The organism is Aggregicoccus sp. 17bor-14 (assembly GCF_009659535.1).
Classification (GTDB): Bacteria; Myxococcota; Myxococcia; order Myxococcales; family Myxococcaceae; genus Aggregicoccus.
The window spans coordinates 224,581-337,010 of the sequence record NZ_VJZZ01000006.1 but is presented as its reverse complement, the minus strand read 5'-3'; the positions used below and the strand labels follow the sequence as shown (position 1 = coordinate 337,010).

93 protein-coding genes (2 of these 93 only partly in view) are annotated in these 112,430 nt (G+C 74.3%); 48 read left to right on the top strand and 45 right to left on the bottom strand.

Annotation, left to right across the window (positions count from 1 at the left end; all coding sequences use genetic code 11):
* Together FGE12_RS14140 and FGE12_RS14135 are read right to left on the bottom strand one after the other, a co-directional pair.
* A protein-coding gene (locus FGE12_RS14140; RefSeq protein ID WP_153866985.1) for a hypothetical protein crosses the window boundary here: on the bottom strand, positions 1–1,052 show its 5' portion. Its footprint begins 958 nt before the window's first position; 1,052 of the gene's 2,010 nt are visible here — the first part of the coding sequence; it begins with the start codon at positions 1,050–1,052; its stop codon lies beyond the left edge, outside the window.
* A 256-nt stretch (positions 1,053–1,308) separates the two neighbouring features.
* Positions 1,309–1,617 carry a hypothetical protein gene (locus FGE12_RS14135; RefSeq protein ID WP_153866984.1) on the bottom strand — a complete coding sequence of 103 codons (309 nt, stop codon included), beginning with the start codon at positions 1,615–1,617 and terminating at the stop codon, positions 1,309–1,311.
* Between the two features lie 128 nt (positions 1,618–1,745).
* Here FGE12_RS14135 and FGE12_RS14130 point away from each other — a divergent pair, with 128 nt between their 5' ends.
* The 3 genes from FGE12_RS14130 to FGE12_RS14120 all read left to right on the top strand — a co-directional run bounded on the left by FGE12_RS14130 (position 1,746) and on the right by FGE12_RS14120 (position 4,138).
* The gene (locus tag FGE12_RS14130) at positions 1,746–2,636 is read left to right on the top strand and encodes a DMT family transporter (RefSeq protein WP_153866983.1); all 891 of its coding nucleotides are present in this window, start codon (positions 1,746–1,748) and stop codon (positions 2,634–2,636) included.
* A gap of 86 nt (positions 2,637–2,722) precedes the next feature.
* Positions 2,723–3,223: a hypothetical protein gene (locus tag FGE12_RS14125; protein ID WP_153866982.1), complete on the top strand. Its 501-nt coding sequence runs from the start codon at positions 2,723–2,725 to the stop codon at positions 3,221–3,223.
* A gap of 129 nt (positions 3,224–3,352) precedes the next feature.
* Positions 3,353–4,138 carry a hypothetical protein gene (locus FGE12_RS14120; RefSeq protein WP_153866981.1) on the top strand — a complete coding sequence of 262 codons (786 nt, stop codon included), beginning with the start codon at positions 3,353–3,355 and terminating at the stop codon, positions 4,136–4,138.
* 15 nt (positions 4,139–4,153) lie between these two features.
* Here the strand turns inward: FGE12_RS14120 and FGE12_RS14115 are convergent, their stop codons facing one another.
* Complete coding sequence (locus tag FGE12_RS14115; protein ID WP_153866980.1) at positions 4,154–5,326, bottom strand: S9 family peptidase; 1,173 nt, start codon at positions 5,324–5,326, stop codon at positions 4,154–4,156.
* A gap of 164 nt (positions 5,327–5,490) precedes the next feature.
* Here FGE12_RS14115 and FGE12_RS14110 point away from each other — a divergent pair, with 164 nt between their 5' ends.
* From FGE12_RS14110 to FGE12_RS14100, 3 genes are all read left to right on the top strand, one after another.
* Positions 5,491–6,876, top strand: coding sequence for a hypothetical protein (locus FGE12_RS14110; RefSeq protein WP_153866979.1), 1,386 nt, complete (start codon positions 5,491–5,493; stop codon positions 6,874–6,876).
* Positions 6,877–7,064: 188 nt separating this feature from the next.
* Entirely contained in the window at positions 7,065–7,697 is a 633-nt protein-coding gene (locus FGE12_RS14105; RefSeq protein WP_153866978.1) for a redoxin domain-containing protein, read from the top strand.
* A 261-nt stretch (positions 7,698–7,958) separates the two neighbouring features.
* A complete protein-coding gene (locus FGE12_RS14100) occupies positions 7,959–10,472 on the top strand; it encodes a sodium-translocating pyrophosphatase (protein ID WP_153866977.1) in 2,514 nt (837 codons plus the stop codon).
* 21 nt (positions 10,473–10,493) lie between these two features.
* Here the strand turns inward: FGE12_RS14100 and FGE12_RS14095 are convergent, their stop codons facing one another.
* From FGE12_RS14095 to FGE12_RS14085, 3 genes are read right to left on the bottom strand one after another with little or no spacing between them, the layout of a single operon-like run.
* Positions 10,494–11,960, bottom strand: a complete 1,467-nt coding sequence (locus FGE12_RS14095; RefSeq protein WP_153866976.1) for a sensor histidine kinase KdpD — start codon at positions 11,958–11,960, stop codon at positions 10,494–10,496.
* 18 nt (positions 11,961–11,978) lie between these two features.
* A complete protein-coding gene (locus FGE12_RS14090; RefSeq protein ID WP_153866975.1) occupies positions 11,979–12,305 on the bottom strand; it encodes a transcriptional regulator in 327 nt (108 codons plus the stop codon).
* Between the two features lie 25 nt (positions 12,306–12,330).
* Positions 12,331–12,873: a hypothetical protein gene (locus FGE12_RS14085; RefSeq protein ID WP_228530781.1), complete on the bottom strand. Its 543-nt coding sequence runs from the start codon at positions 12,871–12,873 to the stop codon at positions 12,331–12,333.
* Positions 12,874–13,069: 196 nt separating this feature from the next.
* On the opposite strand from FGE12_RS14085, the gene FGE12_RS14080 reads away from it, so the two are divergent.
* The 3 genes from FGE12_RS14080 to FGE12_RS14070 all read left to right on the top strand — a co-directional run bounded on the left by FGE12_RS14080 (position 13,070) and on the right by FGE12_RS14070 (position 15,456).
* Positions 13,070–13,894, top strand: coding sequence for a glycosyltransferase family 2 protein (locus FGE12_RS14080; RefSeq protein ID WP_194797876.1), 825 nt, complete (start codon positions 13,070–13,072; stop codon positions 13,892–13,894).
* Positions 13,895–13,897: 3 nt separating this feature from the next.
* A complete protein-coding gene (locus FGE12_RS14075; protein ID WP_153866974.1) occupies positions 13,898–14,887 on the top strand; it encodes a glycosyltransferase family 2 protein in 990 nt (329 codons plus the stop codon).
* A gap of 77 nt (positions 14,888–14,964) precedes the next feature.
* Positions 14,965–15,456 (top strand): gluconokinase, encoded by a 492-nt coding sequence (locus tag FGE12_RS14070; protein WP_153866973.1) that lies wholly within the window; start codon positions 14,965–14,967, stop codon positions 15,454–15,456.
* A gap of 556 nt (positions 15,457–16,012) precedes the next feature.
* Here FGE12_RS14070 and FGE12_RS14065 read toward each other — a convergent pair.
* Positions 16,013–16,924 carry an RluA family pseudouridine synthase gene (locus tag FGE12_RS14065; RefSeq protein WP_194797869.1) on the bottom strand — a complete coding sequence of 304 codons (912 nt, stop codon included), beginning with the start codon at positions 16,922–16,924 and terminating at the stop codon, positions 16,013–16,015.
* A gap of 24 nt (positions 16,925–16,948) precedes the next feature.
* On the opposite strand from FGE12_RS14065, the gene dbpA reads away from it, so the two are divergent.
* Entirely contained in the window at positions 16,949–18,328 is a 1,380-nt protein-coding gene (dbpA, locus tag FGE12_RS14060; protein WP_153866972.1) for an ATP-dependent RNA helicase DbpA, read from the top strand.
* A gap of 13 nt (positions 18,329–18,341) precedes the next feature.
* On the opposite strand, the gene FGE12_RS14055 is transcribed toward dbpA, so the two are convergent.
* Positions 18,342–19,670 (bottom strand): hypothetical protein, encoded by a 1,329-nt coding sequence (locus tag FGE12_RS14055; RefSeq protein WP_153866971.1) that lies wholly within the window; start codon positions 19,668–19,670, stop codon positions 18,342–18,344.
* A gap of 171 nt (positions 19,671–19,841) precedes the next feature.
* A complete protein-coding gene (locus FGE12_RS14050) occupies positions 19,842–20,528 on the bottom strand; it encodes a DUF2293 domain-containing protein (protein WP_153866970.1) in 687 nt (228 codons plus the stop codon).
* 175 nt (positions 20,529–20,703) lie between these two features.
* Here FGE12_RS14050 and rnz point away from each other — a divergent pair, with 175 nt between their 5' ends.
* Entirely contained in the window at positions 20,704–21,627 is a 924-nt protein-coding gene (gene rnz / locus FGE12_RS14045; protein ID WP_153866969.1) for a ribonuclease Z, read from the top strand.
* On the opposite strand, the gene FGE12_RS14040 is transcribed toward rnz, so the two are convergent.
* From FGE12_RS14040 to FGE12_RS14030, 3 genes are all read right to left on the bottom strand, one after another.
* Entirely contained in the window at positions 21,628–22,140 is a 513-nt protein-coding gene (locus tag FGE12_RS14040) for a hypothetical protein (protein WP_153866968.1), read from the bottom strand.
* A gap of 94 nt (positions 22,141–22,234) precedes the next feature.
* On the bottom strand, positions 22,235–25,033 hold the full coding sequence (locus FGE12_RS14035; protein ID WP_153866967.1) for a hypothetical protein: 2,799 nt from the start codon (positions 25,031–25,033) through the stop codon (positions 22,235–22,237).
* 87 nt (positions 25,034–25,120) lie between these two features.
* On the bottom strand, positions 25,121–26,062 hold the full coding sequence (locus FGE12_RS14030; RefSeq protein WP_228530780.1) for an alpha/beta fold hydrolase: 942 nt from the start codon (positions 26,060–26,062) through the stop codon (positions 25,121–25,123).
* 149 nt (positions 26,063–26,211) lie between these two features.
* Here FGE12_RS14030 and FGE12_RS14025 point away from each other — a divergent pair, with 149 nt between their 5' ends.
* Positions 26,212–26,976, top strand: a complete 765-nt coding sequence (locus tag FGE12_RS14025) for a rhomboid family intramembrane serine protease (RefSeq protein WP_153866965.1) — start codon at positions 26,212–26,214, stop codon at positions 26,974–26,976.
* A gap of 98 nt (positions 26,977–27,074) precedes the next feature.
* Positions 27,075–27,482, top strand: a complete 408-nt coding sequence (locus tag FGE12_RS14020) for a hypothetical protein (RefSeq protein ID WP_153866964.1) — start codon at positions 27,075–27,077, stop codon at positions 27,480–27,482.
* A gap of 107 nt (positions 27,483–27,589) precedes the next feature.
* Here the strand turns inward: FGE12_RS14020 and FGE12_RS14015 are convergent, their stop codons facing one another.
* From FGE12_RS14015 to FGE12_RS13990, 6 genes are all read right to left on the bottom strand, one after another.
* Positions 27,590–29,431 carry an aspartyl protease family protein gene (locus tag FGE12_RS14015; protein WP_153866963.1) on the bottom strand — a complete coding sequence of 614 codons (1,842 nt, stop codon included), beginning with the start codon at positions 29,429–29,431 and terminating at the stop codon, positions 27,590–27,592.
* Positions 29,428–30,261: a TrmB family transcriptional regulator gene (locus tag FGE12_RS14010; protein WP_153866962.1), complete on the bottom strand. Its 834-nt coding sequence runs from the start codon at positions 30,259–30,261 to the stop codon at positions 29,428–29,430. Before FGE12_RS14010 ends, FGE12_RS14015 begins: the two co-directional genes overlap by 4 nt.
* A 58-nt stretch (positions 30,262–30,319) precedes the next feature.
* On the bottom strand, positions 30,320–31,192 hold the full coding sequence (locus FGE12_RS14005; protein ID WP_153866961.1) for a MaoC family dehydratase: 873 nt from the start codon (positions 31,190–31,192) through the stop codon (positions 30,320–30,322).
* Between the two features lie 18 nt (positions 31,193–31,210).
* A complete protein-coding gene (locus FGE12_RS14000) occupies positions 31,211–32,737 on the bottom strand; it encodes a hypothetical protein (protein ID WP_153866960.1) in 1,527 nt (508 codons plus the stop codon).
* A gap of 92 nt (positions 32,738–32,829) precedes the next feature.
* On the bottom strand, positions 32,830–34,026 hold the full coding sequence (locus FGE12_RS13995; protein WP_194797868.1) for a VWA domain-containing protein: 1,197 nt from the start codon (positions 34,024–34,026) through the stop codon (positions 32,830–32,832).
* Positions 34,027–34,042: 16 nt separating this feature from the next.
* Positions 34,043–34,885: a MoxR family ATPase gene (locus FGE12_RS13990; RefSeq protein ID WP_153866958.1), complete on the bottom strand. Its 843-nt coding sequence runs from the start codon at positions 34,883–34,885 to the stop codon at positions 34,043–34,045.
* A 353-nt stretch (positions 34,886–35,238) separates the two neighbouring features.
* Between FGE12_RS13990 and FGE12_RS13985 the strand changes: the two genes are divergently transcribed.
* The 3 genes from FGE12_RS13985 (at position 35,239) to FGE12_RS30020 (ending at position 38,332) form a co-directional block, all read left to right on the top strand.
* The gene (locus FGE12_RS13985) at positions 35,239–35,919 is read left to right on the top strand and encodes an OmpA family protein (protein ID WP_153866957.1); all 681 of its coding nucleotides are present in this window, start codon (positions 35,239–35,241) and stop codon (positions 35,917–35,919) included.
* A 131-nt stretch (positions 35,920–36,050) separates the two neighbouring features.
* Positions 36,051–37,757 (top strand): amidohydrolase, encoded by a 1,707-nt coding sequence (locus FGE12_RS13980; RefSeq protein WP_194797867.1) that lies wholly within the window; start codon positions 36,051–36,053, stop codon positions 37,755–37,757.
* A complete protein-coding gene (locus tag FGE12_RS30020) occupies positions 37,754–38,332 on the top strand; it encodes a GNAT family N-acetyltransferase (protein ID WP_194797866.1) in 579 nt (192 codons plus the stop codon). The genes FGE12_RS13980 and FGE12_RS30020 overlap by 4 nt, the downstream gene beginning before the upstream one ends.
* Before the next feature lie 48 nt (positions 38,333–38,380).
* Here FGE12_RS30020 and FGE12_RS13975 read toward each other — a convergent pair whose 3' ends face one another.
* Complete coding sequence (locus FGE12_RS13975; protein ID WP_153866956.1) at positions 38,381–39,145, bottom strand: SDR family NAD(P)-dependent oxidoreductase; 765 nt, start codon at positions 39,143–39,145, stop codon at positions 38,381–38,383.
* A gap of 127 nt (positions 39,146–39,272) precedes the next feature.
* On the opposite strand from FGE12_RS13975, the gene FGE12_RS13970 reads away from it, so the two are divergent.
* A complete protein-coding gene (locus FGE12_RS13970) occupies positions 39,273–40,172 on the top strand; it encodes a LysR family transcriptional regulator (RefSeq protein ID WP_153866955.1) in 900 nt (299 codons plus the stop codon).
* Here FGE12_RS13970 and FGE12_RS13965 read toward each other — a convergent pair.
* Complete coding sequence (locus FGE12_RS13965; RefSeq protein ID WP_153866954.1) at positions 40,129–40,692, bottom strand: GNAT family N-acetyltransferase; 564 nt, start codon at positions 40,690–40,692, stop codon at positions 40,129–40,131. The two genes, FGE12_RS13970 and FGE12_RS13965, sit on opposite strands and share 44 nt — an antisense overlap.
* Before the next feature lie 3 nt (positions 40,693–40,695).
* Complete coding sequence (locus tag FGE12_RS13960) at positions 40,696–41,220, bottom strand: GNAT family N-acetyltransferase (RefSeq protein WP_153866953.1); 525 nt, start codon at positions 41,218–41,220, stop codon at positions 40,696–40,698.
* Positions 41,221–41,329: 109 nt separating this feature from the next.
* On the opposite strand from FGE12_RS13960, the gene FGE12_RS13955 reads away from it, so the two are divergent.
* The gene (locus FGE12_RS13955; protein WP_153866952.1) at positions 41,330–42,490 is read left to right on the top strand and encodes a hypothetical protein; all 1,161 of its coding nucleotides are present in this window, start codon (positions 41,330–41,332) and stop codon (positions 42,488–42,490) included.
* Positions 42,491–42,634: 144 nt separating this feature from the next.
* A complete protein-coding gene (locus FGE12_RS13950; RefSeq protein WP_153866951.1) occupies positions 42,635–43,759 on the top strand; it encodes an alpha/beta hydrolase in 1,125 nt (374 codons plus the stop codon).
* Positions 43,760–43,796: 37 nt separating this feature from the next.
* Here the strand turns inward: FGE12_RS13950 and FGE12_RS13945 are convergent, their stop codons facing one another.
* Entirely contained in the window at positions 43,797–46,094 is a 2,298-nt protein-coding gene (locus FGE12_RS13945; RefSeq protein WP_194797865.1) for an immune inhibitor A domain-containing protein, read from the bottom strand.
* Positions 46,095–46,430: 336 nt separating this feature from the next.
* On the opposite strand from FGE12_RS13945, the gene FGE12_RS13940 reads away from it, so the two are divergent.
* From FGE12_RS13940 to FGE12_RS13925, 4 genes are all read left to right on the top strand, one after another.
* On the top strand, positions 46,431–47,381 hold the full coding sequence (locus FGE12_RS13940) for an endonuclease/exonuclease/phosphatase family protein (RefSeq protein WP_153866950.1): 951 nt from the start codon (positions 46,431–46,433) through the stop codon (positions 47,379–47,381).
* Positions 47,381–47,599: a hypothetical protein gene (locus tag FGE12_RS13935; protein ID WP_153866949.1), complete on the top strand. Its 219-nt coding sequence runs from the start codon at positions 47,381–47,383 to the stop codon at positions 47,597–47,599. The genes FGE12_RS13940 and FGE12_RS13935 overlap by 1 nt, the downstream gene beginning before the upstream one ends.
* Positions 47,600–47,705: 106 nt before the next feature.
* Complete coding sequence (locus FGE12_RS13930; protein ID WP_153866948.1) at positions 47,706–50,057, top strand: PAS domain S-box protein; 2,352 nt, start codon at positions 47,706–47,708, stop codon at positions 50,055–50,057.
* A gap of 105 nt (positions 50,058–50,162) precedes the next feature.
* A complete protein-coding gene (locus FGE12_RS13925) occupies positions 50,163–50,525 on the top strand; it encodes a plasmid stabilization protein (RefSeq protein WP_153866947.1) in 363 nt (120 codons plus the stop codon).
* A gap of 3 nt (positions 50,526–50,528) precedes the next feature.
* Here the strand turns inward: FGE12_RS13925 and FGE12_RS13920 are convergent, their stop codons facing one another.
* The gene (locus tag FGE12_RS13920) at positions 50,529–50,972 is read right to left on the bottom strand and encodes an AAA family ATPase (RefSeq protein WP_153866946.1); all 444 of its coding nucleotides are present in this window, start codon (positions 50,970–50,972) and stop codon (positions 50,529–50,531) included.
* Positions 50,973–51,176: 204 nt separating this feature from the next.
* On the opposite strand from FGE12_RS13920, the gene FGE12_RS13915 reads away from it, so the two are divergent.
* From FGE12_RS13915 to FGE12_RS13890, 6 genes are all read left to right on the top strand, one after another.
* The gene (locus FGE12_RS13915; RefSeq protein WP_153866945.1) at positions 51,177–51,359 is read left to right on the top strand and encodes a hypothetical protein; all 183 of its coding nucleotides are present in this window, start codon (positions 51,177–51,179) and stop codon (positions 51,357–51,359) included.
* A 39-nt stretch (positions 51,360–51,398) separates the two neighbouring features.
* Positions 51,399–51,869: a hypothetical protein gene (locus FGE12_RS13910; protein ID WP_153866944.1), complete on the top strand. Its 471-nt coding sequence runs from the start codon at positions 51,399–51,401 to the stop codon at positions 51,867–51,869.
* Between the two features lie 75 nt (positions 51,870–51,944).
* On the top strand, positions 51,945–52,970 hold the full coding sequence (locus FGE12_RS13905; RefSeq protein WP_153866943.1) for a hypothetical protein: 1,026 nt from the start codon (positions 51,945–51,947) through the stop codon (positions 52,968–52,970).
* A 14-nt stretch (positions 52,971–52,984) separates the two neighbouring features.
* Positions 52,985–55,372: an adenylate/guanylate cyclase domain-containing protein gene (locus FGE12_RS13900; protein ID WP_194797864.1), complete on the top strand. Its 2,388-nt coding sequence runs from the start codon at positions 52,985–52,987 to the stop codon at positions 55,370–55,372.
* 25 nt (positions 55,373–55,397) lie between these two features.
* The gene (locus FGE12_RS13895) at positions 55,398–55,955 is read left to right on the top strand and encodes an SH3 domain-containing protein (RefSeq protein ID WP_153866941.1); all 558 of its coding nucleotides are present in this window, start codon (positions 55,398–55,400) and stop codon (positions 55,953–55,955) included.
* Positions 55,952–56,938: a M48 family metallopeptidase gene (locus FGE12_RS13890; RefSeq protein ID WP_153866940.1), complete on the top strand. Its 987-nt coding sequence runs from the start codon at positions 55,952–55,954 to the stop codon at positions 56,936–56,938. Before FGE12_RS13895 ends, FGE12_RS13890 begins: the two co-directional genes overlap by 4 nt.
* Before the next feature lie 260 nt (positions 56,939–57,198).
* On the opposite strand, the gene FGE12_RS13885 is transcribed toward FGE12_RS13890, so the two are convergent.
* The 5 genes from FGE12_RS13885 to FGE12_RS13865 all read right to left on the bottom strand — a co-directional run bounded on the left by FGE12_RS13885 (position 57,199) and on the right by FGE12_RS13865 (position 65,183).
* Positions 57,199–58,368 (bottom strand): extensin-like protein, encoded by a 1,170-nt coding sequence (locus FGE12_RS13885; RefSeq protein WP_153866939.1) that lies wholly within the window; start codon positions 58,366–58,368, stop codon positions 57,199–57,201.
* Between the two features lie 48 nt (positions 58,369–58,416).
* A complete protein-coding gene (locus FGE12_RS13880; RefSeq protein WP_153866938.1) occupies positions 58,417–59,370 on the bottom strand; it encodes an AAA family ATPase in 954 nt (317 codons plus the stop codon).
* 59 nt (positions 59,371–59,429) lie between these two features.
* Positions 59,430–61,142, bottom strand: a complete 1,713-nt coding sequence (locus FGE12_RS13875) for a HEAT repeat domain-containing protein (protein ID WP_194797863.1) — start codon at positions 61,140–61,142, stop codon at positions 59,430–59,432.
* A 358-nt stretch (positions 61,143–61,500) separates the two neighbouring features.
* Positions 61,501–63,894 (bottom strand): ABC transporter permease, encoded by a 2,394-nt coding sequence (locus FGE12_RS13870; RefSeq protein WP_153866937.1) that lies wholly within the window; start codon positions 63,892–63,894, stop codon positions 61,501–61,503.
* A gap of 143 nt (positions 63,895–64,037) precedes the next feature.
* Positions 64,038–65,183, bottom strand: coding sequence for an aminotransferase class V-fold PLP-dependent enzyme (locus tag FGE12_RS13865; protein ID WP_153866936.1), 1,146 nt, complete (start codon positions 65,181–65,183; stop codon positions 64,038–64,040).
* Positions 65,184–65,350: 167 nt separating this feature from the next.
* Here FGE12_RS13865 and FGE12_RS13860 point away from each other — a divergent pair, with 167 nt between their 5' ends.
* On the top strand, positions 65,351–65,830 hold the full coding sequence (locus FGE12_RS13860) for a hemerythrin domain-containing protein (protein ID WP_153866935.1): 480 nt from the start codon (positions 65,351–65,353) through the stop codon (positions 65,828–65,830).
* A gap of 12 nt (positions 65,831–65,842) precedes the next feature.
* Here FGE12_RS13860 and FGE12_RS13855 read toward each other — a convergent pair whose 3' ends face one another.
* Entirely contained in the window at positions 65,843–66,751 is a 909-nt protein-coding gene (locus FGE12_RS13855; protein WP_153866934.1) for a hypothetical protein, read from the bottom strand.
* Positions 66,752–66,889: 138 nt separating this feature from the next.
* Between FGE12_RS13855 and FGE12_RS13850 the strand changes: the two genes are divergently transcribed.
* From FGE12_RS13850 to FGE12_RS13835, 4 genes are all read left to right on the top strand, one after another.
* On the top strand, positions 66,890–68,377 hold the full coding sequence (locus FGE12_RS13850; RefSeq protein WP_153866933.1) for a methyl-accepting chemotaxis protein: 1,488 nt from the start codon (positions 66,890–66,892) through the stop codon (positions 68,375–68,377).
* Between the two features lie 82 nt (positions 68,378–68,459).
* The gene (locus tag FGE12_RS13845) at positions 68,460–70,865 is read left to right on the top strand and encodes a glutamine--tRNA ligase/YqeY domain fusion protein (RefSeq protein WP_153866932.1); all 2,406 of its coding nucleotides are present in this window, start codon (positions 68,460–68,462) and stop codon (positions 70,863–70,865) included.
* A gap of 126 nt (positions 70,866–70,991) precedes the next feature.
* Positions 70,992–72,269 carry a glycosyltransferase family 4 protein gene (locus FGE12_RS13840; protein ID WP_153866931.1) on the top strand — a complete coding sequence of 426 codons (1,278 nt, stop codon included), beginning with the start codon at positions 70,992–70,994 and terminating at the stop codon, positions 72,267–72,269.
* Positions 72,270–72,433: 164 nt separating this feature from the next.
* Positions 72,434–74,437 (top strand): nucleoside-diphosphate sugar epimerase/dehydratase, encoded by a 2,004-nt coding sequence (locus FGE12_RS13835; RefSeq protein WP_153866930.1) that lies wholly within the window; start codon positions 72,434–72,436, stop codon positions 74,435–74,437.
* On the opposite strand, the gene FGE12_RS13830 is transcribed toward FGE12_RS13835, so the two are convergent.
* Positions 74,434–75,681, bottom strand: a complete 1,248-nt coding sequence (locus FGE12_RS13830) for an FAD-dependent oxidoreductase (protein ID WP_153866929.1) — start codon at positions 75,679–75,681, stop codon at positions 74,434–74,436. The genes FGE12_RS13835 and FGE12_RS13830 overlap by 4 nt on opposite strands.
* A 287-nt stretch (positions 75,682–75,968) precedes the next feature.
* Here FGE12_RS13830 and FGE12_RS13825 point away from each other — a divergent pair, with 287 nt between their 5' ends.
* The 4 genes from FGE12_RS13825 to FGE12_RS13810 are packed head-to-tail and all read left to right on the top strand — an operon-like array spanning position 75,969 to position 79,718.
* Entirely contained in the window at positions 75,969–76,724 is a 756-nt protein-coding gene (locus tag FGE12_RS13825; protein ID WP_153866928.1) for a class I SAM-dependent methyltransferase, read from the top strand.
* A gap of 45 nt (positions 76,725–76,769) precedes the next feature.
* A complete protein-coding gene (locus FGE12_RS13820; RefSeq protein ID WP_153866927.1) occupies positions 76,770–77,996 on the top strand; it encodes an ATP-grasp domain-containing protein in 1,227 nt (408 codons plus the stop codon).
* Between the two features lie 53 nt (positions 77,997–78,049).
* Entirely contained in the window at positions 78,050–79,006 is a 957-nt protein-coding gene (locus FGE12_RS13815; RefSeq protein WP_228530779.1) for a GNAT family N-acetyltransferase, read from the top strand.
* 49 nt (positions 79,007–79,055) lie between these two features.
* Positions 79,056–79,718 carry an acetyltransferase gene (locus tag FGE12_RS13810; RefSeq protein ID WP_153866926.1) on the top strand — a complete coding sequence of 221 codons (663 nt, stop codon included), beginning with the start codon at positions 79,056–79,058 and terminating at the stop codon, positions 79,716–79,718.
* On the opposite strand, the gene FGE12_RS13805 is transcribed toward FGE12_RS13810, so the two are convergent.
* Positions 79,703–81,676 carry a right-handed parallel beta-helix repeat-containing protein gene (locus FGE12_RS13805; protein WP_194797862.1) on the bottom strand — a complete coding sequence of 658 codons (1,974 nt, stop codon included), beginning with the start codon at positions 81,674–81,676 and terminating at the stop codon, positions 79,703–79,705. The two genes, FGE12_RS13810 and FGE12_RS13805, sit on opposite strands and share 16 nt — an antisense overlap.
* A gap of 297 nt (positions 81,677–81,973) precedes the next feature.
* Here FGE12_RS13805 and FGE12_RS13800 point away from each other — a divergent pair, with 297 nt between their 5' ends.
* On the top strand, positions 81,974–82,717 hold the full coding sequence (locus FGE12_RS13800; RefSeq protein ID WP_153866924.1) for a sugar transferase: 744 nt from the start codon (positions 81,974–81,976) through the stop codon (positions 82,715–82,717).
* Here the strand turns inward: FGE12_RS13800 and FGE12_RS13795 are convergent.
* From FGE12_RS13795 to FGE12_RS13780, 4 genes are all read right to left on the bottom strand, one after another.
* A complete protein-coding gene (locus FGE12_RS13795) occupies positions 82,711–83,163 on the bottom strand; it encodes a nuclear transport factor 2 family protein (protein WP_153866923.1) in 453 nt (150 codons plus the stop codon). The genes FGE12_RS13800 and FGE12_RS13795 overlap by 7 nt on opposite strands.
* 64 nt (positions 83,164–83,227) lie before the next feature.
* On the bottom strand, positions 83,228–84,442 hold the full coding sequence (locus FGE12_RS13790) for a glycosyltransferase (RefSeq protein ID WP_153866922.1): 1,215 nt from the start codon (positions 84,440–84,442) through the stop codon (positions 83,228–83,230).
* Complete coding sequence (gene wzy / locus FGE12_RS13785; RefSeq protein ID WP_153866921.1) at positions 84,439–85,857, bottom strand: O-antigen polysaccharide polymerase Wzy; 1,419 nt, start codon at positions 85,855–85,857, stop codon at positions 84,439–84,441. Before wzy ends, FGE12_RS13790 begins: the two co-directional genes overlap by 4 nt.
* Positions 85,857–87,242 carry a lipopolysaccharide biosynthesis protein gene (locus FGE12_RS13780; RefSeq protein ID WP_194797861.1) on the bottom strand — a complete coding sequence of 462 codons (1,386 nt, stop codon included), beginning with the start codon at positions 87,240–87,242 and terminating at the stop codon, positions 85,857–85,859. The genes wzy and FGE12_RS13780 overlap by 1 nt, the downstream gene beginning before the upstream one ends.
* 167 nt (positions 87,243–87,409) lie before the next feature.
* On the opposite strand from FGE12_RS13780, the gene FGE12_RS13775 reads away from it, so the two are divergent.
* Positions 87,410–88,594, top strand: a complete 1,185-nt coding sequence (locus FGE12_RS13775) for a DegT/DnrJ/EryC1/StrS aminotransferase family protein (RefSeq protein ID WP_153866919.1) — start codon at positions 87,410–87,412, stop codon at positions 88,592–88,594.
* Here the strand turns inward: FGE12_RS13775 and FGE12_RS13770 are convergent.
* From FGE12_RS13770 to FGE12_RS13760, 3 genes are read right to left on the bottom strand one after another with little or no spacing between them, the layout of a single operon-like run.
* Positions 88,482–89,690: a glycosyltransferase gene (locus FGE12_RS13770; protein WP_153866918.1), complete on the bottom strand. Its 1,209-nt coding sequence runs from the start codon at positions 89,688–89,690 to the stop codon at positions 88,482–88,484. The genes FGE12_RS13775 and FGE12_RS13770 overlap by 113 nt on opposite strands.
* Positions 89,687–91,954: a polysaccharide biosynthesis tyrosine autokinase gene (locus FGE12_RS13765; RefSeq protein WP_153866917.1), complete on the bottom strand. Its 2,268-nt coding sequence runs from the start codon at positions 91,952–91,954 to the stop codon at positions 89,687–89,689. The genes FGE12_RS13770 and FGE12_RS13765 overlap by 4 nt, the downstream gene beginning before the upstream one ends.
* Positions 91,951–93,114, bottom strand: a complete 1,164-nt coding sequence (locus FGE12_RS13760; RefSeq protein WP_153866916.1) for a polysaccharide export protein — start codon at positions 93,112–93,114, stop codon at positions 91,951–91,953. The genes FGE12_RS13765 and FGE12_RS13760 overlap by 4 nt, the downstream gene beginning before the upstream one ends.
* Positions 93,115–93,365: 251 nt before the next feature.
* Between FGE12_RS13760 and FGE12_RS13755 the strand changes: the two genes are divergently transcribed.
* Positions 93,366–94,163, top strand: coding sequence for a ceramidase (locus tag FGE12_RS13755; RefSeq protein WP_153866915.1), 798 nt, complete (start codon positions 93,366–93,368; stop codon positions 94,161–94,163).
* 896 nt (positions 94,164–95,059) lie between these two features.
* On the opposite strand, the gene FGE12_RS13750 is transcribed toward FGE12_RS13755, so the two are convergent.
* Positions 95,060–95,512, bottom strand: coding sequence for a hypothetical protein (locus tag FGE12_RS13750; RefSeq protein ID WP_153866914.1), 453 nt, complete (start codon positions 95,510–95,512; stop codon positions 95,060–95,062).
* Positions 95,513–95,946: 434 nt separating this feature from the next.
* Here FGE12_RS13750 and FGE12_RS13745 point away from each other — a divergent pair, with 434 nt between their 5' ends.
* Positions 95,947–96,375 carry a co-chaperone YbbN gene (locus FGE12_RS13745; protein ID WP_153866913.1) on the top strand — a complete coding sequence of 143 codons (429 nt, stop codon included), beginning with the start codon at positions 95,947–95,949 and terminating at the stop codon, positions 96,373–96,375.
* A gap of 62 nt (positions 96,376–96,437) precedes the next feature.
* Here FGE12_RS13745 and FGE12_RS13740 read toward each other — a convergent pair whose 3' ends face one another.
* Both FGE12_RS13740 and FGE12_RS13735 read right to left on the bottom strand, forming a co-directional pair.
* A complete protein-coding gene (locus tag FGE12_RS13740) occupies positions 96,438–97,343 on the bottom strand; it encodes a sterol desaturase family protein (protein ID WP_153866912.1) in 906 nt (301 codons plus the stop codon).
* The gene (locus tag FGE12_RS13735) at positions 97,340–98,059 is read right to left on the bottom strand and encodes a TetR/AcrR family transcriptional regulator (RefSeq protein WP_153866911.1); all 720 of its coding nucleotides are present in this window, start codon (positions 98,057–98,059) and stop codon (positions 97,340–97,342) included. Before FGE12_RS13735 ends, FGE12_RS13740 begins: the two co-directional genes overlap by 4 nt.
* 160 nt (positions 98,060–98,219) lie before the next feature.
* On the opposite strand from FGE12_RS13735, the gene FGE12_RS13730 reads away from it, so the two are divergent.
* The gene (locus FGE12_RS13730; protein WP_194797860.1) at positions 98,220–101,714 is read left to right on the top strand and encodes a pyruvate carboxylase; all 3,495 of its coding nucleotides are present in this window, start codon (positions 98,220–98,222) and stop codon (positions 101,712–101,714) included.
* Positions 101,715–101,725: 11 nt separating this feature from the next.
* Here FGE12_RS13730 and FGE12_RS13725 read toward each other — a convergent pair whose 3' ends face one another.
* Positions 101,726–103,042, bottom strand: a complete 1,317-nt coding sequence (locus FGE12_RS13725; protein WP_228530790.1) for an ATP-binding protein — start codon at positions 103,040–103,042, stop codon at positions 101,726–101,728.
* Positions 103,043–103,194: 152 nt separating this feature from the next.
* On the opposite strand from FGE12_RS13725, the gene FGE12_RS13720 reads away from it, so the two are divergent.
* The 4 genes from FGE12_RS13720 to FGE12_RS13705 are packed head-to-tail and all read left to right on the top strand — an operon-like array spanning position 103,195 to position 106,810.
* Positions 103,195–103,884 carry a TetR/AcrR family transcriptional regulator gene (locus FGE12_RS13720; protein ID WP_153866908.1) on the top strand — a complete coding sequence of 230 codons (690 nt, stop codon included), beginning with the start codon at positions 103,195–103,197 and terminating at the stop codon, positions 103,882–103,884.
* Entirely contained in the window at positions 103,881–104,705 is an 825-nt protein-coding gene (locus FGE12_RS13715) for an SDR family oxidoreductase (protein WP_153866907.1), read from the top strand. Before FGE12_RS13720 ends, FGE12_RS13715 begins: the two co-directional genes overlap by 4 nt.
* Positions 104,698–106,161 (top strand): aldehyde dehydrogenase family protein, encoded by a 1,464-nt coding sequence (locus FGE12_RS13710; protein WP_153866906.1) that lies wholly within the window; start codon positions 104,698–104,700, stop codon positions 106,159–106,161. Before FGE12_RS13715 ends, FGE12_RS13710 begins: the two co-directional genes overlap by 8 nt.
* Positions 106,162–106,183: 22 nt before the next feature.
* Complete coding sequence (locus FGE12_RS13705; RefSeq protein ID WP_194797859.1) at positions 106,184–106,810, top strand: hypothetical protein; 627 nt, start codon at positions 106,184–106,186, stop codon at positions 106,808–106,810.
* Here FGE12_RS13705 and FGE12_RS13700 read toward each other — a convergent pair whose 3' ends face one another.
* The 3 genes from FGE12_RS13700 to FGE12_RS13690 all read right to left on the bottom strand — a co-directional run bounded on the left by FGE12_RS13700 (position 106,811) and on the right by FGE12_RS13690 (position 112,089).
* Entirely contained in the window at positions 106,811–108,367 is a 1,557-nt protein-coding gene (locus FGE12_RS13700; RefSeq protein ID WP_153866905.1) for a hypothetical protein, read from the bottom strand.
* Positions 108,368–108,487: 120 nt separating this feature from the next.
* On the bottom strand, positions 108,488–110,494 hold the full coding sequence (locus tag FGE12_RS13695; RefSeq protein WP_153866904.1) for an ATP-binding protein: 2,007 nt from the start codon (positions 110,492–110,494) through the stop codon (positions 108,488–108,490).
* A gap of 38 nt (positions 110,495–110,532) precedes the next feature.
* Positions 110,533–112,089 carry an ATP-binding protein gene (locus FGE12_RS13690; protein ID WP_153866903.1) on the bottom strand — a complete coding sequence of 519 codons (1,557 nt, stop codon included), beginning with the start codon at positions 112,087–112,089 and terminating at the stop codon, positions 110,533–110,535.
* Between the two features lie 266 nt (positions 112,090–112,355).
* Between FGE12_RS13690 and FGE12_RS13685 the strand changes: the two genes are divergently transcribed.
* Positions 112,356–112,430 carry the 5' portion of a COX15/CtaA family protein gene (locus FGE12_RS13685; protein ID WP_153866902.1) on the top strand. 894 nt of this gene lie beyond the right edge of the window, so only the first 75 of its 969 coding nucleotides appear in the window; its start codon is at positions 112,356–112,358; its stop codon lies beyond the right edge, outside the window.

Genomic DNA, 112,430 nt, shown 5'->3' with positions numbered 1-112,430 from the left:
GCGGTGACGCGGGCCTGGTTGCTGTCGTTGGTGGCCCAGTTGGCGAAGAAGGCCGGGGTGCTGAAGAAGCCCACGCGCGGAACGCTCAGCACCAGCTCGCTGCTGCTGCGCAGGCGCGGCAGATCGTACACCTGCGTGGTGGCCTCACCGGCGGCCGGTCTGCGCACGGTCACCTTGCGCCAGGTGAGGAAGTCCGCGTCCTCGAAGAGCTTCACCCCGGTGAAGGCGCGGCACTCGGTGTCTGCGAGGCCGGTGCGGTTGGGGTCGTCCTGCACGCGGCCCATCAGCAGGCTGAACAGGTCCGCGGAGAGGTTGCGGGTGAAGACGCGCTCGGTGCGCGGCGTGGGGTCCGTGGCGGAGGTGGGGCAGGTGGGAATGCTGGGCGCGTTGAAGACGAGGAAGAGGGGGCTGGCCGGGTTCACCGTGTCCGCCAGCGGCACCTGCACCGCGGTCTGCACCTTGTAGGTGCCCACGAGCCGGTCCTTCACCTGCAGCTTGTCGTTCACGTGGCGCGAGTCCAGCAGCGCGAGGAAGGACGCGAGCGCCGGGGTCACCATGAAGCTGCGGGTGGTGACGACCTCGGTGAAGGGGCGGCCCTCGTTCACCAGCTGCAGCGCGGTGCGCGGGAAGCTCTCGCGCAGGTTGTCCACCAGGCGCGGGTCCACGTTGCCGAGGCCCGCGTTGCCCAGCTGGTCGTCGAAGTCCGCGAGGCCGGCGACCTTCTGCTGGAAGGCGTCGGTGAAGAACGCGAGCAGCTTCGCCTGGCCCTCGGGCGAGGCGAGCCACGCGTCCACCAGCGGCCCGAGCGCCTGCGGGTCCGCGCGCACCTGCTGCAGCTCGGCCGCGGTGAGCGGCGCGCCACTGGCCACGTACTTCACCTTCTCCGCGGCGCGGTAGGCCGTCACCGCCTCGAAGGGGTAGCGCGGCGCTGCGGGCGTGGGCGTGTCGCCCTGCGGCTGCGGTCCGTCGGGCGCGGTGGCCTTGCCCTCGCAGCCCGCGAGCAGGAGCGCTCCGAGGCTGGCGCAGACGAGCCGGGGGACGAGACGCAGCATGTGGCCTCCAGACAGGCCTTCTGGGGATGCGCTCCGATGCCTCGCCAGAGCTCGAGGGACCGGGCCCACCGCAGGTCAGGTGCAACTGTGTTGCACCTGGCGCGCGGCGGACGACGGGCAATGGAGCACGGCGGGCGAGCGGGCGTAAAGGGGCCCTTTGTACACAAACAATCCGCTCGCAGATTTCTACGAAGGGGCCATGTGTGCGGACGTGGCCAGCGCAGGATTCACGCGTGGCTGCACGCGAGCGCGAGCCCTAGCGGTGCTGGCCGTCGTGCTTCTGGTGCGCGATGCGGTGGCTGAGGCGGTCCTGCTTGGCCTCGGCCTTCGCGCGCTCGCGCGCGGTGAAGCCGCCGCCGTCGCGCCGGTCGCGCGCGACCTCGCGGTGCAGGCGCGCCTCCTGGCGCTCGAGGCGGGCGGTCTCGCGCGGCGTGAGCTCGCCGCTCTTCACGCCCTGCGCGATGCGCTCCTGCTGCTTCACCTCGCGCTGGGCCACGGGGGCCTCGGCGGCGAGCGCGGGCGCTGCAGCGAGCAGGGTGAGGGTGGCGAGGAGGAGGGTCTTCATGGCGTGGAGCTCCGGGTAGGAGGGCGGAGGAGGCCGCCCGCTTCCGTGCTGAACCCGGGGGGCGCGGGAAAGTTGCGGGGCACGCAGCGCCGCTTGACTCCTGCGCCGGCTCGCGCACCCTGCCGCGCGTGACCCTCTCCTCTGGCGCGCTGCTCCTCACGCTCGCGGCCTCCACGGCCTGGGGCGGCTTCGATGCGACGCGCAAGCTGCTCACCCGCACGCCCGGCACCGGTGCGCTCGCGCTCGCGGCGCTGCTCGCGCTGGGGCAGCTGCCCTTCTTCCTGCTCTGGCTCGCGCTGCCGGGCGGCGCGCGCCTGCCGGGGCTGGCCTACGCGCCCGAGGCGCTGGGCAGCATCGGCTTCAACCTGGTGGGCACCCTGCTCTTCCTGCAGGCGGTGCGCACCTCGCCGCTCAGCCACACCATCCCCTTCCTCTCCTTCAGCCCCGTGTTCAGCGTGCTGCTGTCCGCGCTGCTGCTCGCGGAGCTGCCGGGGCCGCTGCAGCTCGCGGGCGTGGGGCTCATCGTGCTGGGCGCCTTCCTGCTCAACCTCGCGCCCGAGGACCTCGCCCTCCCCTCGCGCCTGCTGCGCGGGCTCACCCGCGAGCGCGGCAGCCTGCTGATGCTCGCCACCGCGCTGCTGTGGGCGCTGGGGGCCATCTTCGACAAGCGCGCGCTGCGCCATGCCACCGCGCCCGTGCACGCGGTGGTGGTGGCGCTGGGCTTCGGGCTCACGCTGCTCGGGGTGCTCTGGGTGCGCGGGGAGCTCTCGCAGCTGCGTCCCGTGCGCCGGAGCCCGGGGCTGCTCGGGGTGACGCTCGCGTTCGCGGCGGCCGCGCAGGGGCTGCAGCTGCTCGCGCTGCCGCAGGTGCTGGTGAGCCTGTTCGAGGCGCTCAAGCGCTGCATCGGGATGGCGCTCGCGCTGGTGAACGGGGCGTGGCTGTTCGGCGAGCCGGTGACGGCGCGCAAGCTCGCGGCCACGGCGCTGATGGGCGCGGGCGTGGTGCTGGTGCTCGCGTAGGCCTCCTTCCCTCCTGTGCTACGAAGGCTCTGCACACCGGGCGCGGCATCTCGCCGCAGGCCCGCCTTCCGGGGGAGTCTCTGGCCATGGCACGCACGCACTCGCGCATCTCTTTCGCCCTCACGCTCTCGCTGGGACTCTGTGCCCTGCCCGCGCTCGCGCAGGCGCCGGCCGCGCCGGTCTCCAAGCCCAGCCCCGAGGCGGTGAAGAGCACCTGGGACTACTTCTACAAGGCGCAGGGCCAGGGCCCCCTGCTGGTGGACCTGAAGCTGTGCAGCGAGGTGGCGAAGGAGGGCCCCAACCGCTTCGAGTGCACCCAGGAGGTGGCGCCAGACGCGGTGAAGGCGGGCAGCACCGTGATGGTGTGGCAGAGCTACCTGGTGCCGCAGGGCGACAGCGTCGAGGACCTGATGGTGCAGGTGAAGCAGGGCACCACCGTGCGCGAGACGAAGGACCTGAAGCTCAAGGGCGAGGGCTGGCGCGCCCGGCAGTGGGTGGGCGTGCGCTTCCCCAAGCCGGGCTCGTGGAGCGTCACCGTGCTGCGCGGCGACCAGGTGCTGCGCACGCTGGACGTGAAGGTGCAGTAGCGCGGCTCGCGGCCTGTGCGCGGGCGGACATCGGTGCTTCCCCGCAGGCGCGGCGACCGGGGCGTGCGCGGAGTCGTAGCGTCGCGGGCGACGGCGCGCGCGCTCGACGCGCGGCGAGGGGGAGCGACGATGGACCGGGTACGGGAATGCACCGCGCGGTGGGCCGCAGTCTTCACGGGCCTCGCGCTCGCCACGGGCTGCGCGACGACGGTGCGCCTGGACGACACCTTCGATGCGGATGCCACCGGCGCGCCTCCGGCGGTGAAGCCGCCGCCCACGCCTCCGGACGACACGGTGTCGTGGACCCAGACGCAGCGACTGAAGTCCACGGTGGAGGCGGCGCCCGGCGGTGGCCGCTGGCTGCACATCACGCCCGAGCCCGCCTTCGTCACCTCGCCGGACGAGCGCCGGCGCGCGCTGCTCGTGGGCAGCGACACGCTCACCACGAGCCCGGCCCCCACGTTGCGCGGGCACCTGCGCGTGCGCCTGGACGGCCCGGGCACCGTCACCTTCGGGCTGCAGACGACCCAGGGCACCCAGAGCATCGACTTCATCGGGGGCTTCGCCGTGGGCAACTTCGGACTGCGCCAGGGACTGGCCGGGCAGCTCTTCCTCGTGGGCGACTTCTCACTCGCGCGGATGGAGGGGGACATCCTGCCGCTCGCCTCGCGTGGGAAGATTGCGGACTACACGCCGGGCACCGTGGTGGACCTCAGCTGGAGCATCGACCAGGCCTCGCGCACCCTCAGCGTCGGGGCGAATGGCGGCACCTCGCAGTCGCTGCAGTTCCCACAGGGGTTGGGCGGGGCGGCCACGACGCCCATCTCCAGGCTCACCCTCTACGTGTGGCTGGAGCGGCCGACGGGCCAGACGAACGTGTTCCTCGACGACCTGCGCGTCGAAGAGGTGCGCTGAGGGGCTCGCCGCGGCTCAGGGGGTCTGGCGGGCACTGGGCCCGGCCACGCCGCCATCGCCGCCCTCGAACTCCTCGGGGCGCAGCTGGAAGTCCACGCCCGAGGGCTCCACGGCCAGCCGGGCCGCCACCACGCGCGTGACCCGCGCGAGGACACTGAAATGGTTCAGCCCCGAAGCCCGGATACAGTGCACGAGCGGGCTCGTGCCCTCGCGGCACAGCTCCTCGAGGTCGCGCGCGTTCGAGGGCGGCTCCTGCCCCTCGACGAGGTAGGTGGGGCTCGCGATGTGGCCCAGCCAGTGGATGGGCGAGCGCAGCGCAGCCTCCTGCTCGGCGAGGTGGCGGAAGTCCACCGGCACCAGCGCCTGGGGATAGCGGTCCACGCGGGCGACGGGACCGAAGGCGAACACCGCCTTGAAGCGGCCGCTGCTCTCGGCGGCGAGCAGCGCGAGCGTGCCCCCGGTGCTGTGGCCCCCGAGGTAGATGCGGCTCGCGTCCACGTAGGGCAGGCGCGCGAGGTGCTCGGCCGCGGCGAGCACGTCGTCCACCTCGCCGAGGAAGTACTCCCGGGGGCCGGGGTCCAGGTTCCCGCCGCGCAAGGTGGGGAACATCATCACGAGCCCGGCCTCGCGGAACGCATGCGCCGATTGATCGTCGTCGTCGCGGCCCGGGGTCCAGAAGTCGTCGAGCGAGGCGGAGTCTCCCCCGGTGAGCCAGAGGATGGCCGGGTGCTTGCGGCCGTCCTCCGGTGCCGGCGTCACGTACGCGGGCAGCGCGGTGAGGCCCTCGCGCGGGTAGTCCGTGCGCACGAACAGCGCGGGCGGGGGCGTAGGCAGGGGCGAGGGATGGGGCGAGGCCTGCGAGACGCGGGTCCGGTAGTCCCTGCGGCGCTCGGCGAGGGTGCGGGTGTCGGCGGCGGCCGCGGCCTTCTCGGCCTGCACCTCCTGCTGCGCCTGCGCCACCAGGGCATTCACGCGGTCGGTCGCGTCCGCGGCCTCCGCGCCGATGCAGTCGTAGCGCGGGTCGATCCAGTAGCCCTTCTCGCGCGCGGCCTCGCGTGCCTCGGGGCTGCCGAGCCGCGGGCCCCGGCACGCGGCGGGGTCATCGGGGGCGCTGCCCTTCGCGAAGTGCAGGACGCCGAAGACGGCCAGCGCCGCCCCCAGGCCCAGGAAGAGGCGTCTGTAGTCCATGGGCTGCTCCTGTCCCCGGCGCGAAGGCCCCAGAGTGTACCGGAAGAGTTTTCAGGCCGCCCCGTGTGGGCCGCGGTGGGCACCCTCGGGAGGCGGCCCGGCCCCGCCCTTGCACTGCCCCGCCGTCCGCAGTGCGCAGGGGCGCGGGGAGTGGGAGGCGGGGCGTGAGGGGAGCACGGTGGGTGCGGGCGGGCGGTGTGGCGCTGGGGCTGCTGGCCCTGGTGCCGCTGGCCTGCGCGGGGCGGGAGGCGCACCGCGCGGCGTCCGCGGCGGAGCCCGCGCGGTCCGCCGCGCTCGAGTCCTCCGCGCTCGAGGCCGTGCCCAGCGCGCGCTGGGGTCGCGCGCTCGCGCTGGGCAGTGACGGAGGCGTGCGCGCCGCCGTGACGCCCGACGGGGACGTGCTCGTCGCGGCGACGTACGCAGAGCCGCTGGACCTCGGCACCGGCGCCTTGCCCTTCCGGGCGGGGGCGACGGGGCCGCACCTGCTGCTCGCGCGCTACGGGGCCGGGGGCGAGCTGCGCTGGGCGCGCGGGTGGGCGCCGCAGGGCGAGGGTGCGCAGCCGGTGCAGGTGGGCGGGCTCGCGGTGGACGCGTCCGGGGACATCCTGCTCGGCGGCAGCGCGGGCACGGGCCTGAGCCTGGACGGGCTGGCGGTGGCGCCGGGCACCTTCGTGGCGCGGCTGGGGCCGGACGGGCGCGCGCGCTGGGTGCGGCCGCTCGCGCGCGAGGGGCGCGTGCACCTGGCGGCGCTCGCGCTGGGCGCGGGCGGCGAGGTGGTGGCGGTGGGGGACTTCACGGGCGCGCTGCAGCTCGCGGACGGCACGCGCGCCGAGGCGCGCGAGGCACACGGCGCCTTCGTGCTGCGGCTCGCGGGCGGGGGCGAGGTGGTGTGGGGCCGCGCCTTCGCACCCGGCGCGGGGCTCGCCCGGGCGCGCGCGGTGGCGGTGGATCCCTTCGGCGCGGTGTACGTGGCGGGCGACTACGCGGGGGTGGTCTCCTTCGGCGACAGCACCTTCGTCGCGGTGGGGGACCGCACCCCCTTCGCGCTGAAGCTGGACGCGAGCGGGCGCCACGTGTGGAGCCGCGAGCTCGCGGGCGCGCACGGCACGGCCTTCGCGCTCGCGCTGGGGGTGGACCGGGTCTTCGTCACCGGCAGCTACGAGGGGCGCTTCTTCTTTCGCGGACAGTGGAACGCCTCGGACTGGCAGGACGCCTTCCTCGTGGCCTACAGCGACGCGGGCGAGGAGCGCTGGAGCCGCTCCTTCGGCGCCGCGGGCACCGCCCTGGCCACGGACGGCGCGGGCCAGGTGACGCTCGCCGGGGTGGGCGACGCGGGCGAGCGGCCGCAGCTCTTCGTCGCGCGCTTCCTGCCGGACGGCGGCGCGCAGCTCGGCGCACAGAGCTTCCCGGGCCCGGGCACGGGCGAGCGCGGGCCCTCGGCGAGCGCGCTCGCACTGGCGGCGGACGGCGGCGCGGTGCTCGCGGGCACCGTGAGCCGCGCGGGCGTGGGCGCAGCGCGCGACGGCTTCCTCCTGCGCCTGCAGCCCTGAAGTCCTTACCGGCCCTGCGCGGGTCCGGGCGGCAATTCTTTCCGGCCAGGCGGCCGAGCGCCCCGTTCGCATGAGGGGCGCCTCCTCCGTGTTTCACGGAGTTCGAACAGCCTCCGCGCTGCGGCACGCGCTTCGCAGGCGCTCTGCGCTCCCAACCTCCTTCCGCCCCCGCTCTCGGGGAGGTCCCCATGCTCGCACCCGGCACGCTCGCTCCCCGCTTCCGCGTCTTCTCGACGCACGGCACGCGTGTGAGCCTCGCGGACTTCCGGGGCCAGCGGCTGGTGCTCTGCTTCTTCCCGCGCGCCTTCGGGGCCGCGGGACTGCGGGAAACCCGCGCCCTCCGCGACAGCGCTGTCGCACTCGAGGCCGCGGGCGTCGCGCTGCTCGGCGTGTCGGCCGACACGTACTCGCGCGCGTGCGACTTCGCGCGCGCCGAGCGCCTCGCGTTTCCGCTGGTGGCGGACCCCGAGGGCCACGTGTGCCGGGACTACGGCGCGCGCTCGTCCCTGTGGCCGCTCACCCACAGCGCGCGGGCGCTCACCTACGTGCTGGACGAGGCAGGGCGCGTGGAGCGCGCCTTCCCCGGCGCGGCCGGTGCGGAGGCGGCGCTCGCCTTCCTGAAGCTGCCGCGCGAGGTGCAGCCCGTGCGCAGCCTGCGCGCCCTGCCCTCGCCCGCGCCGCTCGCAGTGCTGGAGCCCACGGCCACGGCGGCCGCGGCGCTGCTGCGGCGCGCGGTGTCCGGTGCGGTGTCCGGAAACGCGGGCAGCGCCTCGAGTGGCGCTGCGCTGCGCCCCGCCCTGCGGGTCGTGCGCCCGGTCTAGCGGTCCCGCGCTTCGCCCAGCAGCGGACACCCGCCGCGTGACGCCAGGCGTCAAGCGCGGGGTGCCGTGACTCGCGTGGCGCCGGTGTGCTACACCGACCCTGCCTTCTCGCCGCTATCACCCGGGCTAGAGGTGCGAGGCTGCGCTGAAGCGTCGGCTCCGCCGGCGGCCAACCCCTCGTGTTTCGCAACCTGTCTCACAGGCGTGCGGAGCAGCTGGTGGCCGCCGTCCGTGAGCGCGTCTCGTGAGGATGAGCACCCCATGACAACTTGTGTTTCACGGACTGACGCACGCCGTTCCCGTGTCGCTGGCCTCGGCGCCCGCGCGCTCGCTGCCCTCGCGCTGCTGTTGGGCGGCGCGGCGCACGCGAGCGAGGCGGACCTGAAGCTGCCGGACTTCAGCGAGGTGAACTTCCAGGGCGCCGGCGGGCTCAACGGCCACCAGCTGCTCCTGGCGGGCATCCTGGTGTGCGTGGTCGGGCTCGTCTTCGGCTTCCTGCAGTACGCCTCCTTGCGCAAGCTGCCGGTGCACCGCTCGATGCTCGAGATCTCCGAGCTCATCTACGAGACGTGCAAGACCTACCTCGTCACCCAGGGCAAGTTCATCCTGGTGCTGTGGGTGCTGATCGCGGCGGTGATGACGGGCTACTTCGGCTTCCTGCGCCACATGCTGGGCGAGGCGCCGTCCAAGTTCCTGGCCATCATCCTCTTCAGCCTCGTGGGCATCGCGGGCAGCTACGGGGTGGCCTGGTTCGGCATCCGCGTGAACACCTTCGCCAACAGCCGCACGGCGTTCGCGTCCCTGCGCGGCAAGCCCTACCCCACCTATGCCATCCCGCTGCAGGCGGGCATGAGCATCGGCATGGTGCTGATCAGCACCGAGCTGCTGCTGATGCTGATCATCCTGCTCTTCGTGCCGCGCGACTTCGCGGGCCCCTGCTTCATCGGCTTCGCCATCGGTGAGTCGCTGGGCGCGAGCGTGCTGCGCATCGCGGGCGGCATCTTCACCAAGATCGCGGACATCGGCTCGGACCTGATGAAGATCGTCTTCAAGATCAAGGAGGACGACGCGCGCAACCCCGGCGTCATCGCGGACTGCGTGGGCGACAACGCGGGCGACAGCGTGGGCCCCAGCGCGGACGGCTTCGAGACCTACGGCGTGACGGGCGTGGCGCTCATCACCTTCATCCTGCTCGCGGTGCCGGCGCAGTACCAGGTCAGCCTGCTGGTGTGGATCTTCATGATGCGCATCGTGATGGTGCTGGCGAGCCTCGCCTCCTACGGGCTCAACGGCCTCATCCAGGGCGGCAAGTACCGCAACGCGGACCACATGAACTTCGAGGCGCCGCTCACCTTCCTGGTGTGGCTCACCTCCATCGTGTCCGTGGCGCTCACCTTCGTGGTCTCCAAGCTGCTCATCGGGGACCTCGCCGGGGACGAGACGCTGTGGTGGAAGCTCAGCGCCATCATCACCTGCGGCACGCTCGCGGGCGCCATCATCCCCGAGGCGATCAAGGCCTTCACCTCCACCGAGAGCCGCCACGTGCGCGAGGTGGTGACGGCGAGCCGAGAGGGCGGAGCGAGCCTCAACGTCATCTCGGGCCTGGTGGCCGGTAACTTCAGCGCCTACTGGATGGGCATCATCATCGCCATCCTCATGGGCATCGCGTACCTGGTGAGCACCAGCGTGCCCAGCGAGCTGATGCTCGCGCCGGCGGTGTTCGCCTTCGGCCTGGTGGCCTTCGGCTTCCTGGGCATGGGGCCGGTCACCATCGCCGTGGACAGCTACGGCCCCGTCACGGACAACGCGCAGAGCGTGTACGAGCTGAGCCTCATCGAGAACGTGCCCAACGTGCGCGCCGAGGTGCAGAAGGACTTCGGCTTCGCGCTGGACTTCGAGAAGGGCAAGCAGTTCCTCGAGGAGAACGACGGCGCGGGCAACACCTTCAAGGCCACGGCGAAGCCGGTGCTCATCGGCACCGCGGTGGTGGGCGCCACGACGATGATCTTCTCCATCATCGTGCTGCTGGTGGGCACGCACCAGGGCGCCAACGGCCTCGAGCTCAACACCGCGAACCTGGGCAGCCTCAGCCTCCTGCACGCGCCCTTCCTCCTGGGCCTGGTCACGGGCGGCGCGGTCATCTACTGGTTCAGCGGCGCGTCCATGCAGGCGGTGAGCACCGGCGCGTACCGCGCGGTGGAGTTCATCAAGCAGAACATCCGCCTGGAGGGCGTGGAGAAGGCGAGCGTGGAGGACAGCAAGCGCGTGGTGCAGATCTGCACCCAGTACGCGCAGAAGGGGATGATCAACATCTTCCTCGGCGTGTTCTTCAGCACCCTCGCCTTCGCCTGCCTCGAGCCCTTCTTCTTCGTGGGCTACCTCATCTCCATCGCCATCTTCGGCCTCTACCAGGCCGTGTTCATGGCGAACGCGGGCGGCGCCTGGGACAACGCGAAGAAGCTGGTGGAGACGGAGCTGCGCGCCAAGGGCACGGAGCTGCACGCGGCCACCGTGGTGGGCGACACCGTGGGCGACCCGTTCAAGGACACCAGCAGCGTGGCGCTCAACCCGGTGATCAAGTTCACCACGCTCTTCGGCCTGCTCGCGGTGGAGCTGGCGGTGGAGCTGGGCAAGGACAACGCGGGGCTCTTGCGGGTGCTCTCCGCGGTGTTCTTCGTGCTCTCCATGGTGTTCGTGTACCGCTCGTTCTACGGAATGCGCATCGAGAGCGGCGCCGCCAAGGCCGAGGCCGAGGCGCGCGTGAAGCCGGCCTGAGCGCACCCCTGAGCGTGTGACTCACCCGAGCGGCAGGGAGTCTCCGGGCTCCCTGCCGCTTCTCTTTTCAGGCTCCGGCAGCGCGTCGGCCCCGGCGCGCGGGAGGCGCAGGCGGAAGGTGGAGCCTTGCGCTCCGGCGTCCCCCGCGTCCTGCACCTCGAGCTCGCCGCCGTGGGCGCGCGCGATGCGCCGGCTCACCGAGAGCCCCAGCCCCACGCCCGGAATCTCGGCGCTGCGCGAGCTGCTGCGCTTGAAGGGCTCGAAGATGCGCTCGCGCTCGTGCGGAGGGACGCCGAGCCCCGGGTCGGTGACGCTCACGCTCACCTGCGCCTCCTCCAATTCCAGGCGCACCCGGATGGTGCCGCCGCCGGGCGAGTACTTGATGGCGTTGGAGAGCAGGTTGGTGAGCACCTGCGAGATGCGGGTGGGGTCGCAGCGCAGCGGCACCCGCGCGTCGGGCGCCTCGAGCGCGAGCTCGTGCTGCGGGCTCGAGGGGCGGTGCAGCTCCACCACCTCCGCGAGCAGCGCGCGCAGGTCGCAGGCCTCCGGGCGCAGCTCCAGGTTGCCCGCCTCGATACGGGTGCGGTCCAGCAGGTCTCCCACCATGCGCTCGAGCCGGTCGATCTGCGCCGAGATGCGCCCCAGCGCCTCGCGCACGCGCTCCGGCGGCGGCAGCGCGGGGGCGCGCAGGAGCACCTGCGCGGAGAGCTTGAGGGCGTTGAGCGGGGTGCGCAGGTCGTGCGCGACGCCGGCGAGGAACTGCAGCTGCCGCGCGTCCGCGCGGTTGAGCGTGTCCACCAGCTGGTTGAACTCGGCGGCGATCTCCCGCACCTCGAGCGGCCCCTCCTGGTCCACGTGCAGCTCGCGCTGCCCCGAGCGGAAGGCGGCGAGCGCATGGCGGATGGCGCCCAGCGGCCGGAAGATGCCGGTGCGCGCGGCGAGCAGCGCGAGCGCGGCGCCGAGGACGAGGGAGAGGGCGAAGAGCCCGCCGATGACGCGCGCGCGCCGCTGCACCCCTTGCGCGTCCGCGCGGGCCCCTTCTGCGTGCTCGGTGCTCGAGCGCACCAGCGCGTCCGCCGCCGCCACGCACTCGCGCAGCCGGTCGCGCTCCGTCTCCGGCGGAGCCGCGAGGTAGCGCTCCACGCCCGCGCGCACCGCGGCCACCTCCACCTGCTCGTCCGGGGCCGCCCCGCGGGTGAGCCGCTCCACCTGCCGCAGCTGCTCGTGCACCCGCGCGCGCTGCGTCTCCACGCTCACCGGCGGGCCCACGCTGTCCTGCACGCCGGCGCGCTGGGCCTCGCCCAGCACCTGCACGAGGAAGAGGCTGAACTTGAGGTCGTCCGCCGCGCGCACCCGCACGATGGCGTCCGCGAGCCGGGAGGCCTGCTGCTGCAGCCGCAGCGTCGCCCAGGCGAGCCCCACCGCCGAGCCCACGCCCAGCAGCAGCAGGGCGCAGGTGCTGGCGACGACGAAGGTGCGCAGGCGCATGGCGTCCCCTCGCGCGCCTCAGCCCGCGATGCGGAAGGCCGGCGGGTCGATGCGCGTGCTGCGGCACTGCGGACAGGCGCCGGGCCGGGTGAGGCGCGTGCGCTCGCGGAACACGTAGCCGCAGGCGAGGCACTCGGCCGGCTGCACCTCGAGCCGCAGCCCCTCGGGCTTGAGCGAGCGCTCCAGGTGAAGCAGGTGCTCGGCCACGTCCTTCTCGCGGATGCCCACCGCGGCGCTGAGGTCGCGGGCCGTGCGCAGCTCGTCCTCGCTGCCCGTGCGCAGCGCCTCCCTCAGCGCGCTGCGCACCGTGCTGCCGCGGGCCCCCGGCACCGGCTCACTGCTCATGACAGGGCTCCTCTTCTGCGTTGCCTCAGGCGTTGATCGGCCCCGGGTCGGTGGCGAGCCGGGGTGTCCAGTGCACGTCGCGGCGCCCACGGTAGTCGGTGACGAGCGAGGCGGCGATGGTGGACAGGGCGTTGAAGCAGTGCAGCGCGGCCACCACCGGCGCGCGCCGCGCGTAGCTCAGCGCGAAGGGGGCCGCGAGCACCGCGAAGCTCCACCCGTAGTCGATGGCCTCGTGCACCTCGATGGGGATGAGCTTCTTGAGGCTGAGCCGGTAGTCGGTGCACAGCGACACGCCCAGGCCGGCGAGCCCGAGGATGGCCCCCGCGATGCGCGCCTCCGGAGCGCGGGCGGCGCTCAGCCCCGCGCCTGCCACCATCGCGGCGCCCGCGTAGTCGAGCACCGAGTGCACGTCCTGCGGGACGAGCCGGCGCAGCGGGAGCTTGCCCAGCAACGGCCGCGACATCACCCCCGCCGCGGCGCTGGTGTCCGTGAGCCTCCCCACCGCCTCCTTCAGCGGGGCGGGCAGGTTCAGCTTCTCGAGTGCGGGCAGCTGGGAGACGGAGAACATCGGCGGGGCTCCTTGCCTGGGCGAAAGCGGGGGGTTGGCCTCAACGGTAGGCACCTCCCCTCCCCTCGGCTCCCCGCGCTCCCGGCCGCACGCGGGGCAGCCAGGCAGGAGCGCGCGCGCTGCCGCGTCGGGCGCCCCTGCCTGCCCTGTTGCCAGCCGAGGCTCCGGCGCGCTAGCGAGGGGCCATGGGGTGCCCGTGAGACTCGGCGGCTACGTGCTGCACCGCAACAACCGCGACACCCTCGGCGCTGCGCTGCAGGGGCTGCTCGCCGTGTGCGACGACGTGGTGGCGCTGGACTCGCTCTCGGACGACGGCTCGGTCGAGCTCGCGCGCAGCCTCGGGGCGCGCTCGGTGTCCCTCCCCTGGCAGGGCTACGGCGCGGCGCGCGCGGCGGCCGTGGAGGCGCTGGGCGCGTGCGACTACGTGCTCTTCCTCGACTCGGACGAGGCCTTCGGGCCCGGCGCGCTCGAGGTGCTGCGCGCGTGGAAGGCATCGGGGCCCACGGAGGCCCTCTACCGGCTCCCCCGCCGCGACTGGGCGGAGCTGCCCGGGCGGCGCTTTCGCTACCGCACCGAGTGGCGCGCGCGGCTCGTGCGCCGCGACACGGCCCGCTGGCGCCCGGAGATGATCGTCCACGAGGCGCTGCCGCGCATGCGCGCCCCGCGCCTGCACGCCCCCATCGAGCACCGCTTCGCCACCTCCGTGGAGCGCCGCTCGCAGAAGGAGGAGCGCTACGCCCTGCTCTGGGCCCTGCGCGCCCACGCGGAAGGGCGGAAGCCCAAGCCCGCGCTGCTGCAGCGCCCCGCGCACCTGGTTCGCGATGGCCTCCTGCACGGGGCCTTCCTGCGCGGCGGCGCGGACGCGTGGCGGCTCGCGTGGGCGGTCGCGGGCTACCACTCGGCGAAGTACCGCTACCTGCGCGCGCTGCGCGAGGGCGCCTTCCCCCGCATGGTGCAGCTGTACCGCGAGGGCGCGTACGCCGAGCTCTTCGAGCGGGTGCGCGCAGGGCAGCTGGAGTAGACGATGCCGGTGCCCTCCGCTCCGCCCGTCACGCTGCAGGTGAACCTCGCGCCCACGGACTTCCCGCACGCGCAGCACATCCTTCCGCACCAGCTGCGGCAGGTGGGCCCGGGGGCGCAGGAGATCCTCCTGGTGCTCGACCTGCACCGCAGCCAGGGCGCGCGCTTCAGCGAGGCATGGGTCGAGCGCAGGCCCCTGATGGAGCGGCTCCTCTCCGGGCTGCAGGCGCAGGACCCGCGCGTGCGGGTGCGCGAGGTGGACTACGCCGCCTCCACGCGCAGGGCGATTGCGGAGCGCTTCTTCGCGGGGCAGCCCGTCCCCGAGAAGGACGCGCGCGGCGGGCCCTACTACTCGTACCTCTTCGGCCTGCACGCGGCCGCGCACCGGCACGTGCTGCACCTGGATGCGGACATGCTGCTGGGCGGCGCGAGCGCGACCTGGCTCGCCGAGGCCGCGCGGCACCTGGAGGCGCGCGAGGAGGTGCTCTGCTGCAGCCCCCTCGGCGGGCCTCCGCGCGCGGACGGGCAGCTGCTCGTGCCCGAGCGCTGGGCCCAGCCCGACCCGCTCATCCCGCGCGCCTTCCTCTTCCGCCGCTTCAGCACGCGCGTGTTCTTCGTGGACCTGGAGAAGCTGCTCTCGCGCGCGGGCCCCGTGCGCCGCCGCCTCGCGCCGCCGGTGCACGTGCTGCGCGCGCTGCGTGCCGGCAACCCGCCCTTCCGCGAGCCGGAGAACCACTTCACCCGCGCGATGGAGCGCGGGCCCTGGCGGAGGCTCGAGTTCCTCGGCGAGGGAGCGGGCCTCTGGAGCCTGCACCCCGAGTTCCGCTCCCCCACCTTCTACGCGCGCCTGCCTTCGCTCGTGCGCGAGGTGGAGGCGGGCACGCTTCCCGAGGCGCAGCAGGGACGCGAGAACGTGCACGACAGCGTGGTGGACTGGTCGGACGTGCGCGCGGCGCGGCGGCAGCGCTCGCTGTGGAAGCGGCTGGGGGGCTGAGCAGGCGGCCGTGCACTGCGCGCCACTCGGGCCCATCCCGCCTCACCTCGCGCGGTCAGCGCGTTAGGCTCTCGCGCATGGTCGTCATCCTCATGGGCGTCTCGGGCTCGGGCAAGACCACGGTGGGCATCGCGCTCGCGCATGCGCTCGGCTGGGGCTTCTTCGATGCGGACGACTTCCACTCGCCTGCCAACGTCGCGAAGATGCGCGCGGGCCATCCGCTGGATGCGCAGGACCGCGAGCCCTGGCTGCGCGTGCTCGCGGGCCTCATCTCGCATCTGCTCGCGCAAGGGGAGGATGCCGTGCTCGCGTGCAGCGCCCTCACCGAGCGCGCACGCCGGGTGCTGATCGAGGAGACCGATCCCGCGCGCGTGAAGCTCGTGCACCTCACGGGAAGCCCGGAGCTCCTGCGCTCGCGGCTCGCGCACCGGGTCGGGCACTTCATGCCGGAGGACCTGCTCGGCAGTCAGCTCGCGACGCTGCAGACCCCGAAGGGGGCGCTGCAGGTCGATGTGGCGGGGACGCCCGAGGAGATCGTCGCGACCATCCGTGAGGGGCTCGGGCTCTAGGTCTCGGACGGACGTCGCTCGCACGCCGCCACCGGATGAGCGGGGGGCAGCTGGAGCGGGCGCTCCGGCCCCGCGCGCACGCCGTCGCAGGGCCCCTGGGAAGGCAGGACCGGGCAGGCATGCTTCGTGGCGGCCGAGCGCGAGCGGGCATCGGCCTGCGCGGCGCTCAGGGGTCACGCAGAGAGGGGGTCCCGGGCGCAGTAACGCGAGCCCCTGTTCTGAGATGTCGGGGGTTTTGCTGAACAATTTTCAGGCCTTGAGCGCCTCGGCGGACCCGAGCACCCCTGGAATGAAGCTTCCTTCCAGGCCGGAACGTTTCGTCCACGGCTCCGGCCCGTCACGCCCCCCTCGCCTGCTCGCCGTGCTTCCCCGGAGCGCGACGTGCCGGCGGCGCCCCCTCGCGCTGGGCGCTCACGCTCCGGCCCCGTTCCTTCCCGGCCCCTCCAGAGCACTGTGGGCGCTGAGGCGGCCGTCATCGCGCCGTGCCCCGCTGCGCAGACAGGCCCAGCTCCCGTCATCGCGCCGTGCCTCGCAGCGAGACGGGGCTCAACTTCCGTCAACGCTCGGTGACTCGCAGCTCGGGCGGCGGCGGCGCGTGCAGGTGCAGGCGCTCGCCCGTGAGCGGATGCGTGAAGGCGAGCGACTCCGCATGCAGCAGGTAGCCGCCGTCCCCGGGCAGCCCAGGTGACTCGGCCCGCGGCAGGCCTCCCTCGGCGAACACCGGGTCCCCGGCCAGCGGATGTCCGATGAACGCGAGGTGGATGCGGATCTGCTCCGGCCGCCCCGTGTGGATGTGCACCTCGAACAGCGTGTGCGCCTCGTGCCGCTCCAGTACCCGCGCGCTGCTGCGCGAGGCCTTGCCGCTGCTGATCGCTCCGTGCACCTCGCCCAGCAGCGGGTGCGGCACCAGCCCGATGGGCGCGCGGATGTCGTAGTGCTCTTCGCGCGCGACGCCGTCCGCGAGCGCCCGGTAGCGCTTCTCCACGTCTCCGTCGTGCCAGCGCTGACTCACCCCGCGCGCGGCCTCGGAGCTGCGCGCGAAGAGCACCAGGCCCGAAGTCGCTCGCCCCAGCCGGTGCAGGGGCACCGCCTCGGGCCACTGCTGCTGCACCAGGTGCAGGAGCGTGTGCTGGAGGAAGCCACCGGAGGGCAGCGTGGGCAGACCGCTGGGCTTCACCACTGCAATGAGCGCTCCGTCCTCGTGCACGAGCGCGAAGTGACAGGGCGCCTCCGCCTCCACCCAGGGCGGCCGATGCCAGCACAGCTCGTGGCCGATGCGCAGCGCCTCGTGCCCATGCGCCTGCACGCCGTCCAGCTGCACCTCGCCGCGCAGGAAGCGCGCCGCCCACTCCTCGGCGGAGGAGTGCCGGTACTTGTCCGTCAGGTATGCGAGCGCGCTCTTGCCAGGAGGTCTTCCCAGCTTCTCGCGGTACACGTAGCCATCGTTGAGTCGCGCCTTGGGCTGCACCGGCCCACCCTACAGGACCCGTCCATGGACTTCGCCTCCCTCGCGCTTGCTCCCCCGCTCCTCCAGGTCGTGCGGGAGCTGGGCTTCGCGCAGCTCACCCCCATCCAGGCCCAGAGCATCCCCGTGCTGCTGCAGGGCCAGGACCTCATCGGCCAGTCCCAGACGGGCAGCGGCAAGACCGCCGCCTTCGCGCTGCCGATGCTGCAGAAGGTGCAGCTCGAGCGGCGCGAGGTGCAGGCGCTCGTCCTCTGTCCCACCCGCGAGCTGTGTGCGCAGGTGGTGAGCGAGGTGCGCCGGCTCGCGCGGAGGCTTCCCGGCCTCACCGTGCTGGAGCTCGCCGGCGGCCAGCCGGTGCGCCCGCAGGTGGGTGCGCTGGAGAAGGGCGCCCACGTGGCGGTGGGCACGCCGGGGCGGGTCCTGGACCTGCTCGAGCGCCGCGCCCTGGACACGCGCGCCCTCACCACCGTGGTGCTCGACGAGGCGGACCGCATGCTGGACATGGGCTTTCGCGAGGACATGGAGCGCATCCTCGCGACCACGCCCGCCTCGCGGCAGACGGTGCTCTTCAGCGCCACCTTCCCGCCGGACATCGAGGCCCTCAGCCGCGCCTTCCAGCGCACCCCGGCGCGCGTCACCATCGCCGCCGAGACGCAGGCGGCGCCCGACATCCAGCAGCGCCTCTACACCTGCGAAGTGGAGCAGAAGCCTGCGCTGCTGCTGCGCCTCCTGCGCGAGTACCAGCCGGCCAGCGCCATCGTGTTCTGCAACTTCAAGGCGAGCGTAGCGGACGTGGAGCGCTTCCTGCGCTCGGGCGGGGTGAGCTGCGCGGGGCTGCAGGGAGACCTCGAGCAGAGCGAGCGCGACCGGGTGATGGCCACCTTCCGCAACGGCAGCACCCGCGTGCTCGTGGCCACGGACGTGGCGGCGCGCGGCATCGACGTGGAGGCGCTGGACGCGGTGCTCAACTTCGAGCTGCCGCAGCAGCCGGAGATCTACGTGCACCGCATCGGGCGCACCGGCCGCGCCGGGCGCACGGGGGTGGCCCTCTCGCTCGCGAGCGCGCGCGAGGCCCCGAAGGTGGAGGAGCTGGAGCGCTTCACCGGCAAGCCCCTCGAGCGCGCGGAGCCCGGCCCCGAAGCCTCACCCCCGCCGTCGCTGGAGGCCCCCATGGCGACCCTGTTCATCGACGCGGGCCGCAAGGACAAGATGCGCCCGGGAGACATCCTCGGCGCGCTCACGGGTGAGGCCGGGGGGCTGCAGGCCACGGACGTGGGGAAGATCGAGCTGCACGACCGCCACGCCTACGTGGCCGTGGCGCGCGGCGTGGCGCGCACGGCGCTCGAGCGGCTGCGCGAGGGGCGCATCAAGGGCCGGCGCATCCGCGTGGAGCCGGTGCGGGTGTAGCCACCGCCCCCGCTCAGTGCTTCGAGAAGCGCACCAGGCTCAGGGGCGTGCGGCCCTGCTTCAGCGCCGGCGTACGGCGCGCGGGGCCTGCCTCGCGGGCGGGCAGCGCACGGCCCTGGGCGCGCGTCGTGAGCAGCGCCTCGAGCTGGCCGCGCGCAGCCTCGAGGAGCGCACCGCGCACCTGGGCGCGCGCCCCACCGTCCGCGAGCATCATCGCCAGCTCGTCCATCGCGAGCGCGAGCAGCGCGTCGCGCTTGGGCTCGGCGAGCTGCGTCCAGGGGCCCCAGGGGTCCACCGGGCGAGGCTTCCCACCGACGACCGCCCACCCGCCCCCGTCCACCGTGACGCCGCCGAGCAGCGTGGCCACCAGCTCTGGCAGCGTGAAGGTTCCCTCGTAGAGGCTCTCGCGCGGCGTGAGCAGGTAGCCCACCTGTCGACCCTCGAAGGTGCCTCTTCCGACGATCTGCCCGTGGTCGTTGATGTCCGCCGCGCTCTCCAGGTGCCAGCCGGGTGCGGACACGCGGGTGTTCAGGTCGGTGCTCACGCCATCGCGGTACAGGAATGCACTCTGGGGACCGTTGTAGCTCTGCTCCGTCCAGCAGGTGCCCACCACATCGCCGGCCGCGTTGATGCCGTCGGCGTGGCCGCCCAGGAAGCCCGGCGGCACCGGAAGCTCGACGAAGGCGGGCGACGGCTCGCGCGCCGCGCACAGGCCGGGCATGAAGTTCTGCGGGAAGGGCCTGCCGAGCGAGCCACACACCTGCCCCGCCTCGTTCAGGTCCGCGACGAAGGAGGCCGCGCCCAGGTCCTTCACGCCGCCCGCGCCGTGGAGGAAGGCGTGCCCGTTCTCGCAGAGGCCGGCCACCTCGCCCTGGGCGTTGATGGCCTGGGCGCCGCAGCTGCTCGCGCCAGGCAGCGGGTCGATCCAGGCGCTCACCACCCCGCTCGCGCTGTCGAAGACGAAGGCGCGAGGCTCGTTCCAGCTCCAGCCACAGATGAGGCCGGCGTCGTTGATGCCGGTGGCGATGGAGCCCGGCCCCAGCGGCAAGTCGCTCATCGTCCCCTTGTGGAAGCGGATCGCCACCTGCGTGGGACTGTTGTCGTGCCCGCGCAGGCCCACCCCCACCTGGCTCGCGTTCACGCGGAACAGCAGGCTCTCGCTCGCGTGCGGCAGCGCCTCGCCCACGCTGCCCACGTTCCAGGCGAGCCCGCGCAGCTCGATGGCCCCACTGGGCTGGTTCTCGTAGCCCGCGCCGGCGGTGTTGCCCTTCGCGTTGAGCCCGAACGCGTCCGTGACGTCGAAGGCCGTCGTGGAGCCCGAGAGGATCCGTACGTCGTACATGGCAGCGCTCCCTGTTCGCGCGGCTGCACCGACGCCGCGCGTGCCGCACTAGGCGGACGCCAGCGCACGGGGCGCAAGAGGATTGGGCCGGCTGGGACCGCGGTACAGCAGGGCGCGGGCGCGCAGGTTGCGCTGCGCGCCTGGAGGCTGCCCTGGGGTCTCATGCCCTGCTCAGGACGAGGGAGGCCTCGCGAGCGCCGTGCACAGCGGGCAGGCCTGCGGGGCGTGGGGCGCATCGCGCCGGTGCAGGTCCAGCACGGCGCGGCTGACCTCGGCGAGCTCGCGGCGCACCTCGCGCCGGGCGCCCTTCACCCGGGCAATCTTCAGCGAGTCGTAGGCGGTGGTCTGGTGGCGCATCCACGCGATGACGGCCGCCTCCGCGCGCCGCTCCACCGGGATGCGCTCGGTGCGCGCCACGGTGCCGCTGCCCACCGGCGTCGCGTGCGCGGCCACGAGCACCGCGAGCCGCTTCGCGTGCGCCATCCACGCCGGGCTGAAGGCGAGGAAGCGCAGGCAGGCGTTGGCGAACTCCACCTCGTACTCCGCCTGCTCCTTCTCGCGGCGCGCCGAGTCCTGGGCGCGGCGCTTCGCATAGGCAGGCGTGGCGCGCTCGGCCTCCAGCGCGGCGCGGGCGGCGAGGATGTTGCCCTCGGGGGCCCAGACGCCGCGGCTGAAGAGCTTGCGGCCCACCTTCTCCTGCACCGTCCAGGAGGGCCCCGCGGCCTTCACCCGGCGGGTGAGGCCCGCATCCCCGGGCGGCAGCATCGCCCAGCCGGCGGGAGGGGTGAGCAGCTTGCCGTCCGGCGCGCGGAAGGTGCGCGGGTCCGACGTGGGGGCCAGGGTGAGCGAGTCGGGCATGAGGGCGGCACGGCCGGTAGGGAACAAACCCGCGGCGGGCGCGGGTAAGTACCGCAGCCCGGAGCCCGCGGGAAAGCCCGCGCGGCGGCAAAGCTGATAAAGGGCGCGGGGCGTGCGCGGCTCCCTTCACCCCCGGTGCGCGCGAGCGGAGGCCAGGCGAACCGTGGGCAGCGGCATGTCACTTCTGAGGCTCACCTTCCTCGGCACCTCCGCCGCGCAGCCCACGCTGCACCGCAACCTCAGCGGGCTGATGGTGAAGGCGGACGCGGACCTGCTGCTCTTCGACTGCGGCGAGGGCAGCCAGCGGCAGATGGTGCGCTACGGCACCGGCTTCAGCGTGGACGCGGTCTTCTTCACCCACTTCCACGCGGACCACTACCTCGGCATCATCGGCTTCCTGCGCACGCTGGGCATGCAGGGGCGCGCGGTGCCGCTCACGCTCTACGGGCCGCCCCCTGCGCGCAGGCTCCTGCACCAGGCGGTGCACCTGGGCGTGGAGCAGCTCGCCTTCCCGGTGGAGTTCGTGGAGCTCAAGGACGGGGACGAGGTGGCGCGCGGCGGCTACCGCGTGCAGGCGGTGCAGGTGGACCACCGCATCAACGCGCTCGGCTACCTGCTCAAGGAGGACCCGCGCCCCGGCAAGTTCAACCTCGAGCGGGCGCGCGCGCTCGGCGTGCCCAGCGGCCCGGACTACGGGAAGCTGCAGCGCGGCGAGAGCGTGGTGCTGCCGGGCGGCGCCACGGTGCGCCCCGAGGACGTGCTGGGCGGCGCGCGCGCCGGGCGCAGGCTGGTCATCAGCGGGGACACGCGCCCCTGCAGCGCGCTCGTGCAGGCGGCCGCGGGCGCGGACCTGCTGGTGCACGAGAGCACCTTCAGCGACGACGAGCAGGCGCGCGCGGTGGAGACGCGCCACTCGACGGCGCGCGAGGCGGGGCGGGTGGCGCGCGAGGCGGGCGCAAAGCGCCTCGTCCTCACCCACCTCTCCAGCCGCCACGACACCGACCCCACGCGCCTCCTCGCGCAGGCGCGCGAGGAGTTCAAGGGGCCGGTGGAGGTAGCCTACGACGGGCTCAGCGTGGAGCTGCCGCTCAACGACTAGCTACATCTTGCCGGCCTGCGCCTGCAGCTGCTCGGCCGTCTGCGGGTCCGCGCGCTGCAGCAGCAGCCACTCCATCTCCAGGTCGCGGCTCGTGCTCGCGCTCATCAGGCCGGCCTCGTTGCGGTCGCCGCCGGTGGCCAGCTCGTTCTGGCCCGCGGCCTTCGCCACGCGGTTCTGCTTCTCGAACACCACGGTGGAGCTGGTGGGGCTCACCGGCATCACCTGCACCTGGTAGGCGCTCCACGCGGTGGCGATGTTCGAGCCGCCGCCGTCCTGCTTCCACTCGGTCACGGCGATGAAGTGCGGCGCGTCCTCGCGCAGCGAGTAGCCCTTGCTCTTCAGCAGCGCCGTGGCCTGCTGGTAGAGCTGCGGCGCGGGCAGCCCGTAGACGTGCTCACCGGCGCGCTCGCGCACGTAGGTGTCGCGCTTGTTCGCGGCGCAGCCCGCAGCGAGCGCGAGCACGCTGGCGACCACGAGCAGGCGGGACAGGGAAGAGCGGGTCGAGGCGTTCATGGGGGACCTCCAGTGGGAGCTGCGAGGAACGGTGGAGAAAGCCTGAATTGAACCCCATCTTCGTGGCAAGGGCCACCCCGCTCGCTCGCTTCCCTCAGGGCGGGGGGCGCGCGGGCGCGGCCGCCGTCTCGAGCTCCGGGGCGGCAGGGGCCGCCGGGCTGAGCCGGCCCACGTAGTACAGGCCGTCGAAGCCCTCGGCCGAGCGCTTCGCCCCCAGCTGCACGAAGGGCCGGTGGCCGAGGAAGTGGCGCTCCACGGCGGGGCCGCTCATGAACTCGCGGCGCATGTCGATGGGGGCCGTCTCGCGGAACACGCCGCACTGCACCTTGCCTCCCGGCTCCAGCTTGCAGCTGTTGGCGGCGCCCCCGCCGTGGTCCACGTCCAGCGCCACGAGCCCCGGCTCGCGCTGGCGCAGCAGGTAGCCCAGCGGGAGGAAGGCCGGGTCCCAGGACGTGCCCTTCGCGGTGCGCGCGTGCACGTTGCCCGTGAGCACCACCGCGAGCCGCCCCGGAGAGCGCGTGCGCTCGGCGAGCAGCGCCTGGGCCATGAGCGCGTCGTGCGCGCTGCCCTGGGCGAAGGTGTCGAAGGCGAGCACCTCGATGGGCAGCCCCGCGTGGCGCTCGGCCCGCGCGCGCTCGAGCAGCTGCAGCATGGCGACCGAGCTGCGCCCGTCCTGGAAGGTGCGGTGCCAGAAGTCGCCCTGCAGCAGCTGCGCGCGGGCGACCGGCCCTCCGTCGCTCGCGAGGAAGCGGTTGAGGCGGCGCTGCTCCTTGCGCGGCAGCTCCACGGCGAGCGTCACCGGCAGGCCGCGGCTCGCCGCAGCGCACACCAGCTGCCCCACCACCGTCGGAATCTCGTTGGAGCCCTGCACCTCGCCGAGCAGGAGCAGCCCGCGCGGGCGGAACAGCGCGTCCGCGCCGGCGATGGGCTCGCCGCAGTCCACCGCGGGCTTGCTCCCCGCGGGCGCCGGGCTCGCGGGCAGCGGGGCCTCCTCGCCATCCGCCACCTCCGAGCCGGGCGCGGGAGCGCCGGGGCTGCCCGGGGGAAGGGCCGCGAGGCCGGGCGCCGCGCCCGCGGCCGGGGGCACCGCCTCGGGCACGTTCGCGGCGGCGGCGGCCGGGGCGCTCGAGTGCGCGAGCGCCGGGGGCGCGCTCTCCGAGCCGCGCGGCAGCAGCGCCGGCAGGGCCGGGGTGAGGGCGCCCACGTGCAAGAGCCCGTCGAAGCCTGCCGCGCTCGGCGCGCCGAGCAGCTGCACGGAGGGCGCCTGGCCGGGCGGCGAGTAGCTCTCGTCGGTGGGGGCGGCGGCGTAGATGCGGCAGTCGGCCTCGCGGTGGGAGTTCACGCCGCAGGCCCAGCGCTGGCCGCGCGCGAAGGCGGTGTCCAGCGCGTGCACCTGCAGCCCCGCGGCGAGCAGGCGCGAGCCGAGCGGGCGCAGGGCGCGGTTCCAGCGCGCGCCGTCCTTCAGCCGCACGTGCTCGTTGCCGCCCAGCACCAGCAGCGTGGCCTCGGGGTGCTGGTGCGCGCGCGCGAGCAGCGCCTCGGCGCCCCGCTGCTCGCGCGGGTCGTCCTTCAGGTTGCGCGCGTCGTAGGCGAAGGCCTCGATGGGCAGGCCGCCCGCGCGCCAGCGCCGCACGCGCTCGATGAGCACCACGAGCGCGCGGCTGCTGCGCCCGTCGCGCGGCACCTGGCGCCAGAAGCTGCCCTGCAAGAGCACGTCCTGGTCCTCGCGCGTGCCCACGCTGCGCAGGTACGCCTCGAGCGCGGGCTGCTCCTCCTGCGGCAGGGGCAGCGCCAGCAGCACCGGGCGCTTCCGCTGCGCGAGCTGGCAGGCGAGGTTGCCCACCGCGGCGGGCACCTCGCGCGTGCCCAGCTGCTCACCCACCAGCACCGCGAGGCCCGCCTTCTCGAGCGGCTCGAGGCCGCGCACGGACTCGCCGCACAGCAGCGGCTTCGGGGCGCCCGGGCCGGCAAAGGGCATCCCGCCCTGCTCCTGCTCCCAGCCCATCGTGAGGGGCGGGGCGCGCGGCGGGGAGGGCGGCAGGGCCGGGTCCACGCCGCCGCCGGTGAACTCGAGCGAGGGGAACTGCTCGAGGCGCTGCACCAGCTCGCGCTCGAGCCCGAGGTCGCGCACGCCCAGCTCGTTGCTGCCGCGCATGTCGTCCTGGCCCGGCATGCGGTGCTGGTTCACGAAGCGCGGGTCCGCGGGCATGCTGCGCTCGAGCCGCCCGAGGCCGCCCTGGCCCACGCGCGCCTCCTCGCCCACGCGCTGGTCCGCCATGTTCTTCGCGTGGTTGCGGCCGTTGTCGTCCGGGGTGCTGGTGTGGTGGCGCGCGGCCTCCGCCGCCTGGTCGAACTCCGCCCACTGGTTGGTGATGGAGGCGGCGTGGCCCGTCACGCCCTGCGCGCCCTCGCCCACCACGTCCGTGGGGGTGTCCTTGCCGGTGAAGGCCTCCTCGCGGTCGATGCGGAAGATGCGCACCACCGAGTGCTCGGGCCCCAGCGCGATGCCCTGCACGTAGTAGCGGCGCAGGCGGTTGAAGCCCGAGGCGGCCGTGCTCGCGCGCGGCTGCTGCGCGTGGCCCAGCACGCGCCAGCGCGTGATGAGCTCGGCGCCGGGCAGCGGCTGCCCCTTCCCGTCCTTCGCCTGGGCCGCGAGCGCGGCGCCCTCGAAGGGCTCCACGTCCTGGTCGTGCGACTCGAGCAGCGCGCGCGCCGCGGCGAGCGCCTCGGGCAGCGGGTACGTGTACACGTGCTCGGTCTTGGGCTGCGGGTCCGCCCCCGGGTACAGGGGCGGCTCGTGCGGGGCGGCCGGCGCCGCGAGCGCAAGCAGGAGCAGCGCGCTGAGGACCCACCGCGACGGCGGTGCTCCAGGGACGACGGGGCGGCGGAGCATGGGACGGGTGCCTCCTGGTGGATGCACTGCGCTGGCACCCTGTACAACGCGCAGGCAGGCGCGCGGATATCGCCCTCGGCCCGGAGTTCAGAGGGAGGGCGGGCCGGCCTCGGAGCCCTCGGCGCCGGCGTCGTTCGCCGCGGCGGCCTCGAGGGCGTCCGTCGCCGGGGCGCGCGCGGTGGCCGCCCGGAGGTGCTCCTGCAGCAGCGCCGCCACCGCCTCGGGCGCCTCCAGCGGGGCGAAGTGGCCCACGTCCGGCAGGTAGCGCACGTCGAAGGGGCCGCGGAAGAGGGGCGCGAGGCCGCGGGTGAGGTGGCGGCCGAGCGCCACGTCGCGCTCGGCCCAGACGAGGCGGAAGGGCGCGCGGATGGGCGGGGGCGCGCCGGTGTCCTTGCGCAGCACGGCGCGCCGCACCGCGCAGCGGTAGTAGGCGAGCGCGGCGTGCGCGGCCGCGGGGCGGGCGAAGTTCTGCGCGTAGGGAGCGAGGCGCTCGAGCGGCACGCGCTCCGGGTGGACCATCGCGGCGCGGATGGCGCGCGGCACGAGCCAGCCGCCGTGCGCGCTCAGCAGGCGCTCGGGCAGCCAGGGGAGCTGGAAGAGGCCCATGTAGCTGCTGCGCAGGAGCTGGTCCGGCCGCCACACGCGCCGCGCCATCACGGCGGGGTGCGGCGCGTTCACCACCGCGAGCCGCGCGAGCCGCTCCGGGTGGTGCATGCCCAGCTGGTAGGCGATGGCCCCGCCCCAGTCGTGCCCCACCACGCTCACCCGCTCGCCGGGGCGCAGGAGCGCGGCGAGCTGCAGGGCATCGTCCGCGAGCGTGTCCAGGTCGTAGCCGTCCGCGGGGATGTCCGTCCCGCCGTAGCCGCGCAGGTCCGGCGCCACGCAGCGCAGGCCCGCGTCGGCGAGCCGGCGCATCACCTCGCGCCAGCTCTCCGCGAGCTCGGGAAAGCCGTGCAGCAGCAGCACGAGGGGGCCGCGCGCGGGGCCCGCCTCCAGCACGTGCACGCGCAGGGAGGGGAGCTGGAGCATCCGCGAGGTGACGAGCGAGGGCGCCATCCCGCGAGGGTAGGTGCGAGGCCGCGCGGCTGACGGAGCGGGCCGAGCCGTCGCACGCTGTACAGGCGGGCGTCATCGCCATTGGGGGCGGCCCGCCCCGTGCGCATCATCGGGGGAGCCCCATGATTCCCATCAGCGACGACAACCCCACGCTGCGCACCCCCGTGGTGACCTACCTGCTGCTGGCGCTCAACGTCGGCGTCTGGCTGCTCATCCAGGGGGCAGGCTTCGACGACAACGTGCTCGCCGCCACGGTGTGCAACCTCGGCATGGTGCCCGGCGAGCTGACGCGCCAGGCGCAGGTGGGGCTCGCGGTGCCGCTGGGCCCGGGGCTCGCGTGCGTGGTGGACCGGGAGTCCATCAACACCCTCACGCCGCTCACCTCGATGTTCCTGCACGGCAGCTGGATGCACCTGCTGGGCAACTGCCTCTTCCTCTGGGTCTTCGGCAACAACGTCGAGGACAGCATGGGGCGCGTGCGCTTCTTCGTCTTCTACATCGTGTGCGGGCTCGCGGCCGCGTTCACCCACGTGATGATGGACCCGGGCAGCCCCGTGCCCACGGTGGGCGCCTCGGGCGCCATCTCCGGCGTGATGGGGGCCTACCTGCTGCTCTACCCGCGCGTGCGGGTGCGCATGTTCTTCCCGCCCTTCTTCTTCATCCCCCTGCCCGCCTGGCTCGTGCTCATCTGGTGGTTCGGCGTGCAGCTGCTCTCGGGGCTGCCGCGGCTCAACAGCCTGGACCCCGAGGCGAGCAGCGGCGTGGCCTTCTGGGCCCACGTGGGCGGCTTCGTCGCGGGCGCCGTGCTCGTGCGCTTCTTCGAGGACCGGCGCTACGTGCGCGAGCGCACCGTGGGTCGGCACCGACTCCACCCCGACAACCCCTGAGCGAGCACCCACACCGGCACCGCCGGGCGCACCGCGCGCCCACCGCCCCTCGGGCGCTAGGCTCCCGTGCGCAAACTTCCCCATTGCACGGAGAGACGATGCTGACTGCGGACCACCAGGCCGGCCGACTGGTCGAGGCGCGCGGCGAGGGCCTCATCACCTACCCCGAGTTCGTGGCCTTTCGCTCCAGCTTCATGGAGAAGCTCGCGCGCGCGGGCGTCCGCGGGCCGGTGATCGCCGTGGGAGACCTGCGCAAGGTGGAGCGGATCACCGACGATGCGCAGCCCGCGGTGCTCGGGCTGCTGCGCAGCGACAACGCGCGCGTCGAGCGCAGCGCCCACCTGCTCACCGCGCGCACCCCCTTCGCGCAGCTGTACGCGGACCTCATCGAGAAGACGCACAACGCCTCGCGGCGTGCCTTCACCGATCCCTGGGCGCTCATCGACTACCTCGCGCCCGTGCTCACGCCCGCCGAGATGCAGCGGCTCGAGGCCATGCTGCGCTGACGGCGTGCTCCCTCTTCTCCTGGGCGCGGGCGCAGCTCAGGGTTGCACGGCTGCTGGGGTAGCAATCCCTCACCCCGGCCCTCTCCCAGAGGGAGAGGGAGCATTGCTCAGTAGTAGTCCTGCAGCGTCAGGGAGCGGGTGGTGCCGTCCGCGAGCGTGAGGCTCACCTGCTTCCCCGCGGGGGCGTAGCGCCACTTGGCGAGCGGCGTGCCGCTGTAGCCCTGCGCCACGCGCTGGCCGTCGATCGCCACCACCCGCTCGCCCTTCTTCCAGCCCGCCGCGGCCGCGGGGCTCCCGGGCGACACCAGCAGCACCTCCAGGTACTCGCCGTGCGGCAGCAGCGCGAGCCCCGCGCGGTCCTTGTCGAAGGGGCGCGCCACCGCGCGCGCGTCCGGCACCAGCAGCATCGTGTCGCGCGCGTAGTCGGTGATCATCCGGAAGCGCCCCAGCACCTGCAGCCCGAGGTTGCCCAGGTTGCGCGAGGAGCTGGACACCGACTGGTCCTCGCCGTCGAACACCGTGGGCACGTCGTGGAAGGTGACGCCCGCGAGCCTCACCGTGCCGAGCACCGCCACGTCGCGCTCCTGCAGCCCACCCACGGCGCCCGAGAGCGTGCGCGAGTGGCGCCGCCCCTCGAGCAGGCCCGCGCGCTTCCAGTACGCCGCGTAGAGCGAGAGCGCGCCGCCGTTGCCCACGTCGAAGAGCACCGGCACCGGGGGCCGCCCCTCCACCGAGATCTGCACCTCGCGCATCCCGCCCGTGGACTCCTTCAGCGGCACCTTCACCGCGCCCGCAGGCGCCTGGAAGCCGCGGGGCTCGTGGAAGGCGATGCGCCGGTTGGGGAAGTCCACGTCCACCACGAGCTGGTTGAAGGCCTCCTTGCCCAGCACCACCGGCAGCGGGTGGCCGATCTCCTTCGCCACCTGCGCCAGGTCGATGATCGCCACCGTGAGCCCCTTCAGCTGCAGGTCCCCGAGCAGGATGTCCACGCCCGCCGCCAGCTGCGCGCGGTCCTGCCCGCCGCTGCCCACCGCCGGCAGCGTGCCCTGCGCCGCGAGCCCCAGCTCGCGCGCGTAGCCCGCGTCCACCACCGTCATCTCCGCGCCGCTGTCCAGGAGCACCTGCGTGTCGCGCCCGTTCACCTTCGCCGGGATGTAGACGCGGTTCTCGTTGAAGAACTCGAAGGGCAGGAAGCCCGTGCTGTGGCGCCCCTCGGCAAAGCGCACCTTGCGCTCCGCCTCCTTCGGGCGCTCGAAGAGCCCCGCGGGCGGCTGCGCGTTCAGCTCCACCTGCTCCAGCACCGTGCGGGTGTTGCCGTCCGGGTGCTCGTCGAACACCTCCTCGAGGAAGGCCATGCGCACGCCCTCCACCTCGCGCCAGTCGCCCAGCCGCACAAAGCGCGTGCGCTGGTCCTCGCGGATGCGCACGCCGTGCAGCGCGCCGCTGCCCGCGTCGAGGAAGAGGTCGTAGCGGTCCTCGTCCCCGGGGCCGGAGAAGGTGATGCGCACCACCTTCCAGCTGCGCCCGTCACGCGGCTCGTCCGGCAGCAACTGCGCCCGGGCTCCGCCGTGCCCGCGCAGCGCCTCGCCGAACTCGAGCGCGAGCTGGTGGCGCGCATCGCGCATGTCCGTGGCCGCCACGTCCTCCAGCTGGCCGCTCGCGTTCACGCTCCAGCCTGACTTCGGCGTGAAGGCGCGCGAGCCGCGCAGAACGCCCAAGTCCGTGTCCTCGCGCAGCCGCCCGTCGCGCAGGCTCCACGTCTCCAGCTTCCCGCTCAGCCCGCCCAGCGAGAGCTGCCCCTGGCGGTGCACGCTCTTCAGCCGCGCGTAGGCGGGCCCTCCCCGCCAGGCGAGGTGGCGCGCGAGCAGCTCCGCGGCCGGGTCCGCGGCATGGGCCGCACCGGGGAGGGCGACGAAGAGCAGCAGCAGGACGAGGGCAAGGCGCTTCATCGGGACGCTCCTGACTTGGACCTGGACTTGGGAAGCCCGACGAGCTCGCGCAGCCCCGGCGGGCGGCCGGTGAGGACGGAGAAGGTCTTCGCGAGCCTCGCGCGCTCGGCCGGGGGCGCGTGCACCTGCAGCTCGGCGGAGAGCCCGCTGTGCTGCAGGCACGAGAGGTACACGCTGTCGCTCCACATCGCGTGGCGCACCTGCGCGCCGTCCTCGGCGAGCAGCGCCACGAGGAGCTCGCGCGCGTCCACCACCAGCGTCAGCTGCGCGCCCGGCCAGCGCTCGCGGATGAAGGCCGCGTCCGGGCTGCACACCTGGATGAAGGGCGCGGCGGGCACCTCGGCATAGACGCGTCCCGCGATGGCCACGCGCCGCCCGCTCGTTTCCACCAGCGCGGGGGCCAGCACGTCGTAGGGCGCGGGGAAGAGGTCGAAGAGCACCACCTCCCTTGCGCGCGCGAGCATCGCCCGCGCCCGCTCGAAGACCTGCGCCGCCGTCTTCAGGTGGTAGATGCGGTCGTCCTGCGCCGGCGCGTGCAGCTTCTCGAGCGCCGCCGCGGCCGTGCGCTGGCGGGACTCGAAGCGGCTGCGCAGCGCCGCGAGCACCTCGTCCGGCGGGACCGGGCGGAAGGAGCGCGCCTCGCCCTCGTCCACCAGCACCGCGCCCCGCTGCTCGAGCGCGGCGAGCGCCTGGTAGATGGCCGGCGGCGCCTTGCCCAGCGCCTGCGCGAGCCGGTAGCCGGTAGCCGGTGCCCCGCGCAGCAGCTCGCAGTACACGCGCGCCTCGGACTCGGTGAAGCCCAGCGCGACGAGCTCTTCTTCCGCGGTCATGGAGCTTGTTATTACTGTAGGATAATAACAAGTCAAGACGATGAGAAAACAGCCCTTCTCAGGTGAGGCTTCCTTGCAGGTGCGGCTTGCCCTCCGAGGATGAGACGCGGAAGTGCACCGCAGCGCCCTCGCGACGCGTCTGGAAGGTCACCTCCGAGGGGAGCAGCAGCGGGCGGCGGAAGCCCACGTCCAGCGTCAGCGCGTCCGCCTGCGCCGCCTCGCCCAGCTCCGCCACGCAGCGCGCGAGCGTCCACATGCCGTGCGCGATGGCGCGCGGGAAGCCGAAGGGCCGCGCGGTGAGCGCCGTGAGGTGGATGGGGTTGTAGTCCCCCGAGGCGCGCCCGTAGCGGCGCCCCGTGTCCGCGGGCACCCGCCACGCCGCGGGACGGCTCTGGGCAAAGGCGTCCGCGCCGGCCTCCGGCGAGGGCTTGCGCTCGGTCTTGCCGCCGCCGCGCTGGAGAGACCTGCGCAGCATCGTGGTGAGCGCCTCCCAGGCGGGTGCGCCCTCGCACTCCACGCGCGTGCGCAGGTCCAGCTCCACGCCGGCCGCCACCTCGCGCCGGGCCTCGAAGTGCACCGAGACGCCGAGCGCTGCGCCCTCCGGGAGCCGGCGCTGCTGGCGGATGTGGTTGCGCACGTGGACGAGCCCCATCACCGGATAGGGGAAGTCCGGCCGCCCCATCAGCGCGAGGTGCAGGGGCGTGGCGAGCACCTGCGGATAGGTGATGGGCAGGAAGCCGTCCGCGTCGAAGCCGCACACCGCGCGGTAGCGCGCGAGCGCCGCGGCGTCCGGGCGCACGCCCTGCACCCGCAGCGTCGCCTGCGGAAGTCCCTCTCCTCGTGCGCGGCGGCGGGGGAGCGCGGTGCGCAGCAGCTGTGCGCCCATGGGTGGCAGCGCGGGGAGATCGACCGTGGTCTCGGGGGTGTTCATCTCGCGGGCTCCTCGGACCTAGGCCTGCCAGGACGGGCGGCGGGTGAAGCCGAGCAGCGCCGCGAGCGGCAGCACCGAGCGCGGCAGCCACGGCAGCCGCCACATGCCGCCGTGGTTCGCCCCCCGCATCAGCAGCTCGAGCGGGTGCTGCAGCGCCACGTCCGGGTGCGCGGCGGAGCGCGGGTTGCGCAGGTCGTGCACCCAGAGCGCCGCCATCAGCGCGTTGGTCGTCTCGGGGTGGAACACCTCCACGCCGAAGGTGCCCGCGCCGCGGAAGGCCGCCGCGAGGAGCGGGTTCTTCGTCACCGAGTGCGTGGCGCTCGAGGGCGCGACGTTGATGGACACCGTGCGCCCCTCACTGCGCGCCACCACCGCGCGCCACTGCTGCAGCCGCTTCGCCAGCGCGTAGCTCGGCCCCTGCTCGAGCACGAGGCAGTCCACCGTGCCGTACTCCGTGCCCGTGCTGCTGCGCACGAGCCTGCCTGCATTGGGCTGGAAGAGCCGGCCCGCGCTCGCCAGGCGCGCACCGGCCTGTGCGAGGCGCGCGGGCGCCGAGCGCTCGGCGAAGGCCGCTTGCACGCTGCGCGCGACGTCGCCGGGCACCGCGAAGAGGTCCGTGGGCGTGGCCATGAAGGCCAGGCTGGTGCCGGGGCGCGCGCGGGCGAGCGCGACGCCGATGGCGTCCATCGCCACCGCGACGCGCGCGTGCTTCTCCCCGTCCAGGTACGCGAGCGCGGCCACGTCCAGGTCCACCCCGAGCGAGCCGAGCCACGCGGCGAGCTCGGGCGTCTGGGTGAGCAGGTCCGCGCCGGCGAGCGGCGCCCACGCGGAGGCATCGGCGGCCGCGGGCGCGGAGGCGGCGAGCGGCGCGAGGAGCCGGCCGTTGCCCTCGAGCGCGTCCTGCACGAGGCGCTCCCAGGTCCGGGGGCGCTGCAGGTCCACCGCCACCACGTTCGCGCGCCAGCGCATCAGCCAGCGGAAGGGGCCCGCCTCGGCCGCCGCGCCCAGCAGCGCGAAGGTTCGGTCCGAGAGATCCAACCACTCCGGGTGCCCCTGCACCTGGCGCAGCGCCTCGGCGTGGCTGGGCTCGAGCACGCCCCGGCGCTCCCAGGCGTCCAGCTGCTGCAGCAGCACCGCGCCCTCCAGCCTCTGGCCCCGGTAGGGCACCCACCAGCGCGGCGGTGCCGAGCGCTCGCGCCCCTCCAGCGTCACCGTGCGCAGGGCGCCCGGGGTGGGCGCGGCCATCGCGTCTGCGAGCGGGCGGGCGTTCCCATCGCGCACGAACTCGAAGCTGCGCCAGGCGGCGTCCAGGCCGGCCTTCGCCGTGGCGAGGGCGGCCTCGGGCTTCTCGAGCGAGAGCTCCGTGAGGGCGCGCAGGTGGCGCGGGTACTGCTGGCGCCACTGCGCCTCGTCGCGCAGCGCCTGGGCGGCCTCGGGGCTCGCGGCTTCGAGCGCAGTGGCGAAGATCGATTTCGACGTTGCGGTCGTGCTGCGGCGGCCCTCTGTGTCCGCGGGAAACTGGATGCCGGTGGTCTCTGCGCTCATGGCGCCAGAGGTTGCACGGCAAGGGCCACTGGGCAAGGGGTTACTTGCCCTCTTCCAGGGGGAGAGGGGACGTTGACGCAATCGGGTTGCAGTTATCTCTGCTTGACCGTGCGGCCTCGCGTGAGGTGGGAGACCGCCTCGCCGAGGCCCTCCGCGGTGAGCGGGAACATGGAGAAGACCTGGCGGACGGCCTGGATGGTCGGGTGGTGCCAGCCGCGCGGGGGCTCCGGGTTGAGCCACGCGCTGCGCTCGAAGTGGCCCGCGAGCTGCCCGAGCCAGCCCACGCCCTCGAGCCCCTCGCTGCGGTCGTAGTGCCCCTGCGCGGTGGTGGTCATGTACAGCTCGTAGGGCGCCATCAGCGCGTCCCCCACGAGGATGAGCTTGTGGTGGCGCCCCACGTCCGCGATCAACTGCGGCACGGTGGTGCCGCCGGTGAGGTGCGGCGTCTCGTAGAGCCGGCCGTACACGCAGTTGTGGAAGTAGTAGGTGCGCAGCTCCTTGAAGTGGGTCGCCGCCTTGGCCACGCTGAACAGCCGCCCCACCAGGCTCGCGTAGGGGTCCATGCTGCCGCCCACGTCCATCAGGAGCACCACGCGCGTGTTGGGCCGGCGCGGCGGGCGCGTCACCACCTCCAGCTCGCCCGCGTTCTTCGCGGTGGCCGCGATGCTCCCCTCCACGTCCAGCTCGTCCGGCTGGCCCTCGCGGGCAAACGCGCGCAGCTTGCGCAGCGCCACCGCGAGCTGGCGCGTGTCCAGCACCAGGTCGTCGCGGTACGCGGCGTAGCGCCGCTCCCCGGCCTGCCGCAGCGCGCTCCGGTGCTCGCCCTTCTCCCCGCCCACCCGGAAGCCCTCGCGCGCGTGGCCGCCGTGGCCGAAGGGGCTCGCGCCGCCGGTGCCGATCCACCGCGTGCCACCGTCGTGGCGCTCGGTCTGCTCGCGCAAGCGCTCCTCAAACATCCGCTCCAGCGTCTCCGCGTCGAGGTGCTCGAGCAGCGCGCGCTCCTCCTCGCTCAGGTCGCGCCGCGCCTTGGCCTCCTTCAGCCAGTCGAGCAGCTCGCGGGTGAGCTGCAGGCCCGCGCCCTCGGCGCCCTGGAAGTGGGCGAGGAAGGCCGCGTCGAAGAGGTCCAGCTGGGCCTCCGAGTGCACGAGGAGCGCGCGCGCCACGTGGTAGAAGCCCTCGAGGCTGCTGTCGTGCAGGCCCGCCTGCAGCGCGCCGGCGAGCGCGAGCGCCTCCTGGGCGCCCACGCTCACGCCCGCGGTCCGCAGCCGGTAGAGGAAGGGCAGGAACACGGGTGCGCGCTCCCCCTCAGGCCCGGTTGCGCCGGCCGCCGCGGAAGGCCTCGCCCACAGCGATGAGGTCCTGCTCCTTCTTGAGCAGCGCTCCCAGGAAGGGGAGGTTCTCCTCCAGCTGCAGGCTCTTCACGCCGCTCGCGCGCAGCACGGCGATCCAGTCGATGAGCTCGCTGGTGCTGGGGCGCTTGCGCAGCCGGGTGAAGCCGCGCAGCTCGTAGAAGACCTCCAGCGCCTGCTTCGCGAGCGCCTCGTCCAGGTCCGGGTGGTGCACGCCCACGATGCGGCGCATGAGGTGCACGTCCGGGAAGTCGATGAAGTGGAAGACGCAGCGGCGCAGGAAGGCGTCCGGCAGCTCCTTCTCGTTGTTGCTGGTGATGATGACGACCGGGCGCTCGTGCGCCACCACCTCCTCGTCCGTCTCGGTGATGCGGAAGCGCATCCGGTCCAGCTCGTGGAGCAGGTCGTTGGGGAACTCGAGGTCCGCCTTGTCCACCTCGTCGATGAGCAGCACCACGCGCTCCTTCGAGGCGAAGGCCTCCCCGAGCGGGCCGTACTTGATGTAGCGGCGGATGTCGCGCACGTCCCCGTCGCCGAAGCGCGAGTCGTAGAGGCGCTGCACGGTGTCGTAGACGTAGAGGCCGTCCTGCGCGCGCGTGGTGCTCTTCACGTGCCAGGTGAGCAGCCGCGCGCCGAGGCTCCTGGCCACGGCCTCCGCGAGCTGCGTCTTGCCCGTGCCCGGCTCCCCCTTCACCAGCAGGGGCCGCTGCAGCACGAGCGCGCAGTTGACGGCCGCCTGCAGGCCCTCACTGCTCAGGTAGGTGTCGGTTCCACGGAAGCGGGCGGGAAGGGAGCTCATGGCGGTGTCCGGCTGCTTTAACACCGCCCCGCCGCGCCGCAGCAGAGGCATCTCCCCTCGTGCGCACCATGTCGGATGACGTCCGACATCCAGGCGCGGTGTCGGACGCCGGACGGGGGCTCCCCCGGGCGCCTGCCCTGCACGAGTTCTGGCCCCAGCGCGCCCCGGGCCGGGTAACGTGCTGCGGCAACTTCGGAGCGGCGCTCCCCTCCGGCCCGGTCCCCCGTGGGGCGGCCAGCAGGCAGGGGAGCTCGAGAAAGCATCCGGACGCATTGAATGCGGCGCCGCTCCGGGGCTTCTAAGCGGCACGACCAACTCAGGTGACGACGCCTGAACCCATTGGAGGAAGTTCGATGAAGGTTCTCAAGACGAAGTCGGTGGTGGCCTCGGCCCTGGTTCTCTCGATGATGGGCGCCGGCTGTGCGACGCCGGGCAAGCGCACCGCGGTGGGCGCGGGTGCGGGCGCCATCGTGGGCGCGGGCGCCGGTGCGCTGATCGGCAAGGGCTGGGGCGGCGCCGCGATCGGCGCGGCCGCGGGCGCGGTCGCCGGCGGCGCAGTGGGCAACTACCTGGACAAGCAGGCCCAGGAGCTGGAGAAGGCCAACCTCCCGGTGGAGCGCACCCAGGACGGCGCCATCGTGGTGAAGATGCCGGGCGACCTGCTCTTCGCGACCAACAGCGCCACGCTCAGCCCGCAGGCGATGCAGAGCGTGAACGAGCTCGCGGACGTGCTCGTGAAGTACCCGGAGGACCGCATCCAGGTCGCCGGCCACACCGACAGCACCGGCTCGGACGAGTACAACAAGCAGCTCTCGCTCAAGCGCGCGGACGCGGTGGCCCAGGTGCTGCTGAGCCGCGGCGTGAAGAGCGAGCAGATTGCGACCGCCGGCGCCGGCGAGCTGCAGCCCGTGGCGGACAACGCCACCGCCGAGGGCCGCGCGAAGAACCGCCGCGTGCAGCTGCACATCGACGTGCCGCAGGCGAACCAGCAGAAGGTGGAGCAGAAGGCCGAGGCCGCGAAGCAGCGCAGCTAGTTCCTCTGCATTAGCGAAGTTCCAGGGGGCGCGGGGCCGCGAGGCGCCGCGCCCCCTGCTGCTTTCGGGGTTCCCTTGCACCGCGCGGCTGCGCGAGAGTCCCCCTCCCCTTCACGTCCGGGAGCCCCTGAATGCGCCCCTCCGTCCGCCTCACCCTGCTGCCGCTGCTGCTCGCGCTCGGCGCCTGTGCGCGCCATGCGGCAGCGCCCTCCCCTCAGGCTGCGGCCGCGGCCCCGGCCGAGGCCACGGGCCCCGTGACGGTGTACGTCGCCGCGCGCGTGCGCACGCTGGACCCCGCGCACCCGCTCGCCGCGGCGCTCGCGGTGCGCGGCGAGAAGCTGCTCGCGGTGGGCTCGCGCGCAGACGTGCTGAAGGCCGCGGGCGAGGGCGCGCGCGTGGTGGACCTGGGCCCGGCCACGCTGGTGCCCGGCCTCACGGACGCGCACGGCCACCTGAGCGCGCTGGGCGGGAGCCTGGTGGGCGTGCAGCTGGAGGGCACGGCCTCGCTCGAGGAGGCGCTCGCGCGCATCTTCGACGCGCCTGCGAGCGCCTCGCAGGGCGAGTGGCGGGTGGGCCGCGGCTGGGACCAGAACGACTGGCCCACGCGCGCCTTCCCCGGCCGCGCGGAGCTGGACGCGCGCCTGCCGCACACGCCGGTGGCCATGGGCCGCATCGACGGGCACGCGCTGTGGGTGAACGGCGAGGCGCTGCGGCGCGCCGGCATCACCCGCGACACGAAGGACCCCGAGGGTGGCCGCATCCTGCGCGGCCCGGACGGCGAGCCCACCGGCGTGCTCGTGGACAACGCCATGGGCCTCGTCTACCGCGCGATTCCCGAGCCCACCGACGCGCAGCGCGAGGCGCGCATGCTCGCCGCCCTGCAGCACTGCGCCGAGGCGGGCCTCACCGGCGTGCACGACGCGGGGATGAGCCTCGCGGACTACCGGGTGCTGCAGCGGCTGGATGCGGCCGGCAAGCTCCCCTTGCGCGTGTACGTGATGGCGGACGGGCGCGGGCAGGACAAGGACGCCTTCCTGCAGCTGGGCCCGCAGCAGGGGCACCTGCTCACGATGCGCGCGGTGAAGTTCACGATGGACGGCGCGCTGGGCAGCCGCGGCGCCGCCCTGCACGAGCCCTACAGCGATGCGCCCGGCGAGCGCGGCCTGCTGGTCATCTCCCCCGAGGAGTACGACAAGCGCGCCCGCGCCTTCATGGCCCGCGGCTTCCAGGTGGCCACGCACGCCATCGGCGACCGCGCGAACACCCTCGTGCTCGACGTGCTCACCCGCGCCGCGGACGACACCCACACCCGCAACCTGCGCCACCGCGTGGAGCACGCGCAGATCATGCGGCTCGAGGACATCGACCGGCTGGGGAGGGACGGCTTCATCGCGAGCGTGCAGCCCACGCACGCGACGAGCGACATGCCTTGGGCCGAGGACCGCGTGGGCCACGCGCGGCTCGCCGGCGCCTACGCGTGGCAGCGCCTCAAGGCGGCCGGTGCGCCGCTCGCGCTGGGCAGCGACTTCCCCGTGGAGCGCCCGGACGTCATCCCCGGCCTGTACGCCGCGCGCACGCGGCAGGATGCGCAGGGCAACCCCAAGGGCGGCTGGCTCCCCGAGCAGCGGCTCACGGGAGAGGAGGCGCTCGCGGGCTTCACCACGGGCGCGGCCTACGCCTCGTTCGCGGAGGACAAGCGCGGGCGGCTCGAGCCCGGGATGGATGCGGACTTCGTCGCGCTCTCGGTGGACCCGGTGGATGCGCCCGCGCAGCAGCTCGTGGGCGCGAGCGTGCGGCTCGTCGCCACGGCAGGCCGCGAGGTGTACCGCGCGCCGTGAGCCCTACCCGCCGCGTCATCCTCCCCGCCCCTGAGCGCCTCAGCGCGCGCCTGCGCCTGCGCGCGACGCAGCTGGAGGACGCCGAGGCGCTCGCGGACATCTTCGCGAGCGCCGAGGCGCTGAAGCACGGCGGGCGCGCGCCGGTCTCGAGCGTGCCGCAGGTGCGCGCGAAGCTCGCGAGCGACATGGAGGAGGCCCGGCGCGGCGAGTGCGTGCTGTGGAGCGTGACGGAGCGCGGGGCAGACCGGGCGCTCGGCTACGTGGGGCTGCACCACTGGCGTCAGGACGCGCGCGGCGCCGAGGTGGGCTATGCGCTGGTGCCCGACGCCTGGGGCCGCGGCTACATGCGCGAGCTGATGCCGCTGCTCGTGCGCTTCGGCTTCGAGGAGATGGGGCTGCATCGCCTGGAGGCGCAGCTGGACCCGGGCAACACGGCCTCGGTGCGCCTGGTGGAGCGCGCGGGCTTCCGGCTCGAGGGCGTGCTGCGCGACAAGGAGGTGGGCCCGGATGGACGCTTCCTCGACCTCGCGGTGTATGCGCTGCTCGAGGCGCAGTGGCGTCAGGGCACGACGTAGCTCACGAGGAGGAGCGCAACCCGTGCCATGGCTGCGCCCCCTGTGCGCTCAGAGGAACATGCCGCCGGAGGCCTCGATGCGCTGCGCGTTGACCCAGCGGTTGGCCGGCGAGAGCAGCGAGGCGACGACGCCGCCGATGTCGTCCGGGACGCCTGCGCGCCCGAGCGCCGTGTTCGCGGCCACGAACTGGTTCATCTGCGCGTTGTCGCGCACGCGCCCGCCGCCGAAGTCCGTCTCGATGGCGCCCGGCGCGAGCACGTTCACCGCGATGCCGCGCGCCCCCAGCTCCTTCGCCTGGTAGCGCGTGAGCACCTCGATGGCGCCCTTCATCGCCGCGTAGGCCGAGGCGCCGGGAATCGCGAAGCGCGTGAGGCCCGTGGAGATGTTGAGGATGCGCCCGCCGTCCTGGATGAGCGGCAAGAGCGCCTGGGTGAGAAAGAAGGGGCCCTTGAAGTGCACGTTCATCAGCTCGTCGAACTGGGCCTCGGTGACATCGGTGTAGGGCGTGTGCGCGCCGATGCCCGCGTTGTTCACGAGGTAGTCGAAGCGCTCGCGCCCCCAGACCTCCTTCAGCGCGCTGCGCACCGCCTGCACGAAGGCGGGGAACTGGGAGACGTTGCCCACGTCCAGCGGGAGCGCGACGGCGCGACGGCCGAGCTTTTGGATCTCCGCGACCACGGCGTCCGCCTCCGCCTTGCGCGAGCGGTAGGTGAGCAGGACGTCCGTGCCCGCCTCGGCGAGCTTCAGCGCGGCGTTGCGGCCGAGGCCGCGGCTGCCGCCGGTGATGAGGGCAATGGGAGCAGTGGGGGTCATGGCGTTCTCCATTCGGGGTGCTGCGAGGATGGGAGAAGGCTATTGGTCGAGCATCGACCGATAAACTGGAGCGTTCTGGCTGCTCTGTTCATAAAATCTGAACAATCGCCCTCCCCAGGAGCCCCGCATGAACCTCATCGAGTCGATGGAGATCTTCGTCCGGGTGGCGGAGCTGGCCAGCTTCACCCGGGCGGCGGAGGCGCTGAGCCTCCCCAAGGCGAGCATCTCCACGGCCGTGCAGCAGCTGGAGGGCTCGCTCGGCACGCGGCTGCTGCACCGCACCACGCGCCGCGTGGAGCTCACCCAGGACGGGCGCGCCTTCTACGAGCGCTGCAAGGACCTGCTCGCGGACGTGGACGAGCTGCAGGGCATGTTCCAGGGCGGCGGCAAGCGCCTGCGCGGGCGGCTGCGCGTGGACATGCCGGGAAGGCTCGCGCTCAAGACCATCATCCCGCGGCTGCCCGCGTGGCTGGAGCAGCACCCCGAGCTGGAGCTGGAGCTGAGCCTCACCGACCGGCGCGTGGACCCGGTGCGCGAGGGCTTCGACTGCGTGCTGCGCATCGGCACGCTGGAGGACTCGAGCCTCGTGGCGCGGCCGCTGGGTGCGCTGCGCATCGGCAACTACGCGAGCCCGCGCTACCTGGAGAAGTACGGCGTGCCGCGCGCGGTGGAGGACCTCGAGAAGCACTTGCTCGTGCACTACGTGGCCACGCTGGGCACGCGGCCCGCGGGCTTCGAGTACCTCGACGGCGACACCTACCGCACCGTGCCCATGCGCGGCGTGGTCACCGTGAACAACACGGATGCGTACCAGGCGATGTGCCTCGCGGGCCTCGGCCTCATCCAGGCGCCCGTGCACGGGGTGGGAGACGCGGTCTCCTCGGGCGCGCTCGTGGAGGTGCTGCCCCAGCTCGTCGCCGAGCCCATGCCGGTGTCGCTCGTCTACCCGCACCGGCGCAACCTGCCGCACCGGGTGAAGGCCTTCATGGCCTTCGTCGAGGAGTCACTGCGCCCCGTCCTCGATTGAGGCCACGTTCACTGCGCCAGTCCTCGCGCGTGATGGCGAAGCGCAGGTGGTCTCGCCAGCGTCCGCCGATCTTCAGGTAACGCGGGCTGAAGCCCTCCTCGCGAAAGCCTCCTGCGCGCAGGAGCGCCACCGAGCGCTCATTGCCCGGCTGCACGTTCGCCTCCACGCGGTGCAGGCGCAGCGGGCCGAAGGCCTGGGCGAGCACCAACTCGAGCCCCTCGCGCATGTACCCCTGCCCCGCGTACGGCGCGCCGGCCCAGTAGCCGAGGTACGCGTTGCAAAAGCCGCCGTAGAAGAGCTGCGAGAGGTTGAAGACTCCGACGATGGCGCCGTCCTCGCGCCGGCACGCAAGGCGCGACACGTAGTCGTCGCGCTGCGTTCGCTCGAGCCACGCCGCGAAGCTCTTCGCATCCGCGGGCGGGTACACCCAGGGGCGGTGCAGCTGCCTGCTCGCGCGCACGAGCTGGAGCAGCTCCGCGCGGTCACCTGCCTCGGGCGCGCGCAAGAGCACCCGCGCCATGGCCTAGCCCTGGATGGGCAGCACGTAGGCCTCGAGCGACACCGTGGGGTACGTGAGGTCTCCCTCCGGCGCGCGCACGAAGCCGCGCTTCATGTACAGGCGCGCCACGCCCTCCACGCCCTTGCGCACGTGCAGGCACACCGCCTTCACACCCCACGCCTTCGCCTGCGCGAGCGCGGCATCGAGCAGCGGCTGCGCAAGCCCCTGCCCGTGCAGCTCGGGCGCGGTGCCCAGGTGGCGCAGGTCCGCCGCATCCGGCAGCCACGCCTCGGTTCCGGGAGCGCCGGGCGGAAACAGCGCCACCGTGCCCACCACCTTGCCGTCCAGCTCCGCGGCCCACACGCTCGCCACCTTGCGCTTCTCGGCGACCGCGCGCAGGTCCCGCTTGCGCTCCTCGGTGTAGACCACCTCGGGCAGCTTCTTCGCGTACTGGCTGATGTACGCGGCGACGAGCAGCTCGCCGATGGCCGCGTCGTCCTCGGAGCGCGCCTCGCGCACCCGCACCCGCTCCTTCGCACTGGGACTCATAGCCGCGAGCCTCTACCACGCACCTGTCCGGCGCTGGAAACACCTACATCGCCCTCGCTGGGCGCGGAGCTGTCCCGTGCAGACCCTGCCTGCCCGGGAGGGGTGAGGGATGCGCAAGGGCGTGTGGGCGGTGCTGGTGGGCGCGTGGCTGTGCGGCGCCTGCGGCGAGGGGGACGGCAGCGGCGAGGGCGCGGTGCCGGTGGACAGCGCAGGCCCCTGGAGCCAGGAGGCGGTGCTCAGCTACTCGAAGCAGTTCTCCGTGGGCACGCCGCAGTCGGTGGGCCTGGACGAGGGCGGCAACCTCTGGCTCCTGGACGGCGCGCGCATCGGCGTGCTGCGCCCCGGGGACGCGCAGCCCACCTGGACCTCCGGCGTGGGCCAGGCGGCGAAGGGCTTTCGCTCGAGCGTGGTGTGCGGCGGCAGCTCGGGGCGCGCCTACGTAGGCTACCTCGCCGCGGACCTCGCGCAGCCGCGGCGCGACGACCTCAACGACCCCGTCTTCCTCGAGGGCGACCTGGACGCCGTGCGCCTGCAGCCGGACGGCCACGTCGCGCTCGAGCAGCACCTGAACATCCGCAACACGAACGACCCGCACTACGACGAGGACCGCTCGGTGCTCACCTGCGTGCGCGTCACGCGCGGCCCCTTCCGCGGCGAGCTCTACCTGGGCACGAACCACGGCGTCACCCGCGTGCGCGGGCTCGAGTACAACGCGCACCGCCACCCGGTCTTCAAGAGCGCGAGCGGCTCGCTGCGCATCGGGTACATGTACGCGGTGGGCCTCGCGCAGGACGGCGACGTGCTGGTGGGCAACGAGTGGAAGATCGGCATCGTCACCCCGCCCGCCGCACTCGCGGACTGGGACGACCTGGTGAAGGTGCCCTGGAAGCTGGACACCTACGTGGAGGCGCTGGGCAGCCAGGAGGACATGGACCTCTGGCGCGGCTTCGCGCAGACGAAGGACGGCGCCTACTGGCTGGGCAGCGCGCAGTACGGGGTGTGGCAGCTCACGCCCTCGCCGCGCGCCTACCGGCGGCTCGAGGGCCTGCCCTCCCAGCGCATCCGCGCGCTCGCCGCCACCCCGGACGGCGCGCTGCTGGTGGGCACGGAGGACCGCGGCCTGTGGCGCCGCGCGCCGGACGGCACGCTCGCGCGGGTACAGGGCGTGGCGGGCGAGCGGGTGTTACAGCTCGTGGTGGACGACGGGCTCAAGCCCGCCATGGTGCTCGCACTCACCGAGCAGGGACTCACGGTGCTGCGGGTGAAATAGCAGTCGACCTGGCGAGCCCCTGCTCCCAGCCAGGTGGGCACAGGGGCAAGACCGTACTGGCGGTCGGGGCTGCCCCGATGTCCGACGCGCCGCATCCTTCTGTACAGAAGTGCAGGAGGGAATGGCGGGCGAAAGGGTCGCGGGATGCTGCTGGAGCAAGGCGAGGCGGTCACATTCCAGCCAGCGGTGGAGCCCTCGTGGGGCCCGCGGCGGCTGCGGGCCCTGCTCGGACGGGGGCTGGGCTCCGCGTTCGACGCCGCCGCCATCCGGGCCATCGCCGCGATGATGGACCGCTCGCCCCTGGGTGACTTCGAGATCTCCCGCGCCCGCGTGGAGGCGCTGGTGGAGGCGTACGGGCAGGCGGAGCTCCTGAGCGAGCCCGAGCGCTTCTTCCGCCCCGCCTCCCTGCCGGACGCGCGCGAGACCTGGACGCCGGGGCCGCTGCTGCCCACGGTGGAGCTGCGCTTCCGCTCCGCGTACCGCCCCTTCCTGCCCGAGTACGAGCCGGAGCTGGGGCGCTACCCGGACAACCTCACGGTGCACGCGCGCTGGTACCGCAGCCCCAGCCCCCGCTCCACGCTGGTGTGCATCCACGGCTTCGGCGGTGGCCTCTTCCGGCTGGAAGAGGAGGTCTTCGGCGTGGCGCGCTGGCTGCGCGCCGGCATGGACGTGGTGCTGCTGCAGCTGCCCTTCCACGGCCGGCGCCGCCCGCGCAACGTGTCCGTGGCGGCGGCGCTCTTCCCCAGCCCCCACGTGGTGCGCACCAACGAGACCTTCGGCCAGGCAGTGCACGACGTGCATGCGCTGATGCTGTGGCTGCGCGCGCGCGGCGCCGCGCCTGCGGGACTCTTCGGCCACAGCCTCGGCGGCTACACGGCGGCGCTGCTGGGCACGCTCCAGCCCGCGCCCGCCTTCGTCGCGGCGCTCAGCCCCGCCTCCTGCCTCACGGACGTGATGTGGATGCACGGCGCGCACTCCGGGCTGCACGGGCGCGCGCAGGAGGCCGGCATCACGCGCGAGCTGATGGAGGCGGTGTTCCGCGTGCACTCGCCGCTCGCCCGCCCCGTGCTCGTGCCGCGCGAGCGGCGCTTCCTCATCGCCGGCAAGGCGGACCTGCTCATCCCCAGCCACCACGCGCGCGCTCTCTGGAGCCACTGGGAGCACCCCGCGCTGCACTGGTTCGACGGCGGGCACGTGGCGCAGCTGGGACGGGCGGAGGCCTTCCTCGCGCTGCGCAACTGGCTCGCCGAGCACGGGCTCGCGCGCTAGCCCCACGCGCGCGAGCCCGGCCCTTCAGGCGCAGCGACTACGAGGCGGGGCGCACCCGCACCTGCATGAAGCTGCCCTGCGCGCTGGTGTTGATCACCTCGATGACGGTGCCCGTCCTGGGCACCTTCGTCCCGGCGTAGGGCGCGCTGGGGAACCAGTAGTCCTGGCGGTCATCGAAGGTGGGCACCGCGGGCAGCGACGGGAAGTCGCTGCGGCCCACGCCGTTGGTGTTGAGGCTGATGGGGTCCGTGGCCTCGAGGCCGAAGGGCGCGTCGTAGTTCTGCACGCGCCCGCTCCAGGGCACCCCGTTCGCGCGCAAGAGCGGCTGCGGGTGCGCGTCCACGGGCAGGATGCGGCCCTGGCCCGGGTGCGAGCTCACGTTGTTGTTCGACTGCGAGAGGTCCCAGTACGAGATGAGCAGGCCGTCCTGGTACGGGTAGTGCTCCACGTAGTTGGGCAGCCCCGCCGCGCTGAAGCCGAAGTTGTAGGGACCCGTCTGCAGGCTCGCGTCGTAGTCGCGGTACTGGCGGAACTCGGCGAAGTAGTAGTGGGCGGTGGTGGGCGTGAAGGTGCTGCCGGCCTGGCCGAAGCCCGCGAGCGTCCAGCCGTTGGGGCTCGTCTCCGCGCCGTCGCTGAAGACGGTGGCGCCGTCCGCCACCACCGCGAGCGCGTCCACCTGGAAGCCGTTCTGCACCGCCGCGCCGTCCGTCCAGTAGCGCAGCCGCAGCTGCACCGTGCGGCCCGCGTACGGGGTGAGGTCGAAGGTCGCCGGCACCCAGCCCGGAGAGGTGCCGGTGATGCCGTTGCCGAAGTTCTGCGCGTTGGGGTTGGTGTTGCGGGTGATGGAGCTCGGCAGGTTCGCGAAGGTGGCGCCGCCGTCCGTGGAGACGCTCACGTAGGCGTAGTCCCAGTCCTCCTCGATGTCGTACGCGGTCATCAGCTGCAGCTGGATGCTCGCGGCCGCGGGCAGCGCGAGCGTGCGCGTCATGCGCGAGTCCACGTTGTTGCCGCGGCCGCCGAACCAGCTGTAGCTGCCGGCGAAGGCGGGCGTGGTGGGGATGGGGGTGCCCGCCTTGGGCGGCAGGGTGACCACCACCGCCTGCGCCTTCTTCGTGTTGGCCTCGGCGGGGCCCAGCTTGTGGGTGCTGCGCACGCCGGCCTCGGCGGTCTCGTAGTTCAGCCAGCCGAGCTGGAACTTGTCCCACGCGAAGAGGTCGCCGGGGCGCGAGCCGATGTCCACGGTGCCGTCGCCGAGGTAGCTGCCTGCGGACATGAGGGTCCAGAAGCCGGTGCCGTTGTCGGCCGCGTTGCTGGTGTCGTACTGGTCCGGGATGCCGAGGTCGTGCGTGTACTCGTGCGCGAACACGCCGAGGCCGCCGTTCTCCGGCTGGATGGTGTAGTCGCGCACCCACATGTTCAGCCCGCCGAAGCGCGCGCCGGTGCGGGGGTTGTACGCGGGACCGGCGCCGTCGCCGATGTTGCCCACGCTCCAGCGGTGGCTCCAGATGGCGTTGGTGCCCTGCGCGCCGCCGCCGGTCTCCTCGCCCACGCCGGCGTGGACGATCTGGAAGTGGTCGATGTAGCCGTCCGGCTCGTCGAAGTTGCCGTCGTGGTCGTAGTCGTTGCGGTCCCATTGATCGAAGGTCGCGAGGTACGCGCTCACCTCCGCGGGCGTCTTGCCCGAGGCCAGCTGGTCCGCCGTCCACCGGTCGATGGCGTCATTCACCAGGAGCCAGACGGTGCTGCACACGGTGGAGCCGCAGCGGTTGTTGCCGTAGCGCGCCTCGTTGTACGGCACCTTCACCCACTCGGTGACCTGGCCGTTGATGGTGTAGCGCCCGCTCGACTGCGAGCGGAAGAAGTTCACCATCGAGTCCGCGCCCGGAGCGCTCGAGAAGTAGAGGTCGCGGTAGTGCGCGCTGCTGTAGTCCGCCTGCCAGATGGTGGAGTTGTCCGTCTGCCGGTTCGGCTGCGCGATGCTGTTGTGCAGCGGGCCGGGGCTGCCGCCGTAGGTGGGGTGGATCTGGTCGCCGAACTCCGCGAGGATGACGAAGACGCGGTCGTTGCGCTCGAGCGAGAGCTCCACGAACTGGCCCTTGGCCACCTCGTGCACGCGGCCCTGCGCGCGGCCCGCGAGCTTCTCCTTCAGCGCCTGCTCGCGCAGCAGCGCCCGGCGCGTGCTGTCCGCATCCGGGATGAAGTCGCTGTGATCCCCGAGCCGCGCCTCCGAGGCCACGCCCTCCACCCCCTCCTCGACCTCCGGTGCACTCGCCGCCCAGACGGGTGCCGCCGCACACACCAGCATGGTGAGCGCCCACTTCAGGTGCCTTCTCATCTCTTGCCCCCTGCCCTACGCGCGCCGGCGCCCCCGGCATGGAGGCCCACCGGCCGCGCGTGCGTGCGCAAGCCTGCGTGAACGTGGGGCCAGGGCTCACCTCTACCTGCGCTGTGGGACAAGGGCGGATGTCCTGCGGCGATCAGCCCGGGGCGCGGCGCCGTTCGCAGGGTAACGGGCCGCGGCCGGAGGCAGGGCGGGCAGCGGAGCGCCGCCGGGCGAACAGCGGCGCGCCGCGGGCGGCCTCCGGAGCCCGGCCGGGGTGTATAGCTTGGCGCTCGCCTCCGGGCGCCCGCTCTGGGGCGCCCCTGCCCGCTCAGCCCGCTCCGGCTCCTCATGGCCCCCGCTCCCCTGCGCCTCGTCAGCTACAACGTCCGCTACTTCGGCCACGCGCTGCGGGGGCTCGCGAGCACCGTGGGGCCCAAGCGCCGGGTGGCGCGCGCGCTCGCGTCCCTCGACCCGCTGCCGGACATCGTGTGCTTCCAGGAGGTGGAGACGAGCAGCTTCCGCTCCTCCATCGCGCACCGGCGCGCGCACCCCGGCGAGACGCAGCTGGAGGCCTTCATGGGGCGCATGGAGGAGACCTTCGCGCGCGAGGCGCGCGCCATGCCCTACGAGGCGTTCTACTTCCGCGCCCACGCCTACAAGCTGGGGGAGTTCTCGCTCTACACCACGGGGCTCGCCATCCTCGTCAACACGCGCACGCTGCGCGTGGACTCGCACAACATGGCGGCGCCCACGCACATCACGCACCACCACGTGCAGAGCCTCAAGGACCGCAAGCAGAGCCGCATCTGCGCGCACATCCGGCTCACCCGCGTGGACACGGGCACGCCCCTGCACGTGTTCAACACGCACCTGAGCCTGCCCACCCCCTTCGCGCGCGAGTTCTGGGCCACGAAGGACAAGATGGGCTGCGGCATCAACCAGCTGCACGAGGCGCGCAGCCTCGCCACCTTCGTGCGCAGCCACGCGGGCGACGAGCCCTTCGTCATCTGCGGGGACTTCAACTCGCCGCCCGCCTCGCCCGTGTTCCGCTACCTCTGCGAGGAGGCGGGGATGAGCTGCGCCCAGCAGGCGGTGGGGCAGATCGACCCGCGCGCGAGCCGCGGCTTTCCCACCGCGGGCTTCATGCACCTGCGCATGCACCTGGACCACGTGTTCGGCAGCCGCGGCGTGCGCTGGCTGGACATGCAGGACACCCGCCCCTTCGGCGACCTGCAGAGCCCCTTCCACGGCCTGTCGGACCACATGCCACTCGTGGCGCGCTTCGCGCTCGAGGCCTGATGGCGCGCGTGCGGCCGGGCACCACCTACCGCTGCCGCAGCTGCACGCAGCTGCTGCCCTTCGATGCGCACACCCGCGTACCCGAGGCGTGCCTGCGCCGCTGCCGCTCGAAGTGTGACTGGCAGGAGGTGGGACCCACCGACCCGGCGGTGCGCGCGCGCGCCGAGCGCGACGGGCCGCCGGGGCCGGACGGCTTGCCTTCCGGGGCCGGTGGGTAGCGCCGGACCCGGGCTCGCGGAGGCCTGCGCCTTGCGGGCATGATGCGGGCCCTGGGGAGCGCGCGGGGTCCAGCACCGTGTGCCACGCTCCCGGGGGGACGTGGACGTGACGAAGCCCGAGCTGGACGCCGCGAGCCTGCAGCTGCTCGAGGAGCTGGAGGCGGACAACCCGGAGTACGCCGTGCTGCTCGCGCCCGTGTACGCGCAGGGCGGCATCGTCGACTTCGAGGTGCGCTACGCGAACCCCGCCACCGTCTCGCTCTACCCCGGCGCGCCCGCGGCGCTCGTGGGCCGGCGGCTGCTGGAGCTGGACCCGGGGCTGCGCGAGCGCGGCACCTTCGATACGTACGTGCGCGTGCTGCAGACGGGGCGAGCGCAGCAGGACCACGCGCGCTACAGCGGCCCCCAGGGCGAGCTCACCTACCGCTCGAAGCTCATTCCGCTGCGCGGCCTGCTGCTCGCGCGCTTTCGCGACGTCACCCGCGAGCTGCAGGCGGAGGCGGAGCTGCGCGCCTCGCGCGACGAGCTGCAGGAGGTGCTCGAGAACACCACGGACGCCTTCTACGCGCTGGACCGGCAGTGGCGCTTCACCGCGGTGAACCGCCACGCCGAGCGCTTCCTCGGGATGAGCCGCGACCAGATGCTGGGGCGGCGCATGGACGAGTGCCTGCCGGCCGCGAGCCCGGAGATCCTCTGGCACATGCGCCGCGCGCAGGCGGACGGCGTGCCGCTCAGCTGCGAGGCCTACTCGCCCCTGATGCACACCTGGGTGGAGGTGCACGTGTACCCGGGCCCGCGCGGCCTGAGCGTGTACTTCCGCGACATCGGCGCCCGGCGCCAGGTGGCGCTCGCGCTGGAGGAGAGCGAGGCGCGCCACCGCGCGCTCACCACCGCGACCTTCGACGCGCTCGTGCTGCACGCGGAGGGGCTCATCGTGGAGGCGAACCACAACGCCGCCCAGCTCCTCGGGGTGCAGGCGCCCGAGGAGCTGGTGGGCCAGCCGGTGGAGCGCTTCATCGCGCCCGAGGCGCTGGGGCCCTTGCGCGAGCGGCTGCGCGCGCGCAGCGAGGCGCGCCACGAGCTCACCGTGCTGCGCGCAGACGGCGCCCGCGTGGAGGTGGAGGCGGCGACGAAGCAGTTCCCCTACCGCGGCCGCCCGGTGATGAGCGCGGCGCTGCGCGACGTGACCGAGCGGCGCCAGCTGGAGGCGGCGCGCCAGCGGCTGCTCGAGCAGGAGCAGAGCGCGCGGCGCGAGGCCGAGGCGCTCGCCCAGGCGCGCACCCGCGAGCTGCTCAGCGCGCAGGAGAAGCTGGTGCAGAGCGAGAAGCTCGCGGCCGCCGGCCAGCTCGCCGCCGGCGTGGGGCACGAGATCAACAACCCGCTCGCCTTCGTGATGGGCAACCTGGACTTCGCGCTCTCGGCGCTGCAGGGCAGCCCGGCGCCGGCCACGTCGTCTCCAGCGAGCCTGACCGAAGTACACCAGGCGCTGAGCGAGGCGCGCGAGGGCGCGGACCGCATCCGGCGCATCGTGGCGGACCTCAAGCTGTTCAGCCGCGCGGACGAGAGCGCCCTGGTGCCGGTGGACCTGCACGCCGCGCTCGAGTTCAGCCTCTCCATGGCCATGCCCCAGCTGCGCCACCGCGCCCTGGTGGAGCGCAGCTACGGCGAGCCGCCGCGGGTGTGCGCGAACGAGGGGCGCCTCAGCCAGGTGTTCCTCAACCTCCTCGTGAACGCCGCGCACGCGCTGCCCGAGGGCAGTGCGAGCGAGCACCGGGTGCGCATCCTCACCCGGCGCGAGGGCGGCAGCGCGGTGGTGGAGATCTCGGACACGGGCTGCGGGATGAGCCCCGAGGTGCTCGAGCGCGCCTTCGAGCCCTTCTTCACCACCAAGGCGGTGGGCGCGGGCACGGGGCTGGGGCTCTCCATCTGCCACGGCATCGTGCGTGGGCTGGGCGGCACCCTGAGCGCCACGAGCACGAAGGGCCAGGGCGCCACCTTCCGCGTGGTGCTGCCCGCCTGGGAGGGCGCGGCCGCGGGGGAGCCCGCGCGCGCGCCGGCCCGCGCCACCGCCCCTTCCGCGCGCCGCCGCGTCCTGGTGGTGGACGACGAGCCGGGCATCGCCCACCTCCTGCAGCGCATCATCGGGCGCGAGCACGAGGTGGTGGTGGCCCACAGCGGCCGCAGCGCGCTGGAGCTGCTCGCGCGGGACCCCGGCTTCGACCGCATCTTCTGCGACCTGATGATGCCGGACGGCACCGGCATGGACGTGCACGCCCAGCTCGCCGAGCGCCAGCCGGAGCTGCTCGGGCGCGTGGTGTTCATGACCGGCGGCGACTTCACCGCGCGCTCGCGCGCCTTCCTCCAGCAGCCGGCGCTCGTGCGCATCGAGAAGCCCTTCCAGCCGGAGCTGGTGCGCCAGCTGGTGCACCAGGCCGCGCCGCGTGGCGGAGAGGCCTGAGGCAGTGACGCAGTGACGCGACTTCCGGACGTGCAGCGCCGTGCCTAGCTTGCACCGCGGCGGGCCTGCGCGCGCGCGAGCCTGCCTCACCAGGAGGCCGCACGCATGGCACGTGGAGACAAGTCGGCGTACACGGACAAGCAGAAGCGCATGGCCGAGCACATCGAGGAGGGCTACGAGAAGCGCGGCGTGCCCGAGAAGAAGGCCGAGGCACGCGCGTGGGCCACGGTGAACAAGACCACCGGCGGCGGCAAGAAGAGCGGCTCGGGGCGCGGCAAGGCCACGAACCGCGCGCCGGCGAAGAAGGGCGGCGCCAAGGGTGGGCCGAAGGGCGGCCGCGCGGCGGCCAAGCGTCCGGCGGCCGCGCGCAAGGCGAGCGCGAAGAAGGCCGCGGCCACGCGCAGCAAGCGTGCGGGCGGCGGTGCCACGCGCAAGCGCGCCGCGAAGAAGAGCAGCCGCCGCTCCTAGCTCCTAGACGAGCGTGAAGCCCCCCTCCACCCACCGCACCCGGTAGAGCGCGTCGAAGCCCTCGGCGAGGGTGGGCGGGCGCAGGCGCGCCGCGGTGATGCAGAGCGCCTCGTCGCTCACGCGCGCGCGCCCCGTGCGTTCTGCGTTGCGCGCGAGGCAGCCCGCGAGCCGCTGCGCGAAGAACAGCCCCACCACGCGCGCCCCGTGCGCGCGGGCAATGGCGATGAGCGGCGCGCGGTCGGCCGCGGTGGGACTCGTGTTGTCCACCACCACGCTCCGTCCCCTGGCGAGCGCCTCGGCGAGCAGGCGGCGCAGCCGCGCCTCACGCCGGCGCGCGTTCGGCCAGTGATCCTTGCTCAGGTGCAGGTGGGTGGCCGCGAGCCGCTCCTGGACGAAGCGCGTCTTGCCCGCGGCCTGCAGGCCCACCAGCAGCACCAGCTCCGCCATCCGCACCTCCCTCGCGGCCGGGGCCCGCTTTCCACCTTCGAACACGCACCCGACACGCCGACCTGTGGCGCCCGCGCCACACCTGACGGCAAAAACTACTGCCACCGCCCCGCCCGCGCCGCCAAGCGCCCGGAACGCCTGGCAGAAGGGGCTGGCACGCCGGCTGCTCAGGGAAGGCTCAGCGCAGGGGGAGGGCACACGACCATGGTGACGGACGCGGCAGCGGCAGCGGGTGCGGTGAAGCAGGAGAAGGAAGGCTGGCTGGTGCGGGTGCGGCTCGCCGGCGGCGCGGTGCAGGAGTTCCGCTGCGCCAACGAGGGCCAGGCGCGCTACTTCGCGGCGGTGCTGGCGCTCAACCCGCCCAAGCCCTCGAAGCTGCGCAACTAGGGGCGCGCGCCGGCGCGGAGGGCGGGTTAGAAGAAGGGCGTGCAGCCGCCCGATGCCCCCGCCATCCGCCACCGGGACGCGCTCTTCCCGCTCGCCATCGTCGAGTGGGAGGGCGAGGCGACGGACGCCGAGCTGCAGGCGCACCTCGCCCAGCTGGACGCGTGGGGGCGCCGGGGCGCACAGCGGCGGGTGATGGTCTACGACCTGCGGCGCCACGCCCGGGTCGGCCACCTGCAGCGCCAGCAGTACGCGGCCTGGCTGCGCCGCAACGCGGAGCGGGTGCGCACCGGGAACCTGGCGGTGCTCTTCGTCACCACCTCGCCCGTCATCCGCATCATCCTGCGCGCCATCCTCCTCACCCAGCCGCTCGGCTGCCCCACGCGCACCTTCGCCCGGCTGGACGAGGCGCTCGGCCACGCAGCCGGGCTGCTGGAGGCGGACGGCGCCCACCTGAGCGCCCTGCGCGTGCGCGCACTGCGCGAGCGCGGAGAGCCGGAGGCCCCTGTCTGAGGCCCCTGAGCCCGCGCTCCCCGGGGCCGGGGGGGATCCACAGCGCAGGCCCCCTGGACTAGAGTCGCCCGCTCGATGCGTGGCGTCTCCCTCAGCCCCCGGTGGTGGCTCGGCGCGTGCTGTGCGGCGGCGCTGCTGCTCGCCGCGAGCGCGCTGCTGCTGGTGCGCGCGCGCCGTGCTGCCGCCCAGCGCCCGGAGGCACTGGCCGCAGCGCGCGCCGAGTGCGCCGTCCCCGAGCGCGTGGAGCTGCGCGCCTTCCCCGAGGCGGACCACGCCCCGGTGCGCACGCGCGCGGGAAGCGGCGCACGCCTCCTGGTGGACGGCGAGGAGGCGCGGGGCGTGCTCGCGCTCTCCGCAGGTGAGCACCGCGTGCAGGTGCTCGGCGCGGGAGGGGCGGCGCTCGAGTGGCGGCTGCGCTTCGACCCCTACGTGCCGGCGCTCCTGGACGCCCAGGTGGACCCGGCCGCGGGCCCCGTTCTGGTCGCGCTCGGCGCGGTGTGCACCTCGTGCCCCGCGCCCCTGCGGCCCGAGTCGCTCGAGCCGAAGGCCTCGCGCGAGGCGCCCCAGGCGCTGCTCAACGCGGCGGCGCTCGCGATGCGCGGCGGGGACTGGCCGCGCGCGGCCGAGGCGCTGCGCGGCGTGCGAGGCCCCGAACGCGGGGGCCCACTCTTCCTGCGGCTCGCGGCCGGGGTGTACGCGGCGAGCGTGCAGCCGGCGCGGGCGCGCGCGGCGCTTGCGGCGCTGCCGCCGGGTGAAGGCGTGGGAGCGCTGCTGCGCAGCGTGGACGGCTGGGAGGAGTCCGAGGCGCGGCGGCGCAGCGAGGTGACGCTCGCGCGCTGGAACCGGCTCACCGAGCGCTACGGCGCGCTCGTCTCCCGCTTCGAGTACCAGGTGCCCGCGCAGACGGCCGGCGCCGCGCAGCGGCTCGAGGCGCTCAGCGGCGCCTTCGAGCTGGCGGCGCGCGCGAAGGACGACGAGGGCATGGAGTCCGCGCTCGCGGCAGCCGAGGCGGCGCTGGGCACGCTGGTGGCGCAGGTGCGCGGCGCGCGCCCCGCCGACTGCCGCTTCCAGGCCGAGGTCGTGGCCACGGCGCTGAAGTAGGGAGAGGGGCAGCCGTGGCGCGCGAGCGGGCGAGGGTGCTGGGACTGCGGCTGCGCAACAACGCAGGGCGCGTCCTCGCCATCGCGCTGCTGGCCACCGCGGCCGCCGCCCTGTGCTGGCGGCTCGGCTGGCTGCAGGCGGCGGAGCGCAGCACCTACGACCAGGGGCTCACCACCTTCACCGGCGGGCGGCCGCGCTCCTCGCAGCTGGTGGTGGTGGCCATCGACCAGACGAGCGTGGGCCTCATCCGCGCGAACCCCACCTACGCGCTCAACTTCGGCAGCTACCCGTGGAGCCGCACGCTGTGGGCGCGCGTGCTCGAGCAGCTGCACCGCGAGGGCGCGCGCGCCGTCGTCTTCGACGCGGTGATGGACGAGCGCTCCACGGACCCCTCGAGCGACCTCGCGCTCGCGCAGACGCTGCGCGACACGGGGCTGCCCTTCTACCTGGGCTTCAGCGCGGACGCGGACGCGCCGGCGCTGCCGCACGTCGATGCGGTGAACGGCCTGCCCGCCACACGGGGAGCGGCCCCCGGAGCGCAGCAGGCCGCCCTCTCGGCAGGAGTGGCAGCTCCCCCGGCGCAGGCCGCCTCGGGCGATGGGGCGGAGGACTTCGAGGAGGCGCCGGCGGAGGCGCTCGCGCCCGCGGCGGACCCGCTCGCGGCAGCGCGCGCGCTCGCCTTCCCCGTGCGGGTGGAGGGCCGGACGCTGCCCCTGCTCGACTACGCGCTGGGCGGGGGCCAGCGCGCGGCGCGCCACCCCACCCCGCCCATCTCGCCGCTGCTGGACGCGGTGGCGGGCTTCGGGCTGGTGGAGACGGAGGCGGACCCGGACGCGCGGGTGCGGCGCACGCGCTTCGCGTACACGGACGGGGTGAACAGCTACGTCACGCTGCCGGTGGCGGTGGCTGCGGACCTGTTCGGCGCGAAGGCGCTGGAGCTCACCCCGGGGCGGATGCGGCTCGGCGCGCGCGAGTGGGCCGTCGATGCGGACGGCAGCGCGGAGCTCGACTACGGGGGCCGGCTCGAGGAGCGCGCCCCCGTCGTGCCGCTCGTCTCGGTGCTGGATGCGTGGGCGCTCGGGCAGGAGGGCAAGCCCACGGGGCTCGCGCCGGGGCTGTTCCGGGACAAGGTGGTGGTCATCGGCGGCTTCGCGGTGGGCCTGGGGGACGTGAAGGCCACGCCCTTCGCGCCGGACGCGCCCGGGGTGAGCAAGCACGTGGCGGTGCTGGACAACCTGCTGGGAGACGGCTTCATCACGCTCGCGCCCGCGTGGGTGAGCCTGCTGCTCGCCCTCGGCGTCGCGCTCGTCAGCGCGACGCTGCTCACGGTGGTGCGCTCCACGCTGCTGGAGATTGCCTGGCCGCTCGCGCTGTTCTTCGGCTTCTTCCTGCTCACGGGGCTCACGCTGCGCCTCACGCACCTGCACGTGCTGGGCGCGCTGCCCACGCTGTCCGGCGAGCTCGCGAGCATCGCGGCGGTGGCCTTCAACCACCTCTTCGCGAACCGCGAGCGGGACCGGATGCGCACCATGTTCAGCCGCTACCTCGCGCGCAGCGTGGTGGACCAGCTGGTGGAGCAGAAGGAGCTGCCGCGGCTCACCGGCGAGAGCCTCGAGGTGAGCGCCTTCTTCTCGGACATCCGCGGCTTCAGCACCTTCAGCGAGCGCTTCAAGGACGACCCGGCCGCGCTGGTGCGCATCCTCAACACCTACCTCACGCGCGTGACGGACGCGCTGCTCGCGCACGGCGCCTGCCTGGACAAGTACATCGGGGACGCGGTGGTGTGCCTCTTCGGCGCGCCGCTGCGCCAGCCGGACCACGCGCTGCGCGCCTGCCGCGGCGCGCTCGCCGTGCGCGACGCGGTGGAGCGGCTGCGCGAGGAGTTCCGCCGCGATGGCCTCCCGGACGTGTACACGCGCATCGGCGTGAACACCGCGGTGATGTTCGTGGGCAACATCGGCAGCGAGCAGCTCTTCGACTACACGGCCATCGGCGACGGGATGAACCTGGCGGCGCGCCTGGAGGCGGCGAACAAGGCCTACGGCTCGAGCATCCTCATCGGCCCGGAGACGTACGCGCAGGCGAAGGAGCACATCGAGGCGCGCGAGCTGGACCGCGTGCGGGTCGCGGGCAAGACCGAGGCGGTGAGCGTGTACGAGCTGCTCGCGCTCCGGGGAGACCCCCGCGTGACCGAGGCGAAGCGGCGCACGCTCGCGCGCTACGCGGAGGCGCTCGCGCTCTACCGCGCCGCGCGCTTCGAGGAGGCGGCGCAGGTGTTGGAGGCGGCGCTGGGGCACGACGCGGAGGACTCGCCCAGCCGCGCCCTGCTCGCGCGCTGCCGCCACTACGCGGCCGAGCCCCCGCCGCTGCCCTTCGACGGAGTGGTGAGCCTGGAGAAGTAGGATGACCTGCAGGAGGAAGTCCCGGATGCAGAAGAGAATGCGGCTGTGGGTGGGGCTCGTGGCGCTGGGCGCCGCGGGCAGCGCCGGGGCGGTGAAGCCCGGGGGCACGCTGTACGTGAAGGCGCGCACCACGCGCCTGATGAAGGCGCCGAGCGCCACGGGCGATGCGCTCGCGGTGCTGCAGCCGCCCACGCCCGTGCGCTGGGAGGGCGCGGACCCGAAGAACAAGCAGTGGCACCGGGTGGCGGTGGACGGGCGCACCGGCTACGTCTTCCAGTCCAACCTCTGCACCCAGCCCCCCAGCCTCGAGGTGGTGGCGGGCCCCAATGCGGGCAAGGTGGACGCGCAGGCCTTCGCGAACTCGGGGGCCGCGGTGAAGGCGGTGTCCTCCGGCGTCATCGCCATGGGCGAGAAGGACGCGGACGCGGGCCGCGCGGTGAAGGAGCTGCAGGCGCTCGAGCAGCTCGCGCGCGGCGTGCAGGACGCGCAGCTCGCCCAGCACGCGAAGGAGGCGGGGCTCAAGCCGGTCGTCGGAGCGGGTGCGACCGCCGTGAGCAGCAGCAGCGCGGGAGGTGCGCGATGAGGGCCCGGCTCGCAGTGGCCGCCGCGGCGCTCGCGCTCTGCAGCTGCCAGATGGCGCAGAAGCTCGCGAACCCCTCCAGCCTCAGCCTCGCGGACCTGGAGGAGGGGGCGCGCACGGTGGGCGACGCGCAGAAGTGCGCGGCGCTGGGCGACCCGAAGGTGGCCGCGCCCGAGGAGTACGCGCTGGGCGGCGCGGTGGCCACGCGCTGGGTGCAGCGCGGCGGCGGGCTCTTCCTCGAGCCGGCGAAGGCGCCGGGCGCCGCGGGCAAGGTGAACGCCGTGTCCGTGTACCTGAACCGCGTGGGCAAGAACCTCGCGGCGCAGAGCAGCCGCCCCGCGCTCGAGTGGACCTTCGGCGTGCTCGAGAGCCCCGCGGTGAACGCGGTGTCCAGCCCCGGCGGCTACGTGCTGGTGACGCGGGGGCTCCTGGACACGGTGCAGAACGAGGCGCAGCTCGCCGGCGTGCTCGCGCACGAGATTGCCCACGTGACCGAGCGCCACGCGCTGCGCGTCTACGCGAGCGTGAAGCGCAACCAGTGCGCAGCGGCGCTCGGCGCGCGCGTGGCGATGTCGGAGGCGGACGCCTTCCGCTCGGCACTCGGCGCCCCCGGCGGCTTCCTCGACCTGGACGGCAACGTGGGGCTGCTCACCCAGCTCACCGACAAGGTGGTGGAGCAGGTGACCACGGGCGGCTTCGCCCAGTCCGACGAGCTGGACGCGGACCAGCGCGCGCTCGCCCTGGTCATCTCCGCCGGCTACAACCCCGAGGAGTACATCGCGCTGCTGGGACGGCTTCCGCAGGGGGACGCGGGCTACAAGAACCACCCGCCCAACGCCGAGCGCCAGGCGCACGCGCGCGCGTGGCTCGCGCAGCAGAAGCCGCGGGCGGGCGAGTTCAGCGACGTGGACCCGGAGTGGGCCACCCTGCCGCGCGTGCCCTTCAAGGGCCAGCTGGACGCGGCGCGCCTCGCCAAGCGCCCCTGAAAAGGCGAAGGGCCTCCGCCGGCGCTTTGGCTCGGCGGAGGCCCTCCAGCGACTAAAAAAGACGGAGCCGCCAGGACCCTCTGGAAAATCCTGGCGAGCTCCGCTCCCTCCGTACGACCCAGAGTGGAGGGATTGGCGTGGAGCACGGCTGCTCGCTCCTGCCAGCAAGGACCCCGGTCAGAAAAAAACGGCCACATCCCTCGCGGGATGGGCCGTCGTCACACCTGGACCTACACGGAGGGCCGCCTGGGCCGCGCCGCCTAGCGGGCCGCGGCGTGGCTCAGCGCGCGGTGCACCGCCTCGAGCGCCTTGCGGGCCTCGAGCAGCTCGGCGCGCTCGCTGGTGAGCGAGGCCACCTGCTTCGCCAGCACGTCGCGCTCGCTCTTGAGGGCCTCCACGGCGTTGTGCAGGCTGCTGGCCTCGTCCTTCGCGGACTCGAGCTCGGCGGCGAGCCGCTCCTCCTCGGAGAGGCTGTCCGCGAGGGCGCGCTTGCCCTCCTCCACCTGGGACTCGAGCTGGAGCTTCTCGTCCGCGGAGGCGTGCAGCGCCTGGCGCACCTCCTGGAGGCTGAGCAGGGCCTCGTCGCGCTCGCCCTCGAGCGCCGCGAGCTCGCGCTCGAGGTCCGCGAGCAGCCGCACCCGGCCCTCCATCTCGGTGGTGAGCCGGCGCGCCTCGTCCATGCGCAGGCGGGCCTCCTCGGTGGCCTTCTCGGCCTGGCGGCGCGCCGCCTCGAGGTCCTGGGTGAGGGTGAGGTTGAGCATCTTCACCCGGGAGAGCTCGGCCTGCAGGCTCGCGATGCGCTCCACCGCGCGCGTGCCCGTCTCGGCCACGGTGGCCGGCAGGGGCTCGGGGCGGGGGTTCTCGCGCACCGCCTTGAGCCGCTCCTTCAGCCGCTCGCGCCGCGCCTCGCTGTCGAGCACGGGGTCGGCGTCGGAGCCGGGGCGCGGGCTGGGCGGATTCTGCACCTCCACCTCCGGGGGCAGGTCCGTACGCGCCTGCGCAGGCGCAGCGTAGGCCACGGGCTCGGCGGCGGCAAAGGCGGGGGCCTCCGCGGGGGCGCGCGCGGAGGCGGGGCCGGGGGCGCGCGGGGCCGGCAGCGGCTGGGCCGGCTCGCTGAAGACCTCGGCGCGCATCGCGGCGACGGCGTGCGCCTCGGGCAGGGGCTGGCGCAGGGCCGCCTCCACCGCCTCGCTCGCGCTGGGGCGCGGGGCGCGGGCGCGCTCGATGCGGGCGCGCACCTCGGCAGACAGGTCCAGCGGCGGCTGCGCGGCCACCGGTGCCATCGGAGCCATGGCCGCAGCGACCGGCGCGGGCTCGGCGGCGGCCTGCGGGGCGCTCTCGGGCTCGGGCGGCTCCACGGTCTCGGTGAAGGCACCGAGGCGCAGGCGGGGCTTGGCGCGGGACACGTTCTGTTCGAAGGCTTTCTTCATGGGCGAGCGATTTTCCGGGGCGAGCGTTCCGGGACCGGGAAGAGGGTTCTAGCCTGCCTTCTGGGCGCCGTCGCGCGGCGGGGTGGCGGCGAGGCGCGGCAGCACATGGGCGATGGCGGCCTGGATGTCGAGCGCGCCCTTGCAGGTGGGGTCGGCGACGAACACCGGCACGCCCTCGCTGGAGGCCTGGGCGAACTTGGTGCACTGCCGGATGATCGTGGGCAGCAGGTACTCGGGGTAGTGCGTCTGCAGCGCCTCGAGCGCCTCCTTCGCGAGCTTGAAGGTGGCGTTGTAGGCGTTGACCACGATGAAGATGTGGTCGAGCACGTGGCCGAGGTCCTCCTCCATGCTCTGCACCGTCTCGAAGAGCAGCTTGAGGCCGTGGAAGGAGAGGAAGTCCGCGAGCACGGGCACGAAGAGGTCCGTCGCGGCCATCAGGGCGTTGAGGTTGAGCAGGCCGAAGGAGGGAGGCGCGTCGAAGACGACGACGTCGTAGTGCGCCTCCACCTCCTTGAGCGCGTTGCGCAGCTTGAACTCGCGCCCGGCCATGGGCATCAGGCTCAGGTCCACCGTGGACATGCTCAGGTTGCAGGGCACGAAGTCCAGGTTGGGCAGGCGCGAGCGCTGGATGACCTGGGTGAGCGGCGTCTTGCGCACCAGCACGTCCAGCAGCGTCTTCTCGAAGTCCTCGCCCTCGTAGCCGAGGCACTTGGTCGCGTGGCCCTGGCTGTCCAGGTCCACCAGCAGCACGCGGTAGCCGAGCTCCGCGATGCGCCAGGCGTAGGAGGTGCTGAGGCTGGTCTTGCCGGTGCCGCCCTTGAAGTTGAGGAAGAGCTGGCGGCGCTGGGAGCCGAAGGGCGTGGGGAAGCGCTGGAGGCGCTCGCGCAGCGTCCACAGGTCATCCGGCGAGTACGCGTCCTTCTTCAGCGCGGCGCCGAGCTCCTTGCCCGTGACGCCGAGCAGCTCGGCCACCTGCTTCGCGCTGTAGGTCGGTGCTTCCATTCACAACCCTTCTTCCCGTGGGGGCGCACCGGCGTCCCGGGGGCCCTGCGGGGTGTACCTCAGGCGGCGTAGTACTTGTGACCCCGGCGCACCACCGCTCCGCGGGCGACCAGGAGGGTGAGCGCTTCCTGCACCTGCGTCTCGTCTGCGCCGCTGCCCGAGACGAGCTCGGGCAGCGAGCGGCCGCGCAGCGCGGCGCGGATGTCCCCGAGCAGGGGCGGGCAGAGCGCTTCCACCGGGGAGGCGACGGCGGCGCGCGGGGCGGCCGGCGCCGGGGCGGGCGCGGAGGCCGGGGCGGCGACAGCAACCGCCCGCTCGCTCGCCTGGGCACGGGGCGCGGCCGGAGCGGGGGGCGGAGGCGGCGGGGCGAGCGAGGCGCGCACGGGGTGGCTGGGGAGCGCGGCGAGGCGGCGGATCTCCCGGCGGCGGTGGCCCTCGTCGAGCGCGACGACGCCCGAGACGTCCTGGCCGAGGATGCGCCCGAGGCTCTGCGCCGCGGCCTTGCGCACGCGCGGCTCGGGGTCGCGCAGCGCGCCGAGCAGCAGCTCGCGGGCGCGCTCGCCGCGGGCCGCGCCCAGGGCGAGCGCCGCGAGGCTGCGCACCTCGGGGTCCGGGTCGTGGATGGCCTCCTCGCCGAGGCTGCGCGCGCTCTCGCCCTCGAGCCCCAGCGCGAGCAGGCTCGCGCGCCGGCGCACCGCGCGGTCCGGGTCCTTCATCGCCTGGGCGAGATAGGGCGCGGCCTCCGCGGGGGTGAGCTGCAGCAGGGCCTTGAGCGCGGCGATGCGCACCTCGGAGGCGGCGCTGCCGAGCAGCGGGCGCACGACCTCGGCGCCCTGCGCGCGGCCCACCGCGGCGAAGGCCTGCAGCAGGGCCACCTGCGCCGCCGGGTCGCTCTCGGCGTGCAGCGCGGTGGCGAGCGCGGGGGCGGCGGCGGCCTGGCCGAGCGCGCGCAGGCGCTCGGCGGCGCGGATGCGCGCGCCCGGGTCCGGCGTGGCGAGCTCGCGCAGCGAGAAGCCGAACAGCGTCTCCTCGGTGTTGCCGATGCCCGCGTACGCAGGCTGGCCGCTGAGCTCCGCGAGCTGGCTCGCGCTCACGTCGAGACGGCCCTCGAGCCGCAGCCGCTGCGCGTGCTCGAGCACGCTGGTGGGCGCAGGCGCGAGCGAGGCGGCGGTGGCGCCGGAGGCCGCGGCGCGCGCGGAGGGCGGGGCCGACGGTGCGCGCGCGGCCACGGCGGCGAAGGCGGGCGCGGGGGCCGGCGCGGCGAAGGCGGAGGGGAAGCTCGTGCGCGGCAGCGCGACGGGGGCCGGGGCGGCGGCGGCGGCCGGCGCTGCGGGGGCCACGGGGGTGGGCGCGCGCCCCGCGGCCTGGTCCAGCGCCTCGCTGCGCAGCTGGGAGATGAAGGAGGCGAGGTCGATGCCGTGGCCGGGCTCCTCGTCCTCGCCCTCGGCGAGGGGGCGCTTGCCGGCGCCGCTGATGCGGGTGGCCTCCAGCAGCTTGCCCATCAGCTGGGTGCGCTCGGCGCGCAGCACCTCGTTGAGGCGCGCGAGGTCGTCGCGCTCGGCCTGGGCGCGGCCCACCCGCACCTCGAGCTCGGCGAGCTGGCGGCGCAGGCCGATCTCCCGGGCACCCGCCTGGGTGAGGTCGCCCTTGAGCCGCTCCGCCTCGGTGCGCGCGGAGGACAGCTCCGAGTGCAGCTGCTCGGACCGGGCCTCGAAGTACACGATCTTTTCGAGTGCGCTCTTGAGCAGCGCGTCGGGACGCTCGTCACTCACGGTCTGAGAAGTCCTCCCCCACCCGGGGCGCCTAAAGGGCCCCCTGTGGACCCCCGTGGGGCCATGCGTCGTCGCGGGTGGGGCACCATACGTCAGACCCTCAGGGTAGGTAAACCCCCGTAAATCCAGAGCCTTTTTCCAGCCCCTCCCTTTGAGGATTGACAACGTCGCGGAGGCCGATTTTTCGGCTTCCGGCGCGATGGGCGCCTGCCTGCCCACCTGCCCTGCGGACGACCCACGCGGGTCCGTGCGGGCCCGGGCGCGGGGGACCCCGTCCGGCGGGTGCGGGAGGGCGTCCGGCACCGGACGCTGCAAGCGCCGGGAGCGTGGTAGGCCTCCGGAGCCGCGCTCCGGAGCGCTACTCCGCGCGCAGCGCCTCGGTGGGGTCCACGTGGGTGGCGCGGCGGGCGGGGAGCCACGCGGCGAGCAGCGCCACGGCGAGCAGCCCCAGGGGCACGAGGGCGAAGGTGGCGAGGTCGGTGGCGGCGACCCCGTAGAGCAGCCCGCTGAGGAGGCGCGAGGTGGCGAGCGCGCCGGCGAGCCCCGCCCCCACGCCCAGCAGCGCGGGCGCCATGCCCTGGCGCACCACGAGCCGCAGCACGTCCGCCGCGTCCGCGCCCAGCGCCATGCGGATGCCGATCTCCCGCGTGCGCTGGGCCACGGCGTAGGCCATCACGCCGTAGATGCCGAGCGCCGCGAGCAAGAGCGCCACCGCGGCGAAGAGCCCGAGCACCCGCACGTTCACCCGCGGCGCCGAGAGCTCCCGGCCGAGCGACTCCGAGAGCGGCTGCACCTCCGCGAGCGGCAGCTGCGCGTCGAGCGCGGCGAGCTCGCGGCGCACCCCCGGCGAGAGCGCCAGCGCCGCCGCGTCCGTGCCGCCCGCCGCGCGCACCGCGAGCATCACGCGCGGAGCGGGGACCTGGGCGAGCGGCACGTAGAGCTGCCGGTAGGCCTGCTCCCCGAGGCTCTCGCTGCGCACGTCCCCCACCACGCCCACGATGCGGAAGTAGCGCTTGCCGTCCAGCGTGACGCGCGCGCCCAGCGGGCTCTTGCCCCCGAAGAAGCGGCGCACCAGCGCCTCGTTCACCACTGCCACGTCCGGCGCGCCCGCCACGTCGGAGGCCGCGAAGGTGCGCCCCTCGCGCAGCGGGATGTGCAGCGCCTCGAAGTAGCGCGCGCTCACGCTCGCCGTCTCCGCGTCCTGCGGCCCGTCGCCGGCGCTGTCCCGGCCCTCGATGCCCATGTTGAGGTAGTTGCCGCCGCCCGAGAGCGGCAGGTTGCTCGCGAGCGCCGCGCGCTCCACGCCCGGCAGCGCATTCACCCGCTCGAGCAGCCGCCCGTAGAGCGCCGCCTCGTCCGCGTCCTTCGCGTAGCGCGCCTCCGGCAGCGAGAGCACCCCGCTCAGCACCCCCGCGGGCTCGAAGCCCGGGTCCACCTGCTGCAGGCGCCCGAAGCTGCGCACGAGCAGCCCCGCGCCCACCAGCAGCATCAGCGCGAGCGCCACCTCGGCGAGCACCAGCGCGCCGCGCAGCCGCCGCCCGCCGCCCGCGCCCCCCGAGGCCTGGCGCAAGAGCCCCGTGCCCTGCGGAGCGCGCGCGAGCCGCAGCGCCGGCACCAGCCCGAAGAGCACGCCGGTGAGCAGCGAGAGCCCGAGCGTGAAGAGCACGCTCACCGCGTCCACCCCGCCCGCGAGCCCCTGCAGTGCACGCGGGCGCAGCTGCACCAGCGCGTCCGCGCCCCACACGGCAAAGAGCAGCCCCAGCGCGCCGCCGAGGCAGGACAGGAGCAGGCTCTCGGTGAGCAGCTGGCGCACGAGCCGCCCGCGCGAGGCCCCCAGCGCCGTGCGCACCGCGAGCTCGCGCTCGCGCGCCGCCCCTTGCGCGAGCAGGAGGTTGGCCACGTTCGCGCACGCGATGAGCAGCACCAGGGCCACCGCGCCCGAGAAGAGCAGCAGCGCGGGGCGCGCCGGGCGGGTGAACTCCGCGTGCAGGCCCCGCACCGCCACGCTCCAGCGCGCGTTGGTGTCCGGGTGCTCCTGGGTGAGGCGCGCCGCCACCGCGCGCAGCTGCGCCTGCGCGCTCTCCACGCTCGCGCCCGGGGCGAGCCGGCCGTAGACGCGCAGGAAGTCCGCGCGGCGCGCCTCGGAGCTGTCGTCCGGCAGCGGCACCCACAGCTGCAGCCGCGGGAACACCGCCTCCAGCCCCTCGGGCGCCACGCCCACCACCGTGTAGGGCCGGCCGTCGAGCGTGAGGGTGCGGCCCAGCGCCGAGGGACTTCCCCCCAGCTGCCGCTTCCAGAAGCCGTGGCTGAGCACCACCACCTGCCCCTGCCCCGTGCGCGCCTCCTGCGCCGTGAAGCCGCGGCCCAGCGCGGGCGCCGCGCCCATCACCTCGAAGAAGTCCGCGCTCGCGCCGCCGGTGGGCACGCGCTGGGGCTCTCCGAGGCCCGTGAGGTTGAGGGCGCTGTTGGCCAGGGCGGCCAGCCGCACGGCCGACTGCCCGTCGCGCCAGTCGCGGAAGTCCGGGAGGCTCGCGGCCTCCTCGCCCACGTCCGGGTGCGTCCCCCACACCTGCACCACCCGCTCCGGCTCGCGCAGCGGCAGCGGCCGCAGGAGCACCGCCTCCACGGTCGCGAAGATGGCCGAGTTCGCGCCGATGCCCAGCGCGAGCGTCAGCACCACGGCGAGGGTGAAGCCCGGGCGCCGCAGCAAGGTGCGCAGCGCGAAGCGGAGGTCCTGCAGGAGCGTGGTCATGGCAGGCGCTGCCGAAGCGAGCCGCGTGCCAGCGCCCGGGGCACGGGTAAGTGCCCGGGACTGCTCCCCTTTCCTCCGCGCTCCGGCGGGCCGTGCCCGCCCGTGGGAAGGCCCGGTCCCAGGGGCGGACAGGGCGCGCGGCCTCAGCCCACGAAGCCGCGCACGAGCTCCACCACGCGGTCCACCTCGGCGTCGAGCGTGTAGAAGTGCGGCGAGAGGCGCACGCGCTCGCGGCGCAGCGAGTGGCTCACCCCCTGCGCGCCCAGGTGCGCCGAGAGCTCCGCCGCGCTGCGCCCGCCCGGCGGCGGCACGAAGGTGAGGATGCCGGCGCGCTCGGCCGGAGCGGGCCCCACCTCGCAGCCGAGCGCCGTGAGCCCGCCCTCGAGCCGGACGAGGCACTCCCGGATGCGCTCGGCCACGCGCTCCATGCCCACCTCCTGCAGGAGGCCCAGCGCGGCGCCCAGCGCGTAGATGCCGGTGTACGCGGCGCTCCCCTCCTCCAGCTTGCGCGCGTCGGGGCGCAGCTCGAAGTGCGCGCGGTTGAAGTTCCACGCGTCCGTGGTGCTGCGCCAGCCCACCAGCACCGGGCGCAGGCGCGGCAGCACGCCCGCGTCCACGTAGAGCAGCCCGATGCCCGACACGCCCAGCATCCACTTGTGGCTGTCCGCGCTGAGGAAGTGGATGCGGCAGCGCTTCACGTCCACCGGCACGCAGCCCACGCTCTGGATGCCGTCCACGCACAGCAGCACGCCCGCTCGCGCGCAGAGGGCGCCGAGCGCCTCGAGGTCCGTCTGCACGCCGGAGGCGAACTGCACGCTGCTCACCGCGACGAGGCGCGTGCGCGGGGTGAGCGCGCGCGCCACCGCCTCCACTTTTACGCCGCCCGAGGCGCTCGGCTCCACCTCGCGCACCCGCACGCCGCGCGAGGCGAGGTGCAGCCACGGGTAGACGTTGCTCGGGTACTCGATGCTCGAGGCCACCGCGACCTCGTCACCCGGCTGCCAGTCGAGCCCCTCGGCGACGAGCCCCAGGCCGTGGCTGGTGTTGCGCACGAAGGCCACCTCGTCGGGCCCTGCGCCGAGCAGCTGCGCGGCCTGGGCGCGCACCGCCTCGCAGTGCGCCTCCCAGTGCCGCTCGTGGCGCACCCCGTGCCCCACCAGGTCGTCCATCCACGCGCGCACCGCGGCGGCCGCGCGCGTGGAGGTCGGGGCGACGCCCGCGTGGTTGAAGTAGAGCTGCTCCTCGAGGACGGGGAAGTCGGCGCGGTAGGAGGCGAGCGGAGCGGTCATGGCCCGGGCAGCTTAGGGCTGGCGCTCTGAAGCGTGCAGCCGGGAGTGCAGCCGAGCGGGCTGCCGGCCGCGCCGAGCGCGCCCGCTGGGCATGCGGGCAGGCGTCCCGCGCTTGCCGCCCCGCACCTGCGGACGAAGCCTTGGGACTCCACCGGAGACACCCGCCCATGGATGCCATCGAGCTCTTGACCCAGCAGCACCAGCAACTGGATGCGCTCTTCAAGCGGGTGCACGCGAGCGAGGGGACCGCGCGCGTGCAGGCACTCGGGGAGCTCGCGGAGCTGGTCACCCTGCACGCCGCGCTGGAGGAGACCTTCTTCTACCCCTTCGCCCAGCGCGCGGGCCTGCGCGACCTGGTGCGCGACGCCTGGGAGGAGCACGCCACGGTGCGCCAGCTCACCAGCGAGCTGCTGCAGGTGAAGCAGACGGACCCGCGGCTGGACGTGTTCACCTCGGACATCGAGCTGAACCTGCGCGGCCACATCCACGAGGAGGAGCGGGACATGTTCCCGCAGGTGCGCGAGCGCGTGGAGGCGGGCACGCTGCAGGCGCTGGGGCGCGAGATGGTGGAGGCGATCGCCCGGCTGCGGGAGAAGGAGCTGCTGCGGCTCGCCGAGCACGAGCTGCCGCCCAGCCCCATGCCCTGAGGTGCTGCGCGCTCAGGCGCCGGGGAGCACCGCGGGCGCCGCCACGTCCGCGTCCGAGGCCTTCGCGGCCGGGTGCGGCGCGAGCGCAGCGTGCTGCAGCCAGCCCGCCACGCCCACGGCGGAGAGCCCCACCGTGCGGGTGACGCGCAGCAGCTCGAGCGCGGCGGCCTCGTGGCCCGGCGCGAGCAGCGCGAGCCAGGCGCGCGCGTCGTAGACGAGCCACGCGGCGCCCGAGACGCCCATCACCCACCACACGCGCGCGAGCCGCCCGCCGCGCATGAGGTACGCCACGCGCAGGAGCGGCACGATGAGCAGGATGGTCAGCATGTCGCCCAGCGTGGAGACGATGCTGGTGATGGGGCTGAGCGCGCTCACCTCTCCCGCGCTCAGCTGCGCGAAGTCGAGGCGCAGCTGGGGCACGGCCACCGCGAGCGAGAGCGCGAGCCCCACCGCCCACGCGAGCGCCGAGCGCCAGGTCATCTTTGGGCTGAGGCCCGCGCGCTGGTAGGTGAAGGCGAGCAGCACCAGCGCCCAGGTGGAGACGAGGTTCGCCAGCACGACGACGCCCGTGCGCCAGGGCAGCAGCGGGGACTGGACGAAGGGGGTGGGGCCCGCCACCGCGTACCAGTAGCTGCGCAGCGCCGTGCCCACGAAGAGCAGCACCGCGCCCGCGGCGAGCAGCGTCCAGACGCGGCGCAGGTGGTCGCCCGGGACGAAGGCGCCCAGCGCGCGCCAGGTGCCCACCACGCCGATGGCGCAGGCGAGCCAGTACGCGCACTCGTGGATCCAGGTGGTGGGCGCCGAGAGCGCGAGGCAGAGCGCCACCGCGAGCAGGTGCACGCAGGCGAGCGCAGCGAGCAGCTGCAGGGGGCGTGCATCGCGGCCCGGAACCGGGAGGTGGGGCGCGGGGGTCGTCGTCATCGGGGGACTCCGGGGAGCGGCGCGGCCCCGAAGGTGTAGTCGCTCGCGCACGGCGGTTTCAAGGCGACCCGCACCTACAGTGCGGCCGCGCCCCCCCTCGTCTCGCGGGCTGCGGGGGGGCTAGGCTGCGCGCCCGCAATGAACGACACCCCGAGCGCCCTGCCCCGCCTCTCCGAGCAGCAGCTGCGCAGCGCCTACGCCCAGCACCAGCTGCAGCGCGCCCCCGCGCGCATCCGGGCCATGGCGTGGAGCGGCGCGGGCGCCTCGCTCACCTGCTTCGGCTTCGAGGCGGCGTACGTGCTCGCCGGCGCACACCCGCGCGGCCTGGCGCTCGCGCAGGTGGCGGCGCTGCGGCTCACCTGGGTGCTGCTGCTGCTGCCCGGGCTGCTGTTCACCCGCCTCGTGCCCACGCGCCTGCTCGCGCTGCCCGCGCTGGCGGTGGCGCTCGCGTACACGGCCGTCATCGACGCGGGCTTCTACCCGCAGGGGCTCGCGCTCACGCCCCTGCACGCGCTCTTCCTGCTGATGGGCGTGGGGCTGGGCATGCACCTGCTGCCCGTGGGGGGCCGCGGGCGCGCGGCGTACATGAGTCTCGCGCTCGCGGCGCACGCGCTGCTCGAGGCGCGCCTGGGCGCGGGCGCGCTCCTGCCACGCGCGACGTTCGGGCTCGGAGTGCTGGGCGCGAGCCTGCTCCTGCTCGCGGTGCTCGAGGCGCACTTCCGCAGCCACCGCCGCGAGTTCGCGCGCCGGCGCGAGACGGCCGCGGCGCTGGAGGTGCTCGCCAGCAGCCGCGAGAAGGTGGTGAGCGCGGGCGGCAGCCTCGCCACCACGGCGGAGGGGCTCACCGGCTCGGCGCGCTCCCTGTGGAAGCAGGCCGAGGGGCTGCACAAGGAGGTGGAGAGCATCGCCTCCACGAGCGAGCGCATCGCCTCCGCGGCGGGCGCCGTGTCGCAGCGCGCGCAGACCAGCGCCGAGCGCGCGGTGGAGGCCCAGCAGCGCACCGGGGACATCCGCCGCGTGGTGGAGGGCTTGAGCCAGGGCATGAGCGAGGTGGAGGGGGCGGTGAACCGCTCCGAGCTCAGCGTGCATCGGCTGCAGGAGCACTCCACCAAGGCGCTCGCCTTCGCGGACATCCTGCGCGACGTGGCCGAGCAGACGCACGTGCTCTCGGTGAACGCGAGCCTGGAGGCGGCGCGCGCGGGGGCCCACGGCCTGGGCTTCGCGGTCATCGCGCAGGAGGTGCGCCGGCTCGCCTCGGTGGCGGGCCGCAGCGCCGCCGAGGTCACGGACGTGGTGGGCCGCATGAGCCAGCAGATGGACAAGGTGCTCGAGGCCTCCGGCAGCATCAGCGAGACGGCGCACCGGCTCACCCTGGTGCTGCACGTGGCGCGCAAGACGCTCGAGGACATCCACGGCATCGTCGCCCAGCAGCAGGACGACATGGGGGCGAGCACCCAGGACGCGGGGCGCCAGGCGCAGGACACCGCCGGCATCAGCGCCGCGTGCGCCCGGCTGCGCCGCCTGGTGGAGGAGCACGCGCTCACCAGCGCGGACGTGGCGGCGAGCATCGGTGAGCTGGGCAGCCTCTCCTCGGACCTGCGCGGGATGCTGCCCGCGCAGCGCTAGCGGGCCGGGCGGCCAGGCGGGGCACACGGGCCGCGCCAAGAAGCGGTTCGCTCGGGCGGGAGGCGGCGCTAGGGTGGCCCCCATGAGCAAGCTGCCAGCGGTCCCACCCCCCGCCCCCGAGGCGCGCCGCGTCTCGCCCAACTTCATCACCGAAGTCATCGACGCGGACCTGCAGGCCGGCCGCCACACCCGCGTCGTCACCCGCTTCCCGCCCGAGCCCAACGGCTACGCCCACCTGGGCCACGCCTTCGCCAGCTACCTGGACTTCATGACCGCCCAGGACTACGGCGGCGTGTGCCACCTGCGGATGGACGACACCAACCCGGAGGGCGAGACCCAGGAGTACGCGGAGAGCATCATCCGCGACATGCAGTGGCTGGGCTGGGACACCCGCCACCTCTTCTACGCCTCGGACTACTACGAGGAGCTCTACGGCTACGCGGAGCAGCTCATCGAGAAGGGGCTCGCGTACGTGGAGAGCGTGAGCGGCGAGGAGATGGCGCGGCTGCGCGGCACGGTGGACGTGCCGGGCACCCCCAGCCCCTACCGCAGCCGCACCGTGGAGGAGAACCTCACGCTGTTCCGCCGCATGCGCGCCGGGGAGTTCCCCAACGGGGCGCACGCGCTGCGCGCGAAGATCGACCTCGGGAGCAGCAACTTCAAGCTGCGCGACCCCGTGCTCTACCGCATCCTGCACGCGAGCCACTACCGCACGGGCAGCCACTGGTGCATCTACCCGATGTACGACTTCGCCCATCCCATCTCGGACGCCATCGAGGGCATCACCCACTCGATGTGCTCGCTCGAGTTCGTGGACAACCGCGCCATCTACGACTGGCTGATGGAGCACCTGTTCCCGGCCAGCCGCACGGGCCGCACCCCGCCGCGCCAGTACGAGTTCGGCAGGCGCAGCCTCGAGTACACCGTGGTGAGCAAGCGCAAGCTGCGCCGGCTCGTGGCGGAGGGCGTGGTGAAGGGCTGGGACGACCCGCGCATGCCCACGCTCAGCGGGCTGCGCCGCCGCGGCGCCACCCCCGAGGCCGCGCGCGCCTTCGCCGCGCAGATCGGCGTGAGCCGCACCAACCGCACCGTGGACCTGGTGGTGCTGGAGAACGCGATCCGCGAGGACCTCAACCTGCGCGCCCCGCGCGCCATGGCCGTCACCCAGCCGCTCAAGGTCACCGTGACGAACCTCGAGGGCGAGCGCACGCTGCAGCTGCCCTACTGGCCCCAGGAGGTGGAGGGGGCCGAGGGCGCCGGGGGCCTCCCGCTGCCCGGCGGCGAGCGCGTGCCGGCGCACGCCGCGGTGCGCGAGGTGCCCTTCACGCGCGAGCTGTACATCGAGCGCGAGGACTTCAGCAGCAGCCCTCCCAAGGGCTTCAAGCGCCTCACCCCGGGCGGCACCGTGCGCCTGCGGGGCGCGGGGCTGGTGCGCTGCGACGAGGTGGTGGCGGGCGCGGACGGCGAGCCCACGGAGCTGCGGGTGAGCCTGCTGGGCGAGGACGCGAAGGCGGCCGGCGTCATCCACTGGGTGAGCGCCACGCGCGGCGTCCCGGCGGAGTTCCGCCTCTTCGACCGGCTCTTCACCGTGCCCAACCCGGACGGCGAGCAGGTGGTGGACGTGGAGCAGCCCGGCCACGACTACCAGCCGCAGGGCGCCGAGGTCGACTTCATGCGCTTCGTCAACCCGCACAGCCTGGTGGTCACCCGCGGCGTGGTGGAGCCCAGCGTGCGCAAGGACCCCGCGCACGCGCGCTACCAGTTCGAGCGCGTGGGCTACTTCTGGCAGGACCCGGTGGACAGCCGCCCGGACGCGCTCGTCTTCAACCGCATCATCACCCTGCGCGATACGTGGGTGCGCAAGGAGGAGGCGAGCGGCGCGGAGGCCAGGGCGCCCGCGAAGGCGCCGCGCGCGGAGAGGCGGCCCGAGGCCCCGGCCGCGCCGCAGCCCCCGCGCGCGCAGCTCACGCCCGAGCAGGAGCCGGCCTTCGCGCGGCTGCGCGAGCGCGGGGTGAGCGAGAACGACGCGAGCCTCCTCGCGCGCGAGCCCGCGCTGCGGGCCTTCCTCGAGGCGGCCCCCGAGCCGCAGCGCGCCAGCCTGGCCCCCTGGGTGGTGAACGATCTCGCGGTCGCCCTTCGCGAGGGGAGCAACCGCGTGGAGGTGGCTGCACTCGTCGAGCTCGTGAAGTTGGTGCAGGAGGGCGCCATCAACGCGCGCACGGCGAAGGACGTGCTCGCCGAGGCGCAGGGCTCGGGGGAGGCGCCCGCGCGCATCGTGGAGCGCAAGGGCCTGCGCGTGGTGAGCGACGAGGGGGCGCTGCGCACGGCCATCCAGGCGGTGCTGGAGCAGAACCCGCAGAAGGTGGCCGAGTACCGCGGCGGGAAGAAGGGGCTCGCGGGCTTCTTCACCGGGCAGATCATGCGCGCCACCGGCGGCCAGGCGGACCCCCAGGCCGTGGCGCGGTTGCTGGCGGAGATGCTGGGGTAGGCAGGAGCCGGGGCGCGCTCCGCTCCCGGGCGGAGCAGCAGGGCCCCTTGCGCAGCGAGCGAGAGGGGGCCCCTGCCTCCGGGGACAGTGGGGGTGGGGCCCGGGCGCACGCACCGTGCGCCGTACATGCTGCGCGTCCTCCACGTCACCACGGTGCCCGCCACGCTGCTGTTCCTGCGGGGCCACCTCGCCTACCAGCGGGCGCAGGGGCTGTGGGTGGGGGCGGTGGCGGCGCCGGGCAAGGCGCTCACCGACTTCGCCGCCCGCGAGGGCGTGCCCTGCTTCGGCGTGCCCATGGCGCGCGCCGTGACGCCGCTCCAGGACCTCGCCTCGCTCGCCCAGCTGGTGCGGCTGCTGCGCCGCGAGCGCCCGCAGGTGGTGCACGCGCACACCCCCAAGGGGGGGCTGCTGGGCATGCTCGCCGGCCGGCTCGCCGGGGTGCCGGTGTGCATCTACCACCTGCACGGGCTGCCCCTGGAGACCGCGCGCGGGAGGAAGCGGCTGCTGCTGCGCTGCACCGAGCGCCTGTCGTGCTCACTCGCCCACCAGGTGCTGTGCGTGAGCGGCTCGCTGCGTGCGGTGGCGCTGCGCGAGCGCCTGGTGCCCGCGCACAAGCTGCAGGTCCCCGGGCACGGGAGCGTGGCGGGGGTGGACGCGGCCGGCCACTTCGACCCCTCGCGCCACCTCCCCGCGCGCGCCGCCACGCGCCGGCGCCTGGGCATCCCCGAGGACGCCCCCGTGGTGGGCTTCGTCGGGCGCATCGTGCGCGACAAGGGCGTGGGCGAGCTCGCCTCGGCGTGGGGCGAGCTGCGCGAGCGCTTCCCCACGGCGCACCTGCTGGTGGTGGGCGCGCCGGAGCCCATGGACCCCGTGCCCGCGGGCGTGCTCGAGGCCCTGCGGCAGGACCCGCGCGTGCACCTGGCGGGCGTGACCCTGGACGTGCCTCCGCTCTACGCCGCGATGGACGTGGTGGCGCTGCCCTCCCACCGCGAGGGCTTCGGGATGGTGAACGCGGAGGCGGCGGCCATGGGGCTGCCGGTGGTGACGGCGCAGGTGACGGGGTGCGTGGACTCGGTGCAGGCGGGGGTGACGGGCGAGATGGTGCCGGTGGGCGATGCGCGGGCGCTCGCAGCGGCGCTCGCGCGCTACCTTGCCTCCCCCTCCCTGCGGCGCCGGCACGGCGAGGCGGGCCGCGCGCGCATGCTGCGAGACTTCCGGCCCGAGGTGCTCTGCGAGGCGACCCTCCAGGTCTACCGTGCGCTGCTGGCCCGCCGGGGGCTGCCCGTGCAGCCCGCCGTGGCGCGGCGCGGCGCGCCCGGCGCGGGGCAGCCGCGGCGGAGGTGGGACCGCAGCGTCGCAGGTGCCGCTCGAGCATGGCGCACGGCCCCCCCGCACCCCGATTGAGCCGCAGCGCCCGGCCCCGCTCCTGCCCCAAGGTGCAGGTGCCTCCGCGTTCAACGCCTCTTTGGACAGGTTGGTATCCGCTGCCCAACGGCTCAGCTTCCCTGCACCGCACAGGGCGGGTGTCCCTTCGTCCCCTCCCCCGGGGGCAACGCGCGAGAGCACACATGGCCGACTCACTGCGGGCGCGGCAGGGCCGCGCCCTCCACCTGTCTCCCCACCTGCGCCCTCCGGTGGTGCTGCTGCTCGACCTGGCCCTCACGGCCGCCTCGCTGGTGAACGCGGCGGTGCTGCGCTTCGACGGGGCGGTGCCCGGACACTGGGTGCGGGTGCTGGGGCAGGGGCTGCCGCTGCTGCTCGCGGCGCGGGCCGCCGCGCTGGGGGGGCTCGGGCTGCACCGCTGGTCCTTCCACGGCGCGGGGCTCAACGAGGCCGGGAGGCTGGTGCTGGCGGGCGCGCTGGGCACGCTGCTCTTCGAGGCCGCGCGCGCGGCGCTCGGGCTGCCGCGCTGGCCCTCCTCGGTGCTCGCGCTGGAGCTCCTCTCCACCACGGGGCTGCTGGGCGCCTACCGCTTCGCCCCGCGCATGATGTGGCTGTGGCAGCTGGACCAGCAGCGCGCGCGCGACACGGGCAAGCACCGCACCCTCATCGTGGGGGCGGGCAACGCGGGCGAGCTGCTGCTGCACGACCTGCAGCACAACGCGGGCTGCTGCTTCCACGTCGTCGGGCTGGTGGACGACGACCGGGCGAAGCACGGCACCTGCCTGCACGGCAAGCCGGTGCTCGGGCCGCTCTCGCGCCTGCCGGAGCTGATCGCGCGCCACGGCGTGGGCCAGGTGCTCATCGCCATCCCGAAGCTGCCCCCCGAGCGGCTGCGCGAGCTGCTGGGGCTGTGCCGCCGCCAGAGCGTGAGCTTCAAGATCATGCCCGCCTCGCTCGCCGAGGAGGGCCAGCGCCTCAGCGCCTCGATGCTGCACGATCTCAGCCCCGAGCACCTGCTGCCGCGCGACGCGGTGGCCTTCGACGCCCGGGAGCTGCAGCGGCTCGTCGCCGGCCGGCGCATCCTCATCACGGGGGCGGCGGGCTCCATCGGCAGCGAGCTCGCGCGCCAGGTGGCCAGCCTCGCGCCCGCGTCCCTGGTGCTGCTGGACATGAACGAGAACGAGCTCTACCTGCTCGCGCGCCGGCTGGAGGAGCGCCACCCGCAGCTCGCCATCAGCGCCATCGTGGCGGACATCCGCGACCGCGGGCGGCTGCTGCGGCTGGGGCGCGAGCACGCCCCGCACTACGTGTTCCACGCGGCGGCGCACAAGCACGTGCCGCTGATGGAGCGCGCGCCCGAGGAGGCGGTGAAGAACAACGTCTTCGGCACCCTCAACGTCGCGCGCATGGCGCACGCCTGCGGGGTGGAGCGCTTCGTGCTCATCTCCACGGACAAGGCGGTGCACCCCAGCTCCGTCATGGGCGCCTCGAAGCGGCTCGCCGAGATGGTGGTGCGGGCCGTGGCGAGCCGCTCGGGCACCGCCTTCACCGCGGTGCGCTTCGGCAACGTGCTCGGCTCGGCGGGCAGCGTGGTGCCGCTCTTCAAGGAGCAGATCCAGCGCGGCGGCCCCATCACCATCACCCACCCCGACTGCACCCGCTACTTCATGACCATCCCCGAGGCGGTGGGCCTGTTGATGCTCGCCGGGCTGGGGGGCTACGGAGAGCTGTGCGTGCTGGACATGGGCGTGCCCGTGCGCATCGCCGAGCTCGCCGAGAACATGGTCACCATGGCGGGCCTGGTCCCCGGCAAGGACATCCCCATCGTCTTCACCGGGCTGCGCCCCGGCGAGAAGCTCACCGAGTGCCTGCTCACCGAGGAGGAGGAGAGCAGCCACCTGGTGCGCGACCGCATCTGCGTGGCGCACAGCCCGCCGCCCCCGGAGGACTTCCTGCTCCAGCTCGGGCCGCTGCACCTCGCCGCGCAGGCGGGGGACGCGAGCGCCGTGAGGCGGGAGCTCGGCCAGCTCGTGCCCAGCTACACGCCCGCGGGGCTGCTGCCCGCGGCCACCGCGGCCACCGGCACGGCCCCTGCGCCCGCGGAGCCGCGCGCGCTCGAGCGGCCGGCGCCTGCCGCGGCCGCCGGCTGGTGGGACGCTCCGCCGCAGGGCGAGGCCGCGACGCCCTAGGCGCTCGGGGCGGGGGCTGCGCCCGGGGCGCGTGCCGGCTCCCGGGCGCGCGCGGCGCCCTGGGCGCGTGCGCCCTCGAGCCCCGCGCTCACCCGCCGGGCCGCGAGCCGGGCGCCGTACACGAAGCGCTGCATGGGCCCGTACTCGAGCGCCGCCGGCAGCCCCACGAAGTAGAGGCCGGGCACGCTGGACTCGAAGTGGCGCGAGAGCTGCGGGAAGCCGCGCTCGGTCCGCAGCTCGGCGCGCAGGGGCGCGGCGAGGAAGCCGAGCTTCGCCAGGTCCATGCGGAAGCCGGTGGCCGCCATCACGTGGTCCACCTCCACCTCCTCGCCGCACTGCGTGTGCACCCGCACCCGCTCGCCCGCGAGCGTGAGCCCGCTCGGCGCCATGGCGCAGCGCACCGGCACCCGGTCCACCACGCGCTCCTTCAGCCACCACGCGCCGGCGGGGCCCAGCTTCGTGCGGACGATCTCGGCGCGCCGGTCCACGGGCAGGTAGCGGAAGACGCCCGGCACCCGCAGGTACACGGTGAGCTTCCAGCCCGCGCCCAGCCCCGTGTGGGGCGCGCACAGGCGCGCCCACAGCGAGCGCCCCTGGGAGGACTCGTTCCAGTGCACCGCGCTCTTGCGCACGAGCACCTGGGGCCGGGCGCCCGCCTCCGCCAGGAGCGCCGCCGTCTCCAGCGCCGCCTGCCCGCCGCCCACCAGCGCCACGTCCTTGCCGGCGAAGCGGCTCAGGTCGTGGTGCGCGCTGCTGTGCGAGACGTAGCGCGCGGGCAGCCCGGCGAGCTCCGGCGGCACGTGGGCGAAGGAGCCCACCCCCACCGCCAGCACCACCCGGTCCGCCGTCAGCTCGGCTCCGTCCGAGAGCCGCAGCCGGAAGCGCCCCCGCTCGCGCTCGAGCGCGACCACGTCCAGCGGCTCCACGTGCGGCGCCCGCTGCTGCTGGAACCAGCGCCCGTAGTCCACGAAGGTGTCGAGCCGCACGGGCGCGCCGAGGTCCTGGTACTCGCGTCCCTCCGCGCGGCAGAAGTCGCGCAGGGTGTGGCCGCCGTCCGGCGTGCTCAGGTTCGAGGCGAAGCCCTCGCTCTTGAGCAGCATGCCCTTCGGCATCCGCTCGCTCCACATGGACATGGGCCGCCCGAAGATGCGGTGCGCGGTGTGCTGCGCGCTCAGGTGGGCAGAGAGGGACAGGCCGTAGGGGCCTGCGCCCACCACGGCGACCGGGGTGTGATCAGGGGCCATCTGGAGCTGCTCCGGGTGAAGGGCTGGTGGCCTCAGGCTGTGCGCCCCGGAGAGAAGCCGGAAGCTGTACCGCAATCACAGGCACGCCGGGGCGGGGTCGCCGGGGGACGGAGGGAGCAGCACGCCTCTCGGCCCGCGGGCGGGGGTGGGAATTTCGCCCGTCGCGCAGCAAGGCGCGCGCGCCGCGCGCCGCCCGCGTCTTCGACCGGAGGACCGGATGAACGTGCGGTGGCACGCCGCTACCTTCGCTTCCGTCGAGTCCGGTTCCGCCGGGCAAGGAGCCTGCCGTGCCTGACACCCAGCGCGTCTCTCCCGCAGCGCCCCTGAAGGCCCCTCCCGCCGCGCCGGGCCTCTACCGCAAGGGGCGCCGGGTGGTGGGCTACACGCTGCGCAGCCTCGTGGCCGCCACCCGGCTGGACTTCGACCGGGCGCACGGGGTGGACACCCACGACGACGTGCGGCTGCGCGAGCTGCTCACCGAGCCCATCCACGACGCGCACGGGCGCTCGCGCTACTGGCCCATCGCGGTGAAGCACTTCCACTTCGCCATGGGCCTCGTCCCGCGCCCGCTCGAGCGCTGGAGCTTCCTGGACGTGGGCTCCGGCAAGGGCCGCGCGGTGCTGCTCGCCATGGGCTACCCGTTCCGCGAGGTGGCCGGCGTGGAGCTGAGCCCGGCGCTGCACGCGACGGCGCAGCGCAACCTGCAGCGCTACGTGGGCCCGCGCCGCTGCGGCCGCGTGCAGCTGCAGCTCGGCGACGCGACGCGCGCCGTCCTGCCCGCGGGCGACCTGGTGGCCTTCCTCTACAACCCCTTCGTCGGCGAGGACCTGCGTGGCTTCCTGGACCACCTCGAGGAGAGCCTCCGCCAGGCGCCGCGGCAGCTGCTGCTCGTCTACAGCAACCCCATGGGCCGGGCAGCGCTCGAGGGGCGCCCCGGCTTCCGCCTCCTCTTCGAGGGCAACTCGCCCATGGACCCGCTGCGGCCCGGCGTGCGCCGGCTCGCCGTCTACGGGGCAGGGCTCGCGGCGCCGGCGCAGGGCTGAGGCCGCGGCGCGCGCGCCCCGCGCGGGCGCCGCAAGGAGCAGTGCATGAGGGCCCGGGCCAACTTCGTGGTACTCGGCGAGGCCAGCTCGCTCGTGCTCCAGGTGCTGCTCGCCCTGCACGCCGCGCGCGACGCGCACTGCATCGCGCTCTGCCGCCCCGGCGCGCGCGTGCTGCGCTACAGCGCGCTGTGCGCGGGCTACGCCGAGCTGGACTTCTCGGGCCCGGACGACGCCGGCTTCGCGCACCTGCTCAACGGGCTCGCCGCCACGCTGCCGGGGCTGGTGCTCGTCCCGGCGGACTGCGGCGCGGCGCGGCTGCTCGGCCGCCTGCGCCCGCAGCTGCACGCGCCCTCCATCCCCGCGCCGGACGCGGCGATGCTCGCCCGGCTGGAGGACAAGTGGAGCTTCTTCCAGTTCTGCGCCGCGCGCGGGCTGCAGGTGCCGGCCACGCAGCGCTTCCCCACGAAGGCCGCCCTCCCCTTCGCCGAGACGGCGCGCGCGCTGGGGCTGCCCTTCGTGGTGAAGCCGGTGAACTCCTGCAGCGCGAAGGGCGTGCAGCTCGTCACGAGCGAGGAGGACTACCGGCGCAAGATCCTCGACGAGCCGCGCTACCAGCACGCGCCGCTCGTGGCCCAGCGCTACGTGCGCGGCCAGGACGTGGGGGTGAACCTGCTCGCGCGCGGGGGGCAGGTGCGGGCGCTCTCCATCCAGCGCCGTCTCTACCAGCAGCGCAAGGGGGACGGCTCGGAGATCCAGTTCTTCGAGCACCCGGCGCTGGAGGCCGCCGCGCTCGCGCTCGCCGCGCACAGCCGCTACGACGGCGTGATGAACCTGGATGCGCGCATCGAGGAGGAGACGGGCGAGGTCTTCCTCCTCGAGTGCAACCCGCGCTTCTGGCGCAGCCTGCTCGCCTCGGCCTGGTGCGGGCTGAACTTCGTCGCCGAGTGCCTCCGGCCTCCCGGCGAGGGGCCTCCGCGCCGCCTGGTGAGCGGGATCGCGGACATCTACTACCACCCGCTCTTCCGCCCCGCCCTGCTGCGCTACGCCGCGCTCGACCGGAGCGAGCGCGGCCGCCTCGTGCGCCGCATGCTCGTGGACCCGTGCACCTTCGCGGACTCCGCCCGCGCGCGGCTGCGCTGCCTGCGCGGGCGCGACCCGCTCGCGCTGGCCTCCGCGCCCGTGGCCTTGCCCCCGCCCGCCTCGAGCCCACCCCCTCCTCGCGGCGCGCTGGGCCTCGTGCCCCGCGAGCCCGCTGCGAGCAACTGCCGATGACGGCGCGCGGGCGGTGCAGCGCGGTGCTGGTCCCGGACGGCGGAAGGCTGTGCATGTCCGAGGACTACTTCCGCTGCGAGCAGCACCTCGCCGCCGAGGGGGTGACGCACAGCCTGGTGCTCGAGCGCGGCGGCGAGGCCCTGTGGCTGCCGCTCGTGGTGCGCCGCATCGAGGGCACGCCCTTCCTGGACGCGGTCTCGCCCTACGGGCTTCCCGGCGCGCGCATCGGCGGCCTGAGCCGGGTGCCCCCCGCCTGCGTGGACTGGGAGGACACGGGGCTGGTGAGCATCTTCGTGCGCGAGCGGCTCGGCGAGCCGCACTGCTTCGAGGGGGGCACCGCGCGCAACCCCGTGTGCCTGCTGGACCCGGCGCAGCCCCTGCACCTGCGCGAGTCGCACGCGCGCCACATCCGGCGCAACCTGCGGCTGGGCTTCGACACCACCTGCAAGCCGGTGTGCGAGAGCTCGCCCGAAGAGCAGGAGGGATTCAAGGCGGTGTACCGCGAGACCATGGTCCGGGACCGCGCGCGCGAGCGCTACTTCTTCTCGGACGCGTGGTTCGCGCACGCCTTCCGCGCACCGGCCGCGTGGCTGCTCCTCACGCGCACGCCCGAGGGGCACATCGCCTCCGCGGCGCTCGCGGTCCGCAGCGACGGCTTCCTGCACTACTACGTGGGCGGCACGGCCAGCGCCGCGCTCGCGCTCTCGCCGGCGAAGAACACGCTGAATGCCATGGGCCAGCTCGCCGCGAGGTTGGGGCTCACGCTGCACCTGGGCGGAGGCCTGCACCCGGGCGACGCGCTCGAGCACTTCAAGCGCGGCTTCGCCAACGCGACGGCGTGCTTCTACACCCACGAGCTCGTCTGCAACCCGGCCGTCTACGCGCGGCTGAGCGGACAGCGGGCCGCGGGGGAACAGTTTCCTGCGTATCGCGCCGAGCAGGCGGCACCCTCTGGACTCACCCCCGGCGCAGCCTCCCCTGCACCGGCGTGCCCCCCTCTCGCCCCATGAGCACTCTTCCCGTCACCCGCAGCGCACGCGCCGCCCGAGGTCGCCGTCCATGAGCCCGCCCCAGCTCGTCATCTATGGCGCGGGTGGGCACGGCCACGTGGTGGCGGATGCCGCGCGCGCGGAGTGGACCATCCTGGGCTTCCTGGACGACGACGCCGCGCACTGCAGCGCGGACACGTCCGACGGACCGCAGGTGTTCCCCACGCACCACGTGCGCGCCGAGCCGGGGCGCTGGCGCGAGCACCACTTCGCCCTGGGCGTGGGCGACAACGGTCTGCGCGAGGAGTGCTACCGGCTGCTCAAGGCGCTCGGCCTGCGGCTCGTCACCATCGTGCACCCCTCCGCCATCGTCTCGCCCTCCGCGCAGCTGGGCGAGGGCTGCGTGGTGCTGCCGCGCGCGGTGGTGAACGCGGGCGCGCAGGTGGGCGAGGGGGTGATCATCAACTCCGGTGCGATCATCGAGCACGACTGCCGCGTGGAGCGCTTCGCGCACATCTCGCCCGGCGTGGTGCTGGGCGGCGGCGCCTCGGTGGGTGAGCGGGCGCACGTGGGGCTCAGCGCGTGCGTCCTGCCCAAGGTGCACGTGGGCGCGGACGCGCGGGTGGGCGCGGGCGCGGTGGTGGTCACGCCCGTGCTCGAGCGGCTCACCGTGGTGGGCGTGCCGGCGCGCCCGCTCGTGCGCCACGCCCCGCAGCCTCAGCGGATCTCGTAGGCCCCCACGTCGACGCGGCCGCCGGCGATGCGCGGTCTGCCCGCCTTGTCCAGGGTGCCCACGTCGTTCGTCGTGGTGGCGGGATCGCCCACGTTGATCCCCGGCGAGCCGGAGGCCAGGCTCAGGTCGCCGCCCGCGGCGTTGACGAACTGCACGTCCCCGGTGAGCCTGTGCGCGTCCGGCCCCGGCGCGCCCGCGTAGAAGTTGTAGTCCATGGGGCCCAGCGGCCAGTTGAGGCTGTTCACCACGGCGCTGGAGGCCCCCGCGACGATGTTGTTCCTCCACACGGTGCTCGCGCTGGTGTGCGGCCGGATGACGAAGCCGTTGGTCGTGGCGGAGAAGGTGTTGTTGAGCACCTTCACGTTGAAGACCTGCGAGCCGTCGGTGTTGCTGTACCAGGTGCCCACCAGCACGCCCGCGTAGCAGCGCAGCGCGACGTTGTTGCGGATGACCACGTTGGTGCTGTTGGGGTAGCCCGGCTCCGGGCACACCTCGTAGGCCCACTCCGAGTCGCGCACGGTGTTGCCCTCGATGACCACGCCGCTCGCGCCGTTCACGTAGATGGACGCCGCCTGGCTGCCGTACCAGACGCTGCCGTCGCGCTTGCGGCTGATCCACTCGAGCAGGTTGCCGCGGAGGGTGATGTTCGCGGCGGTGCCCGTCGAGGCCGTGCTGCCCACGTTGATGCCGATGGCGTCCGTGTCGTGGAGCCAGTTGTTCTCGATGAGCACGCCGCTCGCCGCGAGCGTGAGCGTCTCGCCGTAGTTGGAGACGATCTCACCGAGCTCGTTGCCCGCCACCACGATGTCGGTGGCCGGGGATTGGATCCAGAAGTCCAGCAGCGCGTTGGTGCCGTCCCACGCGCCCGGGTTCTTGATGCGCAGGAAGCGGTTGTTGCGCAGCTCCACGCGCTGCGAGGCGCCGTGCACCCAGACGCCGCGCTGCATCGCGCCCAGCGTGTTGTAGTTCTGGAAGGTGAGGCCCTGGATGCGGATGTCCGTGCGCCCGTTGATGTCCAGGTAGGGCACGCCGTCCTTCACCGTGCCGAGCGAGGCGTAGTCGAGGATGACCTTCTCGCCACCGCACGCGACGCCGCTGTACCCGCCGCAGCCGGGCCCACCCGAGAAGCCCGCGGGCTGGAAGGTGATGGGCTTGCCCGAGCTCCCGCTGACCCCCACGCTGAGGCGCTCCGGGTAGGTGCCCCCGCGGATGTTCACCGTGGAGCCCGCCGTCGCCGAGCGCATCGCCTTCTGGATGGTGCGCCACGGCTGGTCGGAGGTGCCGGGGTTCGCGTCGTTGCCCGTGGTGGCCACGTAGAACTGGGGGCCCGTGGGTGTCGGCGTCGGCGTCGGAGTGGGCGTCGGCGTGGGAGTCGGAGTCGGCGTGGGAGTCGGAGTCGGCGTGGGAGTCGGAGTCGGCGTGGGAGTCGGCGTTGGCGTCGGCGTCGGCGTCGGAGTTGGAGTCGGCGTGGGTGTCGGTGTCGGTGTCGGGCTCGTCGTGCCGTTGGCGACGCTGAAGGTGGCGGTGGCCGCCCCCGTCTGCCCCGCGGTCGAGGTGACGAACACGGTGACCGAGTGCGCGCCGTCCACGAGGGTGCGGGTGTCGAAGAGGCCGGCCGCCGTCGCCGAGGACTGCACCGCGAGGTCGTAGGGCGGCGCGGTCCGGGTCGTCATCGGCGCCCGCTGCCGGTTCGGGTCGTCGAGGAAGAACTCCACCTTTTGCAGTCGCGAGGCCGAGCCCGGGACGAAGAAGAGAGCGACGCTGCCCTTGAGCACGGCGCCCTGCAGCGCGCGGGCCCCCGAGTGGTCGGCATTGCTGCTGACCTGCAGCATCGACGCGGAGGGCTTCTCGCTCAGGTCCTCCTGGCTCGCATCGGGGCCGCTCTCCGCCGATGGCTCCGTCGCCTGCTCGCCGCCCTCATTGCCGCAGGAGACGCTGAAGAGGCTACCGGCCCACAAAGATACGAGCAGAGCGGCGCCGCGCAGGCGGCGAGGGCGGGGGCTGGGCATCACAGAACTCCTACGCCCCCCTCCCGCTGGGGAGACTGCGGTCGCGCGGGGACGGTGGACCCCTGCCCCCCGCAGTTCAAGCTGTCTTCAGGGCGCAGGCCCCGTGGTCGCCTGCCATGCGGCGGCGCACGCTCCGCTCCTGAGCAGCCCGCCGCGCCCCCCTGCGCCGGACGCACGAGTTGTCGCGCGCGAAGTGCGGAGCCAGCGTTGCCTCGTTCGGCCCCCCTCCCCTGCCCCGGAGCGACCATGACCTCCCAGACCCTCGAGCGCCCGCTGCAGCGAGCGCAGCCGCGCGCACTCCTCCCGGCCCCGCAGCGTGCCGGCCGCGCGGCGCAGGGCCGCCCGCCCACGGCCTCCCGGCGCTCCGACCGCGTGAAGCGCGCCCTGGACGTGGTGCTCAGCGCCGCAGGGCTCGTCGTCGGCGCGCCGCTGCTGCTGCCGGCGATGCTCGCGGTGCGCGCCACCATGGGCCCGCCGGCGCTGTTCCGGCAGCTGCGCCCGGGACTGGGCGGCCGGCCCTTCGAGCTGGTGAAGCTGCGCACCATGCGCCCCCCGCGTCCCGGGGAGGACGGCGTGGACTCGGGCTCGGACGCGGCGCGCCTCACCCGGCTCGGCGCGCTGCTGCGCCGCGCGAGCATCGACGAGCTGCCCACCCTGCTCAACGTGCTGCGCGGGGACATGAGCCTGGTGGGCCCGCGCCCCCTGCTGATGCACTACCTGCCGCGCTACAGCCCCGAGCAGGCGCGCCGCCACGAGGTGAAGCCGGGCATCACCGGGCTCGCGCAGGTGCTGGGGCGCAACGCGCTCTCCTGGGAGGAGAAGCTCGCGCTCGACGTGCGCTACGTGGAGGAGCGCAGCCTGTGGCTCGACCTGAAGATCCTCGCCCTCACCGTGCGCACCGTGCTGCGCCGCGACGGCGTGAGCCACGAGGGCCACGTCACCATGCCCGAGTTCCTGGGCACCGCGGCGGGCGCCGCGCGCCTTCACTGAGCCTGGGCGGCCGCCGCCGGGGCGCTGCGCTCCGGCGCGCACCCCACCCCCAGCTGGCGGCACAGCGCCTCGCCGTCGAGCCACACCGTCTCGCGCCGCAGCCGGCCGTCCTGGAACTCGAAGACCTGCACCACCCGCAGGCTCGCCTCCCGCGCGTCTCCCGCCAGCCCGAAGCTCGCGCCGTGCACGCAGCCGCACAGCTGGCGATCCATCACCAGCGCGTTGGGCAGGTAGTGGCAGTGGACCGCCGGCTCCTGCGCGGGCTGGAAGTGCGCGCACAGCTCCTGGCAGAAGCGCTGCGCCGCGTCGCGGCCCCCGTCCGCGGGCCAGCCGACCACCTCGCGCGAGAAGTCCGGGGTGCACAACGCGAGCGCCTCACCCGGAGCCCCCTCCGCGCGCGCCTGCAGGTAGCGCTGCACCCATGCGTACATGTCGTCGAAGTCCATGGCGTCTCCTCGGTGCGGCGTGTCGGCCGTGCATCGCTTCGGTGCAGCCCTTCAGTGCAGCCCTTCAAGAAGTTGAGGCCCGCTGCAGGCGGGAGCCATTGGCTCGGGGGGAGAGCGCGCTGGCGGCGACGAGCGCGAGGAACTCGTCGCGCAGCGCCGAGAGGGCCTCGTCCCGGTAGGTGCGCGCCACCTCCAGGTTGCGGGCGCTGCTGCGCGCGAGCCACGCGGGGTCGCTCCCGCACGCGGCGAAGCGCGCCGCCAGGGCCTCCGCGTCCCCGGGCGGGACGAGGTCCTCCTCGGCGAGCAGCTCCGGGATGCCGCCGACGCGCGAGCCCAGGCAGGGCAGTGCGCGCGCCATGGCCTCGAGCAGCGCGCGCGGCAGGCCCTCCGTGCGCGACGGGAGGACGAAGACGTCCGCCGCGTCGAGGCACGCGCGCACGCGCTCGCCCCCGGAGAGCTGCCCCGCGAAGGTGACGTGCGCCTGCAGGGAGGCGCGCGCCGCGCGCGCCTCCAGCTCGCCCCGGTGCCGCCCGTCCCCCACGATGGTCAGCCGCAGGTCCATGCCGCCGCGCACGCACGCGGCCACGGCGTCGATGAGCACGTCGGTGCCCTTGTAGAGCTGCTCGAGCGAGCCCACGGTGACGAGCCGCAGCGGCGAGGGCGCCCGGGCGTAGGTCCGCGGCTGCGGCACGAAGGCGGCCGGGGGCAGCTCCACGTCCGAGACCCCCAGGCTGGGCCCGCCGCAGGGGTAGCGCTGCTGGAGCACGGTGCGCGTGACGTAGGCGCCGGCGGCCGCGTGGCGGCAGCGCCTGCGCAGGCTGCGCGGGGAGGTCCGGCGCAGCAGGGGGGAGAGGGGGTGGCGGACCGCGCCGGGCGCGAAGACCTCGTAGGGGTCGCCCACCACCTCCACCGCGTAGGCTGCGCCGCGCCGCCGCAGCGCCCGCGCGGCGATGCCGCCGAGGGTGGACGGGACGCGCAAGATGACCGCCTCCGCGTCCTCCACCGCCGCGCGCACCGCGCGCTTCACCTGGCGCGAGCGCCGCAGGTACTGCAGCGGCCCGACGTACGCAGGCACCGCATACACCTCCACGCCCTCCCCGTCCGCGCGCTTCGCATCCGCCGCCACCTGCGCGACCTCGTGCACGCGCGCCACCACCCGCACGCGCTCGAAGCCGCGCAGGTAGCGGCGCCAGAAGGCGTACGCGAAGGCCGTCCCCGTCCACACCGCCCCGTCCGGCGTGCGCTGGAAGCGGTGCTCGAGCGTGACCGTGAGCTTCATCGGTGCAGCTCCGGGTGAGGCTCCCGGTGGACCTCCGGGTACGGCCCCTCGCGCGGCACCACCGCGAGCCTCGCCGGCCGCGGCCGCAGCCACGCCAGCGCCCCGACGAGGAGGCAGGCCCACACGGCCGGCCGGACGAAGTTCGTCATGTCGTTGCGCGCCGTCCACAGGAGCGGCGCGAGGACGAGGGCCGAGCGGGCGAGCCAGAAGGTGCCCTGCCGCGACTTCTGCTCCAGCACCGTGAGCGCGTAGCCCGCCGCGAGGAACCACACCGCGAGGCCCGCCGTGCCGAAGTTGAGGTAGGGCTCGGCGATGCCCGAGTAGCCGATGCCGCCGCCCCGCTCGAAGAGCCAGGGGTTCTCGCGCCGGGAGATCCACTGGGCGGGGGGCTGGTCCTGCAGCTCCAGCTGCTTCGGGCTCCAGTCGAAGGACAGGTTGGGCACCACCAGCGCCGCGGCCATGACGTACGAGCGCCCCTTCCACTCGGGCACGTCGTCCGCCTCGAGTGCCTCCACCGTGGCCACCAGTGGCTGCAAGGAGCCCCCCGCCTCGGTGAAGAAGTCCGTCGCCCGCGCCCGCTGCGCCGCCTCGCCCATCGAGGCCTTCGCCTCCGTGCGCGCGATGCGCACCGCCGGCACGGCCACCATGACCACCGCGGCACCCATCAGGGCAATCCTGCGCGCGGCGCGCGGCGAGCGCTGCCGCCAGACACACAGCAGCGCGAAGGCATAGACGAGGAAGGGGCCGCGGAAGCCGAAGACGAAGAAGGGCGTCATCCCCAGCACGAAGCCGAGCGAGAGCACCTTGAGCTGGCGCAGCGTGGCGCCTGCCGCCCCCAGCAGCGTGCCCATCAGCAGGAACATCAGCCCGACCCCGAAGCCGCGGGGGTCCTCCGCGGCGCGCAGCGCGTAGGACTCGCCGTAGCCGGCCGTGGCGAGCCCCAGCTGCCAGAAGCTCCGCAACGCGAGCGCGAAGCCCCCCCCCGCCAGGAGCGCGCCCGCCCAGAACATGCGCCCGTCCGGCTCGAGCGCCGCGGGAGCCTCGCCGGGAAGCGCCGGGGAGCGCAGCGCCGCCGCCGCGCAGCCCGCCGCGAGGAAGGCGAAGGCCGCGCCGCACAGCAGCAGCGCGGGCCCGAGCCACTCCGAGGACAGCCACTCCGAGAACTCCCCGGGCGGCTGCCCCAGCCACACCGGCACCACGTAGCCCAGGTGGAAGAGCCCGAGGATGACGAGGTAGCCGCCCGGCGCGCAGAGCAGCGTGCGGCCCCCGGCCCAGAACACCACCGGGAGCGCGAGCCCCCACACCCCGAGCACCAGCGGCACCTGCACTCCCTCGGGCACCAGCCCCGGGTTGGCTGCCGCCAGCAGGAGCAGCAGCCCGGCGACCAGTGCGGCGAGAGGGATGAGCAGTCGCATCAGGCGAGGCCCCGGGGCGGCGTGCGGCGTCGTGGTGGGAACCCGCCCGCGCCCGGGCCCCCTTCCTCCGTTGTCCCGCGGGACGAGCGGGCGAGCCCCGCGAGCGCGCGCCGGTACAGGAGCGCGAAGCCCCCGAGCTGCACGAGGAAGCCGCACAGCGTGGCCAGCGCGGCGCCGTCCGCCCCCCGGCCGGGCACCCACGCCGCGCTGGCCAGGGTGGTGACCGCGAGCACCGCGAGGCACAGCGGCACCTGGGCGCGCAGCACGCGCGCCGCCGTGACGATGCTGCCCAGAGCGCCCGCCAGGAAGCTCACGGCGGCGCCCACCATCACCAGCACGAAGGTGTGCTGCCGCGCGGCGTAGGTCGGGGTGTAGAGCAGCGTGAGCAGCTCGCGCCCGAACAGCGCCGCGGCCGCCACCCCGCCCACCCCCATCGCCAGCGCCACCGCCATCAGCCACCCGCACAGGGGCACGAACAGGTCGCGCCGGCCCTGCGCGTAGGCGCGCGCGAGCCGCGGCGTAGCCGCCTGCCCCGCGGCGCTCACCGCGAGCATCCCCGCGGTGAGGACGTACGCGAGCGCGGAGTAGACGCCCAGCTCCGTGGCGCCCCAGCGGTGCTCGATGAAGTAGCGCGGCACGTTGGCGATGAGGCTCACCAGCAGCATCACCACGCCCAGCGGCAGGGCGAGCACCGCGAGCTGGCGCAGCACGCCCCAGCGCAGCCGCGGCCGCAGTGCCCCCGCGCCCTCCAGCACGCGCGCCGCCATGGGCAGGTCGTAGAGCAGCAGCACCAGCGCGTTGAGGCCCGCCATGGCAGCGCCTGCCGCCGCCGCCCCCCCGCCCCCGCGCAGCACCGCCGCGGCCCCGAGCAACCCCAGCAGCGCCTTGAGCAGCGCGGAGGTGGAGACGCGGTCGAGCCGCTCGTGCTGCTGCTGCGCGCCGGCGAGCACGTCCGCCACCGCGTCCAGCGCCTTGCCCAGGGCCACGGCCGCGATGAGCGCGAAGACGGCGCCCCGGTAGCCCAGCAGCCCCGCCACCACGAGGCTGCCCGCGAGCCCCAGCAGCGTGGTGAACAGCCGCAGCGAGAGGTAGTCCGCGAAGCGGAAGGCCCCCGTCGCGTCCGAGGCGATGAGCGCGCGCAGCTGCAGGTTGAGCAGCATCACCGCGGGCGCGGTGAGCGCGAGCGCGAGCGCGTAGTGCCCCACCTCCTCGGGGCGGGTGAGCTTGGCCAGCAGGACGATGAAGAGCCACTGCCCGCCCGCCGAGGCCGCGCTGCCCCCCAGCGCCCACAGGGCCCCGGCGCGCAGCGAGAGCGTCCCGGCGCGCGCGGGCTGCGGCCGCCAGAGGGGCGTCGCGGCGGGGCGGGGCAGGGGGTCGTGCGCCATGGCGGGCAGAAGATGGGGGGAGCTACCGCCCGCCCCCATCCGCCGCAGGTCCCACGCGCCCGCGCACGTCCGCCCGGCAAGGGAGAGCAGTCGGGCCCGGTCCCCTGCCGGCCCTCCCCAAAGGACAGCTGTGGGCGGGCCCCCGCGCGGCCCACCCTCTGCGGCAGATGCCCCCGCGCCTGCACCTCTCCCCGCCCCACCTGGGTCCGCACGAGCGCGGGCTGGTGAGCGATGCGCTGGAGAGCAACTGGGTGGCGCCGCTCGGCCCGCACGTGGAGGCCTTCCAGGAGGAGTTTGCGCAGGCCGTGGGCGCACCGCACGCGCTCGCCCTGAGCTCGGGCACCGCCGCGCTGCACCTCGCCCTGGAGGGGGTGGGGGTGGGCCCGGGGGACGAGGTGGTGGTGAGCACGCTCACCTTCGCCGCGAGCGTGAACCCCATCCGCTACCTGGGCGCGCGCCCCTTCTTCGTCGACAGCGAGCCGGGCTCCTGGAACATGGACCCCGCCCTGCTCGCGGAGCTGCTGCAGGAGCGCGCGCGCGCCGGGAGGCTGCCGCGCGCGGTGGTGCTCGTGCACCTGTACGGGCAGTGCGCGGACCTGGACCCCATCGCCGAGGCCTGCGAGCGCCACGGGGTGGCGCTCGTGGAGGACGCGGCCGAGGCGCTGGGCAGCAGCTACCGCGGGCGCCCGGCGGGCACGCGCGGCCGGGTGGGCGTCTTCTCCTTCAACGGCAACAAGATCATCACCACCTCGGGGGGCGGCATGCTCGTCTCCGCGGACGGGGCCCTGGTGCGCCGCGCGCTGAAGCTCAGCACCCAGGCGCGCGAGCCCGCCGCGCACTACGAGCACACCGAGGTGGGCTACAACTACCGGCTGAGCAACGTGCTCGCGGCGATCGGCCGCGGCCAGCTGCGCGTTCTCGAGGAGCGGGTGGAGGCGCGGCGGCGCAACTTCGCCCGCTACGCCGAGGCGCTCGGGGACCTGCCCGGGCTCGCCTTCATGCCCGAGGCCCCCTGGGGCCGGCACACCCGCTGGCTCACCACCCTCACCCTGGACCCGGCGCGCGCCGGCGCGGACCGCGAGGCGGTGCGCCTCGCGCTCGAGCGCGAGAACATCGAGGCGCGGCCCGTCTGGAAGCCCATGCACCTGCAGCCGGTGTTCTCGGGCTGCGGGGTCAAGGGCGGCGCCGTCTCGGAGGCGCTGTTCCGCGACGGGCTCTGCCTCCCCTCCGGCTCCAGCCTCACGCCGGAAGAGGTGGCGCGGGTCGCAGGGCTCGTGCGGGCCGCGGTGCCGGGGCGCGCGGGGCGAGCCCGTACGCCTGCTCGAGCCCTGCCCGGCTCGCCTCCAGCGTGAACGGGCTCTGCCGCAGCCGCGCGAGCGCGTCCGCCGGCCGCGGGCGCTGCGCGAGCGCGAGCGCCTCGGCGGCCCAGTCCGCCGCCGGCCTCGCGAGCGGCAGGAAGCGCACGAGGCCCGGCACCACCGCGACCTCCGGCGTCACCGCGTCCGACACCAGCAGGGGCAGCCCTGCGGCCTGCGCCTCCAGCCCCACCAGCGGCAGCCCCTCGCGCTCCGAGGGGAGCAGGAGCACGTCCATCGCGCCGCGCATCAGCGCCGGGACGTCCGGGCGCGCGCGCAGGAAGAGCGTGCGCGGCCCGAGCCCGCTCGCCTCCACCTGCCGCTGCACCTCGGCCTGCAGCGGCCCCTCCCCCACCAGCAGCAGGCGCACCCGCGGGTGGAGGCGCGCCAGCTCGCGCGCCACCTCCACCACGAAGGCGTGGTTCTTGAGCGGGATGAAGCGGCCCACGTGCCCCAGCACCAGCTCGTCCGGAGCGAGGCCCAGCGAGGCGCGCAGGGCGCGCGCGTCGCAGGCCCCCTCGAAGGCGCCCAGCCCGATGCCGCAGTAGAGCGTGCGCCAGCGGGGGTCCCTCCCCCAGCCCGCGCCGAAGAGGTCCCTGCCCGCCGGGGCCGAGCAGGCGAGTCCCCCCGTGGCCTCGCGGCGCACCAGCGCGCGCATCAGCGACCGGTAGGCGCGGCGCAGCGGCGAGGCCCCCTCCTCGACGGCGCTCGCATCCGTGTGGCTGTGCGCGAGCCGCACCGGCACGCCGGCCGCCCGCGCCACGAGCAGCGTCACCCCGCTGAAGAGGTGCACGTGGCTGTGCACCACGTCGTAGCGCTCGCGCCGCAGCAGCCGCCACAGCCGCAGCACGTAGCGCGGCAGCCCCGCGCGCGTGAGCGGAGAGGAGAGCACGCGGCAGCCCAGGCGCTGCAGCTCGGCGTCGTAGGCGCCCGGCCGCCCCGCGTGCACGAGGAAGTCCATGCGCACGCGCGCGGGGTCCAGGCCGCGCGCCATGTGCATCAGCCAGGTCTCCGCCCCCGCGCGGTCCATCACGTTGAGCACGTGCAGCACGCGCAGCGGGCCTGGCCGCGGGTCCTGCATCTGGCAGCTCACCCCGGCCCCCCTGCCGGGTGGGGCGCGGGCGGGTAGGCGTACTGGTACACCCCGCTCATCGCCTGGCGCAGCGTGGAGCGCGGCACCGCGTTGAAGACGATGCCCTGCACGAGCACGCCCGCGTGCTCGAGCCGGTTGAGCGTGAGGGCGATCTCGCGCATCGGGTGGCGCCCGGCGCGCAGCACCACCAGGTTCACCCCGGCGTGCCGCCCCACGATGACCCCGTCGGACACCGCGAGCACGGGCGGCGTGTCGATGACCACCAGGTCGTACTCGTCCCCGAAGCGCTGCACGAGCGCGGCGAAGCGGTCGCTCATCAGCAGCTCGGAGGGGTTGGGCGGCAGAATGCCGGTGGGCAGGAAGTGCAGGCCGTGCTCCGGCGCGAGCCGCACCGCGCTGGCGAGCTCCACCGTGCCGCTGATGACCTCGCTCAGCCCCCGGGTGCGCTCCGTGCCGAAGTAGCGGTGCAGCCAGCCGGCGCGCAGGTCCCCGTCCACCAGCAGGATGCGCTTGCCCAGGTCGGCGAGCACCGCCGCGAGGTTGACCGAGACGAAGCTCTTGCCCACCCCGGGGCTGGGCCCGGTGATGGCCAGCACGTTGTTCGGCGCGTCCGCCAGCGCGAACTGCAGGCTGGTGCGCAGGGAGCGCAGGCTCTCCACCGCCAGGTCGCGCGGGCGGGTGCGCGCGAGCAGCGGCACCGGCGCGAGCGCGGCGGTGAGGCCCGTGCCCTGGCGCGTGTGGTGGGACTGGGCGCCGCTCATCGGCACGGTGGCGTAGACGGGCACGCCCAGCTCGGACTCGATCGCCGCCGGGTCCGAGACCCCGTCGTTGAGCAGGCGGCGCACCACGGCCGCGCCCAGGCCGCAGGCGAGGCCGAGCAGCAGGCTGAGCAGCATCACCGACCCGCGCCGCGGCTCCACCGGCCGGCGCGACACGGAGGCCGGGTCCAGGATGCGCACGTTGCCCACGGTGCTCGACTTGAGGACCCGGTACTCCTCCGCCTTGTTGCTGAGCATGAGGTAGACCTCGTTGGCCACCTTCACGTCGCGCGTGAGCTGCGCGGTCTGCATCTCCGCGGCCGGCAGGCGCCGCAGCTCGGTGTTGACCTCGTCGCGCTCGGCCTCCAGCTGCGCCAGCTTGCGCCCGGCGGCGATGACCTGGGGGTGGTTCACCGTGAAGCGCTGGCGCAGCTCGGAGCGCTCGAGCGAGGCCTGCGAGAGGCTGCGCTCCAGCTCCACGCTCTTGTCCAGCACCGCCTTCGCCTCCATCCCGAGGTCCACGCTGCCCTGCTGGGTGCGGTGCGCGTTGAGGCTGCGCTCGGCGTTGCCCAGCTCGCGGCGCACCAGCGGCAGCTGCGACTCGAGGAAGGAGAGCGTCTTGGCCGCCTCCTCCGAGTGCCGCTCCACGTTCTGCTCCACGTAGCGCGCGGAGAGCACGTCGAGCGTGCGCGAGAGCTGCGCGGGGTCGCTGCCCTGCAGGGACATGCTCACGATGCCGGTCTTCGTGCCCTGCTCGCTCAGCCGCAGCGCGGCCTGCAGGTCCTCCACCACGGAGAGCAGCGGGCGCTTCACCACCCGGAAGCGGGTGCCGGGCCGCGCGGTGAGCTCCGCCACCTGCACCCGCAGCCGGTTCGGCGCCACCGCCTCCGCGCCCACGCGCCCCGCGACCAGCAGGTCCCCGTCCGGGCCCAGCAGCTGGTACACCCCGCCCTCGCGCGCGACGAGCGTGAGGGGCTCGTCCAGCAGCGCCTCGGGCACCTCCAGCTTCGCCACCCGGAGCCGCTCGCCGCCCCACGCGAAGTGGCCGAGCGCGCCCACGGGCGGCGCCGCGGGCGTGCCCTGCGGGACGCGGCGCGCGAGCGCGGCGCCCACGAGGGGGAAGTAGCGGGGCCGCACCTGCACGTCCAGGTGCTGCTCGCTCACCACCTTGGAGAGCAGCGAGCGCGAGCTGATGATCTTCAGCTCCGTGTCCACCTGCGGGTTGCGCTCCTCGAGCAGCTCCTCGAGCCCGCGCAGGCCCTGGTTGTCCGGCTCCACCTGGAGCATCACGTTGGCGCGGTAGATGGGCGTCGCCACGAGCGCGTAGAGGGTGCCGAGCGCCGCGGCGAGCAGGGTGATCGCCAGGATGGACCAGCGGTAGTCGAGCACCAGGTTGAGGCAGCGCTGCAGGTCGCGCTGGATGCCCGGCACCTCCCGCTCGGCGCGCACCGGGGCCTTGAGCGCGCTGAGCGGCAGCGGCGCGCGGGGAGAGCTGAGGTTTCTCATGGCGGGCTCTGCGGCGGGGTGGTGGTGCCCAGCGGGACGGTGTTGTTGAAGCGGATGTCGTCCACGCGGTTGACCAGGTCCACGGACTGGTAGAGCAGCTGCACCGTGGGCTGGATCTGGCTGATGATGCGGTTCCAGCGCGTGAGGTTGTGGGGCGAGACGAACACCACGTCGCGGGGCTTGAGCTCGAAGTGCGTGGCGAGCAGCAGCGCGTCCGGCGAGCCCGCGTCCAGCTTGAAGACGGTGGGCCTCTCCCAGCTGCCGCGGATGACGTAGACCTTCGCCGGGTTGGAGGTCACCGGGTCGAAGCCCTCGCTGTCGCCGATCGCCTCGGCCAGCGTCATGCGCCCCTTCACCATCACCCGGCTGCGCGGGGCCCTCACCTCGCCGAGCACGAACACCTTGTTGCGGCTGCGGTCCGGCACGTGCAGCACGTCCCCGTCCTGCAGCAGCCAGTTCTGGCTGATGTCGCCGTCCTCGTAGAGCGACTGCATGTCCAGCAGGAACACCTGCCCGCCGCGCGTGAGCGTCACGTTGCGCAGGTCCGCCTCCTGGGTGGTCCCCTTCGCCTGGCTCAGCGCGTCCTGCACCCGCAGGGGAACGTCGGTGATGGGGATGGTGGCCGGCGCCACCACCTCCCCCGTGACCTGCACCTTCTGGCCGCGGAAGCCCGCCACCCGCACGTCCAGCTGCGGTCGCTCGATGACGTAGGTGAGGCGCTGGGTGAGCAGGCGCCGCACCTCCTGCAGCGTCTTGCCCGCCACCTCCACCTCGCCCACGTGGGGGAAGAACATGGTCCCGTCACTCGCCACCGCGTAGCCGGTGGCCTCGGGCGAGCGGAACTCGCCGGCGGGGATGGTGAGCTCCGGGTGGTCCCACACCGTGACGCTGAGCACGTCGTGCGGCATCACCCGGTAGTCGTAGTCCACGGCGCGCTGGGCGAGCGGGTCGCGCTTGGGCTTCACGCGCTCCTTCTGCATCTGCTCGAACTGGCGGGCGAGCAGCTTCGCGTCGATGGGCACGACCTGGATCTGCTCCTCCTTGGGCTGGTCCTTGACCGCGTGCTTCTCGCGGTATCCCTCCTCGTCCATGTACATGCCGGGCCCCCACGCGCATGCACTCAGACAGAGCGAGCCAGCCAGGAGCAGGATGCCTCTCATCCAGAAACCTCACGCGTGCAGAGGGCGTCGCGTGTGATGTGGCACCGCGCGGCCGGAGCGCGTATGTGCCTGAAGTCTTAGGAACGGCCTCTGGCGTGGCGCCGCGGCAGCGCTCCCCTGGCCGTACGCCCCCCAGCCGCGGTGCCGGCGCCTGTGCATTTGAAGCCCAGTTGCAAGACGTCCCCGGGCACGAGGCATCGCCGCGCTCCCGCAGCGCGGGTGCAGCGCGCGCCCGCCTGCTACGGGGAGCCATGGTCTACCCCTTCGCCCTCACCGGAGACCTCCCGGGCCACTGGGGCGCCGTCACCTCCAGCGTGGACTGGTGCGAGCGCAACTACGCGCTCAGCCCCCTCGTGGCCGAGCTGTTCAACACGCTCTCCAGCCTCGCGATGGTGGCCGTGGGGGTGGTGGGGCTCGCGCTGCACCGCCGCGTGCTCGAGCGCCGCTTCCTCGCCGCCTTCGCGCTGCTCGCGCTGGTGGGGCTGGGAAGTGCCGCCTTCCACGCGAGCCTGCGCTTCGAGCTGCAGATGCTGGACGAGCTGCCGATGCTCTACCTCGTCATCCTGATGGTCTACGTCCTGGTGGAGCGCGGGCCGCGGCGGCGCTTCGGCGCAGGGTTCCCCGCGCTGCTCATCGCGTACGCGGTGCTCGTCACCTTCCTGAACGCGCGCACCCGCGGCCCGCTGCAGTTCTGGGTGTTCCAGCTGAGCTTCGGCTCGCTCGAGCTCTACTGCCTCGCGAGCGTGTGGGCGCTGCAGCGCCGCGCGAGCGCTCCCGCCGTGCGCAGGCTCTTCCGGCTCGGAATGGGCGCCTACGCGCTCGCCATCCTGCTCTGGTTCACGGACGTGCGCGCCTGCACGTTCCTGAGCGTCACCCTGCCCGCGCACGGGCTCTTCAACCCCCAGCTGCACGCCGTCTGGCACGTGCTGGTGTCCTGCGGGTTCTACGCCCTGCTGCTGGTCATCGCGCACGAGCGCCTCGTCGCCCTCGGGCGCGCGCCCCGGCTCGAGCGCGTGGGCGGCCTCCTGCCGCGCCTGCGCGCAGGCTGAGGCGGGGTCCGGCCCCGTTCCCTGTGGGAGCGCGCGGGCCCCCTCGTCCCGCGCCTGCGCGTCCGCCGAGGGGCTGCGCTCGGGGCCGGTCTCCTGCGCCTCCTCCGAGGAGTCTCCCGTCCACGGCGGCTGCTCGGCGCCAGGCTTCGAGGCGAGCGCGAGCCACAGCGTGTCGAACGCGAGCTCCGGCGTACGCGACCTGTCGTGGGGCCGGCGGTACTGGTCCTTCGTCAGCTGGACGAGCAGCCCCCAGATCAGCGCGCGCGCCACACCCACGGGCCCTGGCCGCAATACCCCCGCGTCCATGCCCGCCTGGAGAAACGCCTCGAGCCGCTCCTCACCGCGAAAGCTGTCGTCGATGGAGCCCTCGCTCCCGCCGGGGTGACGCCACTGCAGCTGCGCGTACGCGAAGAGCGTGTCCGCCTCGAGCGCGGTGTAGAGCAGCGCGTACCAAATCCGGCGGAGGCGCTCCCGGTAGGTGCGGGCGTCGCCCAGCAGCGCCTCCCGGTCGACCTTGTCCGCCAGGACGTCGTCCATGACCGACACGACCCGCCGCGCCACGCCCAGCTTCGAGCCTTCGGTCCGGTAGAGGCCGCCGACCGACTCGCGCATGCCCTCGGCGAGCCGCAGGGCCGATGTGCCCGCGAGTCCCTCTCGCGCCAGGAGCGCCGCTGCCCCGATTGCCCGCTGATCGTGAAAGCGCCCGAGATCCATCGTGCCCCCCTCCCCTCTCCGACCCAGACCCGCCGTGGACGAAACGTTTCGTCCACGGGCAGCTGCAGCCTGACAGGGGGGCCTGACAGAGCGCGGTGCCACGAAGGCGCGCGACCGCGCGGCGCGACGAATCGCAACTGAAGGCCGGGCGGCGTCGGAGCTTCGCTGGCGAGGCCTCTGTCTCAGCGTACCGGGCCGGCCCGCAGGTCGAAGTGCGTCTCGCTTCCCACGACCTCCAGGTGAACGGCCCCGGCCACCACCCGGAAGGACCAGGGCGGCTCGACGAACCGCTCCCAGAGCTTTCGCCCGGCCAGGTCCCAGGCGCCGAGGCTCAGCTCCGCGGCCATGAGGACGACCTCGCCGTGGCGGCTCCACGCCCAGAACCCCATCGGGACGTGCTCCTCCCAGAGCTTGGCGGCGGGCTCCAGCGCGTAGGCGGCTGCCCAGGTGCCGGCGCCGACGAAGAGCACGCCCGTCTCCTCGACGAACGTCAGCCCTGGCCGAAAGCCCGAGTCGGGGCCGGGGCTGTAGTCCTGACGCACCTCGAGCAGGGGCCGGCCGTCCTCCGCGCGGCGCACCGCGAAGTGCAGGCAGGCGGGGTCGGGCTCATCCGTGCCCCCGACGTCGCGGAGCACGGCAGGTCGGTCGGCCCGAGCGACCGCTCCGCCCAGGGGAGGCAGCTCGAAGACGTACCTGTCGACTGCGAACGTGAACACGCGACCCTCGTAGCGCTGCGCCGCTCGGGAAGGCGAGGCGCCGAGCGGCGGGGGCCGGCAGCCGATCACATCCACGGGCATCGCTTCAACCACCTCGCGCCGGGGCCCCAGGCGCTCCCACCGCGTCAGCCCCACGAAGCCACCGCGCGGCCTCCTGCCCGCGGGGCCATCACCCGGGCAGGTCCGGCGGGTCCATGCGCTGCGGCGCGGTGACCTCGACGGGACGGCTCGCGTGCACCCCAGCCGAGCATCGCCGTCCGGGTGCGCGGGGGAGCGCCGCTTGCCGAGGCCTCTCCCATGGCTACGGTGAGCGGGAAGGGGGCGGCATCTCCCTGCCCCCGGGGAGCGAGCGCATGTTCCGCTGTGCAGCGTGTGGGGCCTTCAACCGCGTGGGCGTGGCGCCGCCGGGAGCGAGCGCCCCGGTGTGCGGGCGGTGCAAGCGGGCGCTGGACGTCTCGGGCGCGCCGCAGGAGGTGGACGGCGAGGGGCTCGCCCGCGCGGTGGCCGGCGCGCCGGTGCCCGTGCTGGTGGACTTCTGGGCGCCCTGGTGCGCGCCGTGCCGCGCTGCCGCGCCCGTCTTCCAGCAGCTGGGGCAGGCCCACGCGGGCCGGCTGGTGGTGCTCAAGCTGAACACGGACGCGGCGCCCCAGGCCTCCGCAGCCCACGGCATCCGCGGCATCCCCACCTTCATCCTCTTCCGCGGCGGCCAGGAGGTCGCGCGCCAGAGCGGCGTCATGCCGCTGCCGCAGATGCAGGCGTGGCTGAAGCAAGTCGGCGGCTGAGGGCCGCGGGCCGGAGCGCGCGCGCCGCAGTCTCCAGCGCTGGGGCGCACGCGCCGCAGCCGCTAGCTGGCGTGCACCTGCGGCGGCGGGGGCGGCAGCTGCGCCGGCGCGGGCTGCCAGGCGGGGTTGCGCAGCGCGCGCCCCACGCGCTCGCTCCAGGTGCGCGCGTGGGCCACGTCCCGCGCGATGGCCGCGTACTCGTGGAAGGCGATGCGCAGCGGGTTGTAGGTGTGGATGTTCTTGGTCAGCCCGTACACGGGCGGGTCCGTCTCCAGCTCCTCCTGGAAGCTGCCGAAGAGCCGGTCCCAGACGATGAGGACGCCGCCGTAGTTCCGGTCGAGGTAGCGCGCGTTGCTGCCGTGGTGCACGCGGTGGTGGCTCGGGGTGTTGAGCACCCACTCGAGCGCGCCCAGCTTGCCCACGGTCTCGGTGTGGATGAAGAACTGGTAGATGAGGCTCACCGACTGCGCCGTCACGATGAGCACCGGGTGGAAGCCCAGCAGCGCGAGCGGCGCCCAGAACACCCAGCTCGTCCAGGTCATCCACGGCTGGCGCACCGCGGTGGACAGGTTGTAGCGCTCGCTCGAGTGGTGGATGACGTGCGAGGCCCAGAAGAAGCGGCACTCGTGGTGCACGCGGTGGAACGCGTAGTAGGCGAGGTCGTCCGCGAAGAAGAGCGCCACCCAGGCGGCCCACCCGAAGCCCATGCGCAGGGGCGTCATCCGGTAGAGCGCGAGGTAGAGGGCGAAGGCCACCCCCTTCCACACCAGGTTGATGGCCACGTTGCCCAGGCCCATGGTGATGCTCGCGGCGCTGTCCTTGAGCGCGTAGCCCACGAGCGCGCGCGCCTCGTCGCGCTGCTCCTTGCGCTGGTGCGCGATGAGCGCGATCTCCCCGATGAGCGAGAGCACGAACACGGGGATGGCCAGGAGGATGAGGTCCGGGATGTGGGGGGCGGTCTCGTTCATGGCGCTTCCTCCTTCTTGCGGCTCGGGCTGCTGTTGCTGCCGTTGCTGTTGCGGCCGCGGCGGGCGGCCGCCGCGGGCTCGAAGGCGCTGCGCAAGAGCGCGGCGAGCACGTCCAGCACCTGGCGGTGTGCGGGCGAGGTGGGCTGGCTCATGCGCTCCACCGCGAGCCCCTGCACCGAGTAGAGCGTGAGCTCGACGAGGGACTCGAAGCCCGGGTTCTGGGTGGCGGCCTCGGGGAACAGCTCGCGCGCGGCCTCGCGGAGGCGGGCGCGGTGCGGCGGGTTCACCTGCGCGAGCACGTCCGCGAGCTCGGGGTCGGTGCGCGCCGCGACGAAGAGCTCCACGGCCACCTGCAGCTCGGGGCGCTGGTAGATCTCCCACAGCAGCTCCACCGCGCTCGCCGCGCGGTCGCCCTCGGTGGGCAGGCGCTGCAGCACCGTGCGGTACTCGGCGATGAGGCGCGGAAAGAGGCTCTCCACCGCCGCGCCCAGCAGCGCCCCCTTGCCCGGGAAGTGCTTGAACAGCGCCCCCTGCGAGCAGCCGGCGCGCGCGGCGACCCCGATGGTGGTCGTGCGCGCGTAGCCCACCTCCACGAGGCAGGCGAGCGTGGCCTCCAGCAGCTTTGCCCGCGTGCCCTCGCGCCGCTCGGCCTGGGTGCGGCGGCGCGGCTCGGGCGCGGGGGGCGGCGGGGCGGCGCGGGGGGCGGTGCGGCTCATGCCCGGGAGTGGAGCACAGAACTTAAGAAGTGACTAGTCACTATCTTGTCGACCTGTAGGCAGGGAGGCCTGCGGGCGGGCCCCGGGAACGTCGCCTGAGGCACGGTTGGCCCGCAGGCCGTGCTGCCGCTGCGCCGCTTCGTGGGAATCCTTGCGCCCCATGGCAATCAAGCGACTGCAGAAGGTCATGTGCGCGAACCGGGGCGAGATCGCCATCCGCGTGTTCCGCGCATGCAACGAGCTGGGCATCCGCACCGTCGCCATCTACAGCGACGAGGACCGCACGAGCGAGCACCGGCACAAGGCGGACGAGGCCTACCTCGTGGGCCGCGGCAAGCGCCCGGTCGCGGCCTACCTGGGCATCGACGACATCCTGGACATCGCGCAGCGCGCCGGGGTGGACGCCATCCACCCGGGCTACGGCTTCCTCTCGGAGAACGCGGACTTCGCCGAGGCCTGCGAGCGCCGGGGCATCCGCTTCATCGGCCCGAGGCCGGACGTGGTGCGGCTGATGGGCGACAAGGTGGCGGCGAAGACGCTCGCCCAGAAGGTGGGTGTGCCGGTGGTGCCGGGCATCACCCTGGAGGGCCCCGAGGCGGAGGTGACGGCGGCGGCGCAGCGCTTCTTCACCGAGTACGGCGGGCCGGTGCTGGTGAAGGCGGCGCACGGCGGCGGCGGGCGCGGCATGCGCGTGGTGCGCGAGCAGAAGGACATCGCGGAGGCGATCGCGGCGGCGCGCTCGGAGAGCCGGGGCGCGTTCGGCAGCGAGGTGGTGTTCCTGGAGAAGTTCCTCGAGCGGGTGCGCCACATCGAGGTGCAGGTGCTCGGCGACCTGCAGGGCCAGCTGGTGCACCTGCACGAGCGCGACTGCAGCGTGCAGCGGCGCCACCAGAAGGTGATCGAGATCGCCCCGGCGCCGGTGCTCGCGCCCGAGCTCAAGCGGCGCATCTGCGACGCGGCGGTGAAGCTGTGCAAGGGGGCGGGCTACTCGAGCGCCGGCACGGTGGAGTTCCTCGTCACCGACACGGACTTCTACTTCATCGAGGTGAACGCGCGCCTGCAGGTGGAGCACACCGTCACCGAGCAGGTGACGGGGATCGACCTGGTGCAGAGCCAGCTGCGCATCGCGGAGGGCCACGGGCTCGCGGACCCCGAGGTGGGCATCCCCGGCCAGGACGCCATCGTGCCGCGCGGCTACGCGGTGCAGCTGCGGGTGACGACCGAGGACCCGGCGAACAACTTCATGCCGGACGCGGGCGTGCTGCAGGCCTGGCGTGCGGCGACCGGCCCCGGCATCCGCCTGGACGGCAGCAACGGCTACACCGGCGCGCACATCAGCCCCAGCTACGACAGCATGCTGGTGAAGATCATCGCCTACGCGCCGACCTTCGAGGGCGCGGTGCTCAAGGGCCAGCGCGCGCTGCGCGAGTTCCGCATCCGCGGCGTGAAGACGAACCTGCCCTTCCTGGAGAACGTGCTGCGCCACCCCGTCTTCCTCGAGGGCCGCACCTACACGCGCTTCATCGACGAGACGCCCGAGCTCTTCGAGCTCACCAGCCGCCGCGACCGCGCGAGCAAGCTGCTGCAGTACCTGGGCGAGGTGACGGTGAACGGCCACCCCACGGTGAAGAAGGACCAGCGCCGCAGCCCGGTGCAGTTCCTCGAGCCGCGCACGCCCGTGGTGCCCGCGGGGCCGCCGCCCTCGGGCACGCGGCAGATCTTGAAAGCGCGCGGGCCCCGGGGGCTCGCGGACTGGGTGCTGCGCCAGCAGAAGGTGCTGCTCACCGACACCACCATGCGCGATGCGCACCAGTCCCTGCTCGCGACCCGCATGCGCACGCGGGACATCCTCGAGGTGGCGCCGGCGACGGCGCACCTCGCCGGGGACCTCTTCAGCCTCGAGTGCTGGGGCGGGGCGACCTTCGACACCGCCTACCGCTTCCTCAACGAGGACCCGTGGCAGCGGCTGGAGAAGCTGAAGGAGGCGGCGCCGAACCTGCTCCTGCAGATGCTGCTGCGCGGGGCGAACGCGGTGGGCTACACGAGCTACCCGGTCAATGTCGTAGAGGCCTTCATCGACACCGCGGCGGAGAAGGGCGTGGACGTGTTCCGCGTCTTCGACTCGCTCAACGACCTGGACAGCATGCAGGTGAGCGTGGACCGCATCCTCACCACCGGGAAGGTGGCGGAGGTGGCCATCTGCTACACGGGCGACGTCGCGAACCCCAAGCGCACGAAGTACACGCTGGACTACTACGCGGACCTGGCCAAGCGCATCGAGGACATGGGTGCGCACTTCCTGTGCATCAAGGACATGGCGGGGCTCTTGCGCCCGCGCGCCGCGGGGCTGCTCATCGACCGTCTGAAGGAGACGACGAAGCTGCCCATCCACCTGCACATGCACGACACCAGCGGCAACGGCATCGCCGCGTACCAGGTGGCGATCGAGCACGGGGTGCACATCGTGGACGGCGCCCTGAGCAGCATGGCGGGGCTCACCAGCCAGCCCAGCCTCAACGCGCTCGTCAGCGCGCTGCGCGGCCACCCGCGCGACACCGGCCTCACCAACGCGCAGCTGCAGCCCTTGAGCAACTACTGGGAGGACGTGCGCGAGTACTACAGCCCCTTCGAGAGCGGGCTGAAGAGCACCACGAGCGAGGTCTACTACCACGAGATTCCGGGCGGCCAGTACTCGAACCTCCGGCCGCAGGTGGCGGAGATGGGGCTCCTGCACCGCTGGAACGACGTGAAGGACTGCTTCGCGCTGGTGAACCAGCTGTGCGGGGACATCCCCAAGGTGACGCCCTCCAGCAAGATGGTGGGCGACTTCGCCATCTTCCTGCTCAAGAACGACCTCGCGGTGCGCGGGAAGGACCTCGCCGAGAGCGCGCAGCTCACCAAGGCGAAGCTCATTGAAGAAGCGCCGCGGGTGGACTTCCCCTCCAGCGTGGTGGGCTACTTCCAGGGGCAGCTGGGCCACCCGCCCGGCGGCTTCCCGGAGGACCTGCGCGCGGCCATCCTCAAGGGGCTGCCGGTCATCGAGGGGCGCCCGAGCGACCGGCTGCCGCCGCTGGACCTGAACAAGCTGCGCCGCGACGTGAGCCTCAAGGCGGGCCGCCCGCTCGAGCTGCACGACGCGCTCAGCGCCGCGCTCTACCCGCGCGTGATGGACGCGTACCTGCAGGACCTGGGCAAGTACGAGGACCTCTCGCTGCTGGGCACGCCCAACTACTTCTACGGGATGGAGGTGGGGCAGGAGATCTGGGTGGACATCGAGCCGGGCAAGACGCTCGTCATCATCCTCTCGGCGGTGGGCGAGCCGGACGAGAACGGGTGCCGCACGGTGTACTTCGAGCTCAACGGCCACGGGCGCCAGGTGCTGGTGCGCGACCGCAGCCGCGCGGCGAAGAGCGAGTCGCGGCGCCAGGCGGAGCGCGGCAACGCGAACCACGTGGGCGCGAGCATGCCGGGCACGGTCATCGCGCTGCACGCGAAGCCCGGGGACAAGGTGGACACGGGCGCCCCGCTGCTCACGCTCGAGGCGATGAAGATGGAGACGGTGGTGCGCGCCCCGCGCCCCGGCACGGTGCAGGAGCTGCTGCCGGCGCTCAAGAGCAGCGTGCAGGGCGGAGACCTGCTCGCCGTGCTCGCCTGAGCACAAGGCCGCTAGAGCGCCCGGTCCCGCGCGCGCGGGAGCTCTCCAGTGAGCTCCTCGCGCTCGAAGGCGGGGCCGGGCGGCAGCCACAGCTCGGCCACCGCGCCGCGGCCCTCGCGGTTCGCGAGGAGGAAGCGGCCGCCGTGCGCGGTGGCCACGCGCTGGATGATGGCGAGCCCGAGCCCCGTGCCGCGCGCCTTGGTGCTGAAGAAGGGCGAGCCCAGGCGCGCGGCGTGCTCCGCGGGGAGCCCCGCGCCGCGGTCGAGGCAGCGCACGCGCAGGCCGCCCTGGGCGCGCTCCACGCGCAGCTCCACGGGGCCGCCCGCCTCCACCCCGTTCTTCATCAGATTCAGCAGGGCGCGCGCGAGCGCGGTCTTGTCCGCCCACAGCCAGAGGGGCCCCTCGGCGTGCACGGTGACGGCGCCGGGCGCGGCCTCCAGCCCGCGCGCCACGCCGTGGGCGAGCTCGGCGAGGTCGAAGCGGCTGCGCTCGCCGTCCTGGCTCCCGGAGAAGGTGACGAGGTCGGCGGCGAGGCGGCGGATCTGCTCGAAGCTCTCCTGCTGGAAGGGGAGCAGCTCGCGCGCCGGGGCGCCGCGGCGCGCGAGCTCCAGGGTGTTCTGCAGCACGCCCAGCTGGTTGTTCACCTCGTGGGCGACGCTGGCGGCCATCTGGCGCAGCTCGGCGCGGCCCTGCTCGGCGGCGTTCACGCGCCGCTGCAGGCGCAGGCGCCGGCTCCACCAGCTGAGGCCCGCGAAGAGGGCGAGCGCCTCGAGCAGGAGGACGCCGGCGTTGAGCGCGGTGTCGCGCCGCCGCACGCTGGCGAGGTGGCGGTCCAGGGCGCCGCCCGCCCGGACGCAGGCCGCGACGCGCGCGTCCGCCTGGGCGCCCAGCGCCTCCCAGCGCGCGCGCAGGCTCTCGAGCGGGAGCGCGGCGCCGCCGAGCGCCAGCTCCTGGCGCGCGCTCTGCGCGAGCGCCGCCGTGTCCTCGAGCAGCCGGCGCAGGCGCGGCTCCTCCAGCCCCGGCACGGCGCCGGCCGAGGGGGCGAGCTCGGCGCCGCTCGCCTCCAGCGCCACCAAGAGCCCGCGCAGCTGTGCCTCGCGCTCGCGGCGCTCCTCGCGCACGGCGAGGTGCCACTCGAGCAGGCCCGCGTAGCTGGCCAGCACGGCGCGGCGGAAGTCGGTGGCCGCCTCCACGCTCGCGCGGGCGCGCACCTGGGCGGCGAGCGCCTCGCGCTCGAGCACCAGCTCCACCCAGGCGTGCAGCAGGAGCAGGAGCACGGCGCCGACGCCCAGCAGGACCACGGGACGTCTGCGCAGCAGGGACGGCATCACGGGGGCTCGGCTCCTCGGCTCCCGGTGCTCGCGCGCGGGGGCGCTCGGGCCGGGTCCCGGCCCCCAGTGTGCCCCACCCGGGGCCCCTGCACCAAAGTCTGACCCCGGGTCAGTTGACAGCTGACCCGTGGTCACCTACTCATTGACCCATGGTCATCAAGGCGGTGGCGCGGGCGCGCCGGGACGAGGACAAGGAGGGGCGCAGGCGGCAGCTGCTGGAGGCCGCCGCCCAGCTCTTCGCCCGCACGCCCTACGCCGAGCTGCGCATGGCGGAGGTGGCGGAAGGAGCGGGGCTCGCCAAGGGCACGCTGTTCCTCTACTTCCCCACGAAGGAGGCGCTGTTCCTCGCGCTGCTGGACGAGCGGCTGGGCGCCTGGTTCGAGCGGCTGGACGGGCTGCTCTCTCGCTCGGACGGGCGCTGGACGGTGGCGCGGGTGGTGCGCGCGGTGGCCGGCTCGCTCGAGGGGGACGAGGCGCTCCTGCGGCTGGTGCCGGTGTGGCAGACGGTGCTCGAGCACAACGTGACGCGCGCCCAGCTGCAGCCCTTCAAGGAGCGGCTGCTCGCGCGCCAGCTGCTCACCGGGGCCCTGCTGGAGAAGCGCCTGCCCTTCCTCGAGCCCGGGGAGGGGGCGCGGCTGCTGCTGCACGTGCACGCGCTGGTGTCCGGCCTGCGCCAGCTCGCGGACCCCGCGCCAGTGGTGCGGGCGCTGCTGCAGGAGGACCCGCGGCTCGCGCCCCTGTGCGTCGACTTCTCGCGCGAGCTCGGCTTCGCGCTCACCCACCTGCTGCGGGGACTCGAGCTGCGCGCGGCGCGGCCCCCCGCCAGGAGCACCCCATGACGACCCTCCCCTCCCCGGCCTCCCCTCCTGCTCCCGCTCGCCCGCTCGCGCTGCTCACCGGGGCCTCGAGCGGCATCGGGCTGGACTTCGCGCACCTGCTCGCGGCGGACGGGCACGACCTGGTGCTGGTGGCGCGCACGCAGGGCGCGCTGCAGGCGCTCGCCGAGCAGCTCGCGCGCGAGCACGGGGCGCGCTGCCAGGTGGTGGCGGCGGACCTCTCCGAAGAGGCCGGGGTGCAGCGCGTGCTCGCGGCGCTCTCCGGGGCGGGCCGGCCGGTGGAGGTGCTGGTGAACAACGCGGGCTACGCGAGCTACGGCCCCTTCGCCGAGGCGGACGCGCAGGGGGAGCTGCGGATGATCCAGCTCAACGTGCTCGCGCTCACCGCGCTCACCCGGGCGCTGCTGCCGGGGATGCTCGAGCGGCGGCGCGGCCGCATCCTCAACGTCGCCTCCACGGCGGCCTTCCAGCCGGGGCCGCTGATGGCGGTGTACTACGCGACCAAGGCGTACGTGCTCAGCTTCTCCGAGGCGCTCGCCAACGAGACCCGGGGCACGGGGGTGAGCGTCACCTGCCTCTGCCCCGGCCCCACGAAGACGGGCTTCCAGGCGCGCGCGCAGATGCAGGAGAGCCGGCTGGTGAAGGGCCGCACCATCATGGACTCGCGCACGGTGGCGCGCGCGGGCTACGCGGGGCTCCTGGCGGGGCGCCCCGTGGTCATCCCGGGCCTCAAGAACAAGGTGCTCGCCCAGAGCGTGCGCCTGCTGCCCCGCCGCGCCGTGACCACCCTCGTCCGCAGTGCCCAGGAGCGCTCCCATGTCTGACGCCCGCCTCGCCGCCGTCCCCTCCCCCACGCCCGGCACCCCCTTCGACCCGGCCCCCCTGCGCGCCCTCTTCGAGCGCCAGCAGGCGCGGCGCTGGCAGGTGGCCTCCTCGGATGCGCGCGCGCGCCGCGAGAAGCTCGAGCGGCTGCGCAAGGCGATCGTCGCGCGGCGCGAGGAGCTGGCGGAGGCCATCTACCGGGACTTCCGCAAGCCGCGCGCCGAGGTGGAGAGCAGCGAGGTGCTCACGAGCCTGCTCGAGCTCAGCCACACCATCAAGCACCTCGCGCGCTGGATGCGCCCGCGCAAGGTGAAGGGGGGCGTGGCGCTCGCCGGCACGCACAGCCACCTCCTCCGCGAGCCGCTGGGGGTGGTCCTCATCATCGCGCCGTGGAACTACCCCTTCAGCCTGCTCATCAACCCGCTGGTGGCGGCGATCGCCGCGGGCAACTGCGTGGTGCTCAAGCCGAGCGAGAAGACGCCGCACACCAGCGCCTTCCTCGCGCGGCTGGTGAAGGACCTGTACGACGACGCCGAGGTGGCGCTGGTGGAGGGCGGCGCGGAGGTGGGCGACGCGCTCTTGCAGCTGCCCTTCGACCACTTCTTCTTCACCGGCGGCCCCCGCGTGGGGCGCAAGGTGATGGAGGCCGCGGCGAAGCACCTCTCCGGGGTCACGCTGGAGCTGGGTGGCAAGAGCCCGGCGATCGTGGACGCGAGCGCGGACCTCAAGGCCACGGCCGAGCGGCTGGTGTGGGGCAAGTTCCTCAACGGCGGGCAGACCTGCATCGCGCCGGACTACGTGCACGTGCACGCCTCGAAGCGGGAGGCGCTGCTGGCAGAGCTCAAGGCCACGCTCGCGCGCTTCTACGGCGAGACGGAGGAGGCGCGGGCGGCGAGCCCGGACTTCAGCCGCATCGTGGACGACGGGGGCTTCCGCCGCCTGAGCGCGATGCTGGAGGGCAGCGTCGCCTCGGGCGCGCGGGTGGAGGCGGGCGGGCGCACGGACGCGGCCACGCGCTACATCGCGCCCACGGTGCTCTCCGAGGTGAAGCCGGAGATGCCGGTGATGCAGGAGGAGATCTTCGGCCCGCTGCTGCCCGTGCTCAGCTACGAGCGGGACGAGGAGGTGACGGACCTCATCCGGCGGCTCGGCAAGCCGCTCGCCCTCTACCTCTTCACGAAGGACGAGGCCGCGGTGCAGCGCTGGCTCGCGCGCACCACCTCGGGCGGCACGTCCGTGAACACCACGCTGCTGCACATCCTCAACCCGAACCTGCCCTTCGGCGGGGTGGGCGGCAGCGGCCAGGGCAGCTACCACGGCGAGTTCGGCTTCCGCGCCTTCAGCCACGAGCGCGGCGTGCTGCGCCAGGGCAAGGTGGACCTCTCCAAGAACTTCTTCCCGCCCTACACGGCGAAGAAGGCGAAGCTGGCGCGCTGGCTCAGCCGCCTCTTCGAGTAGCGCTGCGCTAGGGTGCGGGGCCGTGCTCACGCTCGCCCCGCACCCGCTCCTGGACGCCGTCGTCTTCACCGCGCAGCTGCCCGCGCCGCTCGGCGAGCTGCCCGCGCCCGGGTGGCTCTCCGCGCTGCTGCAGCCGGGGGCGCCCGCGCCGCTGCAGGCGGACGACGCGGTGCGCGGCCACGTGCGAGACCTGCTGCGCCACGGGGGCTACAAGCCCACGGGGCGGGGCAAGCCCGCGAGCGAGTACCTGGTGCGCGCGGCGGGCGAGGGCGCGCTCTCCTCCATCAACGCGGCGGTGGACGCGTGCAACGCGGTGAGCCTGCACTCGGGGCTGCCGGTGAGCGTGGTGGACCTCGCGCGGGCGCAGCGCCCCTTTCGCATCGAGGTGGCCCCCGCGGGAAGCGCGTACGTGTTCAACGCCTCGGGGCAGAGCATCGACCTCGCGGGGCTGCTCTGCCTCTTCGATGCGCAGGGCGCTTGTGCGAACGCGGTGAAGGACGCGCAGCGCACGAAGACGCACGCGGGCACGCGGGAGACGCTCAGCGTGCTGTGGGGCACGAAGGCGCTGCCCGGCCGCAGCGAGGCCGCGTACGCGTGGTACCGCGCGCTGCTCGAGAAGCTCGGCGCCACCGTGGAGCGCGTGGGCTAGCTACTCCACCGCGAGCGTCGCGCTGCCCTGCAGCGTGCGCCCCAGCGTGAGCCACAGCGCGCCTGCGGCCGGGTCCACCGTGGCGAAGTAGTCCACGTCCGGCTGCAGCGCCGCGCCGTCCAGCGTCACGCGCGTGGGCGGCTGGGCGCTCGTCCACCCGTGCAGCACCAGCACCGGGTGCTGCAGGGCCGCGCCGCTGCCCACGCCGAAGCGCACGGTCGCAGCGCCCTGCGCGGCCTGCACCTCCCACGTCCCGTACACGGGGTTGTAGCCCGCGGGCTGGTAGGCGGCGGTGTCGGTGCGGCCCACGCCGGCGGGACCCTGGGTGAGCACGCTGCCGCGCGTGGCGCTCAGGGTGGTCCGCTGCACGGCCTCCACCTGGGCCACCTGTGCGAGCACGGGGTCCTGGGCGTGGGTGCCGAGCACCACGTGCACGGCGTAGCTCTGGAAGGGGTAGCCCACGAGGCGCGGCGTCTCCTCGCCCATGGCGTTGTAGGCGGCCTGCCCCACGGCGCCGTAGTTGGTGCCCCAGGCGAGCCGGTGCGAGCGGGTGGTGAAGGGCAGCTCGTACTGGTTGAGCTGGTAGGGCCAGTTGTAGTCCTCGGGCATGGGCCCCGCGTCCGAGCGCTTGCCCCAGCTCGGGTAGAACCAGAAGCCGCCCGCGTCGTGCTGCTGCCAGGTCTGGGTCTGCACCGCGCCCATCTCCGCGTCCGGCTGCGCGGTCCACATGCGCACGTAGGGCACGGTGTTGGCTTGCGTGTAGTCCCAGCCGCTCGCCTGCGTGACGGGGCTCGCGAGGCTGCGGAAGCGGTAGTGGTCGCCCCAGCCCACGCCGGCCACGTCCGCGCCCACGTCGCCGTCGAAGCGCAGGTCGCCGTAGGGCGAGCGGGTGTCGGCGTTGACGGCGTTCCTCCCCGCGGGCGTGCAGTCGTAGGTGACGGCCCACACCGGGTGGTCGCGCCCGGTGGCGAAGAACCAGTGCACGGTGGCGTCCACCGGGTGGCCATCCAGGGTGAGGCGCCAGCGGAACTCGTGGATGGCGTGGTGGCGCCCCGCGAGCACCGCGCGCCCCGTGCCCGCGAAGCCGTACGAGAGGGCGGCGCTGTTGCCGAAGTGGTTCACGAGGTAGCCGAAGCCCGGGTGGTCCGTGGAGTTTCCGCCGCTGCTGCGCACCGCGCCCCCCACCTCGTAGGTGTGGCGGCGCAGGTACCCGCCCCACTTGCCGGCGGGATCCCTCACGTCGTTGCGCACGAGCGCCGCCGAGCGCGGGCGGCACGCGGCGTCGCGCCAGGTGTAGCGGTCCGAGCGGTAGCCGCTGTCCACGCTCACGTCGCGCTGCACCTCGAGCCCGGGGCAGGCGCTCGCGCCCGGCAGGGGCTCGGGCGGGACGGGCGGGCCCGGCGGCGTCCCGGGCGTGTCCGGCGTGCCGGAGTCCGCGGGGCCCGGGCTCTCGGCCTCCGGGCCGCCGGGGGCGGGGCTGCCGGAGCAGGCGGCGGCGGCGGCCGAGAGGAAGAGCAGGAGCAGCGCGCGGGCGCCGCGATGGACGTGGTTCGGCATGCAGTGAGCCCCCCGGTGAAGCGAGGACCCACCTCTAGTGCGAGTGCGGGGCGGAGGCGAGCGCCGCGTGCGCCGGGCGTGCGCTCTCCGCCAGGGCTGCCTGCGCGGCCGGCGGGCGGCTCAGTGCATGGACGCGCCGCCGCTCTCGAGCGGGGTGTGCAGGGGCGCGGCGTGCATGAGGGGCAGCGCCACGTAGAAGGTGGCGCCCTTGCCCGCCTCGCTCTCCACCCAGATGCGCCCGCCGTGGCGCTCCACGATGTCGCGCGAGATGTAGAGCCCGAGGCCGAGGCCCCCGTAGGAGTGGGTGGAGACGTTGCGCGCGCGGAAGTAGCGGTCGAAGAGGTGCTCCTGGTCGTCCTGCGGGATGCCGATGCCCTCGTCGCGCACGCTCAAGAGCGCGAGGTCCCCGCGCGCCATCAGCCCCACGTGCACGCGGCTGCCCGAGGGGCTGTACTTGAGCGCGTTCTCCAGCAGGTTCACCACCACCTGCTCGAGCCGGTCCGGGTCGCCGCGCACCATCAGCCCCTCCGCGCACTCGGTGACGATGCGGCCGCGGGCGCTCTCCTGCGAGAGCGCGGCGACGGCGTGCGCCACCAGGGCGTCCAGCTGGGTGGGCTTGGGGTGCAGCGCGAGCCGGCCCGCCTCGATGCGGCTCGCGTCCAGCAGGTCGTTGATGAGGCTGGTCATGCGCACCAGCTGCCGGCGGCTGCGGCGCAGCAGCGAGGGGTCGATGTGCTCGCCCTGCTCCAGCTTGCGCTCGAGCGCGGCGAGGCGCAGCGCGAGCGGGGTGAGGGGCGTCTTGAGCTCGTGGCTCGCGATGGAGAGGAAGTCGTCGCGCACCTGGATGGCCTTCTTCGCCTCGGTGTAGAGGCGGCTGAGCTCGTCCTCCACGCGCTTGCGCTCGGTCACGTCCTCGGCCACCGCGCCCACGCCCAGCACGTGCCCGTCCGCCGTCTCCACCCGGTAGAAGCTGCCCTCCCAGTCGAGCCGCGGCCCGGGCACGCCGAGGCTGACGCTGTCCACGTGGTAGCGCACCACCGGCTCGCCCGTCTCCAGCACGTGGCGCACCAGGGGCTCGCCCACGGAGGCGGCCCGCCGCCCCACCACCTCCTGCAGCGTGCGCCCGGTGTGCTCCTCCACGCTCCGGCGCGTCATGCCCGCCATCACGTCGTTCACCCGCACGAAGCGCAGGGACGCGTCCAGGAAGGCGAGCCCGATGGGGGCGGTGCGGTACAGCGTGTCCAGCTGCGCGAGCGTGGTGCTGCGCTCGAACTCCACGCGCCGCTGCAGGCTCACGTCCTCCACCAGCGCCACGCCGCCCGTCACCCGCCCGTCCGGGCCGTGGCAGGGGCTGAACTTGGCGCGCACGGGCGTCACCTTGGGCGCGGTGGTGGAGGCGTAGTCCCCCTCGTAGAAGCTGCGCTCCCCGGCGAGCGTGTGGCGCACGCAGGCCACCACCCGCTCGTCGCGCAGGGTGAGCAGGTTGAGCCCGATGAGCTGGCGGCGCGAGGAGCCGAGGATGCGCACCATCGGGTCGTTGCACGCGGTCATCACGCCCGCGGCGTCGAAGTGGAAGAGGCCGAGCGGCGCGTTGTCGAACACGAGCCGGTAGAGCGGGTCCACGCCGCCGCCGCTCGCGCTCAGCCGCTGCTCCACCGCGGCGCAGCTCCCGCCGTCGCCCTCACCACCGGCGCCTGCATCGGCGCCAGCGCCGCCCGAGTCGAAGTCGAGGCGCTCGGGCAGCTGGCGCAGGGTGACGACGGTGAAGCCCTCGCCCTCGCCGCTGCCGCCGGGGCTCACGCTGGCGAAGGCGTCCAGGTGCACGCCGTTGCGCCGCAGCAGGGTGAGGCGGGTGGGGCGCCGCTCGCCGGCCTCGAACTGGGCGAGCTCGCGCTGCAGCCACGCGCGCGACACCGCGTCAGGCCCCTCTTTGGCCCCGTCGCCTCCGGGCGGCGCGGGCATGAGCCGGGCGAAGGGCTGGCCCACGGCCTCGCTCAGCGGCCAGCCGAGCAGGCGCTCGGCGGCGGGGTTGAGGTGCAGGATGCGCCCCGCGCGGTCGAGCGTCACCAGCGGCGCGCGCAGCGCGGCGACGATCTCCTGGAAAGGGGGCACGACGACGGCGGGCATGCGCGGGGTCCCTCAGCGCCAAGGGTATGCACCTCCCCCTAGCGCGGCAGGCTCTGCGCGGCGCGCGGCACCGGCTGCACGGCCGGCAGGGCCACCCGGAACTCCGTGCCCACGCCCGGCTCGCTCCACACGCTGATGCTGCCGCCCAGGGCGGTGACGATGCCGTGGCTCACGGAGAGCCCCAGCCCGGTGCCCACGCCCGGGGGCTTGGTGGTGAAGAAGGGGTCGAAGATGCGCCGCTGCACCTCGGGGCTCATCCCGCTGCCGCTGTCGCGCACGCTCACCACCACGCGCCCCTGCGCATCCACGCGGGTGCCCACCCGCACGCAGTGGCGCTCGGGCGCGCCCTCGGGGATGGCCTGGGCGGCGTTGAGCACCAGGTTGAGCAGCACCTGGCTCAGCCCCCCCGCGCTGCCCTCCACCGCCGGCACGGGCAGGAGGCTGCGCTCCACGCGGGCGCGCGCGGCGAGCGTCTTGCCCGCCATGCGCAGCGCCCGCTCCACCACGGCCACCACGTCCACGGCGCCCGCGCGGTCGCGCCCGCCGCGCGCGAAGTCGCGCAGGTCCGCGACGATGTGCTTCACCCGCGCGCCGCCATCCGCCGCCTCGCGCAGCGCCTCGCGCAGCTCGCCCATGCGCGCGCGCAGCTCCGAGAGCTGCCGCGCGTCCAGCGCCGGCCCCGCGAGCAGCGCGTCCACCGCCTCCAGCTCCTCGGCGGCGTAGTGCACGTTGCTCAGGGTGAAGGCGAGCGGGTTGTTGATCTCGTGCGCCACGCCGGCCGCGAGCGTGCCCAGCGCGGCGAGCCGCTCGTTGAGCGCGAGCTGCTCCTGCATGCGCCTTCGCGCGCTCACGTCCCGGAAGACGAGCACCGCGCCCAGCAGCCGCCCCTCGTCGTCCCGGATGGGCCCGGTGCTCAGGTCCACCGGCAGCTCGCCGCGCGAGCGCGAGCCGAGCAGCAGCGTCGTCGCCTCGCCGGGCGCGCGCGCAGGCTCGCCGCCCACCTCCAGCACGCCCTGCAGCGGGCAGGGCGCGCTCGCCCCGGGCCGCTCCGGCAGCACCCGCAGCACGGCCGAGAGCGGCTGGCCCAGCGCCTCGGCCTCGGTGAAGCCGGTGAGCTGCTCGGCCACCGCGTTCACCAGCGCCACGCGCCCCGCCGCGTCCACCACGACGACGCCCTCGCCGATGGCGTGCAGCGTGGTGGTGAGCCACGCCTCGCGCTCGCGCAGGCGCGCCTCGAGCGCGTGGCGCTGCAGCGCGAGCTCCACCGTGGCCGCGAGCGCGCCGGGGCGGATGGGCAGCTGCAGGTAGCCGTGGGGCGTGGTGGAGCGCGAGACGGCGGCGCTCTCGGCGCTGCCCGCGCCCAGGTACACCACCGGCACGCCGGCGCGCCCCTGCAGCGCCGCGCCCGTCGCCGCGCCCGCGCCCTCCAGCCGCTCGTCCAGCAGCACCAGGTCCGGGCGCACCGCGTCCAGGTGGCGCAGCGCCTCGTCCGCGCTGCGCGCGAGCTGCGGCACCCGGTGCCCGAGCGCGCACAGCGCCTCCGCCAGCGCGCGCGCCACCTCCTGCTCTTCCTCCACCACCAGGATGGTCGCCATTGTCGTCTGCCGTGGGCCTCGACCGGATAGCCAGAAGCGGGCCAGGGGCGGGGGCCCGTGGTTGCGGGAGGATGTGGGGGGAGCCGGGGGGTCGGGGCGGACCGTGCGGGGGGCGCGGGGTGGCGCTCGACCCCTCGGGCAGGCAGGCGGGCCCGCCGGAGCGCTCCGCGGGGAGGCTGCGCGCCGGTGGCGGGCAGCAGCGGGGCTGATGGGCGCGCGGCGACGTGCGGTGGCGCGCCGGGGGTGGGCGTGGCATGAGAGGCGCCATGTCCCCTGCCCCCTCGCCCCGCGCCTTCCGGGCCCTCGCCTGGGGCGTGCTCGCCTTCAGCCTCGCCGTGGTG

Coding starts and splice junctions, on each gene's coding strand:
- FGE12_RS13690 (WP_153866903.1), bottom strand. CDS start 112,089: ATGGCGACCATCCTGGTGGTGGAGGAAGAGCAGGAGGTGGCGCGCGCG.
- dbpA (WP_153866972.1), top strand. CDS start 16,949: ATGGACTTCGCCTCCCTCGCGCTTGCTCCCCCGCTCCTCCAGGTCGTG.
- FGE12_RS13950 (WP_153866951.1), top strand. CDS start 42,635: ATGCTGCTGGAGCAAGGCGAGGCGGTCACATTCCAGCCAGCGGTGGAG.
- FGE12_RS13800 (WP_153866924.1), top strand. CDS start 81,974: ATGACCTCCCAGACCCTCGAGCGCCCGCTGCAGCGAGCGCAGCCGCGC.
- FGE12_RS13820 (WP_153866927.1), top strand. CDS start 76,770: ATGAGGGCCCGGGCCAACTTCGTGGTACTCGGCGAGGCCAGCTCGCTC.
- FGE12_RS13885 (WP_153866939.1), bottom strand. CDS start 58,368: ATGAAGAAAGCCTTCGAACAGAACGTGTCCCGCGCCAAGCCCCGCCTG.
- FGE12_RS13860 (WP_153866935.1), top strand. CDS start 65,351: ATGGATGCCATCGAGCTCTTGACCCAGCAGCACCAGCAACTGGATGCG.
- FGE12_RS14125 (WP_153866982.1), top strand. CDS start 2,723: ATGGCACGCACGCACTCGCGCATCTCTTTCGCCCTCACGCTCTCGCTG.
- FGE12_RS13915 (WP_153866945.1), top strand. CDS start 51,177: ATGGTGACGGACGCGGCAGCGGCAGCGGGTGCGGTGAAGCAGGAGAAG.
- FGE12_RS13795 (WP_153866923.1), bottom strand. CDS start 83,163: ATGGACTTCGACGACATGTACGCATGGGTGCAGCGCTACCTGCAGGCG.
- FGE12_RS14085 (WP_228530781.1), bottom strand. CDS start 12,873: ATGTTCTCCGTCTCCCAGCTGCCCGCACTCGAGAAGCTGAACCTGCCC.
- FGE12_RS13850 (WP_153866933.1), top strand. CDS start 66,890: ATGAACGACACCCCGAGCGCCCTGCCCCGCCTCTCCGAGCAGCAGCTG.
- FGE12_RS13840 (WP_153866931.1), top strand. CDS start 70,992: ATGCTGCGCGTCCTCCACGTCACCACGGTGCCCGCCACGCTGCTGTTC.
- FGE12_RS14015 (WP_153866963.1), bottom strand. CDS start 29,431: ATGAAGCGCCTTGCCCTCGTCCTGCTGCTGCTCTTCGTCGCCCTCCCC.
- FGE12_RS14030 (WP_228530780.1), bottom strand. CDS start 26,062: ATGCTCCAGCTCCCCTCCCTGCGCGTGCACGTGCTGGAGGCGGGCCCC.
- FGE12_RS13990 (WP_153866958.1), bottom strand. CDS start 34,885: ATGAGCTCCCTTCCCGCCCGCTTCCGTGGAACCGACACCTACCTGAGC.
- FGE12_RS13975 (WP_153866956.1), bottom strand. CDS start 39,145: ATGACCCCCACTGCTCCCATTGCCCTCATCACCGGCGGCAGCCGCGGC.
- FGE12_RS14095 (WP_153866976.1), bottom strand. CDS start 11,960: ATGCGCCTGCGCACCTTCGTCGTCGCCAGCACCTGCGCCCTGCTGCTG.
- FGE12_RS13695 (WP_153866904.1), bottom strand. CDS start 110,494: ATGCCCGCCGTCGTCGTGCCCCCTTTCCAGGAGATCGTCGCCGCGCTG.
- FGE12_RS13970 (WP_153866955.1), top strand. CDS start 39,273: ATGAACCTCATCGAGTCGATGGAGATCTTCGTCCGGGTGGCGGAGCTG.
- FGE12_RS14105 (WP_153866978.1), top strand. CDS start 7,065: ATGCTCGCACCCGGCACGCTCGCTCCCCGCTTCCGCGTCTTCTCGACG.
- FGE12_RS13755 (WP_153866915.1), top strand. CDS start 93,366: ATGGTCTACCCCTTCGCCCTCACCGGAGACCTCCCGGGCCACTGGGGC.
- FGE12_RS13765 (WP_153866917.1), bottom strand. CDS start 91,954: ATGAGAAACCTCAGCTCTCCCCGCGCGCCGCTGCCGCTCAGCGCGCTC.
- FGE12_RS14115 (WP_153866980.1), bottom strand. CDS start 5,326: ATGGACTACAGACGCCTCTTCCTGGGCCTGGGGGCGGCGCTGGCCGTC.
- FGE12_RS13735 (WP_153866911.1), bottom strand. CDS start 98,059: ATGAGCCGCACCGCCCCCCGCGCCGCCCCGCCGCCCCCCGCGCCCGAG.
- FGE12_RS13725 (WP_228530790.1), bottom strand. CDS start 103,042: ATGCCGTCCCTGCTGCGCAGACGTCCCGTGGTCCTGCTGGGCGTCGGC.
- FGE12_RS13985 (WP_153866957.1), top strand. CDS start 35,239: ATGAAGGTTCTCAAGACGAAGTCGGTGGTGGCCTCGGCCCTGGTTCTC.
- FGE12_RS13740 (WP_153866912.1), bottom strand. CDS start 97,343: ATGAACGAGACCGCCCCCCACATCCCGGACCTCATCCTCCTGGCCATC.
- FGE12_RS14100 (WP_153866977.1), top strand. CDS start 7,959: ATGACAACTTGTGTTTCACGGACTGACGCACGCCGTTCCCGTGTCGCT.
- FGE12_RS14075 (WP_153866974.1), top strand. CDS start 13,898: ATGCCGGTGCCCTCCGCTCCGCCCGTCACGCTGCAGGTGAACCTCGCG.
- FGE12_RS13835 (WP_153866930.1), top strand. CDS start 72,434: ATGGCCGACTCACTGCGGGCGCGGCAGGGCCGCGCCCTCCACCTGTCT.
- FGE12_RS13715 (WP_153866907.1), top strand. CDS start 103,881: ATGACGACCCTCCCCTCCCCGGCCTCCCCTCCTGCTCCCGCTCGCCCG.
- FGE12_RS14050 (WP_153866970.1), bottom strand. CDS start 20,528: ATGCCCGACTCGCTCACCCTGGCCCCCACGTCGGACCCGCGCACCTTC.
- FGE12_RS13980 (WP_194797867.1), top strand. CDS start 36,051: ATGCGCCCCTCCGTCCGCCTCACCCTGCTGCCGCTGCTGCTCGCGCTC.
- FGE12_RS13730 (WP_194797860.1), top strand. CDS start 98,220: ATGGCAATCAAGCGACTGCAGAAGGTCATGTGCGCGAACCGGGGCGAG.
- FGE12_RS13855 (WP_153866934.1), bottom strand. CDS start 66,751: ATGACGACGACCCCCGCGCCCCACCTCCCGGTTCCGGGCCGCGATGCA.
- FGE12_RS14090 (WP_153866975.1), bottom strand. CDS start 12,305: ATGAGCAGTGAGCCGGTGCCGGGGGCCCGCGGCAGCACGGTGCGCAGC.
- FGE12_RS13790 (WP_153866922.1), bottom strand. CDS start 84,442: ATGAAGCTCACGGTCACGCTCGAGCACCGCTTCCAGCGCACGCCGGAC.
- FGE12_RS14000 (WP_153866960.1), bottom strand. CDS start 32,737: ATGAGCGCAGAGACCACCGGCATCCAGTTTCCCGCGGACACAGAGGGC.
- FGE12_RS14055 (WP_153866971.1), bottom strand. CDS start 19,670: ATGTACGACGTACGGATCCTCTCGGGCTCCACGACGGCCTTCGACGTC.
- FGE12_RS13955 (WP_153866952.1), top strand. CDS start 41,330: ATGCGCAAGGGCGTGTGGGCGGTGCTGGTGGGCGCGTGGCTGTGCGGC.
- FGE12_RS13895 (WP_153866941.1), top strand. CDS start 55,398: ATGCAGAAGAGAATGCGGCTGTGGGTGGGGCTCGTGGCGCTGGGCGCC.
- FGE12_RS14020 (WP_153866964.1), top strand. CDS start 27,075: ATGCTGACTGCGGACCACCAGGCCGGCCGACTGGTCGAGGCGCGCGGC.
- FGE12_RS13865 (WP_153866936.1), bottom strand. CDS start 65,183: ATGACCGCTCCGCTCGCCTCCTACCGCGCCGACTTCCCCGTCCTCGAG.
- FGE12_RS14005 (WP_153866961.1), bottom strand. CDS start 31,192: ATGAACACCCCCGAGACCACGGTCGATCTCCCCGCGCTGCCACCCATG.
- FGE12_RS13960 (WP_153866953.1), bottom strand. CDS start 41,220: ATGAGTCCCAGTGCGAAGGAGCGGGTGCGGGTGCGCGAGGCGCGCTCC.
- FGE12_RS13815 (WP_228530779.1), top strand. CDS start 78,050: ATGTCCGAGGACTACTTCCGCTGCGAGCAGCACCTCGCCGCCGAGGGG.
- FGE12_RS14010 (WP_153866962.1), bottom strand. CDS start 30,261: ATGACCGCGGAAGAAGAGCTCGTCGCGCTGGGCTTCACCGAGTCCGAG.
- FGE12_RS14035 (WP_153866967.1), bottom strand. CDS start 25,033: ATGCTCCGCCGCCCCGTCGTCCCTGGAGCACCGCCGTCGCGGTGGGTC.
- FGE12_RS13760 (WP_153866916.1), bottom strand. CDS start 93,114: ATGAGAGGCATCCTGCTCCTGGCTGGCTCGCTCTGTCTGAGTGCATGC.
- FGE12_RS14070 (WP_153866973.1), top strand. CDS start 14,965: ATGGTCGTCATCCTCATGGGCGTCTCGGGCTCGGGCAAGACCACGGTG.
- FGE12_RS13905 (WP_153866943.1), top strand. CDS start 51,945: ATGCGTGGCGTCTCCCTCAGCCCCCGGTGGTGGCTCGGCGCGTGCTGT.
- FGE12_RS14135 (WP_153866984.1), bottom strand. CDS start 1,617: ATGAAGACCCTCCTCCTCGCCACCCTCACCCTGCTCGCTGCAGCGCCC.
- FGE12_RS13720 (WP_153866908.1), top strand. CDS start 103,195: ATGGTCATCAAGGCGGTGGCGCGGGCGCGCCGGGACGAGGACAAGGAG.
- FGE12_RS14120 (WP_153866981.1), top strand. CDS start 3,353: ATGGACCGGGTACGGGAATGCACCGCGCGGTGGGCCGCAGTCTTCACG.
- FGE12_RS13920 (WP_153866946.1), bottom strand. CDS start 50,972: ATGGCGGAGCTGGTGCTGCTGGTGGGCCTGCAGGCCGCGGGCAAGACG.
- FGE12_RS13780 (WP_194797861.1), bottom strand. CDS start 87,242: ATGGCGCACGACCCCCTGCCCCGCCCCGCCGCGACGCCCCTCTGGCGG.
- FGE12_RS13945 (WP_194797865.1), bottom strand. CDS start 46,094: ATGAGAAGGCACCTGAAGTGGGCGCTCACCATGCTGGTGTGTGCGGCG.
- FGE12_RS13700 (WP_153866905.1), bottom strand. CDS start 108,367: ATGCCGAACCACGTCCATCGCGGCGCCCGCGCGCTGCTCCTGCTCTTC.
- FGE12_RS13935 (WP_153866949.1), top strand. CDS start 47,381: ATGGCGCGCGTGCGGCCGGGCACCACCTACCGCTGCCGCAGCTGCACG.
- FGE12_RS13880 (WP_153866938.1), bottom strand. CDS start 59,370: ATGGAAGCACCGACCTACAGCGCGAAGCAGGTGGCCGAGCTGCTCGGC.
- FGE12_RS13870 (WP_153866937.1), bottom strand. CDS start 63,894: ATGACCACGCTCCTGCAGGACCTCCGCTTCGCGCTGCGCACCTTGCTG.
- FGE12_RS13940 (WP_153866950.1), top strand. CDS start 46,431: ATGGCCCCCGCTCCCCTGCGCCTCGTCAGCTACAACGTCCGCTACTTC.
- FGE12_RS13890 (WP_153866940.1), top strand. CDS start 55,952: ATGAGGGCCCGGCTCGCAGTGGCCGCCGCGGCGCTCGCGCTCTGCAGC.
- FGE12_RS13810 (WP_153866926.1), top strand. CDS start 79,056: ATGAGCCCGCCCCAGCTCGTCATCTATGGCGCGGGTGGGCACGGCCAC.
- FGE12_RS13925 (WP_153866947.1), top strand. CDS start 50,163: ATGGCACGTGGAGACAAGTCGGCGTACACGGACAAGCAGAAGCGCATG.
- FGE12_RS14040 (WP_153866968.1), bottom strand. CDS start 22,140: ATGAACGCCTCGACCCGCTCTTCCCTGTCCCGCCTGCTCGTGGTCGCC.
- rnz (WP_153866969.1), top strand. CDS start 20,704: ATGTCACTTCTGAGGCTCACCTTCCTCGGCACCTCCGCCGCGCAGCCC.
- FGE12_RS13710 (WP_153866906.1), top strand. CDS start 104,698: ATGTCTGACGCCCGCCTCGCCGCCGTCCCCTCCCCCACGCCCGGCACC.
- wzy (WP_153866921.1), bottom strand. CDS start 85,857: ATGCGACTGCTCATCCCTCTCGCCGCACTGGTCGCCGGGCTGCTGCTC.
- FGE12_RS13775 (WP_153866919.1), top strand. CDS start 87,410: ATGCCCCCGCGCCTGCACCTCTCCCCGCCCCACCTGGGTCCGCACGAG.
- FGE12_RS14025 (WP_153866965.1), top strand. CDS start 26,212: ATGATTCCCATCAGCGACGACAACCCCACGCTGCGCACCCCCGTGGTG.
- FGE12_RS13745 (WP_153866913.1), top strand. CDS start 95,947: ATGTTCCGCTGTGCAGCGTGTGGGGCCTTCAACCGCGTGGGCGTGGCG.
- FGE12_RS13830 (WP_153866929.1), bottom strand. CDS start 75,681: ATGGCCCCTGATCACACCCCGGTCGCCGTGGTGGGCGCAGGCCCCTAC.
- FGE12_RS13965 (WP_153866954.1), bottom strand. CDS start 40,692: ATGGCGCGGGTGCTCTTGCGCGCGCCCGAGGCAGGTGACCGCGCGGAG.
- FGE12_RS13845 (WP_153866932.1), top strand. CDS start 68,460: ATGAGCAAGCTGCCAGCGGTCCCACCCCCCGCCCCCGAGGCGCGCCGC.